This is a genomic window from Streptomyces sp. JNUCC 63 (assembly GCF_054366325.1).
Map to the genome: position 1 here is coordinate 2,518,641 of NZ_CM135963.1, position 113,969 is coordinate 2,632,609.

Consider the following 113,969-nt stretch of genomic DNA (forward strand, 5'->3'; position numbering starts at 1 on the left):
TGACCAAGCGCTACGGCGACAAGACCGCCGTGGACGGCCTTTCCTTCCAGGTGCGACCGGGCGCCGTCACCGGCTTCCTGGGACCGAACGGCTCGGGCAAGTCGACGACCATGCGGATGGTCCTGGGTCTGGACAATCCCACCGCGGGGACGGTGACGATCGGCGGCTATCCGTACCGCAGGCTGCCGAACGCGCCCCGTCAGGTCGGCGCCCTGCTGGACGCCAAGGCCGTGCACGGCGGCCGGAGCGCGCGCAACCACCTGCTGTGCCTGGCCCAGCTCTCCGGCATCCCGGCCCGCCGCGTGGACGAGGTGCTGGGCGTGGTCGGGCTGCACGAGGTGGCGAAGAAGCGGTCCAAGGGCTTCTCCCTCGGCATGGGCCAGCGGCTCGGCATCGCCGCCGCGCTGCTGGGCGACCCGCAGGTGCTGCTGTTCGACGAGCCGGTGAACGGTCTCGACCCCGAGGGCATCCTCTGGGTGCGCAATCTGATGAAGTCGCTGGCGGCGGAGGGGCGGACCGTGTTCGTCTCCAGTCATCTCATGAGCGAGATGGCGCTCACCGCCGACCACCTGATCGTCATCGGGCGTGGGCGGCTGCTCGCCGACATGAGTGTGAAGGACTTCATCGCCGCGAACTCCGCGGGCTTCGCCCGGGTCCGTACGCCCGACACCGAGCCACAGCAGCGGGAGAAGCTGACGTCCGCGCTGACGGAGGCGGGCGGGCACGTGCTGCCCGAGCAGGACGGCGCGCTGCGGGTGACGGGGCTGCCGCTGCACCGCATCAGCGACCTCGCGCACGAGGCGGACGTACGTCTGTGGGAGCTCTCCCCGCACCAGGCCTCGCTGGAGGAGGCGTACATGCGGATGACCCAGGCGGCCGTCGACTACCGCTCGACCACCGACCAGAAGGCCGGCCTGATGCAGCCCCTGCCGCCCGGCGCCGTGCCGCCCATGCCGGTCCCCGGCCAGGGCCAGCCCGGCTGGTACGCCCCACCGCCGCCCCAGCAGGGCGGCCAACCGTCCGCCCCGGGCACGCACCCGAACCCGTACGCACAGGGCACGCCCCAAACCCCGCAGATGCCCGACCAGCCCGGCACCGCGCCGCACGGACCGGCGCCCACACCGGCCGTGCCCCCTGCCGCCCCGGCCCAGCAGCCGGGCCCGGCGGCCCCCGCGCCGCAGGCCGCCGCCGCGGCCGAGCAGCCGGTCGCCGCGCCCGCCCCCGCCGCCACCGAGCCCGAGGACGCCCGATGAGTACGCCGCAGACTCCGATGCCGCAGGCTGTGCCGCCCGCCTGGGAGAACGGTTACACCTCGCCGATCCCCGTGGTGCGTACGCACTTCGGGCACGCCCTCGCCTCGGAGTGGACGAAGATCAGGTCGGTGCGGTCCACGATGTGGACGCTCGGTGTGTATGTGCTGCTCGTGCTCGGGCTCGGACTGCTGTTCGGACTGATCATCGCCAACTCGTCCCCGGAGTTCCAGAGCGGCGAGAACCCGCTGGCGCTGGGCTTCTTCGGGCTGCTGATCGGCAGCGTCTGCGTCATCACGCTCGGCGTGCTGACCACGGCCTCGGAGTACGGCACCGGCATGGTCCGCACCACGATGACGGCGTGCCCGAGCCGTACGCGGGTGCTCGCGGCGAAGGCCGCGGTGTTCTTCCTCGTCGCGTTCGCGGTCACCCTGTTCTCCGCCGGGGTGGTCGCCCTGACACAGACGTCCCTGCTCGACGGCAGCGGCGCCCGGCAGCCGACCGGCGCGGAGTGGTTCAAGGGCACGGTCGGCGTCAGCCTCTACATGGCCCTGCTCGGCCTGCTCTCGCTGGCGATGGGCACGATCCTGCGGCACTCGGCGGGTGCCATCACCATCATGATCGGCGTGGTGCTCGCACCGCTGGTGATCGCGGCGTTCATGTACGCGCAGTCGCTGGAGAAGGTGCAGGAGGTCCTGTTCAACTACTCGATCCCCAGCCAGCTGGCCGTCTTCTACTCCAACTCCGGCGGCTCCCTCAGCGGCTCCGGCCCGTCCGGCTGGGATCCGCTGTGGATCATCCTGGGCGTGACGGCCGTCGCGTTCGCCGGCGCCTGCGCGCTGCTGCAGAAGCGGGACGTCTGACCGCCGACCGTCTAGAACCGCGGCGCGTTACGGGACCGCTGCACCCGCGTGGTGCGGCGGTCCTTCGCGTTCCAGCACGCCTTGTGCCAGTGCCGGCGGTCGTCCACGCCCGCGTACTGCGGCCAGGTCACCACGTGCGGGACGCCTGAGGGGATCACCTGGTCGCACCCCGGGCAGCGGTACGTCTTGCCCCGGGCACTCGCGCCCGCGACATGGCGCACGCTCCAGTCCTCGCCCTGCCAGCTCTCGGTGGACTGCCAACCGCCGTAGCGGCCCGCGGAATCGTCCTCGGCGCTCCGTCCGGACGAGGCGGCGCCTCTTCCACCCTTGGGTCGGTTGCGACGCGGGGACACGGAACACCTCACGGAACTGTACGGAAATATGGGCCTCCTCCAGCCTACGCGCCACCGCCACGGGTAGGCGTACGGAACCAACCCCCACAAGTCCCCCTCCGGCGCCACCCATTGCGACCCGCCGCGACCCGTTCCGCAGACAATCCGCAAATCTCTTCGCCAGGCCGTGACTTCGGCACGTGTCGCGCGGTTATGCCCGGTGGGGGAGCTCCGTGTCGGAGCCGAGGAAGCAGGAAAGAGCAATGCGCGTAGGAAGTTTCGTTCTGGCGGCCCAGTTCCCGGGGCAGGGCCAGGGGGAGGCGCTGCACCGGGCGGTCCGCTCCGCCGAGGTCGCCGAGGAGGCCGGGCTGGACGCGGTCTGGCTGGCCGAACACCACTTCGTGCCGTACGGGACGTGCCCGTCGGCGATCACCCTGGCCGCGCTGCTGCTCGGCCGTACCCGCCGTCTGAAGGTGGGTACGGCGGTCAGCGTACTGGCCAACGCCCACCCGGTCGCGCTCGGCGAGCAGGCCGCGCTGCTGCACGTGACGAGCGGCGGGCGGTTCTCGCTGGGGGTGGGGCGCGGCGGGCCCTGGGTGGACCTGGAGGTGTTCGGCACGGGGCTGGAGGCGTACGAGAAGGGGTTCCCGGAGTCGCTGGACCTGTTGCTGCGCTGGCTGCGCGAGCCCTCGGTGTCGGCCTCGGGGGAACGATTCACCTTCCGTGAGGTCCCTGTCGTACCGCGTCCGTCGGAGGTGCTGACGGAGACTCCGGCGGAGGCGGAGGGCCCCGAGGTCGTCGTCGCCTGCACCTCCCCGGCGAGCGTCCGGCTGGCCGCCGAGCACGGGCTGCCGATGCTGCTGGGGATGCACGTCGGGGACGAGGAGAAGACCGAGATGGTCGCCCTGTGGCAGCGGTGTGCGCGGGCGGCGGGCCGGCCGGGCGAGGAGATCCGGGGCGCCGCCCATGTCTCGGCGGGCGTCTGCCAGATCGCGGACCGGCGCACGGACGCGGTGGAGACGCTGCTGAAGGCGATGCCGGGATGGCTGAAACAAGGCCTGGACGCCCATGTCACCGTGGACGGCCGGACCCGCCGGATGCGCGATCCGCTGGAGTACACCGAACTGCTCTGCGGCCTGCACCCGGTGGGCACCCCGCGGCTGTGCGCCGACCGGCTCGCGGCGACCTCCGAGCGGACCGGCATCTCCCGCTTCGCCCTGCTCGTGGAGGGCTCGGGCGACCTGGCGGCGACGGAGGAGAACGTACGACGGCTGGGTGCCGAGGTACTGCCCCACCTCCGTTGAGCGGGAGCGCCTCGCGGGTGGCTTGCCGCCCCTGTACTCCATGCACCTCCCACGGGCGGAGCGGCAAGCGAGCGACTCACGGCGTCAACAGTCCCGCAGCTCCGGAGACTGGTTGAGCAGTTGGTTGCGCACCGAGGTGAACCGGGCGAGCGTCTCGTCGACCGAGGCGTCCAGCGGGAACACCGCCACCCGGTGGCAGTTCTGGAAGGCCAGCCGCACACCGAAGTGCCGCTGCAGCGCACCGCGTATGGCGTCACTCGCGAGCGCACGCAGCAGCTGACCGCGTGCCTGCTCGTCCGGCGGGGGCGTCTGGTTGTCGGCGAACTGGCCGCCGTCCACCTTCAGCTGGGCCACCAGGGAGCTGATCATCTCCCATGCGTAGGGCAGGGAGGTCCGGACGCAGTCGACGAAGGCAGCTTCGTCGACCTCGCCTCGCTCGGCCTGTTCGAGTAGGGCCGGTGAGACGTCGAGCGACATGGGTTCTCCTCTCGCACCCCCGAGACAGCAGGGGTTGCCTGACAGATATGGGGTTCGCGATACCGGACACGGTGAGTACACGGACCGCGACCTCCCGTTCACTACGGTAGGCACAAGAATGGAGGCCCACCAGGAGAATGCACGTACAGGTCGGTCGAGTTGGGCACACAATCGGCCATGAGTGAACACGGGTTATCAAGGTAGAAAAGGGACGGTCCACAGGGAACGGGGCGGGCAGCCGGCAGACCCCTCCCGGGCGAATCGCGCGCACCGTCGTGCGTCGAGTAGCGTTGCCGACCATGCGTCTCGTCATTGCCCGATGCTCCGTCGACTACGTGGGCCGGCTCACCGCCCATCTGCCGTCAGCGCCCCGTCTGATCCTGGTCAAGGCGGACGGCAGCGTCTCGATCCACGCGGACGACCGCGCCTACAAGCCGCTGAACTGGATGTCGCCGCCGTGCACGCTGAAGGAGGGCACGGGAGAGGAGGCGGGCGTCTGGACGGTCGTCAACAAGGCGGGCGAGAAGCTCATCATCACGATGGAGGAGATCCTCCACGACTCCTCGCACGAACTCGGCGTGGATCCGGGGCTGATCAAGGACGGCGTGGAAGCGCACCTCCAGGAGCTGCTCGCCGACCGCATCGAGACGCTCGGCGAGGGCTACACGCTGATCCGCCGCGAGTACATGACGGCCATCGGCCCGGTCGACATCCTGTGCCGGGACGCCGACGGGCGGACGGTCGCGGTCGAGATCAAGCGGCGCGGCGAGATCGACGGCGTGGAACAGCTCACCCGCTACCTGGAGCTGCTGAACCGCGACCCCCACCTCGCCCCGGTCCGCGGCATCTTCGCCGCCCAGGAGATCAAGCCCCAGGCCCGAGTCCTCGCCACCGACCGCGGCATCGGCTGCCAGGTCCTGGACTACGACGCGCTCCGAGGCATCGAGGACGACAAGCTGCGGCTGTTCTGAGGCACGTGCCGGTTCTCCGCCGCAGCAGCCGAGCGCCGCTGCGGCGGAGAACCGGTCAGATCACCGCGTCGGAACCGCCGGAACCGCTCGACGAACTCGCGTCGCCGTTCGTCGGGGCGCTTGCCGGACTGCTGGACGTGGCCGGGGCGCTCGCCGAGGTGCTGGAGGCCGGCGACGAGGGGCCCCCCGTCGTTTCGCCGGTCGTCCCGCCGTCGCTGCCGCCGGTGGCCCCGCCGTCACTGCCGCCGGTGGCTCCGCCGTCGGTGCCGCCCGTGGACCCACCGGTGCTCCCACCGGTCGTGCCGCCCGTCGGGCCCCCGGTGCTCCCACCGGTGGAACCTCCTGTGGAACCCCCGGTGGAACCTCCTGTGCTCCCACCGGTCGTGCCGCCCGTGGACCCACCGGTGCTCCCGCCGGTCGTGCCGCCGCCCGACGAGCTGGACGACCCCGACGGCTTGGGCGACTTGGACGAGGACCCCGAGGGCTTGCCCTTGCCGGACGGCCTGACGCTCTCCGACGGCTCGGCGTTCCCCGGCGACGTCGGGTCGTCGGACGTGCCGTAGGTGCCGTCGGGGCCCGGGTTCGTCGGGCGGCTGGTGGCCGTGCCGGTGTCGCCGATGCCGGTGTCGTCCTGGTTCGGCGTGTCGGCGTCCAGGGTGCCGTCGTCCGTGTCCTGGCCGGCGGACGGGTTGACGCCGACCTTGTCGGAGGGGGTGTTGGCGTCGTTGTGGGAGGTGGCGCCGAGTGTCACCACCGTGCCGAGGACGGCGGCGAGCAGCGCGCCCGCGCCGGCCGCCACGAGGTTGCGCCGGGCCAGGCCCCTGAAGCCGACGCGGTGCTCGGCCGGGGCGCCCGAGCCCAGGACCGTGGCGGGGACACCGCTGGGCGGCTGGAGCGCCGGGAAGGGTGCGGGGACTCCGCCCGGCGGAGACGCCGACTCCTCGGTGCGGGCGTCCGGCACCTCCTCCCCCGCCATCGCCCCGAGGCCCGCCACGACCGCGTCGCCCGGCGCCGTACCGGAGCGGTCGGCGACCAGGGCGAGGGCGCGGCGCCCGGCGACGGTGCCGCGCTTGTCGGCGAGCGCGCCGCGCAGCCCGATGGAGGTCTCCAGCTCGGCGCGGGCCCGGTCCAACCGGCCGCCGCAGAGCGCGAGGATACCCAACTCGTGGTGGAAGTAGGCCTGTTCGCTCACGTCTCCGGCGAGCCGGGAGGCCTCGGCACCGAACCGCAGCGCCCGCTCCCAGGCGTTCCAGTCGAGCCCCGCGGCGAACGCGGGCGCGGCCGTGCGGGCGAGCTGTACGGCGGGGCTCTCCTCGTCCTCGCCGACCGGCGTGGTCCCCTGCACCAGCACCGCCAGCGCGGCGAGCACGGCGTCCGCCTCGGCGCACACCCGCTCGGGCGTGACCGAGGGGTGCCCGGCCCACCAGGCGTAGTGCTGGGCGGCGGTGAGGGCCCGGGCCGCGGCGTCCTCGCCGTAGCCGGCGGCCTCCAGCTGGGTCAGCACCCCGGCGGCGAGCCGGTAGCGGGAGCCGACCGGGGAGACCAGGCCGCAGCTCGCCAGCTCGCCGAGCGCGGCGTCCGCGTGGGTGTCGCCGACCAGCGCGGGCAGGTGCGCCTGGTGGGGCACCTCGCCGCCGAGCGCGACGGCGAACCGCAGGGTGTCACGCGCGGACGCGCTCAGCCGGGACGCGAGCAGCGGCGCGGGCGCGGCCGCCTCACCCAGCGACGGCAGGGGTACGTCGTCGCCGGCGCCCCCGTCGAGGGGGGCGTCCGCGGGCGGCGCGTCCTCGAAGACGCCGAACTCGTCGACCACGCTGGTGCTGGCCCGCAACTGGTCGTGCTGGTTCAGCAGGGCCCCGGCCTGGACGAAGCGCAGGGGCAGGCCCTCCGACTCGAACCAGAGGTCGCCGGCCCAGTTGGACTCCTCCTCGGTGAGCACCCGGCCGACGCCGCGCTCGATGAGCTCCACCCCGCCGGCCCGGTCCAGCCCGCTGAGGGCGACCTCCTCGACGGCGGACTCGGCGGACGGCGCGGGCACGTCCGGGGCGGCGCCGACCAGGAAGGCGCACTCGGGGGTGGCCTCCAGCAGCCCGTCCAGCGCGCTGCCGCCGAACTCGATGTCGTCCACGACGACGACCGCGCCGATCTCACGGACGTATGCGCGCAGTTCGTCCTCGTCGGGCCGGTGCTCGGGCGCGCTGTGGACGGCGCGGAAGAGGTCGTACAGCAGGTCGCTCGCGCCGCGGCGGAAGCCGGTGAGGCGGACGACGCCGTCGGGGGCGAGGTCCGAGCAGTCGTCGGCGACGAGGTCGAGCAGGCTGGTGCGGCCGGAGCCGCCCGGCCCGGTCAGGCGTACGGAGCGGCCGCGGGCGAGCAGCCGTACCAGCTGCTCGCGCTCGTCCTGGCGCTCCAGGAGCGGCTGCGTGGAGGGTGTCAGGCCCGGCGGGACGGGCGGCTCGGCCGCGGCTTCGATCTCGGCGCGCTCGGCCTCGGTGTACTTCCGCGGCCGCTCGGGGCGCTCTCCGGGCGGGCAGGCCTCGATCTCGCTGCCGTCGACGGGGTTGACGGTGAGCAGGAAGTCGCCCGTGACGAGCCGCACCGTGCGGGCCAGTGCGGGCGCGTGCGGCGTGAAGTCCGGTGTGAGGGATTCCCTGGGCGGGCGCTGACGCGGCGCGTGGCCGTCGCTGTCATGGCCCATGTCCTCGGGTTCCCGGGTGTTCGGGTCCATAGGTTCCAAGCCCCCCAAAAGCGTCGTGTGCCGACCGTGGCCGGCCCCTCCCGGCCTTGTCGCTCACCGCGCTGTCGCTTCTGGTCCGGGCCCGCTCGAGGGTTTCTGGGCAGCGGGCGACCGAACCCTAAACCTTCGCACAGTATCTACGACAGCCCGGGGTACCGCGCCGTCCGAGACGTCACAGTCTCATGAGGATTGCGCGCGACGTGCGGTTCGCCGATCTGCGTCCGGGTCTCCCGCGTCGCCGGGTTCACACCCGTACGGGGCCGGGGCCCTGGGGCCTGTCCGGCGGATCAAGTCGCAGGAGACCGGCGGTCGGCTATAGGCCCAGGTGAGCGGAGGCGATGGGGGTCCCCCTGCTCCTCAAGAGCTTGGGGGAGCGTACAGCCGCAAGGCGGAGGAGGGCGTCGACGCGATGGGGGTCCCCCTGCTCGAAGAGCTCGGGGGAGTCGGCAACCGACGACAACGCCGCTGGGGGTCCCCCCTGCTCGGAGAGCTCGGGGGAGTGCGTGCCGGACCCCGCGTCTGCGGCATGATCCGCCGGACAGGCCCTAGACGCGGGGCAGGGACTCGAGTCCGATGCCGCCCTCGATGGCGAGGATGCGGTGCAGCCGGGTGGCCACCAGCAGGCGCTGCATCTGCGGCGGTACGCCGCGCAGCACCAGCCGCCGGCCGCAGCGGCCGGCCCGCCGGTGGGCACCCATGATCACGCCGAGGCCGGTGGCGTCCCAGGAGTCGAGCTCGGACAGGTCGAGCACCAGGTCGCCGACGCCGTCGTCGACGGCCGAGTGCAGGACCGTACGGGCGTCCGCCGCGCTGCGAACGTCGAGGCGGCCCCCGACGACCAGCTCGGCGTGGTCGCCCCTGATGTGCATATGCGCTCCCCGTGAATGCGGTGGCGTACTCCGTGACGGTGGTGTGCAACGTCTGACTGCTTCTGCGGCAGTACGGTTGCTGGTTGTAAGCGAACCGATACCGAATTCACCCTGAAGGGTGACCCCAGTGACCCCGGTGCGGTTTCAGTGCTTGTAGAAGCCCTGCCCGCTCTTACGCCCGATGTCACCGGCGTCAACCATCCGGCGCATCAGCTCGGGCGGGGCGAACTTCTCGTCCTGGGTCTCGGTGTAGATGTTGCTGGTGGCGTGCAGCAGGATGTCGACGCCGGTCAGGTCGGCGGTGGCCAGCGGACCCATGGCATGACCGAAGCCCAGCCTGCAGGCGAGGTCGATGTCCTCGGCGGTGGCGACGCCCGACTCGTACAGCTTGGTCGCCTCCACGACGAGGGCGGAGATCAGGCGGGTGGTCACGAAGCCGGCCACGTCACGGTTGACGACGATGCAGGTCTTGCCGACCGCTTCGGCGAACTCGCGGGCCCTGGCGAGCGTTTGGTCGCTCGTCTTGTAGCCGCGGACGAGTTCGACGAGCTGCATCATCGGCACCGGCGAGAAGAAGTGCACGCCGACGACCCGCTCGGGACGCTCCGTCACAGCCGCGATCTTGGTGATCGGGATGGCGGAGGTGTTGGAGGCGAGCACGGTGTCCTCGCGGACGAGTTTGTCGAGCGTACGGAAGATCTCGTGCTTGACCTCGAGCTTCTCGAAGACGGCCTCGACCACGACGTCCGCGTCGGCGGCCGCGTCCAGGTCGGTGGTGGCGGTGATCCGGGCGAGGGCGGCCTCGGCATCGTGCGCCTCCATCCTGCCCTTGTCGACGAACTTGTCGTACGAGGCCTTGATGCCGTCGGTACCACGCTTCAGCGCCTCGTCGGTGACGTCCCGCAGAACGACGTCCCAGCCCGCCTGCGCGGAGACCTGAGCGATGCCGGACCCCATGAGGCCGGCCCCGATGACGGCGAGCTTCCGTGCCACTGACGACTCCCCTTCGAAACGACCGCGAGCGCTTGCCCGCGCATGACTCCAGGGCGGACACTAGCGCTCGCGCGCCCCCTTGAGGACCGTAAGTAATGCGTGTCACTGTCTCAGGGGGTGAGACACCCATCACGTCTCAAATGACGGACTCGGCGATCTTCCCAGCGGCTGAACCGGAGGGATTCCGACCACAACGGCCGGAGTGCCAATTCCTTGCGGATTCACGCTGGTTGGCGCTTCACAGACCGGCCGCGACGCCGAGGTCTCCACGCCCTGCGACCCGCATGTCCGCAGGCCAGTGTCTTCTTCGCCCCACGATGTCGGCATGTTCGCGATGACCACAGGTGACGCATACGAACCCCACCCGGCCCTCGCGATTGTCCGAATGCACACACCAGGACACGGGTACGAGCCGAGAACGTGCGCCCGAGAGCCGCATTCATCGAAGGAGCGTCTAGATTGGCCGCATGGTCAATCTGACGCGCATCTACACCAGGACCGGAGACAAGGGCACCACCGCCCTCGGGGACATGAGCCGGGTCGCCAAGACCGATCTGCGGATCTCGGCGTACGCCGACGCCAATGAGGCGAACGCGGTGATCGGTGCGGCGATCGCGCTGGGCGGGCTCGACGCGGAGATCGTCAAGGTCCTCACCCGTGTGCAGAACGACCTGTTCGACGTGGGGGCGGACCTGTCCACCCCGGTGGTGGAGAACCCGGAGTTCCCGCCGCTGCGGGTGGAGCAGTTCTACATCGACCGCCTGGAGGCGGACTGCGACCGCTTCAACGCCGAACTGGACAAGCTCCGCTCCTTCATCCTCCCCGGCGGCACCCCGGGCGCGGCCCTGCTCCACCAGGCCTGCACGGTGGTCCGCCGCGCCGAGCGGTCCACCTGGGCCGCCCTGGAGGTGCACGGCGACACGATGAACCCGCTCACCGCCACCTACCTCAACCGCCTGTCCGACCTGCTGTTCATCCTGGCGCGCACGGCGAACAAGGAGACCGGGGACGTGCTGTGGGTTCCGGGCGGCGACCGCTGAGCACGGCTTCCCGCTGGGCGCGGGCATGTACCACAGCACGTACCGGGTGATGGTGGTGGCCGGGTTTCTCGGCCTCATCGCTGGAGGACCGCCTGCATGACGCTGCGCGCGATGGGCGCTCCGAGACTGCCTCCGGAGATGTCCTTGCGTGAGATGTTCATGTCGGTCGGGTCGATGAAGACGGCTACGGCGACGGAGGACCCGTCCTGTGCCTTTCCGTAGGAGACGAACCAGCCGTACGGCACCTGCTCGCCCACGTCGACGCCACGCTGTGCGGTGCCTGTCTTGCCGCCGACCGTGACGCCGTCGATCTGTGCGCGGCGGGCGCTGCCTTCCTTGGCGGTGAACTCCATCATCCGCTGCACCTTTTGAGCGGTGGTGGCGGAGACCGCCTGACTCATCACCGCGGGCTCGGTCTTGTGCAGGGTGCTGAGGTCCGGGCCGCGGACTTCGTCGACGATGTAGGGCTGCATCAGTTTTCCGTCGTTGGCCAGCGCGGCGGTGACCATGGCCATCTGCATGGGTGTGCTGGTGAGGCTGCCCTGCCCCATGCCGGTCAGCGCGGTACCCGGCTTGTCCAGGTCCTCCGGGTAGAGGCTCCCGGTGGCGAGCAGGTCGCCGAAATCGTCCGAGTAGACGTCGTCGTTGAAGCCGAACTTCTCGGCCGTCTCCCGCAGCCTGTCCTGCCCCAGTTCAGCCGCGGCATCGAGGAAGACGTTGTTGCACGAGTACTGCATCGCGGTCTTCATCGACGCCTTGCTGCAGACCGCATCGCCGGCCTCACTGCCGATCCTGTTGGTGGACTGCGGCAGGGGGTAAGGAGAGATGGCGTTCGTCGGTGCGTCGATGTCAGTGACGATCCCGTGCTCCAGCGCCGCCGCCGCGGTGAGGATCTTGAAGGTGGAACCCGGAGGATAGGTCTCACGCAGAGCCCGGTTGGCCAGCGGCTTGCGCTTGTCCTTGTCGAGCGCGACGAACCTGTCGGACTCCTTGAACGTGTTGCCCGCGAACACTGACGGATCGTAGGAAGGCGCCGACACCAGGGCCAGGACCTTCCCCGTCCCGGGCTCCAGGGCGACCACGGCCCCCCGCGCGCCCTTCAGTTCGGTCAGCCCGTCGTAGGCGGCCTTCTGCGCCTTCGGGTCGATGGTCGTGACCACCGAACCAGGACGCCGGCCATTGCCGGTGACCACGTCGGCGAACCGCTGGAAGGCCAGCCGGTCGTCCTTCCCGGTCAGGATGCTGTCGTACGTCCGCTCCAGCAGCGTCATGCCGTGTGCCTGCGAGGCATACCCCGTCACGGGTGCGTACATGGGCCCGTTCACGTACATCCGCTTGTACTTGAGGTCGGTGCTCGACGCCTCGGTGGAGCCGGTGATGGCCCTCCCGCCCACGATGATGTCCCCGCGGGGAGCGGCGAACCGCTCGATCTGGACCCGCCGGTTCTTCTGGTCGGTGGCGAGTTCCGGGGCTTGAAAGTACTGCAGCCAGTTCGCACGCAGCAGCAGGCTGAGCATCAGTAGCCCGCAGAAGATCGCCACAGCCCTCAGCGGCTTGTTCACCGACGTCCTCCGCCGGCGCACGGAAGCTCAGCGGCCTTGACTGCCAGGCCATTGGGTGTGCTGGGTCCGACGGATATGGAGATGTGTCCTGGCACCATGTGAACACCCTAGATGACCAGGGAGCGCCCTCCCCGCCACGGCAGATGTACCTGCCGGAGTCGCGTCATTCTCGTGTCGAGGACGGTCTGACGGCTCCGCCCGGCCGGACCTGGCGGAGGGGACCGTGAAGACCCACGTCAGCCGGCTGCTGGGCAAGCTGGGACTGCGCAGCCGGGTGCAAGCGGCGGTACCGGCACAGGAGCTGGGGATCCGGTACTCCGTTGAACCACAGTGGTCCAGACCTATTGACCTCTGGTCCAGACCTTTCTATTCTCGCGGCACTTGGGCGTGATGGCTCAGTCATGCCCACTTCAACAACCCCCGAAAAGGGAGGCGCGGTATGCGCTTCAGACACAGAGCCGCGGCCGGGTTCGCGACCCTGCTGCTCCCCCTGACCGGACTGGTCGGTCTCGCGAGCCCCGCCCAGGCCGCGACATCCGCCACCGCCACCTACGCCAAGACCCAGGACTGGGGCTCCGGGTTCGAGGGCAAGTGGACGGTGACCAACTCCGGCACCACGGCGATCAGCTCGTGGACGATCGAGTGGGACTTCCCCTCCGGCACGTCCGTCACCTCCGCCTGGGACGCGGACGTCACGTCCTCCGGCACGCACTGGACCGCCAAGAACAAGTCCTACAACGGCACCCTCGCCCCGGGTGCCTCCGTCTCCTTCGGCTTCAACGGCGCCGGCTCCGGCTCGCCGAGCAACTGCAAGCTCAACGGCGGAAGTTGTGACGGCGGCGGCACCGTCCCCGGCGACAACCCGCCCTCCGCGCCGGGCACCCCGACCGCCTCCAACATCACCGACACCTCGGTGAGGCTCAGCTGGAGCGCGGCCACCGACGACAAGGGCGTCAAGAACTACGACGTGCTGCGCGACGGCAGGACGGTCGCGACGGTGACGACGACCTCGTACACCGACACCGGTCTGACCGCCGGCACCGACTACTCCTACAGCGTCCAGGCCCGGGACACGGCGGGCCAGACCGGCCCGGTCAGCGGATCGGTCGCCGTGCGCACCACCGGCGGCGGTGGCGGCACTCCCCCGCCCCCCGGCAACAAGATCCGGCTCGGCTACTTCACCGAGTGGGGCATCTACGGCCGCAACTACAACGTCAAGAACATCGTGACCTCCGGCTCCGCGTCGAAGATCACGCACATCAACTACGCCTTCGGCAACGTCACCGGCGGCAAGTGCGCGATCGGCGACTCCTACGCCGACTACGACAAGGCGTTCACCGCCGACCAGTCCGTCAGCGGCGTCGCCGACACCTGGGACCAGCCGCTGCGCGGCAACTTCAACCAGCTGCGCCAGCTGAAGGCCAAGTACCCGAACATCAAGGTGCTGTGGTCCTTCGGCGGCTGGACCTGGTCCGGCGGCTTCGCGGACGCGGCCAAGAACCCGGCGGCCTTCGCCCAGTCCTGCTACGACCTGGTGAACGACCCGCGCTGGGCCGGCGTGTTCGACGGCATCGACATCGACTGGGAGTACCCCAACGCCTGCGGTCTGACCTGTGACACCAGCGGGGCGGCGGCCATCAAGAACGTGGCGGCCGCGCTGCGCGCCAAATTCGGCAGCAAGGCCCTGGTCACCGCGGCCGTCTCCGCCGACGGCACCTCCGGCGGCAAGGTCGACGCGGCCGACTACGGCGGTGCGGCCCAGTACCTCGACTGGTACAACGTGATGACGTACGACTTCTTCGGCGCCTGGGACGCGCAGGGTCCCACGGCCCCGCACTCCCCGCTCACCTCGTACAACGGCATCCCGAAGGCCGGCTACACCACGGCCGACGCGATCGCCAAGTACCGGGCCAAGGGCGTCCCCGCGAGCAAGCTGCTCGTCGGCATCGGCCTGTACGGCCGCGGCTGGACCGGCGTCACCCAGGCCGCCCCGGGCGGCACGGCCACGGGCCCGGCGGCGGGTACGTACGAGCAGGGCATCGAGGACTACAAGGTCCTCAAGAACACCTGCCCGGCCACCGGCACCGTCGCGGGCACGGCCTACGCCAAGTGCGGCAACAACTGGTGGTCCTACGACACCCCGGCCACCATCGGCACCAAGATGAACTGGGCCAAGACCCAGGGCCTGGGCGGCGCCTTCTTCTGGGAGTTCAGCGGCGACACCAGCAACGGTGAGCTGGTCGGCGCCATCAACAGCGGTCTGTCGTAACAGCTGCCCGCGTCCACAAGAAGACCGAAGCTCCCTCGGATCTCGTCCGGGGGAGCTTCCCCATGCCTTGCTGCTTACGCCACGTTCACCCTCCCCCAGCAGCCCCGCTGCCGGGGGTACCCCCATCCAGCGGGGCCCCGAACGTCGCTCTACGCGACGTTCACCCGCTGGCCGGGCGGGGCCGCCTCCAGCCAGGCCAGGAAGCCGGTCAGGGCGTCCTCGCTCATGGCGAGCTCCAGGCGGGTGCCGCGGTGCAGACAGGTGAGGATCATCGCGTCGGAGAGCAGGGCGAGCTCCTCCTCGCCCTCGGGGAGACGGCGGCCGGCCACCTCGATGGACGCGCGCTCCAGGGTGCGGCGCGGGCGGGGGGCGTAGGAGAAGACGCGGAACCACTCCACGCGGTCGCCGTTGTAGCGGGCGACGCCGTAGCCCCAGCCCTTGCCGCTGGTGTCGGGTTTCTCCGGTACGTCCCAGCGCAGGCTGCAGTCGAAGGTGCCGCCGGAGCGCTGGATCAGCCTGCGCCGCAGGCCGAAGACGAACAGTCCCACCACCACGAGCAAGACCACCAGCCCGCACACAGTCAGAGCGAGGAACATCGACACCGACCTCCTCGTCTCCTAGGTAATGGAACGGAAAAAACACCCACATTCACCTCAGCCGCGGCCGGTACCGGATTGCTCCGGTACCGGCCGCGGCTGAGTGACGTCATCGCACGGCTGGCTGGGTTCAGCTCGCCGTCGCCGCGCGCAGTCGGACCTCCGCACGGCGCTCGGCGTGTTCGTCGCCCTCCGCCTTCGCGCGCTGCAGCTCCCGCTCGGTGCGCTGGACGTCGATCTCGTCCGAGAGCTCGGCGATCTCCGCCAGCAGCGACAGCTTGTTGTCCGCGAAGGAGATGAAACCGCCGTGCACCGCGGCGATGACGGTCTCACCTTCACTCGTACGGATGGTCACCGGGCCCGACTCCAGCACACCGAGCAGCGGCTGGTGACCGGGCATGACGCCGATGTCGCCGGACGTGGTGCGCGCGACGACCAGGGTGGCCTCGCCAGACCAGACCTGGCGGTCGGCGGCGACCAGCTCGACGTGCAGCTCAGCAGCCAAGGGTGGCTCCTCGGGTCACCACCCGGCGGTAGTGCCGGGTGTTGGGGTCAATTCTAGAGGGCGTGGACGAGGGGGCGGGACGCACCCGCCCCCTCGGATGAGCACGTGGCTCAGGAGACGCCCAGCTCCTTCGCGTTCTTCTTCAGGTCCTCGAGACCACCGCACATGAAGAACGCCTGCTCCGGGAAGTGGTCGAACTCGCCGTCGCAGATCGCGTTGAACGCCGTGATCGACTCGTCCAGCGGCACGTCCGAGCCGTCCACACCGGTGAACTGCTTGGCGACGTGGGTGTTCTGGGACAGGAAGCGCTCCACGCGACGGGCACGGTGGACGACGAGCTTGTCCTCCTCGCCGAGCTCGTCGATACCGAGGATCGCGATGATGTCCTGGAGGTCCTTGTACTTCTGCAGGATCGTCTTCACGCGCATGGCCGCGTCGTAGTGGTCCTGCGCGATGTAGCGCGGGTCCAGGATCCGGGACGTGGAGTCCAGCGGGTCCACGGCCGGGTAGATGCCCTTCTCCGAGATCGGACGGGAGAGAACCGTCGTCGCGTCGAGGTGGGCGAAGGTGGTGGCCGGGGCCGGGTCGGTCAGGTCGTCGGCGGGGACGTAGATCGCCTGCATCGAGGTGATCGAGTGACCGCGGGTCGAGGTGATGCGCTCCTGGAGGAGACCCATCTCGTCGGCCAGGTTCGGCTGGTAACCCACCGCGGACGGCATGCGGCCGAGCAGGGTGGAGACCTCGGAGCCGGCCTGGGTGAAGCGGAAGATGTTGTCGATGAAGAACAGCACGTCCTGCTTCTGGACGTCGCGGAAGTACTCGGCCATGGTCAGGCCGGCCAGCGCGACGCGCAGACGGGTGCCCGGGGGCTCGTCCATCTGACCGAAGACCAGCGCGGTCTTGTCGATGACGCCCGACTCGGTCATCTCGTCGATGAGGTCGTTGCCCTCACGGGTGCGCTCACCGACACCGGCGAACACCGACACACCGTCGTGGTTGTTGGCGACGCGGTAGATCATCTCCTGGATGAGCACCGTCTTGCCGACGCCGGCGCCGCCGAACAGACCGATCTTGCCGCCCTTGACGTACGGGGTCAGCAGGTCGATGACCTTGACGCCGGTCTCGAACATCTCGGTCTTCGACTCGAGCTCGTCGAAGTTCGGCGCCTTGCGGTGGATCGGCCAGCGCTCGCCGTCGTACTCGGCGTCGACGTTCAGCACCTCACCGAGGGTGTTGAACACCTTGCCCTTGGTGAAGTCGCCGACCGGGACGGAGATGGCCGAGCCCGTGTCCGTCACCGGGGACTGGCGGACCAGACCGTCGGTGGGCTGCATGGAGATCGTGCGGACGATGCCGTCACCGAGGTGCTGGGCGACCTCGAGCGTCAGCGTCTTCTTCTCGCCCGCCTTCGCCGGGTCGGCGACCTCGACGTGAAGGGCGTTGTTAATGTCCGGCATCGCGTCGACGGGGAACTCCACGTCGACGACCGGGCCGATGACCCGCGCGACGCGGCCCGCCGCCGTGGCCGTCTCAACAGTGGTGGTCATTACTTGTCACTCCCCGCGGTCGCGTCGGCCAGGGCGCTCGCGCCACCGACGATCTCGCTGATTTCCTGGGTGATTTCGGCCTGGCGGGCCGCGTTGGCAAGACGGGCGAGGTTGTCGATCAGCTCACCCGCGTTGTCGGTGGCCGACTTCATCGCGCGCCGCGTGGCGGCGTGCTTCGAAGCGGCCGACTGGAGCAGCGCGTTGTAGATACGGCTCTCCACGTAGCGCGGCAGCAGCGCGTCGAGGACGTCCTCCGCCGACGGCTCGAAGTCGTACAGCGGAAGGATCTCGTCCTTCTTCGCCGCCTCCTCCGCGACCTCCTCGAGGCGCAGCGGCAGCAACCGGGAGTCGGTCGCCGTCTGCGTCATCATCGAGACGAACTCGGTGTAGACGATGTGGAGTTCGTCCACGCCGCCGTCCTCGGTGTCCTTCCCGATGGCCTCGATCAGCGGGGCCGCCACCGTCTTGGCGTCCCCGTACGAGGGCTCGTCGGTGAAGCCGCTCCACGACTCCGCGATCTTGCGCTCACGGAAGTTGTAGTGGGCGACCCCGCGCCGGCCGACGATGTACGCGTCGACCTGCTTGCCCTCGCCCTCGAGGCGCGCGGTCAGCTGCTCCGCGGCCTTGATGGCGTTGGAGTTGAAGGCGCCGGCCAGGCCGCGGTCGCTCGTGAGGAGCAGTACCGCGGCGCGGGTCGGGTTCTCCGCCTCCGTGGTCAGCGGGTGCTTGGTGTTGGACCCGGTGCCGACCGCCGTGACCGCGCGGGTCAGTTCCTGCGCGTACGGCGTGGAGGCCGACACCTTGCGCATCGCCTTGACGACGCGCGAGGCGGCGATCATCTCCATCGCCTTGGTGATCTTCTTGGTCGCGGTGACGGATCGGATGCGACGCTTGTAGACCCGGAGCTGGGCTCCCATGAGTCAGGTCCCTTCCTTACGTCACTTGGCGGCAGCGGCCGGGGTTTCCTCGCCGAGCAGCTTGCCGTCCGAGGTCTCGAACTGCTTCTTGAACTCGGCAACGGCGTCGTCGATCGCCTGGATGGTGTCGTCCGACATCTTGGCGCCCTCCTTGATGGAGGTCATCAGGCCCTGCTCCTTGCGGTGCAGGTACTCGAGGAGCTCCTTCTCGAAGCGGCGGATGTCGGCGACCGGCACGTCGTCCATACGGCCGTTGGTGCCGGCCCAGACGGAGACGACCTGGTCCTCGGTGGCCATCGGCTCGTACTGGTTCTGCTTCAGCAGCTCGACCATGCGCTGGCCGCGCTCCAGCTGGGCCTTGGAGGCCGCGTCCAGGTCGGAACCGAAGGCGGCGAACGCCTCCAGCTCACGGAACTGGGCGAGGTCCACACGGAGGCGGCCGGAGACCTGGCGCATCGCCTTGTGCTGGGCGGAACCACCGACTCGGGAGACGGAGATACCGACGTTCAGCGCGGGGCGCTGACCGGCGTTGAACAGGTCCGACTCCAGGAAGCACTGGCCGTCGGTGATGGAGATGACGTTGGTCGGGATGAACGCCGAGACGTCGTTGGCCTTGGTCTCGACGATCGGCAGACCGGTCATCGAACCGGCACCCATGTCGTCGGACAGCTTGGCGCAGCGCTCCAGCAGCCGGGAGTGCAGGTAGAAGACGTCGCCCGGGTAGGCCTCGCGGCCCGGCGGACGGCGCAGCAGCAGCGACACGGCGCGGTAGGCGTCGGCCTGCTTGGACAGGTCGTCGAAGATGATCAGGACGTGCTTGCCCTGGTACATCCAGTGCTGGCCGATGGCGGACCCGGTGTAGGGCGCCAGGTACTTGAAGCCGGCCGGGTCGGACGCCGGGGCGGCGACGATGGTCGTGTACTCCAGCGCGCCGTTCTCCTCCAGCGCGCGGCGGACCGACGCGATGGTGGAGCCCTTCTGGCCGATGGCGACGTAGATGCAGCGGACCTGCTTGTTCGGGTCGCCGGTGCGCCAGTTGTCGCGCTGGTTGATGATCGTGTCGACGGCGAGGGCGGTCTTGCCGGTACCGCGGTCGCCGATGATCAGCTGACGCTGACCGCGGCCGATCGGGGTCATGGCGTCGACGGCCTTGTAGCCGGTCTCCATCGGCTCGTGCACCGACTTGCGCTGCATGACCGTGGGGGCCTGCAGTTCGAGGGCGCGGCGGCCCTCGGTCTCGATCTCGCCGAGGCCGTCGATCGGGTTGCCGAGGGGGTCCACCACGCGGCCGAGGTAGCCCTCGCCCACGGCGACGGACAGGACCTCACCGGTGCGGGTGACCGGCTGGCCCTCCTCGATGCCGCTGAACTCACCGAGGACGATGGCACCGATCTCGCGCTCCTCGAGGTTGAGGGCGAGGCCGAGGGTGCCGTCCTCGAACTTCAGCAGCTCGTTGGCCATGGCCGAGGGCAGACCCTCGACCTTCGCGATGCCGTCGCCGGCAAGGGTGACCGTACCGACCTCCTCGCGCGAGGCCGCGTCCGGCTTGTACGACTGGACGAAGTTCTCCAGCGCGTCCCGGATCTCCTCCGGCCGGATCGTGAGCTCCGCCATCTGGGTTCCCTGCTCTCCTTGTTGGGCCCGAAGTTTCACTTGGGGGGTATTCCACGAGTTCGGGACTCCCCCCAATAAGAGGTGAATCCTCTGCACGGCCCAACCAGGGCCGTCGTGTACGTCTTGTGTTGAGTTGCTGCTAGCTCGCCATGCGGCGGGCGGCGTCTTCGAGCCGGTCCGCGAGGGAGCCGTTGATGACCTCGTCGCCGACCTGCACCCGGATGCCTCCGACGACCTCGGGGTCCACGTCGAGGTTGAGGTGCATCTGACGGCCGTAGAGCTTGGCGAGAGCGGCGCCGAGGCGCTGCTTCTGCCCGTCGCTCAGCGGGACCGCCGAGGTGACGACGGCGACCATGCGGTTGCGACGGTCGGCGGCGAGCTTGGCGAGGGACTCGAGTCCCGCTTCAAGGCTACGTCCCCGCGGCGCGGTCACAAGGCGCGTCACCAGACGCACCGTGGTCGCGTTGGCCCGGCCGCCGAGCAGCCGGTTCAGCAGCTCCGTCTTGGCCGACACGGTCGCGGCCCGGTCGGTCAGGGCCGCGCGCAGCCCGGTGTTCGAGGAGATGATCCGCCCGAAGCGGAACAGCTCGTCCTCGACGTCGTCGAGCGTGCCGGCCCGCTCCGCCGCGGTGAGGTCGGCGATGTTCGCCAGCTCCTCCAGCGCGTCCACCAGGTCGCGGGGCTGCGACCAGCGGGAGCGCACCAGGCCGGAGACCAGGTCCTCGGCGGTGCCGCCGATCTGGCCGCCCAGCAGGCGGTGCACCAGCGTGGCCTTGGCCTCGCCGGGCTGCGCCGGGTCGGTGAGGACCCGACGCAGACCGACCTCGCGGTGGAGCAGCGCGGTGACGGACGCCAGTTCCTCTGCGAGTCGTGCGACATCCACGGACGTGGAGTCCGTCAGCGCGTCGAGACGCTCACGTGCAGCGGTCAGAGCCTCACGGCTCGCTCCGTGCATGGTCATCGAGCGGCCTCGGCCTTCTCCTCGAGCTGGTCGAGGAAGCGGTCGATCACACGGCTCTGCCGGGCGTGGTCCTCGAGGGACTCACCGACGAGCTTGCCGGCCAGCTCGGTGGCCAGCTTGCCGACGTCCTGCCGGAGCGCGGACGCGGCGGCCTTGCGGTCGGCCTCGATCTGGGCGTGACCGGCGGCGACGATCTCCTCGCGCTGCCGCTGGCCCTCGGCCCGCATCTCGGCGATGAGCGTGGCGCCCTGCTCCTGCGCCTCCTGGCGCAGACGCGCGGCCTCGTGCCGGGCCTCGGCGAGCTGAGCCTTGTACTGCTCAAGGACGCTCTGGGCCTCGGTCTGCGCGGCCTCGGCCTTCTCGATACCGCCCTCGATGGCCTCGCGGCGCTCCTCCAGAACCTTGTTGATGTTCGGGAGGAGCTTCTTGGCGAGGAAACCGAAGACGATGACGAAGGCGAGCAGGCCGATGACAAGCTCGGGGATCGGCGGGACGAGCGGGTTCTCCGTCTCGGCCGCGATCGTGAGCAGCGGGCTCATGTTTCTGCCTTTCGTCTAGTCGGCTGGAAGTGGATCAGCTGATCACTTGCCGTAGACGAACGGCATGACCAGACCGATCAGGGCCAGCGCCTCACAGAAGGCGAAGCCGAGGATCTGGTTGGCACGGATCAGGCCGGCGGCCTCGGGCTGGCGGGCCAGGGCCTGGGTGCCGTTACCGAAGATGATGCCGACGCCGACGCCGGGGCCGATGGCAGCGAGGCCGTAACCGACGGAACCGAGCGAGCCGGAGACAGCGGCAAGGGTCTGGGACATGCCAGTTCTTCCTTTTCTTTACGGACCGGTGGGGGTTGGCCACCGGACGATCAGGGGGTTGCTCTACGGGGCGCTCAGTGGTGCTCGGCGAGCGCGCCCTGGATGTAGGTGCACGTCAGGAGCACGAAGACGTACGCCTGCAGTGCCTGGATGAAGAGCTCGAAGGCCGTCATCACGATCGTCATGATGAAGCTGACGCCGGCGTAGGCGATGCCGATGCCGTTGAGCAGGTACCAGCTGGCGATCGTGAAGAGCAGCAGCAGCGTGTGACCCGCGAACATGTTGGCGAAGAGTCGCACCGCGTGGGTGAAGGGCCGCACCAGCAGGTTCGAGAAGAACTCGATGAGCATGGCCAGCGGGAGCACCGCGCCCAGCGACTTGTCGTAGCCCGTCACGTTCTTGAAGAAGCCCACGAAACCGTGGCGCTTGAAGGTCAGCGAGACCCACAGCACGTAGACGATCAGAGCCATGACGGCCGGGTACGCGATGATCGAGGTGACCGGGAACTGGGCGACCGGGACGATCGACCAGAGGTTCATCATCCAGATGAAGAAGAACAGGGAGACGACGAGCGGGACGTACTTCTCGCCTTCCTTCTTGCCGATCGTCTCGTAGACGACCCCGCGCCGGATGAAGTCGTAGCCTGCCTCGGCGACCATCTGGAGCTTGCCCGGCACGACCTTCGGCCTGCGGAAGGCGGCCCAGAAGAAGCCGACGACGATGATCGAGCCGAGCAGCGCCAGCAGCATCGTCTTGTTGAAGTACACGTTGCTGTCCGCGTTGCCCCAGAGGGGCTCGAACAGGAACGAGTGCAGGCCGGGAGCCGGGAAGCCACAGTTGGCGAAGATGTGGCAGTCGGTCTCGAAGGCGAGCACCTGCGTCGGATCAGCACTCACCGCGGGCTCCTTCAGCGTGGCGCATAGGTACGGCAACCTCGTTGTGTCGGCGCGGCGCGGGGCCGCGGTTCGGCACGGGACTGGTGTTACGGATGTGGGGGCGGCTGGGGGGCATCTCGCCTCGCGTACGAACAGGCGTCAGCTCGGATGCCCGCGCCCGCGATGCCGCAGTTGGCACCGGACGATAGCAGGATCTCTCATGCGTCCTTATCCCGGCCCTACCACTCACGACGAGCGCTCCGTCTTGTCGGGCTTCCCACCGGCCGAAGACGTGGTCGAGTCGGGCTCGACGTAGAGGGTCTTGGACTTCATGTGGGCCCGCGTCTGCGCGGCGATCCATGCCAGCGTGGCGGCGAGCAGCGTGAAGGCGAAGGCCCTGGGGTTGAACAGCGTCGTGTCCTTGAACACGGCCAGGAAGACGAACAGCAGAAGGATCTGTGCCGTATAGAGCATCAGGCCCATCGCCTGGAAAAGCTGGGGAAGCGACTTGGCGACGCGCTGCAGGACGTAGAGGCCGAGCCCCATGAACAGGATCACGACCACGGTCGCGACGACCGCTCCGATCGCTCCCTTGCCGCCGGCGACCACACCGCTGATGACGGCGGCGACCGCGCCGACGGCTGCTGTGGGCACAGCGGCTTCGGCCAGGATCCGGGCGTCATTGGACGGCATGGCGGCAACTCCGCAAATCACAGGGGGCAGGGCGTCGTCATGGACGAGCGTAGTCCCGGCGTCGAGAGAGGGACCTCGGCCCCAAAGGACCTTTGCACTCAGGTCCTTCGACTCTGTCCGGGGTACTCGTGAACGGTATCACAAACTATTTGATGAGGTCTTTACCTGGTAGGTGTGCTTACCCTCACAAGTGAGTCCGACACCGCACGCCCGTGCAAAATCCAGGCCAATATGTCCCGTCCTGCCCGGATTCGCGACCCCACGAGTTGGCAACGCTTTAGTCAGATTCTTACCTTGGCCGTCAGCGTGACGTTCCCGCTTTGCGCTCTTCCAGAAGGCGCGAACGGGCGCCCAGCGCGGTCGCTCCGTTGACCCCGGCCACGCCGGCCCGGACCCGTACGCCGGAAGTCCCCGTGGCATCAGCCGTGGCAGGGGGCTCCACGGCCGCCGGCGTGGAGGCGTCCGGCGCCGTGGCCGGGCGCGGGCGCCGGTAGCGCGGCGGCACGAACTGCTCGGCCCAGCGCGGCGCACGCGGCGTGAAGCGCGGCAGCAGGAGCATCATCAGCCCGATGAAGCTGAGCAGGGCGGCACCCAGCACGATCCACATGGAGGCGGAGTTGACCGAGTAGGCCAGCGCCGCGAAGCCGATCAACGCCGACCAGAAGTACATGATCAGCACGGCCCGGCTGTGCGAGTGGCCGATCTCCAGCAGACGGTGGTGCAGATGGCCGCGGTCGGCGGCGAACGGCGACTGTCCGCGCCAGGTGCGCCGCACGATGGCCAGCACCAGGTCGGCGGCCGGGATGGCGATGATCGTCAGCGGCATCAGCAGCGGGATGTAGACCGGCACCATCTGGTGCACGGTGTTGCGCTCGGAGCCGGAGAACAGGTCCATCACGTCGGGGTCGATCTGCCCGGTCACCGACACCGCGCCCGCCGCCAGGACCAGGCCGATCAGCATGGACCCCGAGTCACCCATGAAGATCCGCGCGGGATGCATGTTGTGCGGCAGGAAGCCCAGGCACATACCCATCAGGACGACCGCGAAGAGGGTCGCGGGGGCGGCGGCCTCGATGTTGTAGCCGTACCACAGCCGGTAGGTGTACATGAAGAACGAGGCGGCCGCGATGCACACCATGCCGGCGGCCAGGCCGTCCAGTCCGTCGACGAAGTTGACCGCGTTGATCGTGATGACCACCAGCGCCACGGTGAGCAGCGTGCCCTGCCACTGAGTCAGCGCGACCGTGCCCACGCCCGGCACCGGCAGCCACAGGATCGTCAGACCCTGTACGACCATCACACCGGCCGCGATCATCTGGCCGCCCAGCTTGATCAGGGCGTCGATCTCGAACTTGTCGTCAAGGACGCCGATCAGCCAGATCAGGGCGGCGCCGGAGAGCAGCGCGCGTGGCTCGTTCGACTTGTCGAAGACCTCGCTGAGGTTGGTGAGGTGAGCGGCGACCAGCAGGCCCGCGCACATGCCGAAGAACATCGCGATCCCGCCGAGCCGGGGGGTGGGCTCCCGGTGCACGTCACGTGCCCGGATCTCCGGCATCGCCCCCGCCACGATCGCGAACTTGCGTACCGGCCCTGTCAGCAGATACGTCACCGCGGCCGTGATGCAGAGCGTCAGCAGGTATTCACGCACGGGCTTCCCCACAGGTCTCGCTGGCCATCTCAGCCTCACACCCTAGCGACGCAGGCATATGTATGGGGACTTCCGGGTAGCGACGTTGGTTGCACATGTGGCTGTGCACGGTTGTGTACGGCTTTGTGCGACCGTCCGCCTACCCCGTCTCGGCCGGGATACGGGAGTACGGCGGAAATTCACCGGTGAGCTCGCGCACGTCCTCACGCGCCCTCGCCCCGTCGAGTTCGCCGCGCAGCACTTTGCCGAACAGTACGGCGATCCGCTCCATCTCGCTCTGGCCCATGCCCTGGGTGGTCACCGCGGCGGTGCCCAGGCGCAGCCCACGGGCGCCGGCGTGCGGCAGGGCACAGCAGTCGAGGACGATCCCGGCGGCGGCCAGCCGCCCGCGCGCGGCGCGTCCGTCGACGCCGAGCGGCGCCGGGTCGGCGGTGATCAGGTGGGTGTCGGTGCCGCCGGTGGTGACGTTCAGGCCCTCGGCGGCCAGCCGGGCCGCGAGCACCCGTGCGTTGGCGACGACCTGGTGGGCGTAGGCGGCGAAGGCCGGGGTCGCGGCCTCGGCGAACGCGACGGCCTTCGCGGCGACGGTGTGCATCTGCGCGCCGCCCTGGGTGAAGGGGAAGACGGCGCGGTCGACCCGCTCGGCGAGTTCGCTGCCGCACAGGATCATGCCGCCGCGCGGGCCGCGCAGCACCTTGTGGGTGGTGGCGCACACCACGTCGGCGTACGGCACGGGACTGGGCGCCGCTCCCCCGGCCACCAGCCCCATGGGGTGGGCGGCGTCGGCGATCAGATAGGCGCCCACCTCGTCGGCGACCGTGCGGAAGAAGGCGTAGTCGATGTGGCGGGGGTAGGCGATCGACCCGCAGACGATCGCCTTGGGCCGGTGCGCGTGGGCGAGGGTACGCACCTGGAGGTGGTCGAGGAGCCCGCTCTCGGCGTCGACGCCGTAGCCGACGAAGTCGAACCAGCGGCCGGAGAAGTTCGCGGGCGAGCCGTGGGTGAGGTGGCCGCCGTGCGGCAGGCCGAGGGCGAGCACGGTGTCGCCGGGGCGCAGCAGCGCCGCGTAGGCGGCGAGGACCGCCGAAGAGCCCGAGTGCGCCTGGACGTTGGCGTGCTCGGCGCCGAACAGGGCCTTCGCTCGCTGTACGGCGAGGCGTTCGGCGACGTCGACCATCTCGCAGCCGCCGTGGTGCCGGGCGCCGGGGTAGCCCTCGGCGTACTTGTTCGCCAGCGCCGAGCCGAGCGCGGCCAGCACCGCCGGCGAGGTGAAGTTCTCGGCGGCGATCAGCTGCAGCGTCGTCGACTGCCTCTCCAGCTCCCCCAGCAGGATGTCGGCCAGTTCGGGGTCCTGCCGCCGCAGGACATCGGCCTCGAGAACGGGGATGACCGACATGACGCGCTCCGGGACGGTCGACGGTGACGTACGTCCAATGTAGGCCCGCCCCCATCACCCCGCGCGACCCTTACGCCGTCCCGGGCACGCCGCGAAACCCGGGCCTCACGAGGCCCGCGCGATCCTCGGACCGTCCCGGCGCACGGGGAAACCCGGGCTCGTGGGGCCCGCGCGATCCTCAGGCCGTCCCGGCACACGGGGAAACCCGGGCTCATGGGGCCCGCGCGACCCTGAGGCCGTCCCGGCAACCCCGGGAAACCACGGCCGCGTCGGGCCCGCGCGAATCTCAGGCCGTCCCGGCGCACGGGGAAGCCCGGGCTCATGGGGCCCGCGTGATCCTCAGGCCGTCCCGGCGCACGGGGAAACCACGGCCGCGTCGGGCCCGCGCGATCCTGGTGCCGTCCGGGTACGCCGTTGAGACCCAGGCCTTGGCAGGCCCGCGGGACTGCGGACGCGGGTCATGACGAGGCCGCAAGGGTTTCGGGGCGCTGTGAGGACGTAGTGCCGCGACAGACGGTCCCGTGAACCCGCAGGCCCACCGTCCTACCCCGTCACCGGCTGCTTCCGCGGAACCCCCGCCCCGCTCAAGCCCGCGCGGCCACCCCCGTCAGCGCCGTCACCACCGGATCCAGCGCCTGGTGTATCTCGTCGCCGATCGAGCGGAAGAAGGGCAGGGGGGCGCCGTAGGGGTCGTAGACCTCGTCCGCCTCGGCCGTGGGCGCCAGGAGCCACCCGCGTAGAGCGGCGGCGGCGCGGACCAGGGCGCGGGCGCGTTCGACCACGCCGCCCTCCAGGGGAGGGAGCGTGGCCGGGTCTATCGCCCGCACCAGGCGGGTGAACTCCTTGAGGGTGAAGGTGCGCAGGCCCGCCGAGTGGCCCATGGAGATGACCTGGGCGCGGTGGTCACGGGTGGCGGTCAGCACGAGGTCGGCCATGATCACGTGCTCGTCGAGGAGTTCGCGGCCCACGAAGCCGGAGGCGTCCGCGCCGAAGTCGGCCAGCACGGTCTCCGCGTTGGTCTCCATCGGCGCGCCCTCGTGGCCCCAGGTGCCCGCGCTCTCCACGATCAGCCCACCGCCCCGGAGATCCCCGAGCCGGTCCGCCAGGAAGTGCCGGGTCAGCCGCTCGGTGATGGGCGAGCGGCACACGTTGCCGGTGCTGACGTGGAGGATGCGGAAGGTGTCGCCTATGCCGCGCCCCGCTTCGGGCGCCGTCAATTCGCCACCTCGAGGTCGGGTACGACCTTCCGCAGCTCCTCCGGGGACAGGGCGCCCTCGCGCAGCAGCACGGGCACCCGGCCGGTGACGTCGACGATGGAGGACGGCACGTTGCCGGGGGTCGGGCCGCCGTCGAGGTAGACGGAGACGGAGTCGCCGAGCATCTCCTGCGCGGCGTCGCAGTTCTCCGGCGCGGGGTGGCCGGTCAGGTTCGCCGAGGAGACGGCCATCGGGCCGACCTCGGTGAGCAGTTCGATGGCGACCGGGTGCAGCGGCATCCGCACGGCGACCGTGCCCCGGGTGTCCCCCAGGTCCCACTGCAGGGACGGCTGGTGCCGGGCGACCAGCGTCAGCGCGCCCGGCCAGAAGGCGTCCACGAGTTCCCAGGCCATCTCGGAGAAGTCCGTGACCAGCCCGTGCAGGGTGTTCGGGGAGCCGATGAGGACGGGAGTGGGCATGTTGCGCCCCCGGCCCTTGGCCGCGAGCAGGTCGGCCACGGCCTCGGAGGAGAACGCGTCGGCGCCGATGCCGTAGACGGTGTCCGTGGGCAGCACCACGAGCTCGCCCCGGCGGACGGCGGACGCGGCTTCGCGCAGGCCCGTCGCGCGGTCGGTGGCGTCGTTGGTGTCGTATCGCCGTGCCATGGTCAGCGGGCCTCCTCGTACACGTACTGCTGGGTTGAAGTCCTGATGGTGGGCTGCGCGGGCGTCACGGCAGCGCCTTGCGGGCGGTGGCGAACCGCGGCCGGTTGTTGAGGTCGGGGTGGTCGGCCGCGTCGGCCCAGCCCCGTTCCTCGGTGAAGATCCACGGCACCTGACCGCCCTGGGTGTCGGCGTGCTCGACGACGACCACTCCGCCGGGCCGCAGCAGCCGGTGCGCGGTGCGCTCGAGGCCGCGGATCAGGTCGAGGCCGTCCTCCCCGGAGAACAACGCCAGCTCCGGGTCGTAGTCGCGGGCCTCGGGAGCGACGTACTCCCATTCGGTGAGCGGGATGTACGGCGGGTTGGAGATGACGAGGTCGACCTGGCCGTCGAGGTCGGGGAACGCGGTCAGGGCGTCGCCCTGGCGCAGGTCGACCCTGGAGCCCTCGACGTTCTTGCGGGTCCATTTCAGCGCGTCCTCGCTCAGCTCCACGGCGTGCACGCGCGAGCGCGGCACCTCCTGGGCGAGGGCGAGCGCAATGGCGCCCGAGCCGGTGCACAGGTCGACGATGCACGGCTCGACGACGTCCATGGCGCGTACGGCGTCTATGGCCCAGCCGACGACGGACTCGGTCTCGGGCCGGGGCACGAACACGCCGGGACCGACCTGGAGCTCCAGGTAGCGGAAGTAGGCCCGCCCGGTGATGTGCTGCAGCGGCTCGCGCTGCTCGCGGCGGGCGATGACCTCCCAGTACCGGGCGTCGAAGTCGGCGTCCTTCACGGAGTGCAGCTCGCCCCGCTTGACGCCGTGCACGAACGCGGCGAGCTCCTCCGCGTCGGTGCGCGGCGAGTCCACGCCGGCGTCGGCCAGTCGCTGCGTGGCCTGGGCCACCTCGGCGAGCAGCACGCTGCGGGGGCTTGGGGGCCGCCCCCCGGTTCCTTGCTGCACGCTGGTCCTCCGGGTACTCATACGTCGTACTACGTGCTATGTCTACGTGCCTTACGCGGCCGCGAGCTTGGCGGCCGAGTCCGCGTCGACGCAGGCCTGGATCACCGCGTCCAGGTCGCCGTCCAGGACCTGGTCCAGGTTGTAGGCCTTGAAGCCGACGCGGTGGTCCGAGATGCGGTTCTCCGGGAAGTTGTAGGTACGGATCTTCTCGGAGCGGTCGACGGTGCGGACCTGGCTGCGGCGGGCGTCGGCGGCCTCCTTCTCCGCCTCCTCCTGCGCCATGGCGAGCAGCCTGGAGCGCAGGATACGCAGTGCCTGCTCCTTGTTCTGCAGCTGGCTCTTCTCGTTCTGGCAGGAGGCGACGACTCCGGTCGGGATGTGCGTGATGCGCACGGCGGAATCGGTGGTGTTGACGGACTGCCCGCCCGGGCCCGAGGACCGGTAGACGTCGATGCGCAGGTCGTTGGGGTTGATCTCGACGTCGACCTCCTCGGCCTCCGGCGTGACCAGCACACCGGCGGCGGAGGTGTGGATACGGCCCTGCGACTCGGTGGCCGGCACGCGCTGCACGCGGTGCACCCCGCCTTCGTACTTCAGCCGCGCCCACACGCCCTGGCCGGGCTCGATCTGCCCGCGGGTCTTCACCGCGACCTGTACGTCCTTGTAGCCGCCCAGCTCGGACTCGGTGGCGTCGATGATCTCGGTCTTCCAGCCGACCCGCTCGGCGTAGCGCAGGTACATGCGCAGCAGGTCGCCGGCGAAGAGCGCCGACTCGTCACCGCCGGCGCCGGCCTTGATCTCGAGGATCACGTCCTTGTCGTCGCTGGGGTCGCGCGGGACGAGCAGGAGGCGCAGCTTCTCGGTCAGCTCCTCGCGCTGCTGTTCCAGGTCCTTGAGCTCGGCCGCGAAGTCGGGGTCGTCGGCGGCCAGTTCGCGTGCGGTCTCGATGTCGTCGCCGGCCTGCCTCCAGGAGCGGTACGTGGCGACGATCGGGGTGAGCTCGGCGTAGCGCTTGTTGAGCTTGCGCGCGTTGGCCTGGTCGGAGTGGACCGACGGGTCGGCGAGCTTCTTCTCCAGGTCGGCGTGCTCGGCGACGAGTTCCTCGACGGCCTCGAACATCTTTCGGCTCCTGTACTGCCTGCTGTGCTGCGGGTGCTGCGGGGGGGAAGGGGAAGGCGAGCGACCAAAAACGCCGGTCCCGGCGCACCCCCGGCGGGGACGCGGCCATGGACCGGCGAAAAGGGGCTCGCTACTTCTTGGAGCCGGCGGCAGCCTTGCCGAAGCGGGCCTCGAAGCGGGCCACACGGCCACCGGTGTCGAGGATCTTCTGCTTGCCCGTGTAGAACGGGTGGCACTCGGAGCAGACCTCGGCCCGGATGGTGCCGGACTCGATCGTGCTGCGGGTGGTGAACGACGCGCCGCAGGTGCAGCTGACCTGCGTCTCGACGTACGCGGGGTGGATGTCGCGCTTCAAGGTGTCTCCTACTGTTCCGGGAGGGCGCCGGGTCGCAGACGCGGGATGCGGTGCGTGAACCGGAGCCGACGGTCCAGTCTGCCAGGACTGGGGCCATCTCCCCAAACCGGGGGGTTCGGTCGTGTATTCCCTGCGGGTCCCTGCGGGGGCGGGGGATGGGATTGCGCCTATTGGGGTGCCGCGGTTTCGCCGTGGGCGGGTGCGGGTCGTCTGTGGCTTGTCGCTCCCCCAAGCTCTCAACTTCGTTCGAGCAGGGAGGTACCCCCTTCGCGGCGGAGCCGCATGTCGACGCAGCCCCGCGCCCCTCAAGGGGCGCTCACCACTCCCCTGGCTTCACCAGTGGCCGTTCCCTTGGTGGCCGCCCTTGGGATCGGCTGGTCGTTCTTCAGGGCGGTCCAGACCTCTTTGGCCTTGGCTTTCTCCGCCATGACCCGGTTGGGGTTCGCCGGGTCGTAGCGGACCGGCATGGTGATCATGGTCATGTCGGAGGAGCCGATGCCCTTGAGGCTGTCGGCGAAGGAGATCAGGGCGTTGACCGAACCCAGGTCGGAGTCGGTGGTGACGGACTTGGTGGCGGTGTTGCCGAGGTCGTAGAGCTTCTTCGGGTTGGTGAGGAGGCCGACCTGTTCGACCTGGTCGACCAGCGCCTTGACGAAGGCCTGCTGGAGTTGGATGCGGCCGAGGTCGGAGCCGTCGCCGACGCCGTGCCGGGTGCGGACCAGGCCGAGGGCCTGCCGGCCGTCGAGCGTGTGCGTGCCGGCCTCGAGGTCCAGGTGGCTCTTCGGGTCGTCGATGTTCTTCGTCGTGGTGATCGGGACGCCGCCGAGTTCGTCGATGAGTCTCCGGAAGCCGCTGAAGTCGACCTCCAGGTAGTGGTCCATGCGAATGCCGGTGATCGACTCGACGGTCTTCACGGTGCAGGCGGCGGCGCCGATGGAGTACGAGTCGTTGAACATCACGTTGTGGGCCGCGGGATGCGTACCGCCCTTGGTGTCGGTGCACTCGGGACGGTCGACGAGGGTGTCACGGGGTATGGAGACGACGCTGGCCTTCCTGTGGCCCTCGTACACGTGCACGATCATCGCCGTGTCGGAGCGGGCGCTGCCGTCGTCGGTGCCGCCGCCCAGCTTCCTGTTGCCGCCGGAGCGGGTGTCGGAGCCGAGGACGAGGATGTTCTCGGAGCCGTTGTCGACCTTGGTGGGCCGGTCGGTGCCGAGGAACTGGTTGATGTCGACCGTCTTCAGGTTGCCGTTGAGCTTGAGGTAGAGGTAGCCGGCGCCGGTGCCGCCGAGCACGACGATCCCCGCGGCGGTCCAGGCCGCGGCCGTCAGGGCCTTGCGCCGCCCGGTGCGGGGCTTGCGGCGGCGGCCCCTGGCGCGGCGGCGGGGGCTCGTGTTGCCGGTCTCCTCCGGTATGCCGGGGCCCGGCGTGCTCTCGGCGGACATGCGCTCCTCAGGTCTCGTATCCGGTCGGCTGCCCCGTGTTCTCGGGGCCAGGCCCGGTCGACGATCCCATACCTGACCATCGTCGCTCTTTCCGTCAGACGGAGGAAACCGGGAAAAGGTTGCACAACGCGCTCCGTGGTGCAGGGCTCGCCAAGCACAAGGGCCGCCCCCGTGGCACGGGGGCGGCCCTTTCAGCTGATGCGCCTGCCTCAGTCGCCGTTGCCCGGCGCCGGGGTGGTCTTCTGGATCTGCATCAGGAACTCGACGTTCGACTTGGTCTGCTTCATCTTGTCGAGGAGCAGCTCGATCGCCTGCTGCTGGTCGAGCGCGTGCAGCACCCGCCGCAGCTTCCAGACGATGTTGAGCTCCTCGGGGGCGAGCAGGATCTCTTCCTTGCGCGTACCGGACGCGTCGACGTCGACGGCCGGGAAGATGCGCTTGTCGGCGAGCTTCCGGTCGAGCTTGAGCTCCATGTTGCCCGTGCCCTTGAACTCCTCGAAGATCACCTCGTCCATGCGGGACCCGGTGTCCACCAGGGCGGTGGCGAGGATGGTCAGCGAGCCGCCGTCCTCGATGTTGCGGGCCGCACCGAAGAAGCGCTTCGGCGGGTACAGGGCCGTGGAGTCCACACCACCGGACAGGATGCGGCCGGAGGCCGGGGCGGCGAGGTTGTAGGCGCGGCCCAGACGGGTGATGGAGTCCAGCAGGACGACCACGTCGTGGCCCAGCTCCACCAGGCGCTTGGCGCGCTCGATGGCGAGCTCGGCGACCGTGGTGTGGTCCTCGGCCGGGCGGTCGAAGGTCGAGGAGATGACCTCGCCCTTGACCGACCGCTGCATGTCGGTGACCTCTTCCGGACGCTCGTCGACGAGGACGACCATCAGGTGGCACTCGGGGTTGTTGTGCGTGATCGCGTTGGCGACCGCCTGCATGATCATGGTCTTGCCGGTCTTCGGCGGGGCCACGATCAGACCGCGCTGGCCCTTGCCGATCGGCGAGACCAGGTCGATGATGCGGGTGGTCAGGACGCCCGGGTCGGTCTCCAGGCGGAGCCGGTCCTGCGGGTACAGCGGCGTCAGCTTGTTGAACTCCGGCCGCCCACGGCCGTGTTCGGGCGCCATGCCGTTGACGGAGTCCAGGCGCACCAGCGCGTTGAACTTCTCGCGGCGCTCGCCTTCCTTCGGCTGGCGGACCGCGCCGGTGACGTGGTCGCCCTTGCGCAGGCCGTTCTTGCGGACCTGGGCGAGGGAGACGTACACGTCGTTCGGACCGGGCAGGTAGCCGGACGTACGGATGAAGGCGTAGTTGTCGAGGATGTCCAGGATGCCCGCGACCGGGATCAGGACGTCGTCCTCGGCGATCTGCGGCTCGGACACCTCGTCGCGGCCACGGCGGCCACGGCGGTCGCGGTAGCGGCCGCGACGGCCCCGGCGGCCGCCCTCGTAGTCGTCGTCGTCCTGGTGACGGTCCTGGCGGCCGCCGCCCTGCTGCTGGTTCTGCTGCTGGCGCTGCTGGCCGCCCTGGTTCTGCTGGTCGTCGCCCTTGCCGCGGCGGTCGCGGTCCCGGCCGCGGTCGCGGTCACGGTCACGGCGGTCGCGGCGGCGGCCCTCGCCACCGTCACCGGCGTCGCCCTTGGCAGCCTCGCCCTGCTGCTGGCCCTGGGCCTGCTGCTGGGACTGCTGGTCCTGCTGCTGCGGCTGTGCGGGGGTCTCGGCCTTCGGCTCGCTCTTCGCCTCGGCGGCGACCGTCTCGGCGCTGTTCGCCGGGGCGCCCGCCTCGGCGGTGGCCCGGCGGCGGCGGCGCTCGGCGGGAGCGTCCTCGCTGGCCGGCTGGCCGGGGATCTCGATCTGCTGCTGGGCCACGGCCTTGTCGGCCTTGTCGACCTTCTTGGCGGGGGCCTCGGCCGCCTTCGTCTCCGCCTTCTCCGCGGGCGCGGCCTCACCCGTACGGGCCCGGGAGGTGGCGCGGCGCTTCGGCTTGTTGTCGGTGGCGTCCCCCGCGGCAGGCGCGGCCTTCGCGGCGGGGGCGCCTCCTGCCGCCTGCGCCTCCTTGATGACCTCGATCAGCTGGCTCTTGCGCATGCGCGCGGTGCCCCTGATACCGAGGCCGGATGCGACCTGCTGCAGCTCGGCCAGCACCATGCCCTCGAGGCCGGTACCGCGGCGACGCCGGGAGCCGGCACCGGTGGCAGGCGCGGAGGCGTCCGTGGCGGGCGCGGCAGCGGTCTCCTCGACACGTGCGCCCATCAGATCGGTGGTGTCGCTCACGAAGGGTCCTTCCCTGGAGCGGACGTCGGCCTGTCTTGGCTCGGCGACCGGTTGTGCTGTCCGGCTTCGGTCCTTGCGTATGAACCGTGCCGGGGCGGTGGTCCGCCAAAGCGGCGGAAGAAATTTCTGGTGATTGGCGCTTCCTCGACGATCCGTGGCACCGAGTGTCGCTGTGTCACGTGGCGTGGTCGCGCCGATTCCGGAGCGTGCCCGGTGGACCGCTCAGTGTGCGCATACGGCGTACTGCCCAGGTACGACGTACACCACGCAGTGCGGCTTGGGGGGCTCCCGGAGGAATGTCTGTCCCGGACGGGGACACGAGGCACCTCGCCATGGTGGGGTCGGGTGCAGACTTGAGGTTAACACTACCGGATCCAACAAACATTCCCCCTCTCCAAATCCGGCAATCACCGGCTCTCAGCTCTCCGCGCCGGCGGCGAGCGGCAGTACGCAGGCTCCCTGCAGGTCGAGACTCAGCCGGTTGGCGGCCCAGTCCGCGCCCGCCAACTGCTCCACCTTGTCGGCGGTGTCCGCGTCGGTCAGCGCCATCACGGTGGGGCCGGCGCCGGAGATGACCGCGGGGACGCCGTCGGCCCGCAGCCGCTCCACGAGGGCGGCGCTCTCCGGCATGGCCGGGGCGCGGTACTCCTGGTGGAGGCGGTCCTCAGTGGCCGGGAGCAGCAGCTCGGGGCGCCGGGTGAGGGCCTCGACGAGCAGGGCGGCGCGGCCCGCGTTGACGGCGGCGTCGACGTGCGGCACGGTGCGCGGGAGCAGTCCGCGGGCGGTTTCGGTGAGTACCGGCTTCGCGGGCACGAAAACCACCGGAACGATGGAATCGGAGGGCTCCATCCTGATGGCCCGGGCGGCGCCGGCCTCCATCCAGGACAGGGTGAACCCGCCCAGCAGACAGGCCGCCACGTTGTCCGGGTGGCCCTCGATCTCGGTGGCCAGCTCGAGCAGCGCCGTGTCGTCGAACCTGGCCTCGGCTCCTATGGTCACGGCGCGGGCGGCGACGATGCCGGCGCAGATGGCGGCGGAGGAGGAGCCGAGACCGCGGCCGTGCGGGATGCGGTTGGCGCAGACGATCTCCAGTCCGCGCGGCTGTCCGCCGAGGACGTCGAAGGCCGTGCGCAGCGAGCGGACGAGCAGGTGTTTCTCGTCACGCGGCAGCGTCTCGCTGCCCTCGCCGGCGATGTCGACGTGCAGCCCGGAGTCGGCCACCCGGACCACGACGTCGTCGTAGAGCCCCAGCGCGAGGCCGAGGGCGTCGAAGCCCGGGCCGAGGTTGGCGCTGGTGGCGGGGACGCGCACCCGGACGGCGGCGGCGCGGAACGCTGGACCGGCCATCGCTCGTTGACTCTCCTTGAGCTGCGTGATGGTCGAATGAGACTCGATGGACATTCGATAAGGACGAGGGCCCTCAGGCCGCGGAGACGGCGCGGCGCCGCGCCACATGCGAGGGCATATGCGGCGGGCGGGTTCCCTACAGCCTATCGAAGGAAGGTTCAGTGGCGACATAGGGCGCACAGGAGGCGCACGATGCGTGTCGCAAGCCCCCCGTGCACCCCTCCTCCCTGAGTACCCCTGGGAGGGGGACGCGCTGGGGGCGGGGGCGGTTGCGCGGGTGCGCGGTGAGTTGCCGCCTGGGCGGAGTACGCGGCGGGTTGCCGCCTGGGCGGAATGCCGATCGGGCGGTACCGCCGCTCGGGTGAGAGTGCCGGGACGTCGGTGCGCGGCCCGTGCGATCGCCGCCGCCCAGGCGCACCGGGCCGCCGTGAGCACAGCCGGGCGCGCCACAGCCCGCCGGGCGGGACTTGGCCCCCGACCCACCGGGGGCCGCGGCGCCCGGACGACGCTCGGGCCTACGGCGGAGCCGTCGCGGCGGGCGCCCGCCGCAGCGGCGCCAGGGTCGCGGCGGCGGCCCGTACCCGGCCGACGGAGCGGTGTACGGGCCACGACAGCCGAACCCGAACCGGCCTGCGCGGCTGTTCAGGCCGTTCCCGCTGTCCTGGCGCGCCGCTGCCGGGGCGGTCGCTGCCGCCCCGGCGCGCGGTCCCGCTCGCCGAGCGGGACTTGGCCACGCGGACCCGCGGTGGCCGAACGACGTGCGGGCGTACGTCCGTCGCTGCCGGCCCAAGCCGACGCGCACTCGTCCCCAGGACGGCCGGCCTTGCCGTCACCGAACCGTTCGGCCGTCAGGCCAGGCCCAGTCGCTCCGCCGCCGTCGCCGCGTCGACCGGGACAGTGACCGGCTGGGGGGCACCGGCGACGGCCCAGTCGGGATCCTTCAGGCCGTTGCCGGTGACCGTGCAGACGATCCGCTGCCCGGGGTCGACCCTGCCCTGTTCGGCGGCCTTCAACAGGCCGGCGACGGACGCGGCGGAGGCGGGTTCGACGAAGACGCCCTCCTGAGCGGCCAACAGCCGGTAGGCGCGCAGGATTTCACGGTCCGTCACCTCGTCGATGGCGCCGCCGGACTCGTCGCGCGCGGCCAGGGCGTACGTCCAGGAGGCCGGGTTGCCGATACGGATCGCGGTGGCGATGGTGGCCGGGTCCTTGACTACCTCGCCGCGCACGATCGGGGCGCTGCCGGAGGCCTGGTAGCCCCACATGCGGGGCGTCCTGGTGGCGATGCCGTCGGCGGCGTACTCCTTGTAGCCCTTCCAGTAGGCGGTGATGTTGCCCGCGTTGCCGACCGGAAGGACGTGGATGTCGGGCGCGTCGCCCAGCATGTCCACGATCTCGAAAGCGGCCGTCTTCTGACCCTCGATACGCACCGGGTTGACCGAATTGACCAGCGCCACGGGGTAGTTGTCGCTGAGCGAACGGGCGAGCGTGAGGCAGTCGTCGAAGTTGCCGTCGACCTGGAGGATCTTCGCGCCGTGCACGAGCGCCTGGCCCATCTTGCCGAGCGCGATCTTGCCCTGCGGCACGAGCACCGCGGAGACCATCCCGGCCCGTACGGCGTACGCCGCGGCCGAGGCGGACGTGTTCCCGGTGGAGGCGCAGATGACGGCCTTCGCGCCCTCCTCCTTGGCCCGGCTGATCGCCATGGTCATGCCGCGGTCCTTGAAGGACCCGGTCGGGTTCGCGCCCTCGACCTTGAGGTGGACCTCGCAGCCGGTGCGCTCGGAGAGCACCTGCGCGGGCACGAGGGGCGTGCCGCCCTCACGGAGCGTGACGACCGGTGTGCTGTCGGACACCGGCAGCCGGTCCCGGTACTCCTCGATGATTCCGCGCCACTGGTGGGTCATTGCTGGTTACTCTCCTTCAACCCGCATGATGCTGGCGACACCCCGCACGGTGTCGAGCTTGCGCAGCGCCTCCACGGTCCCGCCGAGGGCGGCGTCGGAAGCGCGGTGGGTGACGACGACGAGGGACGCCTCGCCGTCCTTGCCCTGCTGGCGAACAGTGTCGATGGATACCCCGTGCTCGGCGAACACGGTGGCGACCTGGGCGAGCACACCCGGTTTGTCGGCGACGTCCAGGCTGATGTGGTAGCGCGTGACGACGTCGCCCATGGGCGACACGGGCAGGGCGGCGTACGCCGACTCGCCGGGCCCGGTGGCCCCGCTGAGCCGGTTGCGGCAGACGGCGACGAGGTCGCCGAGCACGGCGGAGGCGGTGGGCGAGCCGCCGGCGCCGGGCCCGTAGAACATCAGCTGCCCGGCCGCGTCGGACTCGACGAACACGGCGTTGTACGCGCCGCGCACGGAGGCCAGCGGGTGCGTGAGCGGAATCATGGCCGGGTGCACGCGCGCGGTGACCGACCCGCCGTCCTCGGCGCGCTCGCAGATGGCGAGCAGTTTGATGGTGCAGCCCATCTCCTTGGCGGAGACGAAGTCCGCGGCGGTGACCTCGGTCATCCCCTCGCGGTGGACGTCGTCGAGCCGCACGCGCGTGTGGAAGGCGATCCCGGCGAGGATGGCGGCCTTGGCGGCGGCGTCGAACCCCTCGACGTCGGCGGTCGGGTCGGCCTCGGCGTACCCGAGCGCGGTCGCCTCGTCCAGCGCCTCCTGGTAGCCCGCCCCCGTGGAGTCCATCTTGTCGAGGATGAAGTTGGTGGTGCCGTTGACGATGCCGAGCACACGGTTGACCTTGTCCCCGGCGAGGGACTCGCGCAGCGGCCGGATCAGCGGGATGGCGCCGGCGACGGCGGCCTCGTAGTACAGGTCCTTGCCGTGGGCCTCCGCGGCGGCGTGCAGAGCGGCCCCGTCCTGGGCGAGCAGGGCCTTGTTCGCGGAGACGACGGAGGCGCCGTGCTCGAAGGCGGTGGTGATGAGCGTACGGGCGGGCTCGATCCCCCCGATGACCTCGACCACGACGTCGATGTCGCCGCGTTTGACGAGCGCGGTGGCGTCGGTGGTGACGAGATCGGCGGGGACCCCTTCCCGTACCTTGCCGGGCCGCCGTACCGCGACCCCGGCGAGTTCCACCGGGGCCCCGATCCTGGCGGCGAGGTCGTCGGCGTGCGTCGTCATGATGCGCGCCACCTCTGAGCCGACAACACCACAGCCCAGCAGCGCCACCTTCAGCGGACGCGTACGCATCATCCGACCTCGTTTCCTCATACCAACTACGGTTGGACCAGTCTCACTCACCGGACCGCGGTTTCTGTCATTTGTCCGGATCGTGAGACGTTTATTTCATTTTCGTAGGCCGGAAAGACAGAAGATCTTCCGGCCGTCCCCCGCTTGTGTCATGCGAGTTTGTGACATGCGCGGGTGTCACGCATGTGTGGCGTCCGTGTGTCATCCGACATCGAGCCGCAGCAGGTCCTCCTCCGTCTCCCGGCGGACGATCACCCGGGCCTCCCCGTCGGCGACGGCGACGACCGGCGGGCGCAGCGCGTGGTTGTAGTTGCTGGCCATGGACCGGCAGTACGCACCCGTGGCCGGTACGGCGATGAGGTCACCGGGTGCCAGGTCGGCCGGCAGGAACGCGTCCTTCACGACGATGTCCCCGCTCTCGCAGTGCTTGCCGACGACGCGCACGAGCATGGGCTCGGCGTCGGAGACACGGGACACGAGCGCGACGCTGTACTCGGCGTCGTAGAGGGCGGTACGGATGTTGTCGGACATGCCGCCGTCGACGGACACGTACGTCCGCAGCCCCTCGAGCGGCTTGACGGTGCCGACCTCGTAGACGGTGAAGGCGGTGGGCCCGACGATGGCGCGCCCCGGCTCGACGGAGATACGGGGCGTACGCAGCTTGGCGGCCTCGCACTCGCGAGTGACGATCTCGGTCAGCGCCTTGGCGATCTCGTGCGGCTCACGCGGATCGTCGTCGCTGGTGTACGCGATCCCGAGTCCGCCGCCGAGGTCGATCTCCGGCAGTTCGACCCCGTGCTCGTCCCGGACCTCCTTCAGCAGCCGGACCACGCGGTGCGCGGCGACCTCGAAGCCGGACATGTCGAAGATCTGCGACCCGATGTGGGAGTGGATCCCGATCAGCTCGATCCCGTCGAGCTGCAGCGCCCGCCGTACGGCCTCGGCGGCCAGCCCCCCGGCCAGCGGGATCCCGAACTTCTGGTCCTCGTGCGCGGTCGCGATGAACTCGTGCGTGTGCGCCTCGACCCCGACCGTGATCCGGATCTGCACCTTCTGCCGCTTCCCGAGCGACTGGGCGATGTGGGCGACCCGGACGATCTCCTGGAAGGAGTCGAGCACGATCCGCCCGACGCCGGCCTCGACGGCCCGGTGGATCTCCGCCTTGGACTTGTTGTTCCCGTGGAAGGCGATGCGCTCGGCCGGCATTCCGGCGGAGAGGGCGGTGGCGAGCTCGGTACCGGAGCAGACGTCGAGGTTCAGCCCCTCCTCGTCGAGCCACCGGACGACGGCCCGGGACAGAAACGCCTTCCCCGCGTAGAACACATCGGCGTCGTGTCCGAAGGCGGTACGCCAGGCCCGGGCGCGGGAGCGGAAGTCGGCTTCGTCGAGCACGTAGGCGGGCGTACCGAACCGCTCGGCGAGTTCGGTGACGGCGATGCCGCCGACGGTCACGACCCCGTCCTCGTCACGGGTGACGGTCTGGGCCCACACCTTCGGGTCGAGGGCGTTGAGGTCGGCGGGCGGCGGGGAGTAGTGCCCCTCGGGCAGGACATCGGCGTAACGGGGCCCGGCGGGGTGTGCGGAACGGCTCATGTCTGGTTTCTCTGAACTCTCTGGCTCTCTGGCCCTCTGTGGCTCTCAGAGGTGGTCGGGTGCGTCGATGCCGAGCAGGGACAGGCCGCCGGCCAGCACCGCCCCGGCGGCTTCGGCAAGAGCCAGCCGGGCACGGTGGGCGGCCAAGGGTTTCTCCTCCCCACGCGGAAGCACGCTCGGGAGGTACGGCAGCACGGCATCGGCAACGCTGACGAGGTGCCGGGCGAGGGAGTCGGGAGCACGGTGCGCGGCGGCCCGGGCGAGGACGCGGGGGTGGTCGGCGAGGAGGGTGACCAGATCGCGGGGGACGGTGTTCATGGGCCCCGGCCTGGCACTGAAGCCGAGGTCGGCCGCGTTGCGGCTGAGGGCCCGGGTACGGGCGTGGGCGTAGCGGACGCGGAAGAGGGGGTTGCTCTCGCGCTGGACGAGGTGGTCGTCGGTGATACGGGGGCGATCGTGGGCGGCGGGGAGGAGCAGCGCCCAGCGGGCGGCGTCGCGGCCGAGGGGGAGGGGGTCGGCGGGGGCGGGGACGGGGCGGACGACGACGTCGTCGGAGGGCGCGTCACCGGAGGCGTCGACCCGCACGCCGAGGATGTGTTCCCAGTCGGCCGGGAGGGGTCGCTCGCAACTGATACCGGCCGGGCTGCCCTGGGTGCGCAGAAGCCGGTCCACGACGTCGGCGACGACAAGGGCGCGGACTTCAAGGGGACACCGGAGTCGGACGACGGACTCGGTTCGCTGAGGGGCGCACCCGTACTCCTCCCCGGCCCGCAGGATGCTCTCGACGAGCTGGACGAAGGCGGCGTCGGCGTCGACGTCCCGAAGGCTGATGTTGAGGAACCCGGGGCCGGTGACGGAGACGTCGTCGATGCCGTCGAGGCCGAGGAGGTGGGTCTTGAGCACCCGGGCGACGAGGGGGGCGGGCTGCCCGGCCGGCCGGGCGAGCTGGAGGGCGATGTTGGTGGCGTAGTCACCGCACCCGCCGGGCCGGGGCCGAGTGACGACGGCCCGCTCCGGCACGCTCACGTTCAGCTCTCCCACGTCGACAGCGCGACGCACCGCGCACAGCACGGTACGGGAGAGCTCCACGGGGGTCACGGGACAAGCGTAGGGGAGGAGGGGGGTGGGTAGGCGAACTCATTTGGGCGGGTATCGCCATGTGGACGGAGGGAAGGACCACAGGCACCCGGAGGCCGCCCGCCGCCCCGCCCGAGGATCAGCCGCGATTACGCCCGGCCCGCTCGGCCTCTTCGGCACCACGAGCCCCATCCTCGATCAACTGCCACACGAGCCGCACGAGTTCGGCCGGCTCGAACGGCTTGGCGAGGAAGGCGTCGACGCCGGCGTCGAGACCGGTCTCGACCTCGTACGGCGAACAGGCGCTGACGATGGCGAGAGGAAGATCGCGGGTGAGCGGATCGGCACGGAGCCGGGCGGCGGTCCGCAGCCCGTCCAGCCGCGGCATGACGACATCGAGGGTGACGACATCGGGCCGCACCTGATGCACGACATCCAGACACTCGGCACCATCGGCCGCGGTCACGACCTCGAGCCCCTCGAGTTCGAGATTGACCCTGATCAGCTGCCGGATGACCTTGTTGTCGTCCACAACAAGCACCCGGCCGGGAGCGGCTGGCACAACTCGAGAGTAGGTCCAGACCGGCCACCGCGTCCGGGTTTTCCCCACTTCCACCCCGTCCGGGGGACGCCCTGGCTTCCGGTGGACGCGGTGCCCCCCCTGGAAAACGTTCATGACCACCCTCACGGAACTGGTAGTGTTCTACTCGTCGCCGCGCAGAGCGCGCCCGACCCGCCCCCGTAGCTCAGGGGATAGAGCAACGGCCTCCGGAGCCGTGTGCGCAGGTTCGAATCCTGCCGGGGGCACTCGCCAGTCAGCCAGCAAGAATCAAGCTCTGACCAGTGCGAATGCCGACTTGAAAGAGCGGGAGTCAGTCTCACTGACTCCCGCTCTTTCTCGTTGTCTCTCACTGTCCGCGCACCATCTGCGATACACGCGACACACCTCCGACACACTCACACACTCCTCACGCGTAGGGCACCCCTGACGACGTCGGGGGGCTGTGCGGAAGGATGTGGACATGCCCAAACCGAAGAGCTTCACAGCGTGGTTGAAGCCCCAAGCCGATCGTGAGAGTGGCATCGGCGACCTCGCCCGCGATGTCGCCGATGATCCCGAATGGCCCTCACGGAGGGGGCGGTCGGGCCAGCGCGCCTATCTCGAAGAGTGCGGCGCCATCCCAGCCGCCATCGAGATGTTCGAAGACGCCTGGGTTCGATACGAGGCGTACCGGGCGGCACTAGTCGCTGGTTGGTCAGGTTGGGGCGGCCAGCGGGCGAGAGTGGCCCACATGCTCAAGCAGCGCCGCCAGTTCCGGCGGGGGCGGAGCGGTGGACCAGCGGTGCCAGTACAGCTGCAGGCGGGCCCAGGGGCACAGCCAGCTGCGGACCTGCCGCAGTGTGTCCTGCCAGATGATCCGTCGCGGATTTTTCCCCCAGCGGCCCACTGTCCGTGCTGTCGGCGTTCCCTGTCGCACCGTCGGGAGAGGCCGCGGTCAGCAGGCTGAAGGTGAAGGCCAGCATCACCAGCTGCCAGTGCCGCACGATGGCCTCCTCGGAACGGACCTGGAAGTCCGCCCAGCCCAGCTCGTGTTTGACCGGCTTGTAGTAGTGCTCGATCCAGTCCCGCAGCCGGTAGATCCGGTAGACCTCGAGCGCATTGGCCTCGGTCACCGAGAGGTTGGTGGCCATGAACCAGGTCGAATCGGCCGTGAGAGCCGTCGGGTCGGCGCTCGCGGCGATCAGGCGCACCCCGCGGGTGGGGCCATAGGCGGTGCCCAGTTCCAGCTCGGCCACGTAGCGCACCAGCGGCCGGTGGTGGCTGTCGGTGAGCACCAGGCGCTGCCAGTCCTCCAGCGGCAGGCGGGCGGCGGCCTCGGCGGGGGTGAACGCCGGCGGATGAGCGGGGTCGTCCACGAACTGCCAGGTGCCGTGGCTGGGCCGCAGGGCCAGCACATAGCGGATCCTGGCGGCCCTCAAGTGCCCCTCGAGCTTCGGGTTTTCGCCGTAGACGCAGTCGGCGACCACCGCCCGGAAGGGCACGCCGGCCCCCCGGGCCTGCTCGATCAGCTGCCAGGCCAGCTCCGGCTTGGTGGCGAAGGCCGGATCGGCCTTGCCCTTCGGCAGCCGGGCGGCCGGCCGGTAGGGCCGCACCCCCAGCGGCACGTGGCGGGTGCCGTCGGCCCAGTGGCTGGTGACGGAGACGACGCCGTTGGCGGTGTGGCCGAGCTTGCCGAGGTACTGCTGGGCGGCCAGCACGATGCCTCGTCCCCGCTTGGGGTCCCCGGTCTCGTCGATGATGAGCACCCCGTTGGTGTGCGGCCCCAGGCCCGGGTGCTGCCGCCACAGCTCCAGTCGGCGCGCGCCCAGGGCGTCGGGATCCCAGGGGGCGTCGTGCAGGAAGTGGTGCAGCCGCTGGCGGTCGGCCCCGGGGACCAGCGCGGCCAGCTCGGTCAGGGTCTTGTTGCGCTCACGGGGCAGCAGCAGGCCGATGAGGTAGTGCCGCAGGGCGGTGCGCTCGGCCAAGCGGCAGAACAGGTCATCGAAGTGGCCGCAGAACCGGTCGATCGCCTCCGCCGTCGGCGCGGTCGGCTTGCGCGAGGTGGCCATCGGGCACCTCCACCGGAATGGCCCAGCCGGACACCTCAAGCGTACGTCTGCCTCCCTCGACCTGACCAACCAGCGACTAGGCGATGCCTGAACCGGTAGCGCGGGTCAACAGGTGGCGGCCGACGACGGGCCGGTGATCGTGAGGCTTTGGCCGCGATCATCTTCGCGGCCACCTCGGGCTGCACGTGGCGGCAGCTGCCGCCGGTGTTCGGGCCGGCCTGGCTCACGGTCTACCGGCGCTTCGCGCAGTGGAGCCGGGACCGGCTCTGGGCCAGGGTGCACCGCGTCGTCCTAGCCGGTCGCGGCGCCCTTGGAGGGCATGGCCTTCAGCGTGCCGCACAGCGCGGGGGCGGTGGCGACCTGGGGGAGCTTGGGGTCCAGCTCGCTGGGGCCTAGCACGTTGGTGAACTTGCCGCTGCCGTCGTAGTCGATGCCGTGCACGACGATGACGGCCTTGCCGGCGCGGATGTTGCTGGCCACATCGTTGTTGACGGTGATGGTGCGCGAGTACTGGTAGGAGCTACCCACGGGGAAGCGGGTCACCGCCAGTGCGCTGGCCGGGGAAGTGTCGCCGCTGGTGGTCAGCGAGGGGCCGATCATGCCGTAGGACTTCATGCCGTCGGTGGTGCTGATCGCGATGTGCCCGTTGAGGTTGGTGGCCGCGGCCGCGGTGGGGCACGTGCCCATGCCGTCGACGTGGATGTGGGCCGCGTGCGGAACCCCGGCCAGGAGCCCCTTCACTGTCATCCTCACGGTGACCTTGTGACCGGACAGCGACACGGTTGCGGTGCCCGAGCCGGTCACGTTGTTCGTCGGGATCGGAGTCAAGCTGGCCCGGAAGCTGTGCGAGCCGGAGTCCGAGGCTGCGGCTGCCGTTGTCGGGACGCCCATCGACAGGCCCAGCACGCCGGCCGCTGCCAGGGAGGAAATTGCTTTGCGCATCTGAACCTCGATCCACCGCGTGATTTTTGATCGCGCAGTGTGATTGCTTTTCGGGGTGGGTTTTCGGTTTGGGGCAGGGCGGGGTTCCGGATGGCCGTTCCGGTGGCGGGTTCTCCGAGGTCTTCCAGGTCGTGGGTGGACGGCGGGGTCTGGCTGCTCAGGTCTGCATGCGCTGGCCGGTGGCGGTCCACAGGCCGATGAAGTCGTCGGCCCAGCGCCAGTGTTGGGGCAGGTGCAGCACGAGGCGTCGTCCTGGGCGGGCGATGCGGGCCGGGACGGTGATCAGGTGGCGGCGGATGGTGCCGGTCCGGGCCCGTGCGTGGAAGGTGGAGGTGAGGTGGCCGGCGGCGCGGGTGAGGTTGTAGGCGGCTGCCGCCAGGGTGAGCCAGGCCGCGTTCGCGGTGAACTTCCCCGAGGGCAGGTGGGCCAGGGCGGAGTCCTCCAGGTCGGCGAAGACCTGTTCCACCGCGGCGTGAGCGCGGTGCATGGGCTCGGCGTCGGTGAGGACGAAGACGCTGTCGGTGAAGATCGCGTGGTGGCGCCAGACGGCGAACAGTTCGCTCTGCCCGTCGGGGACCGTCTTGGGGTTCAGCCGTTTCACGCGGCGCACGATGAGCCGGGCGGTGACGCGGAAGGCCTTCTTCTTGCTGGTGAACGCGGTGAAGCCGATCTCGGCGATCTCTGCGTCGGAGATCCAGCGTTCCTCCTCGTCGTCCCAGATCGCGTCGGTGTACTTGATCGATCTCCAGGCGTCGGGATCGATCGTCTCGATGGCTACGCGGATCGTCTTGGTGACCGCGACGGCCAGGGAGAAGCGGGCGCCGGCCTTGCGGCAGGCGTCCACGACCTTGTGGGAGAAGTAGGCGGAGTCCGCGCGGACGATGATCTGTGCGGTGATGCCCATGGACCGCACCGCCGCGAGGGCCTCGCGCAGCAGCGAGGCGGCGCCCTTGCCGGAGCCCGCCGAGCCCTTGCGCAGCCTTGTTGCGACGATGACCGGCGCGCAGGTGGCGGTCTTGACGGTGACGATCTGGAAGTGGAGGCCGCGGACCTTGGTGTAGCCGAAGGAGGCGCCCTGCTTGGCCGGGCCGTAGACCTGCTTGACCTTGGAGTCGATGTCGACGAACACCACCTCGTCCCCCTTCGGGACGAAGCCCGTGTGGGCGGCCAGATTGCAGGTGAACGCGCGTACCGCCGCCTCCAGTTGACGCACGTGTCCCCAGGTGAAGGCACGCAGGAACGTGCCGAGCGTGGACGGTGCCCGCACCCCTGCGAAGAGTTTCGGCAGCCCGCCGTGCCGCAGCACATCCAGGTCGTCGATGGAGTCCGCGCCGGCCACCATGCCTCCCACGACGCTCATCGCCTTCGCGTCGGCGGCCGTCCCGGCGCCGTTCTTCGCGCCGGTCAGCTTGACCTTCTCGGCGACCAGGGCCGGCAGGCCGCACCGCTCGGCCAGCCGGATCACCGGGACCAGTCCGGCATGCGCGATGAGATTCGGCTCGTCGAACGCGGCGAACACCCGCGCCGGGCTGTGGAACAATTTCACTCGAGAGGTGCCTTGCTGATCGTGCCTGATGTGAGCGTAGAGAACTCTCATCATCGCAGGTCACAAGGCACCTCTTCGTTCCCGGCCCTCACGCCGACCGGTGATCACACGGTGGATCGAGGCTGAAAGCCTCGCTTTCCCAGGATCACCGGCTCGTACGTCACCGAACGCCGGATCAAGCCCGGAACGGGGGAGGTGCGGCAGGTGGGCCGCGCTTCAAGAGGTATCGACTCCGAGCTCTGCTGTCCTGCCGAAACCAGTGCCACAACACCCCCCGAGTCATCCCGTCTTTGATTCACTCGCCCCCGCCGAGAAGGGTTGGGCGTCCTACCGGAGCCGGATGGGTGAGGCGTTCCTTCAGCTCAGACACGCGTCAGGCACACTCTGGTCACTCTACGTAAATCTGCGACCAGGTATCGGCGCGCGACCACGCACATGTCGGACTAAGAGGTCGCGCAGATAGACGGCCGCTGGGGCGGCGTTGAAGGCGTGTACGCCAGCTAGGCTCAGAAGATCACCGGTTACAGACCGCTATGAGGGAGCCATGGCCGTCACCTACTTGATGCTCGCGCGGCTACCTGAAGGCGGCTTGGGCACCTTCGACGCTTATGAGAGCGCTGTCCTGCCCCTCCTTGCCGAGTATGGAGGGCGTCTTGAGCGCCGACTGCGCACTCTGGACGATCAGGTCGAGGCCCACCTCATAGCCTTTCCCACCAGCGAGGATCTCGCTGCCTACCGGGCGGATCCCCGGCGTTCTGCCGCTGCACCACTGCTGGAGTCGTCTGGGGCAGCGGTCGAACTGCTCGCGGTGCGCGACGTTTAGATGCGGCGCGGATGAGGGTGCTGTCATGGTCGGCGGTTTGGGCGTTCGTCCCAGCGGTGAGTCGCCCATGCCTGCCGGATCAGGCTGCGCACGGTGATAACCGCGTCGGCGAGGTCGAAGAAGGCGTCGACGACGGTGGCGCGCCGCTCGTAGCAGCGGGCGAGCCGGTGGAAGGCGTTCTGCCAGGCGTGGGTACGTTCCACGTGCCACCGCCGACTGGCCTGGATGGGTGCCTTCTCGCCTTTGTGCGCGATACGGCCGTGGAAGCCGCGATCGTCGAGCACAGCGCGGGTCTTGTCCGAGTCGTAGCCGGCGTCCAGATGGACGGTGATGTCGTCGGGCAGCGGTCCGAGGTCGTCCAGGCGGTCCAGGGTCGGGGCGAGCAGCGGGGAGTCGTGGCGGTTGGCGCCGGCCAGGACCCGGCCCAGCGGAATGCCGTATCCGTCCGTCATGCCCGAGCGTTTCAAGCCCTGTTTGCCGCGGTCGACCGGGGAACGCCCGGCCACCTCGCCGCCTCCGGGAGCCTTGGTGATAGAGCCGTCCACGGCGATCTGGTCGAGGACGAGTCCCACGATCCGGTCGTAGGACTCCAGCGCGATCTGCTTGAGCCGGGTGAAGACGCCCAGTTGTATCCACTCGTCGCGGCGGTTGCGGATCGTGGTGGCCGAGCAGGTTGTGTCGGCGATCGCCTGGTAGGAGCAGCCGAAGCGCAGGAGCTGCAGCATCTTGTCGAAGACGATCCGGTCGCTGATACGTCGGCGGTGGCAGCCAAGTGGATGGTCCGGGTGGTACTCCGGCCGCTCGGGCAGCAGGGCCGCGAATTGGTCCCAGAGCGGTTCGGCGAGCCATGATGGCAGCGCGGGCACAGGTCTCCTCAGTGATCACAGAGCGTCGCAACTCCATGATCACCAGAACCTGTGCCCGTCCTGTTGCCGGTGTCCCCAACCGCACCTATCCGCGCGACCTCTAAGCTTGAGGTTTAACGTCGCTGGTCACTCGACCTGCTGAGATCAGCGAGATCCGGGCATGTGCAGGGCGGCCGTTCGCCACGCTTCGAGATGTCGAGTAACGAAGTGCGAGAGAACGGCCGCTGCCCATGAGTCTGCCCGTCGATCCGCCCACGTGCGAGGCGTTGGGCCTGTTGTCCCGCTTTCGGGTCGAGTTCTACGAGTGCCTGTACAGCCGCGCGGATGCGCTCTTCGAGCTCACCGACGCGGTGCTGTGCGCGGACGGGCCGGTGAAAACCCTGGTCGAGCTCTCCTTGGCGGCCGAGCACCGGCGGGGACATGGCGCGCTGTACGCCGCCCTGGACCGTGGCTGGCTGGAGCCGACACGGTTGCGCCGCACGCTGGCGGGCCTGCCGCTGCCGAAAGCAGCCGACGGACGGATCGTGCTCGCGGTGGACGTGTCGCACTGGCTGCGGCCCGACGCTCCCACCAGCGGCGAGCGGCTGTTCTGCCATGTCTACGGACGCGGCGACCGCAGCTCGGACCAGCTGGTGCCCGGCTGGCCCTACTCCTTCGTCGCGGCCCTGGAGTCCGGCCGCACCTCCTGGGTCGCGTTGCTGGACGCGGTCCGCCTGGGCCCGGCCGATGACGCGACCACCGTCACTGCCGCCCAACTCCGCGATGTCGTCGAGCGGTTGACGAGCGCAGGCCACTGGAGACCGGGCGATCCGGACATCCTGATCGTGATGGACTCCGGCTACGACGTCGCCTACCTGACCCACGCTCTCGCCGACCTGCCCGTCGTGCTGGTCGGGCGCCTGCGCTCGGACCGCGTCATGCTCCGCGACCCCGGCCCCGCCCGGTCGGGTCCCCGAGGCGGGCGTCCCCGTCGGCATGGCGGCGTCCTCACGTTCAAGAAGCCCGACAGCTGGCACGAGCCCGACGTCACGACCGCCACGGACACCACCCGCTACGGCACGGCCACCGCGACGGCCTGGGACCGGATGCACCCCCGGCTCACCCACCGCGGACCCTGGCTGAACCACGCCAAGGAAGAACTCCCCGTCCTGCACGGCACGCTGATCCGCCTGAAAGTCGAGCACCTGCCCGGTGACCGCGACCCGAAACCGGTCTGGCTGTGGTGCTCGGCCACCGCCGCCGCACCGGCGGATGTGGACCGCTGGTGGCAGTCGTTCCTCCGCCGCTTCGACCTGGAGCACACCTTCCGGCTGATGAAACAGACCCTGGGCTGGACCGCCCCGAAGGTCAGGAATCCCGACACGGCCGACCTGTGGACCTGGCTGATCATCGCCGCACACACCCAGCTCCGCCTCGCCCGGCCCCTCGCCGAGGACCTCCGCCGGCCCTGGGAACGGCCCGCGGAACCCCGCCGTCTCACCCCCGCCCGGGTCCGCCGGGGGTTTCGCAACGTCCGCGCGACAGCAGCCCGCCCGGCAAGCGCGCCGAAACCGTCCCGACCAGGCCCTGGACGGCCTCCGGGCTCGAAGAACAAGCAACGGGCCAGGCGCCACGACGTCGGCAAGACCGTCAAACGCGCCGAATCGATCAAGGAACACCAAGCCCAGCGAGGTTAAACGTCAAGCTAAGGCGTTACTCCGTTCGGGGACTTTGGTGATACTCATGTGCGCCTGAGCCGGATCCACCGGCTTGATGTCTGTGGATACTTCTTCCGGAAACGAGGAAGCGCCTTGTGACCTGCGATGATGGGAGTTCTTCACGCTTCCAGCACGCACAATCGACAAGGCACTTCCGAGATGCAATCCTCCCATGCCGCAGCGAAGGTCTCCGCACACTTCGATGATCCGAATCTGGTCGCGTACGGCGGGCTGGAGCCGGTGGTGCGACTGGCCGAGCGGTGCGGCCCGCCCGCTCTGTCTGACGAGTTGGTGCGGCTGCCGCGCTCGAAGGACGGCCCTGGTGCCTTCCCGGCTGCGAAGCTGATGTCGCTGGTGGGCGGCATGGTTGCGGGTGCCGACAGCATCGATGACATGGACCGCTATGCAGCGTCTCCGTCCTCTTCCAACGCCTTTGTGATCTTCGCGTTGGCGGCTTCCTCATGACCGTCGATGCAGCCGTGATAGCGCCGGTGGATCACCTCGGGAGAGTTGCCGACCCGCCGGGCAACCTCAGCGATCGGCACCCCCGCGTTCAGCCACCGCGTGATGCAGGCGTGCCGCAGGTCGTACGGGCGCCCGGCCAACGGCGAGTCGACGCGTTCCGGCGGAAGCGCGTACTCCCGCGCCTCCTCCCACACCCGCCAGTAGGTGGAAGAGCCGACCACTCCCCCGCATTCGTTGCCGAACACGCGCCCTTCCTTGGCAGTCCCGAACTCCTTCAGGTGGGCCCGGAGGATGGCGACCAGGACGGGCGGGATGGGCACCGGGCGGTCGCTGGTCGCCTCCCGCGCCTTCAGGCCGCGGCGGTCGTGCCGTTCGCCTGAGTCCGTCCACTGCTTGCCGGAGACAGGGCGTGTCTCCCGCAGCGTGAGCGTGCCCCAGCCCGTCTCCGGCAGGTGGCAGTCAGACCGCCTCAGCCCGACCGCCTCGGCCGGCCGCAGCCCGGCGTAGTACAGCACCGCGTAGAACGCCGCCAGGCGCCGCCCGCGGCAGCGGTCCCACGAGCCGACGTACGAGACCGCCGTGAGCAATTGCCGCGCCTGTACGGCGTTCACGAGGACGCGGCGGTCCACCACCTCGTTGGAGCCGACGTGCTTCCGGCGGGCGCGCTGAAGAGGGTTCTCCGGGAGCTCCCCCACGACCACGGCGTGTTCGAGAGCGGTGTTCAGAGCGCGGCGCCGCCGCTTGTACGTGTCGCCCGCAGCCGGAGTTCCGTCCAGCTTGTAGCTGAGGCGGTACAGCACGTCCTCGAACACCTCGGGGTCGGCCAGATCACCCAGCGGCCGGTCAGTCGTCGTGACCCAGTCGTACGCGGCCTTGAGCCCGGCCGGCGGGTCCTCCCCCGCGTTCGCGGGCACGATCCCCCACCGGAAGGCCAGCCGAAGGGTCTCGTCGGCGGGAGCGCCATCAGCGTGTCCACCACTCAGGGGGACGCCCCGAGAGACGCTGCGTAACTGGGTGCGGGCCGAGCGGGCCCGCCGCGGTGCCGGCGACGCGGGAGTGAAGGGCAGCACGAGGGTGAGCGGGGCCACGAAGTCACGGGAGGAGCTGGAGGCGGAGATCGCGGCCCTGCGTGCGGAGCTGAAGGCGGTACGCAAGGAGAAGGCGACGCTCGCCGAGGAGAGGGACATCCTGCGGAAGGCGACGAAGTTTTTCGCCTCCGAGATGACCTGGTGAGTCGCTGCCAGTTCATTGAAGATCACCGTGCGACCCACCCGGTCCAGCGGCTGTGCCAGGTACTCGACGTCGCCCGCTCCAGCTACTACAAGTGGCGGGCGGGCCGGGCGGCCCGCGCTGAGCGTGAGCGGGCCGACGAGGCCCTGGCCGAGAAGATCCGGTCCGTCCATGCCGAGTCGGACGGCACCTACGGCGCCCCGCGCATCACGGCCGAGTTCCGTGACACGCACGGCATGAAGATCAACGAGAAGAAGGTCGCGCGCGTGATGCGCAAGTTCCGCATCGCCGGTTTCCGCCCGCGCAGGAAGGTCCGCACCACCGTCCCGGAGCCGTCCGCCACGCCCGTGCCGGACCTGTTCAAGCGGGACTTCACCGCCCCCGCGCCGAATCTGAAGTACATGGGCGATGTGACGTATCTCCCCGTCGGCGACGGTGAGTTCCTCTACCTCGCCACCGTCATCGACTGCTTCTCCCGCCGAGTGGTCGGCTGGTCCATCGCCGACCACATGCGCACCTCTCTGGTCGCCGACGCGCTCAGGATGGCCGCCCACATCCGTGGCAGCCTGAACGGCGCCATCTTTCACAGCGATCACGGGGCGCAGTACGCGTCACGTGAATTCGTGGGCCTGTGCGGCGAGTTGGGAGTGACACAGTCCATGGGCGCCGTCGGCACCAGCGCGGACAACGCCGCCTGCGAATCCTTCCACGCGTCCCTGAAACGGGAGACCCTCCAGGGCGCCCGCCGCTACAGCGGGGCCGACGCCTGCCGACGCACGGTCTTCCGCTGGCTGACGCGGTACAACACCTGGCGTCGCCATTCGGCGAACGGGCAGCTCAGTCCCATCGCCTACGAAACATCACGTATCATGACGCTTGCTGCATAACGACACGAACTGGTGTCCACCCTTCGGGGGGAAGTGCCACCTTCCCACGTACGCGTGGGCGAAGATCGCCCCACCCGCCGGTTGGAACAACGCCGACACCGACCGTCTGACGGCCTACCTCCGCAGGCACGGGTAGCACCCGGTCACGCCCCCGGGACAAGGAAGGCTGCCAGGTAGCCGAAGGCGTTGGTGGCCCAGTGCAAGCCGATGGGCGCCAGCAGGCTGGAGCTGCGGCGGCGCAGCTCGCACAAGAGGACTCCGGCGAGCGCGGTGAAGACCACTGCGGCGGCATCGGCGAGGACAGCACCCGCGGTGGAGTGGCCGAAGACCGAAGTGAGCGCCGGCTTCACCGTTGCCAGATGCGCCGAAGGCAGGATGTGCCACAGGCCGAACAACAGCGAGGAGACTGCCGTGGCCCAGATGGTGCCGTAGCCACGGCGGATCAGGCCGTACAGAACTCCACGGAAAGCGAACTCCTCCAGAAGCACGGTACCCAGCGGAACCTTGACGAACATGCGGAAGGCGACCTCGCCGCCGGTCAGACCCGCGGTGCGTTGGTCGGCGAACAGCCCCCGGGTCAGCGACAGGAACGCCGCGATCAAGAAGCAGACAGCCACGATGCCGATCAGGGCGAACGCCCAGAGCGCGCCCCGGCCCAGGGTTGCGCGGCTCAGACCCACATCGGTCCACGTCGCACCGGCCCACCACAGGATGCCGCACAGGACAAGGACCGTGAGCACGCAGGTGACGAACCACAGGGACGGCGCCCAGCGGTTGTTCGCCAGATTCGCGACGACCAGCACCGCAACCGCCACCGCGGCAGCCGTGGCCGACCCGACGGGACGTTGCAGGAAAGAGATCATTCGAGGCGGATCCGGGGATGGAGGAAACGGAGATGCCCGACGTCACACAGAAGTCGCCGCTTCACGACGGCGCGTGTGACCGCACGTGACACAGAGCCCGGACGATGAACACGTTGGCCCTTCAGTCGGAGTTCCTTGAGGGCGCTGTAGTTCCGGTCTCGCCGTGTGGTGGTGGTCGGCCGGCCGTGTTGCGGGCTCGGTGGCAGGCGCGGGCCTCTGCCTGGTGACGGCGGCGCCGGCCGGGCGACTGGCGGCGATGACGGGTTTTCAGCACCAGCACACCACCTCGGCGGCTGCACGGCTGGACGTGCGAGGCGTGCTTTCGCTCCCGTACATCAGTACCGCTGGGCTTTGGCAAGGCGAGGTGTCAGTTTTTCCTCTGGCGGTTTTCTACTGAAAGCGATGGGTTGTTCCTTTTGGCCGGGGCCGAGGTTCTCCGCTCCTACAAACCTGGTCTCGACGACCTTTCCGGCGGAGTCTTCGAAGTCGATCTGCACGGCGTATGACGCCTTGTGATTCGTCTTGTTCGTGATGGTGACCAGGGCGGCGAGCAGCCCGCTGGTCTGGCTCCGGGGCAAGCCCATCATGCTGACTTCAGACAGAGCGTTGCCGCGGCCCTTGACGTTCTTGAGCTCCCTCTCGGCGGCGGCGCCGGCCCGGGCGGCCCTGGCCTCAACGGATGCTTCGAACTCCGAGGCGCGGGCGGACGCGGAGGATGCCGCTGCCGAGGCAGACGCGCGGGCGGAGGCGATCGCGGAAGCTGCCGAGGAAGCCAGCGCCGACGGCGGCGTTCCGGAAAAGGATGCGGTATTGGGGCTGCTGGGTGTTGGTCGAGGCGAGGGACCGGTGTGCTGACCGCTGCCGCCGCACCCGACCAGGGTGAGCGCTCCGAGGGCACAGCCGAGTGCGGACACGGCGGCTCGGTGACCGATCTTGTTGGAGTGACCAGGGCAGCTTGGGGGCATTTTGTCGTCCTTTACGCCTTTACGTGGCCAATCGAACCCATCTTCCGCGCTGAGCTCGCGGCCGGCGAGTCGACTGTGGCCGTTCGGATCGGCGTGGATGAACGAAGCCGGAGTATCGGTCCTTTTCGCCGCGGGGTCTCTGTGGCCGGAGGGCAACATGCTCTTCGCCCTCCTTTCGATCCGGCAGATCCGCCGTCAGAGCGTTGAAACTCCAGGGTGAGGACGGCTTTGGTCATGTGACGACGGCCGGCAGGTGCCCACCCGCAGGTGGCCACTTTTCCCAGTGGCCCCCGCCCGGCCCCGGCCGCAGGCAGAGCCGAGGCCGGAACTTCCTGATCCACCAAGGGTGCGAGCGCGCCGGCCCGCTTCTGCGGGCAGGAGGAACCTGCAAGCCCGATACATGCACGCCTGCGAGGTACATATGTCCTCGACTGGGCGCCGTACCCTGAACTGGACGGAGCAGGGGGCGAGTTCCGCTGTGCTGCCGTGTCCGTCAGCCCGGTCCCGGACGAGCCCGACGGCGTGCCCGCGCATGTCCGGGGCGGTGAGCACGACGGGGTGCCGGGCGGTGGCGTTACGCCACGCGGCCCCGTCCTGGATCACTTTCGAAGCACAGTGAGTAGTCGCGGAGGACTGTTCGAAGTCCGTCCCGTTCGACACAGCGATGACGTGATCGGGGCGGCAGCGCGGTCGGCCCAGGCCGAGGCGGGGCACGCGGATACGTTCCAGAAGAGGGTGGGCGCGGCACGCTGTCGTGGCGTTGACCCGGCGTTACGAGGATCGCGAGGGGTCGGCCTTTGCCGTCGCAGGCGAGGTGGACTCCAGTGGTCAAGCCTCCTCGGGATCGGCCGAGGGCGTGATCGTCCGGTTCGTCCGCCTGCTGCCGCCCTCTTTTCCGGCCGGTGGTGGCGGCGTGCTGGTGGGCGCGGACGATCATGGAGTCGATCCGCACCAGCCATCTGACGGTCACTGCCGCCACCTGGTTGGACGAGCGCACAACTCGGTGCCGGCCGGAGGGGCAGCGCCGATCAGGGCTGCGATCGCGCCTGGTGACCCGGTCGTGCGCGATGCCGTGCGGGCGCCGGGCCCGACCACTGTTGCGGGTGCTGGAGGTGTACGGCGCGGCTAGTGTCGAGGAGCACGCTGAGCGGCTGAGGAGGCGTTCCACGCCTGACAGCGTGGTCATGGGCGCCGGTCCCGACAGGAAGAGGGAGCGTGGTCGGTGTGGCCCGGAATCGCCGGTTGATCCTGAGCTCGCCGTCCAGAGTCTGGGGCCTGCTGTCCGACGGCCATCGCTACGGGGAATGGGTCTCAGGAACGCAGCAGGTCGTCGCCGCGGACCCGCACTGGCCAGAAGTGGGCGCCCGCCTGCAAGTCCGAGTCGGCGTCGGCTCTCTGGTCCTCGACGACACCTGTGTCGTACGCATCTGCGAGCCGCAACGCCGTCTGGAGCTGGAAGCGAAGGCGGATCCCTTCGGTGCGGCCCGCATCGCCATGAACCTGATCCCCTGGGGCGAGAACACCCTTTTCGTTCTCGACTGGCATGCCCTGCGGGGTCCCGGCATCCGAATGCACGAGCTCCCTGTGGACTACATCGTCTCGATCCGCAACGGCATGATGCTGACCAAGCTGGCCCGGATCGCGGTGCGCGAGCAGCGCGGCAGCGTCGGTGGCGCTCTGCAGAGCACCCGGAGCGGATGAGAAGCTGTACACCGCATCGGGACGGACCTTCGGTCGGAGCCGTTCGCCACACGCCCGACAAGTCCTCTCCCCGGCCCGACCGGTGTCCTCGGACACGCGGCCGGCGGTTCGTCCGGTACGCGGCGGGCGGCTGAACCAGGCCGTGCGGTACGGCCGATGAAGACGGCCCCGTGCAAGCCGCACGTCCGGCCGGCAGCCCGCACACACCCCACCGGCGATGCTCGCCGGCTTCCGCACCGTCGCCGGAGCTGATCGGTCACCGCCGCGCCCCACTGACAAACCGAGGCCGGCCGAACGGCATCGTGACCCGTGCTCCTCCGATTGGATCAGCCTGGAAGGCCGATCGCCGACGGCCATGGTTTCGTGCTCTTGGAAAGCGTTCGCCCGCCTCCGGAAGGGAAGCGGGTCGGCGCAAGGCGCACGGCGAATCGAGGAGAGATGACCACCTACAAGGTCGGCTACATCGTGGGAAGCCTGGCGACTCACTCGATCAACCGCACGCTCTCCAAGGCCCTGATCCGGCTGTCCCCGCCGGATCTGGAGTTCGATGAGATTCCGATCAGGGACCTTCCGCTCTACAGCTACGACTACGACAGCGACTTTCCCGCCGAGGGCAGGGCACTCAAGGCTGCCATCACTTCCGCCGACGCCATTCTGTTCGTGACCCCGGAATACAATCGATCGATCCCCGGCGCCCTGAAGAACGCCATCGACTGGGCCAGCCGTCCCTGGGGCGACAATTCATTCACCCACAAACCGTCCGCGGTGATCGGGGCCTCTCCCGGCGCCATCGGGACAGCCGTCGCCCAGCAGAGCCTGCGCAGCGTCCTCGGCTACTGCAATTCTCCACAGATGAACGCGCCCGAGGCGTACATCAGATTCATCCCGGAGATGTTCACGGACGATGGTCAGGTCACCAACAGCGATACGGAAGAATTCCTTCGGCGCTTCATGGAGGAATTTCGCGATCACATCGTACGCGTGCTCGCCGTGCTGCCTCCCAGAACATCGTGACGCCCTCCGTGTCTTCCGTGTCTTCCGTGTCTTCCGTGTCTTCCGTGTCTTCCGTGTCTTCCGTGGAACCGCCTGATTCGGCGACCGCCTCGGGCCGCAACGGGGTGAACAGCGTCCGTGTTCCGGTGTGAGATCGGAGAACGCGGCCCCGTCACCGCCCGGGACCGGGTCGCAGGCCGACTGCCGTAGGGGCGGGTGAGGATCTCCATCGCGTGGCCCACCGGATCCTGGAAGTACAGCCCGCGTCCGCCGTCACGGTGGTTGATCCGGCCGGGCTGCTCCAGGTGCGGGTCGGCGTAGTACACCACGTGGGCCTGCTGGATCCGCTCGAACGCCGCGTCGAACTCCTCGTCGGACAGCAGGAAGGCGTAGTGCTGGGCGGCGATCGGCTCGTCGGGGTCGGCCATGAGGTCGAGGGTGACGCCGTTGCCGGTGGCGACGGGCACGAACGGGCCCCAGGGGTGCCGGCCTCCAGGCCGAGGACGCCCGCAAGCAACTCGGCGGACTCCTGCTTGTTCCGGGCGTGGACGATGGTGTGGTTCAGCTCCGCGGTCATGGTGTGCCTCCCTGCGGCACCTCAACGGCGCCTCCGTGCCCCACCAGGCCGATGTCCGGCACGCGGTGCCGTGATTCCGACCCTGGCCGGGCCGGGCCGGTCCGCGGGCGGTGGCCGAGCCCACGTGGACGCGCGCACGATGCGGCTGCGGCAGGTACTGGCCGACTGCATGATCGGGCCAGGCATCGGCCATCAGTACGGTTGCCGTCCCTTTGGTCCTCACCAGTGGGCGGCCGCCGGAGGCTAGAGGAGGCCGAGGTCGCCGAGTTCCTTGTGCAGGTCCGCGCGCGGGTTGTCGGCGCGTACCTGTCGTGCCTCTGTGCTGTCATCGGAGCGGGCGGTTCCGGCAGCTCGCGATCGCCGGTCCCGGAAGAGCCAGGCCCCGACCAGACCGCCGATCAGCCCTCCGAGGTGTCCGAGCCAGCTCACCCCCGGCGTCCCGGGCACGGCGACGGTGAGCATGTAGGCGAAGGAGGCCGCCATGACGATACCGATCAGCGTGTCGATCAGGTGCCGGTCGAAGAGCCCGCGGACCACGACGTAGCCGAAGTAGCCGAAGATCAGACCGCTGGCGCCCACCGTCTCCACGCCGCCCCGTTCGAGGAACCACACCGTGAGCCCACTGGTCACCGCGACGAGCAGACTCAACCCCAGGAAGCGGACCACGCCTCGGTAGGCGGCAAGGAACCCGAAGACGAACAACGGGCCGGAGTTGCTTTCGATGTGCGCCCAACTCCAGTGCAGGAAAGGCGCGGTGAGGATTCCGGGCAGTGTGCCGAAGTCGCCGGACATCACCCCGTAGTCCCGCGAAAGGGCGTAACTGCCTGCGTAGTTGGCCAGCTGCACCAGCCAGACCACCACGAGGAACCCGAACATCACGAAGAACGCCTTCCGCGCCTCCGCGATCATCTGCTCCGGACCGGCCGGCCTCGCGCCGGCCTGATTCTGATGTGACCTGCCCATGGCGCCGCTCCCCTCCCCTGCGGATCCGTACCCGCGCCACCGCGAACTCTATGCACCCACCCCGACCAGTGACATCCGCGGTAGCACCCGAGCCGGGCCGGCCGATGCCGTCACGTCTGTGCGGCCTCCTGTCTCCGTCCGGGCCGGTCGTGGCCGGAGAGGAGCGTCACCTGGGGTACGCCGGTGCGGGGGTGCTCGGTGACGTACGCCTCCACGCGGTAGACCTCGGCCAGCAGGGCAGGGGTGAGGACGTCCCGCGGGGGGCCGAGGGCGATCACGCGGCCGGCCTCCAGGACGCAGAGCCGGTCGCAGAACGACGCGGCGAGGTTGAGGTCGTGCAGGGCGACGACGGCGGTGATGCCGAGGCGGCGGACGAGGCGGAGCGTGTCGAGCTGATGGCGCAGGTCCAGGTGGTTGGTCGGTTCGTCCAGCACCATCGTCCCCGCCCGCTGGGCGAGCGCGCGGGCGATCAGGACGCGCTGTTTCTCCCCGCCCGACAGCCGGTCGAAGGGCACGTCGGCGAGGCCGGCGACGCCGAGTTCCGTCAGCGCGACCGTGACGATGGCGCGGTCGTCGGCGTCGTCGCCCGCGAAGGGACGCTTGTGCGGGGTGCGGCCCATGGCCACCACCTCGTACACGGTGAGCTCGAAGTCCCCGGCGTGCTCCTGCAGGACGGCCGCCAGGTGCCGGGCCAGGCGCTTGCCGGGCATCCGCCAGACGTCCGCGCCGTCCAGCAGCACCCGCCCGGACGTGGGGCGCAGCGCACGGTAGGCGGTGCGCAGGAGGGTGGACTTGCCGGCGCCGTTCGGGCCGACGAGCCCGACCACTTCTCCGGGGGACACCGTCAAGGAGACCTGGTGCACCAGGTGTCTGCCGTCGACGGTCACCGAGACGTCGTCGATCTCCAGTGTCCCGGGTTCCGTTGCCCCGGGTTCCGTTTCAGGACGGCCGGTCGTCATCATGTCCTCCTTCGCATCAGCCAGAGGAAGAACGGCCCGCCGGTCAGGGCGGTGAGGATGCCGACGGGGATCTCCTCGGGGCTCATCAGCGTGCGCGCGGCCAGGTCGGCGGCGATCAGGAAGGCCGCGCCCAGCAGCGCGGCGGCCGGGAGCGCGCGGCGGTGGTCGGCGCCCACCAGCAGTCGTACGACGTGTGGAAGGATCAGGCCGACGAAGCCGATCTGGCCGCTGACCGCGACGATCGTGCCGATCATGAGCGCGACCAGGACGAACAGCGCGGCCCGGAAGCGGTGGACGTCCAGGCCCAGGGCGGCCGCGGCCTCCTCCCCGGCCAGCAGCAGGTTCAGCGGACGGCACACGCCGAGCAGGGCCGCCGTGCCGAGCAGGACCGCGCCGGCGGGGATCCACACCATCGTCCACGTGGTGCCGGCCAGCCCGCCGAGCATCCAGCGCAGCGCCGACTGCGTCTTGTGGGGGTCGTTGGAGGTGACCACCAGGAAGCCGGCCACCGCCGACAGCACCTCGGCCATGGCCACGCCCGCCAGTACCAGCCGCAACGTGGTCATCCGCCCGCCGGAGCGGGCCAGGAAGTACACCGCGACCAGGGCGGCCAGCGCGCCGCAGAACGCCGCCAGCGGCAGTGAGAAGGCACCGAACAGCGTCACGTGGAAGACCAGGACCAGCACCGCGCCGACGCTGGCCCCGGACGACACCCCCAGCAGCATCGGATCGGCGAGCGGGTTGCGCACCAGCGCCTGCAGGGCCATCCCGGCCACCGACAGTCCCGCGCCCACCACCGCGCACAGCACCACCCTCGGCAGCCGCACGTCGGTCACGATCGTCTCGCGCACCGGGGGCCACGTCGGTTCGGTCAGGCCGGGGTGGACCTGGTGGAGCAGGATGTCCCACACCTCCCTCGCCGGGATGCCGACCGAACCGGCCGCGATCCCGAACGTCGCCGCCACCGCCACCAGGGCGCCGAGCCCCGCCAGCACCAGGGCGTAGGGGAGCCTGCGGCGGCGGTCGGCGGCTCTCGGAGCCCCGGCCGGCGAGCCGCCGGCCGTCCCGGCCGGGTCGGCCGTCTCCGTCGTGTCGGTCACCGGAAACGGTCCGGGTGGAGCTGGCGGGCCAGTGACTCCACGGCCGCCGGCACCCGCACGCCCAGCACGGTGGACGACAGCGGCAGCACCGCGAACCGCTTGTTCCTGATCGCGGGCACGTCCTTCAGCGCCGGGTTGGCGAGCAGGAACTTCTTCTTCTCCTCGACGGTCTGGTCGCCGTAGTCGTAGATGACGACGGCCTCGGGTGCCCGCTCGGCCACCTGTTCGAACGACACGTCACCGAACGCCTTGTCGACGTCGGCGAAGAGGTTCGTCCCGCCGGCCCGCTCGATCATGTCGTTGCCCATGCCCGCGCCCCCGGCGGTGAGGGCGGTCCTGTCACCGCTGTCGTAGACGAAGAGCTTCACCGGCTTGACGCCGTCGAGCTTCTTCCCGACCTCGTCCAGCGTGGCGTGCAGCCGCTTCAACTGCCGTTCGGCCCGCTCGGGAACGCCGAAGACCTTGGCGACCTCGCGGACCTCCTGGTCCATCACCGCCATCGTCACCGGCCCCGAGGGGCACTCCTCGATGTTGAGGCGGGTGTTGATCCCGGCCTTGGTGAGGGCGTCGCGGGAGCGGCCCTCCTTCTCGTCGAAGGCGGAGGTCCAGCCCCCGTAGACGAAGTCGGGTTCGGCCGTCAGCAGCGTCTCGTAGGACGGGTACTCCTTCGCCAGCGACTCGATCGTCCTGTAGGCGGCCTGGTACTCGGGAAGGATCCCGTTGTCGGGATAGGCCGTGCCGACCATCGACTTCTCCAGCCCGAGCGCCAGCATCACCTCGGTCACGTGCTGGTTCAGCGACACCGCGCGCTGCGGCGGGCGCTGATACGTCGCGGTCACCCCGCAGTTGGACAGGGTAACCGGGAAGCCTTTCGCCGCGGCGGCACCCGCGGTCCCGTCGGCGTTCTGGCGGGCGCTTCCGCCACAGCCGGCGATCAGCAGGGCCGAGGCCGTGGCCAGCAGCAAGGACAGTGGGCGTCTGCCCGTCGTCATGGGATGGTTCCTCTCACCAGCATGTCCGGGGTGGTCACCGGGTGGCGTGGACGGTCGTCGGGAAGGCGTGCCGCGGCCGGGGGTTGAGGGTCGTACGAACCGTCACCGGCCTCCGACCGCAGCGGCGGGAAGGGGAGTGCCCGGAGCGTCACAGGTCGCCGCGGGACGACGGCCCGGACGAAGTGCGCCGTCGCGGCGGGGTGAAGACGTAGAGGTCGAGGATCTCGGGCCGCCGGGCGACACCGGGACCGCCCGCCCGGACCCAGGTGGCGATGTCCTCGGTCGCGGCTGGGTCGTTGACCAGGCCGAGCCACACCGGCCGGGCACCGGCGGCCCGCCCTGCGGCGGACGGCTGGACGACGACCACATTGGCCTGGTCGCACACGTCCAGGCACGCCGAGACGCGTACGGGCGCTTCCTCACCGAGACGCGCGGTCTGTGCCGCGTGATCGGTGGCGGTCACCTTGGGACTGCCGCAGCAGCAGTCCCGGCACACGACGACCCGGCAGGGCGCCGCGTCGACCGGCCCTCCGCCCAGCCCTTCGGCCGGCCTCCCGGACATGCCGCACCACTCTCCTCTCCGGGGAAATCCGCCCCGGTTGTCGTCGAGGAGGCGACCGCGTGAGTCTCCTGGCTCTCGGGTCGAAGCTCGTCCCGGCCTTCCCACCCGCCTCGGGGCAGTGGCCAGTTCGGGATTCGCTCGCCGATCACAGTGGCGGGACCGCGCCGGTTTCACACCGGCTTCCTCATTCCGCCGTCGCCTTGTCGCCCGACATCATCGCATCCGGGGCATGGCGCCGTCACCAGTGCGCCCACCAGGGCGGGCCCGGCGTCCACGGCGGACGCGACGGACGCGCCGTCGTCCGCCACCAGAACCGACCCATCCTGCCCGCGCCACCGACGGTTCACCAGTCACCGGAGCCGGTCAGGGGATTCCTCTCCAAGAGCTGCCGGTCCGATTGCGGCCGGGAAGTCGCCACCATAGCTTCAATCCGTCGGACTTCTTCCGATAAGCCAACATAACTTCTTATGTCGGCTTTCCCATGTCGTCGAACGGAGCATCCATGTCGGTGATGACCGGTACCCCGCCCATGCAGCAGTTCGGCCAGCAGGGCGGCGCCCCGCAGGGTCAGATCCAGCAGATCATCCAGCAGACCATCCAGCAGGCGTGTCAGCAGGCGAGCCAGCAGGTCGCGCAGCGCATGCAGCAGACGCTTCAGCAGATCCAGCAGGTCCAGCAGCAGCTCCAGCAGCAGGGCATCTCCCACCAGGCGCACCCGTACCTGGCCATCGCGATGCACACCGCGCTGCGCCAGGGCGTACGGCAGGCGGTGGAGCAGTCCGTGCAGCAGGCGCTGCCGACGGTGATCGTGACGCTGCTCCAGCAGAGCCAGCAGGGCCAGCAGGGCCAGCAGGGCCAGCAGGGCCAGCAGGGCCAGCAGGGCCAGCAGCAGTGGGGTGGCGGGTACGGCCCCCAGTCGTTCGGCCAGCCGTTCCCGCAGTACCAGCAGCCTGGCCTCGGCTTCGGCCAGATGGGTCAGCCCTTCGGTATCGGCTGACCTCTGGCGGCGCTTGATGCGGTGTGCCCAGGAGTGCTTCCCGGGCACACCGCATCACCGTGGAAGCGCGAGCCGCCCGTAGTCGGATCGGGAGCACAAGTACGACATAGGCGTGGTGAAGGTGGACGCAATGGTCAAGGAAAGGCCCAGAAACAACCGCGAGAGCGGGTCCGAGGGCGCGGGGGCCGGCAGGCCGGAACCCGAGAGCAAGGAAGCAGGGCCACGCGGGAAGGGCGCGCCGTCACCGATCACGGTGCAGCCGCGACGGGGGCGGTACATGGTGGCACCGCTGCCCCAGCAACTGCTCCCGCCGGGAGTGCCCGGACTGAGCATGGACGCGGTGTGCGACCGGCTGGACCGGATGTCCGACGTCAGGGTGGTCCGCAGGCTTCAGCCGTCGGCGAAGACCCGGTCGGCCGGCGTGCGGCCCGCCTGCCCGGAACTGGCGGTCGTCGAGGCGGCCGAGGACCAGGTAGCGGCGATGCGATCGCTGCACGTGCACATCGAGCCGGACCTGCCGTTGTCCGGCGCCGGACCCGTCCCCATGCCGGCGGCGGGGATGCTGCCGCTGCGCGATCCCGGGCTGGTCGTGCCGCTGGAGGAGCCCGTGGAGATCTCGCTCCGCGTCTGCGGCCCGGACGGCGAACCGCTGGCGGGCGCGGGAGTGTTCCTGATCGGCGCGACCTGGCCGAGCCAGGGCCTCACCGGGGCCGACGGCACGGTCACCGTCACACTGGCGACGGAGACCGCGCAGTCGATCCGGTCCCTGTACTTGCGGCCCGCGGCCGGTTACATGGACCGCTGGATCCACCGGCCCGGCCTGTCGGCGACGCAGGAGAACCTGGTCACCCTGACCCCGCTGGCCAAGGTGTACCCGGAACTGGAGGAGCGGCAGCGGTACGGCTGGGGCCAGCAGGCCATGCGGGTGGACCGGCTGCCCCCCACGTTCCGCGCCTTCGGCATCAAGGTCGCGGTCATCGGCTCGGGTGTCAGCGCCGAGCACCCCGATCTGAGGCACCAGGTGCGCTCCGGGGTGGATCTCGTCCACGGTACGGACGAGGGCTGGGCCCACGACGTGATGGGCAGCGGCACCCAAGCGGCGGGCATCATCGCCGGTGGGGACACCGGCAAGGGCGCCATCGGCATCGCCGTCGACGCGGAGATCGAGGTCTGCCAGGTGATGCCCGGCGGACATTTCAGCGACCTGATCGCCGCCCTGGACCACTGCGTCGAGCGCGAGATCGACATCGCCCACATCGCGGTGGCGACCCCGTACCCGTCGGCGCTGGTCTCCCGCAAACTCGTCGACGCCAACGCGGCGGGCATCGCGTGCGTCGCCCCGGCGGGCGACACCGGTGGGCCGGTCGCCTTCCCCGCTTCGCTGCCCACCGTGTTCGCCGTGGGCGCGCTGGGCGTCTTCGGCTCGTATCCGCAGGACACCTCACACGCCACCCATTCGGGGCAGCAGTTGACGCCCGAAGGGCTGTTCGCCGCGCCGTTCAGCTGCTACGGCTCCGGAGTCGACGCCGCCGCCCCCGGCGTGGCGGTCCTGTCGTGCGCACCAAAGGACGGATACACGGTGCTCGACGGCACCGGCGGGGCCTCGGCCCACGTCGTCGGCCTCGCCGCCCTCGTTCTCGCCCACCACGATGACTTCCACAGCCAGTTGCTGCCCCGCGGACCAGGCCGGGTGCAGCACCTGTTCGAGATCATCGCCGCCAGCTGCCGCCAGCTGGCCGCACCGGGCACGGCGGAGGCGGCCCGAGTCGGGCACGGCCTGCCCGACGCCCTCGTCGCCCTCGGCCTGGCCCCCGGAATGCAGCTCGCTCCGGGTCCGTCCCCCTACGTCCCGTCCATGACTGGTTAGGCCCGTCCCCCGCAGACCTACGGATCGGCACCCGCTTCGAGAGAGCGGGTGCCGACCGGCTTGCCGGACGTCCCGAGTCGCCCGGCGCGTGCGGCAGCGCCTCGCAGCCGACAGCCGCCCGCGGATACGGGCGGCGCCCGGTGTCCCGCCGGCCCGCGGCGGACGTGCGCATGCCGCCGGGCGGGAGCCGTGGTCAACGGTCCCGCCCGGTGGCACCGGCTGGTCAGCGCAGCGGGTCGAACGGCGCCAGCTGGGAGGGCCGTTCGCCGGTGACGATCGTTTCGGCGAGCAGCCGTCCGGTGGCCGGGCCGAGGGTGATGCCCCACATGCCGTGTCCGCCCGCGGCGAAGACCCGGGGGGAACGCGTGGCCCCGATCAGGGGCAGTCCGTCGGTCGTGCACGGGCGGGAGCCGACCCACTCGTCCCGGCGGGCGTCCAGGTCGGCGCCGCGCAGCAGCGGGCGTGCGGCCTCGGCGACGGCGTTGATCCGGCGGGCGTCCAGGGGCGCCTCCGGCCTGCGGAACTCCATCATTCCGGCGACGCGCAGACGGTCACCGAGAGGTGTGCAGGCGACGCGCTGAGCGGGGAAGTAGACCGGACCGGACGGCACGTGCTCCACGGGGACGCTGAAGCTGTATCCGCGGCCGGCCTGCACGAGGGAGCGCACGCCGAACTTCCTGGCGTGGCGGCCGAGCCAGGCTCCGGTGGCCAGCACCACCGCGTCGAAGCGCTCGCTCTCACCGCCACCGGTGAGGACGGTGACACCGGCCGCCGCGTCCCGCACGTCGGTGACCTCCGTGCCCTCCCGGATCGCCCCGCCCCGGACACGGACCGCGTCGGCCAGGGCGTGCACGAAGTGTCCCGGGTCGATGTAGCGCTGGCCGTGCAGCCGGATCGCCGCGCCGATCTCGTCCGACAGGGACGGCTCGATCCCCCTGGCCTCGTCGCCGCCGAGGACGTCGAACTCCATGGTCTGGCCCGCGGCGTGGATCTGCTCGAGCTCCTCCAGCAGAACCCGGCGCTCCGCGTCCGTGCGGTAGGCCGCGAGGAAGGACTTGGCCTCGAGTGTCCGCGCCTCGACGCCGCCTTCGGCCAGCATGTCGAAGCTCGACAGAGCCAGGCTGTTGACGGGTACGAGCGCACGCATCGCCCGCAGCCACTTGGACGCGGTGCTGTTACGGGCGAAGCCCGCGAGGAACCTGAGCAGTTTCGGGTTCGCGCTCGGCGGGACGTAGACCGGGGAGGACGGGCTGAGCACCGCCCGCACCCCGTAGGTGAGGACCGCCGGCTCGGGCAGCGGTGTCGCGAGGCCGGGGGTCAGCCATCCGGCGTTGCCCCAGGACGATCCCGCGGCCACCCCCTCGCGGTCGTACACGGTGACGCCGACGCCCCGCTCCTGCAGGAACCAGGCTGTGGACAGTCCGACCATGCCCGCGCCTACGACGGCGACACGGCTGGGACCGGGGTGTGCGGGCGAGGACGGGCGGGCCATACGGGACCTCTTCTTCAGGATCCAGGGTGGTGATGCCTCCGATGGTGGTGCCGGCCGGCCTTGCTGTCTTTGTGCCGGGCGGCCAATGGAGAGGGTGCTGATGATGCGCGGAGGACTGTCCCCGGGGACACAATAGGGCTCATGAGCATGAGCAGTTCCCCGTGCCGCACCGCAGGACGCCGGCCGTGATCACCGTCACCGACCTCGTGGATTCCCTGGGGGCCGGGTTTCTCCGTACGGTCGTTCCGGCCGGCAACGCCGAGGTGCACGACGTCGCCCTGGCCGAACCCGGTGACACCGCGGGCCAGCCGGGGGAACTCGTCCTCGGAGTGGGCGTGACGGACCGGGCCGGGGCCCTCGCACTGCTGGAACGGGCCGCCGGGGCGGCGGCCGCGGGCCTGGTGCTCAAGGGATCCGCCGCGAACGACCCGCAGGTGGCCCGCGCCGTCCGGAGGCTGGCGGGCCCCGCACTGGTCGAACTGCGGCCGCACACCTCGTGGGCGCACGTCGTCTGGCTGCTGCGCGGCGTCATCGACCGGGCCTCCGCGCCCGGCACCGGCGCTCTCGGCGCCCCCGGTCCGCACAGCGACCTGTTCGCACTGGCCGACAAGGCGGCCGAGATCATCGACGCACCCGTGACGGTCGAGGACGCGCAGTCCCGCGTGCTCGCCTACTCCGCACGGCAGGACACCACCGACCCGGCACGGGTCTCCACCATCGTGGGGCGGCGCGTCCCCCCGGAGACCCTGACGCATTTCCGGGCCGGCGGCGTCTTCCGCCGGCTCGCTCGCTCCAACGACCCCATCTGGACCCCCGCCGGTCCTGACGGCACACTGCCCCGGCTGATCATCCCCGTACGGGCCGGCGGCGAGTGGCTCGGCTCGATCTGGGCCGTGGTCAAGTCGCCGGTCCCCCCGGAACGCGTCCGCGAGCTCGGCGATGTGGCCTCCGTCCTGGCCCTGCATCTGCTGCGGCTGCGCGCCGAGGCAGACATCGCACGGCGGGTGTCGGCCGGACAGTTGCGGGCGGCGCTGCGCGAAGGCGCTGTGCCGGGCCGGGGACCGGCAGCGGCCACCGCACTGCCGGTCGGCCCCTGGCGGGTGGTGGCCTTCGGGTCGTCGCCCGGTGGGACCGAAGACGTACGCAGACAACTGGACCTGTGGGAATCGGTCGCACGCCGGTTCGGCTGGCACCAGCCCCTGCTCGCCGACCTCGACGGGCTGCTGTTCGCCCTGGTCACCGAACGGTCACCGGGCAGACGGCGGACCACGCCCGGTACTCCGGCCGACGCCGGCGCGGGCACCCTCGACTGGCTCCGGCAGGTGCTCGCCGAAGTGCGCGCGCACGACCCCGGCCTGTACGCCGCGGCGGGCTGCCCCGCCCACTCCCCCGACCAGCTGCCACGCTCCATGGCGGAAGCCGTCGAACTCCACCGGCTGATCGCCGCCGGCCGGCTCCCCCTCGGCCACACGACGGGGACCGTGCTGATGGAGGACGCCTGGGACGCCGTCGTCATCGAGCGCGCCGCGGCCGCCGTCGGGACCGGCACCCGCCTGCTCGGCGGACCGCTCTCCGCGCTGCGCGCCCACGACGAGGAACACGGCACGCCGTATCTCGCGACCCTCGCGGCCTGGCTGGACCACTTCGGCGACCCCCAGAGCGCCGCGCGCCTCCTCCAGGTCCACCCCAACACGCTGCGCTACCGGCTGCGCAAGCTCGAAGAAGCAGTCCCGGTCGACTTCTCCTCACCCCGCTTGCGGCTGGCTCTGCGGCTGCAGCTTGCGGCCATGGGCGAGGCGCCGCCACCCGGCGAGCCGGGTCCGGCACCAGATTCCACAGCCGTCCCCGCCGCACGCCGACGAGGTGGTCCCCCGAACTACTCGTAGTGATGGCGAGCCCGGAGAATGATCACTTCGTTCTCCCCGGGCAGGTGCACCAGACGGTGTTCATCGGTGACACGGCGAGACCAGGCGCCCGCGGACCCGGCGCCGGCGTTCATGAACATTCGGGTCGCGGGCATCGCGGAGTTCCGCACCAGGGCGAAAGGGAAGGGCGTCCGTTTCCCGACCGAACCGTTCGACCGCGAGGCGAGGTGCGGTACCGCATCCAGGACTCGGGCGGCCGCCCCATCGAGATCGGCCGGGTGACCGGCATGCTGCGGGGCGTCCACGCCGACCCACCGGCGGGGCACAGCCCCCACTGGCCGGGACTTCCTACCGAAGTGCCGGCGCGGGCCATGCACCGACACGGTCCTCCAGCGCTGCGCGGAGATCATGCCCGTCGCTGCACCGGCCGATCGGGAGGCGCCCTGCCGGGGCGCGAGGCGGAGGTGGCATCACCCTTCAAGATGGTTTACGGTTCAACTACCCCTTCAAGGGGCAGGGCCTCCCGAGGCCCGACCGCACCATCTTTCGAAACGGAGATCACAGCTGTGAGCACCCAGACCAAGCTCGCCGTCGTCTACTACTCCTCCACCGGCACCGTCGCCGAGATCAGCAAGGAGATCGCCGAGGCAGCGGAGAAGGCCGGCGCCGAGGTCCGCCTGCTCAAGGCCGCCGAGCTGGCCCCGCAGGCCGCCATCGACTCCAACCCCGCCTGGGCCGCCAACGCCGCCGCCACCGCCGACGTCCCCGTCGCCACCCCGGCCGACATCGAGTGGGCCGACGCCGTGATCTTCGGTTCTCCCACCCGCTTCGGGAACATCGCCTCGCAGCTCAAGCAGTTCATCGACACCCTCGGCGGCCTGTGGGCCCAGGGCAAGCTCGCCGACAAGGTCTACAGCGGTTTCACCGCCACCTCCACCGCCCACGGCGGCCAGGAGTCCACCCTGCTCGCGCTCTACAACTCCGTCCACCACTTCGGCGGCATCCTCGTGGCCCCCGGCTACACCGACCCCGCCAAGTTCGCCGACGGCAACCCCTACGGCACCTCCCACGTCGACGCCCAGGGCAACAACCCCGTCGACGACACCACCCGCGCCTCCGCCCGCGTCCAGGCCGAGCGCGTCGTCAAGATCGCTTCCGCCCTCAAGGCCGGCCTCGCCGCCGCCTGACCCAGCCCCTTCCAGGGGGACCGGCGACGGCCCGTCGGCCGCACAACGGGGTGCGGCCGACGGGCCGTCGCGGATCCGGCCGATCCGCGACGCTGTCCCGGGCCCGGGCGTCCACGACCGACCGGGCCGGAGCGGCTCGCCCAAAGGGACCGGGCCTGGAACCGGCCCTGCCTGACCCATGTGTACGCCGGGTCCCCGCCTTCGTCGACCCGGCTCTCGCCGTTGTCGCCGTGCTGCTCCTCGGCCGTGCGGCGGGGGCCGGCGCGGCGGTTCTCGGGAAGAAGGAGCCCGAGACGCGGGACACCGGTGATCGGCGCGCGGGCCCGGGACTTTCGCGCCGTCAGCGGCCGCTGTCCAAGGGAAACGTGGCGGGGCCCGGGAGGCGTATCCAGCTCCCGGGCCCCTGGGGATGCCACCCAATTGCGCACGCCGGTGGCGTTTAAGAGTGCGGATCAGTTGTCAGGCCGTCGTGTTCTTCCGTTGAACTACCGCACCGTGAAGAGGTGCAGACGAGAGTCGAACTCGCATCCGGCGGCGGTCGTCCGTACTCGGTCGATCCGGCGATCGGTGGCGGATACTGAAGATGGAGCGAGAGTCTGAGATTGGTCGCGGTTTCCCGGTTTCCCCAGTGGAGAAGGAAGGAGACCGTGTTTCAGGCTGAGCCTCAGGTTCAGCTTGCGCTCACCGCGCGGACCGGGCCTCAATCCGACCCGCGCCTGTCGCGCACCCCCGCGCTCGCACGCGGGGGCGATCATGAGGGTCTCTCGGCTCGGCGGCTAGCCGAACAGGTAGCCGAAGACCGCGTCGCCGACCCGCTGGTCGGTGACCTCTGTGCCGTTGGCCTCCTCGCGTGCGAACTTCACCGCCTGCTGGAGCCTTTCGACGCGCTCGAGGAGCTCGTTGACCCGTCGTGCGGGCAGGGCACCGGAGAACTTCACCGTGGTCCAGTAACCGATCGGTACGTCCTCGTAGTACACCTCGACCTGCGCCGGGTGCTTGTCGGTGGCCTCGGCCTTGACGTGGTTGCGCGGGACCTTCTTCGTACGGATCGTGCGGACCGGGTCCGTCTTCCACCAGTCCGTCGACGGGTCCAGCGACCACGACTCGGCCGCGTCCAGCACGGGGAGCTTCTTGACGAAGGTGTGCAGGTCCGTGAGCTGCTTCTCCAGGAAGAGGAGGTAGCTGACCGGGACCTCGGCGAGGACCGTCCGGCCGTCCACCGTCACGTCCGCGCGCGCCGTGCAGTTGGCCCAGTCCTTGGTGGCCGTCACATCGAACAGACGCGTCAGCGAACCGGACATTTCGCGCAGGATCTCCTCCGCCTTGATCTGCACGCGCGTCGACTCGGGCGGCAGCTGCTCGCCCTCCTCGTCCTTCGGCTGGTACGTCCGCGAGATGCCGGCGAGCAGCGCGGGCTTCTGCACCTTGTGGTGGGCCGCGGTGATGTCCTGGAGCGACTTGCTCTTGACGCCCTTCTCCACGGCGATGATCTGATTGAGCTTCGTCACATCTCCCCCTTCGAGCAGCAGCAACATAGCTCGCCAGGGGGGCGGCGGTCGCCTGGTTTTCCGCTCACCGCCTCGTACGGCGGGAGTCGCGCGGGGCGTCCTCACGCCGTGCGTCTGCGCGCTGCCGCCTTCTTCACCGGGGTCTTCTTCGCCGGGGTCTTCTTCGCCGGGGTCTTCTTCGCCGGGGTCTTGGTGGTGGACGAGGTCTTCTTCGTGGGCTCCTTGAACCCGGAGGTCTGCTTCCTCGTCGAGGCCGTCGGCTTTTCCGCCGCGGTTTCCTCGTCCACCTTCTCGCCCCTGGACCGTTTGGCCGCGTGGACGCTCCTCTCCAGGGCGGTCATCAGGTCGAGGATCCTGCCGCCGGGGACGGGTTCGGGGGCTTCGGGAGGTGTTTCGCCTGCGGCCTTGGCGGCGATGACCTCTTCCAGGGCCTTGCGGTACTCGTCGTGAAGGTCTTCGAGGTCGACCTCGCCGAGGACGTCCATGAGGGTGCCGGCGAGCTCCAGTTCCCTGTCGCGGAGCGTGACGTCGACGCCCGGGGCCACGCCCTGGGGGGCGCGGATCTCGTCCGGCCAGAGCAGGCTGTGCATGGCGATGGCGTCGTCCACCACGCGGAGCATGCACAGGCGCTCGCGGCCGCCCAGGACGAACTTGGCGATCGCCACCCGCCGGCTGCGCCTGAGGGCCTCCCGCAGGAGGGCGTACGGCTTGGCGGCCCGGACGCCGCCGGCGGCCAGGTAGTACGCGTTGTCCATCTGCAGCGGGTCGATCCGGTCGGCCGGGACGAAGGCCACGATGTCGATCGTCTTCGTGGTCGACAGGGGCAGGTGGGCCAGGTCCTCGTCGGTGATCGGGATGATGGTGCCGTCCGCGTCCTCGTAGGCCTTGCCGATCTCCGCCTGTGCGACTTCGCGGTCCTCCAGTTCGCACACCCTGCGGTAGCGGATGCGGCTGCCGTCCTCCGTGTGGATCTGGCGGAAGGGGACGGTGTGGCTCTCGGTGGCGTTCACGACCTTGATCGGGATGCTGACCAGGCCGAACGAGATGGCGCCGTTCCAAATGGATCGCACGTGCAGCACCTTCCGGAGCGGTTCAGTGCGAGCTGGTTGTCGCTTTTGAGAAGTTTACGTTGCTTTCTTGCCGTATGGCTCTTGAGTGTGCACGTGCGTCGCTGTGAGCGTGGGGTGGGCGCGGCGGTGCTGTCACACCCGCCACCACGTCCGCCGGTCCCTCGCCATCGAGTAGAGGGCTTCCGCGTCCGCCGGCTTCAGTACGCCGCCCAGGCGGGACAGGGAGCCCAGGTCCGAGGCCTGGAGGATGCGTACGCCCCTGGGCGGGGCCGTCGCGCGGAGGTCGGCCGGGCCTGCCAGGACCAGGAAGGGGTGGACCTCGGCCGTGAGGGCGTAGGAGGCGCGGTCGGCCGTCGTGCGGAGGTGGCGGAGGAGGGGGAGCGGGTCGTGATGGCCCACGGTGACCAGGGGGTCGGCGATGTGGACGTGCTGTTTGCGGGCGTAGAGGGCGTGGACGGCGAAGAGGCCGCCGGGGCCGATCGCCAGGTGGTGGATGCGGTCGCCGCCCGGCAGCGGGATCGAGTGCAGGGTGTGCCAGCCGGCGCCGTCCAGGGCGTCCAGGGCCTCGCCGACCGTCTGCTCGGCGGTGAGGGCGCGGCGGCGGGGGTCCGGGCGGAGGCGGTACGTGGAGCCGGGGTCCCGGTCGAGGGCGATCAGCAAGGCCTCGCCGGGGCGGTTGGGTGCCAGGTCGTCGTCGGGGTGGAGACTCAGGCGGGCGAGATCGGCGGGGGTGGGAACCGGGGGCGGGCCCACCGCCACCGGGCCCGTGAGGAAGGGGCCCAGGGCCTGCAGTACGTCCTCCCGCTCGTCCTCGCTGAGGACGTGGATGCGGGCGGCCTCACGGTCGTACCAGGCGACGTTCCTTCCGTCGGGCCGGCAGACGTAGAGCCGTTCCTGTCCGTGGCGCCAGGTCGGTATGACGCGCAATCCGCGGTGTCCGCTCATGCACCATCACCCCCACTGACCATGGGAACAGGCGGGGTGCTGTCGGGGCAAGAACCCGGCTACCTTTGAGGGGCGGTGGGAGGCGGAGTTGGGGAGGCGCCGTTGCGGACCCGCGGAAAGCAGCCCGACGTACCGGCACCGGACAGCCCGTGGAGCGAGATCGTGCCCGGCCTGTGGATGGGCGGGCACGAGTTCAAGGGGCGTGCCGGGCAACTGGAACTCGCCGTCGTGCGCGATGAGTTCGATCTTGTGCAGACCCTGCTCAGGCTTCCGGGGCACGGGCCCGACCCCGGTGTCGAGCACCATGTGTGGCCGATACCCGACGGGCCGCTGGACGGGACCCAGCTCGCGGGTGTGATGCGGCTGGCCCAGGCGGCCTGTGACGCGCTGGAGCAGGGCCGCCGGGTGCTCGTGCGCTGTTACTCCGGGTACAACCGTTCGGGGCTGGTCGTCGCGCACGCCCTGGTCCGCCAGGGGCGCTCCGCCGACGAGGCGATCCGGCTGATCCGGGCCCGCCGCTCCCCCTGGGCGCTGCACAACGAGCTGTTCGTCGACTATCTGCGGGCGGGGCTGTCGACTGCGCGGTTGCTGGAGGAGCTGACCGAGTAATCGTTTTGCCCGGGGTGCGTACGCTCCTGCGCAGCACCCGTTCGCGCCCAGCCACCGGAGAAACGTGATCCACAGACGTTCCGCCCTGGTCACCACCCTCGTCGTGCTGCTGACGACGACGGTGGCGGCCTGCGGCGACGCGGGGCGGTTGCGGAGCGCGGGGGCCACGCCGACCGCGGTCGGCCCGGTCCGGCCGTGGCCCTCGCTGCGGCCGGCCGCCAGTCCCGCGTGGCCGTACGACGAGGTGCGGATCGAGGCGGTGAAGGGCGTCACCGCGCCCGGGGACGACATCCGCGAGGTCGACCCGGTGGCCGTCGTACGGGCCGAGGTGGCCGCGCATCCGGACGACTACAGGAGCGCTGCGGCGCCGTACCGCGAGACGGCCGTCCGGCTCTCGGACTGCGGCAGGGCGAAGAGGGAGGGGGACGGGAAGGACTCGGCGCGGTGCCCCGTCATGCGGCCGTACTACCGCGACCTCACCGGTGACGGGCGCGACGACATGGCGCTGGGCTTCCGGCTGTACCCGACCAACCAGACGGCCGTGCGCGTCTACACCTTCGACGGGCACCGGCTCGTGCAGGTGTTCGCCAACGACGACGCGGTGACCGGCGTGGAGCTGGCCGGGCGGGCCGTGATCATCCGCTCGCCGGCCGGGATCGCCGGGTACGAGTACCGCACCACCTGGTCCTGGGACGCGGAGCAGCGGGCGATGGTGTTCTCGCGCGACGAGTTCCTGCGCACGGGCCGGCACAGGCCCACACGCGCGCGTACCGGGTCACCGAGCGCCACGCCCCCTCCTTCCGGGAGTGCGCGATGAGGGTCGCGCTCCCCCGCTGGTCCGGGACGCTCGCGGTGAAGGCCACCGCCTTCATCACGGTGATGTGCTGCGCGCTCGCCGCGCTGCTCGGTGTTCTCGTGCACGTCTCGGTGACCGACCAGACCGTCGGGCAGGCCCGCGAGCTCGCACTGTCCCGGCTGAAGGACGCGACGAGCGCGTTCGAGTCCGGCGACACGCTGCTGCCGGGCGCCGGCGTCGACCCGCCGGGGCTGCCCGAGCCGCTGCGGCGGCTGGCGGCGAGCGGGCAGCGCGGCACGATGGTCGACGTGCACGACGGGCGGCCCACGATGTGGGCGGCCGGGCCCGCCGACCGGGGGCGGACGCTGGCCGTGGCGGTCGACTACTCGCAGCAGGCCCGCACGATCGCGGGTCTGGACGAGGCCATCCTGTGGTCGTCGGTTCTGGCGATCGGGGCGACGCTGCTGGTCGGCGCGTTCGCGGTGACCCGGGTGACCCGGCGGCTGCACGCCACCGCGCGCGTGGCCCGGCGGATCAGCGCGGGTGACCTGGACGCGCGCGTGAACGACCCGCTGACCCGGGATCCGTCCCGCCCGCAGGACGAGGTCGCGACGGTCGCCGCCGCGCTGGACACCATGGCGTCGTCGTTGCAGGGCAAGCTGCTGGCCGAGCAACGGTTCACCGCGGACGTGGCGCACGAGCTGCGCACACCGCTGACCGGGCTGCACGCGGCGGCCGAACTGCTGCCGCCGGGCCGGCCGACGGAGCTGGTGCGCGACCGGGTGGCCGCGCTGCGCACGCTCACCGAGGATCTGCTGGAGATCTCCCGGCTGGACACCGGGCGGGAACGGCCGGCCCTGGACGCCGAGCACCTGGGCGCGGTGACCGAGCGGGTGGTGCGGGGGGCGGGGGCCGGGACCGGCGCGCAGGTCAGGGTCGTACGAGACGTGTACGTGGAGACCGACCGGCGGCGGCTGGAGCGGGTGCTGGGCAACCTCGTGGTCAACGCGCACAAGCACGGGCGGCCGCCGGTGGCACTGACCGTGGACGGTCCGGTGGTCACCGTACGGGACCATGGCGACGGCTACCCGACCTACCTCCTGGAGCACGGACCGCAGCGCTTCCGCACGGAGGGCGGCACGACCGGTCACGGGCTGGGACTGACGATCGCCCTGGGCCAGGCGGAGGTACTGGGCGCCCGCCTGGAGTTCGCCAACGCACCGGACGGCGGGGCGGTGGCGACCCTGACACTTCCTCAGGAGCCGCCGGGGCCGGTGGAGCCGGGCGCTGAGGGTACGGCGGACGCTGAGGGTACGGCGGACGCGGCGGGTACGGCGGACGCGGCGGGTACGGCGGACGCGGCGGGTACGGCGGACGCGGCGGGTAAGCGGGGTTCGCTGCGGGCGTCGGATGTGCCGGGGGCAGCGGGCGAGGCCGGCTGACCGGGTACGCCGGGTGTGGCGAGTTCACCGGGCACCCCGGACGGGCCGCATTCGCCTGGCGGGGCGGGCACGCCGGATTCGCCGGGGCCGCAGGCACGGCGAGCGAAGGGGTTCACCGGGTACGCCGCGAGCTGCGGGCGCCGCGAGCGAGGCCTCTTCGCCGGGCGCGCCGGCCGGCACCACCGCCCCGGGTGACGCAGCCTCAGACAGCGGCGGCCCCGATGGCGCAGTGCGACGGGCGTGCGGCACGGGTCGCTCCTAATGTGGCGGTTAATCAGGTCTGCCCGCCTTCCGTGGGCTTCGCCGCCTCAGGTGGAGGTGTCTCCATGTCGTCCCTGCGCTCCCCTCTCATCCGGCTGGCCCTGGCGGCCGCCACCGGCGCGCTGCTCACCACGGCCGCCGTCGCGCCCGCCGTCGCCGACGACGGGCGCGGCGGGACCCCGGGCAGCTCCAGCAGCAGCCCGAGTGCCGACGCGCGAAAGGCGGCCGCACGGCACGTCGGCGCGCACGGCGACCGGGGCCCGCGCTTCTCCCGGGGTCTCGTCGTGGCCCGCCGCGGGGTCGCCCTGCGCAGCCGGCCGGACCGCGGCGGCCGGGTGCTGTGGATCGCGCGGCCCGGCGAGATCGTCTGGATCTTCTGCAGAACGCTGGGCCAGGACGTGTACGACAGCCGCGTGTGGTATCTGCTCGCGGACCGCGCCTGGGCGTGGGCCCCGGCGCGCGCCATCGCGGACATCGGGCCCACGCCACGCTGGTGCTGACACCCGGGGCGGACAAGCACCGCCTTTTAGGTAGGTTCCGGACATGACCAAGGCCGGAACCACCGTGGCAGCGGCGGACCCGCCCGCGCCCGCCGTCCGCCTCCCCCGGCGTCGCGGTGTCGAACTCGCCCTCATCGTGCTCGCCGTCCTGCTGCCGGTGTACGGCTACTGCGCCGTCGGCCTGGCGCGGTACGGCACCGTCCCGCCCGGGGCCGCCGGCTACGGCGCCGGACTCGCCGCGCTCGCGCTGCTCGCGCACATCGTGGTGCGTCTGCGGGCGCCGTACGCCGACCCGCTGCTGCTGCCCATCGGGGTGCTGCTCAACGGGCTGGGCCTGGTGCTGATCTACCGGCTCGACCTGGAGACGCCGGGCGACGAGGCCGCCCCCGCCCAGCTGGTGTGGTCCACGCTGGGCGTGGCACTGTTCATCCTGGTGGTGCTCGTGCTGCGCGACTACCGCTGGCTCCAGCGCTACGCCTACGTCAGCGTGGTCGCCGCGCTCGTACTGCTCACGCTGCCCATCTGCTTCCCGGCCGTCAACGGCGCCCGCATCTGGATCCGGCTCGCCGGCCTGTCCTTCCAGCCGGGCGAGTTCGCGAAGGTGCTGCTGGCGGTGTTCTTCGCCGCGTACCTGGCCGCCAACCGCAACGCGCTGGCGTACACGGGCCGTCAGTTGTGGCGGTTGCAGCTGCCCACCGGCCGGGTGCTCGGGCCGGTGGTGGCGGTCTGGCTGCTGAGCGTCGGCGTCCTGGTCCTGGAACGGGACCTGGGCACCTCGCTGCTGTTCTTCGGGCTGTTCGTGGTCCTGCTGTACGTCGCCACCGGGCGCACCGGGTGGGTCGCGGTCGGGCTGCTGCTCGCCGTGGCCGGGGCGGTCACGGTCGGCCGGCTGGAGCCGCACGTGCACGGCCGGATCGGGGAGTGGCTGCACCCGTTCGCATCCATCGAGGCCGGTCAGGGGCCGGGGCAGGTGGCGCAGTCGCTGTTCTCGTTCGCGGCGGGCGGGATGACCGGCACCGGGCTGGGCCTCGGCCACTCGATCCTCGTCGGCTTCGCCGTCAAGTCCGACTTCATCCTGGCCACCGCCGGAGAGGAGTTGGGGCTGGCCGGGCTGGCCGCCGTCTTCCTGCTGTACGCCCTGCTCGTCGAGCGCGGCTACCGGGCGGGGCTCGCCCTGCGCGATCCCTTCGGCCGGCTGCTCGCGATCGGGCTGGCCTCGCTGGTGGCGCTCCAGGTGTTCGTGATCGCGGGCGGGGTGACCGGGCTGATCCCGCTGACCGGTCTGGCGATGCCGTTCCTGGCGCAGGGCGGCTCGTCGGTGGTCACCAACTGGACGATCGTGGCGCTGCTGATCCGGGTGAGCCATGTGGCGCGCCGGCAGTACGACGGGAGGGTGGCCCCGTGAGTGTGCGGGAGGGCGTCCGTTGACCCGGCACATCCGGCATGCCGCCGCCTTCTGCGTCCTGCTGCTGGTGGCGCTCCTGGTGAACACGGCCTGGCTGCAGGTGCTGCAGGGACCGTCGTACGGCGGGAATCCGGCCAATCGCCGCCCCACCATCGCCCGTTACCAGCAGCCGCGTGGCCAGATCCTGGTCGGTGACCGGCCGGTGACCGGCTCCAAGGACACCGGGGAGCAGCTGCGTTACGAACGGACTTACACGGACGGGCCGTTGTACGCGCCGGTCACCGGGTTCGCCTCGCAGCTGTACGGGACGACGTTCCTGGAGCACGCCGAGGACGGTGTGCTGGCGGGGACCGATCCGATGCTGTCGGGGTTCCCGGTGTTGCAGGGCTTCACGCGGGCGCGGCCTCCGGGCGGCAATGTGGTGACGACACTCGACCCGGCCGCGCAGCGGGCCGCGTTCGACGGGCTGGGCCCGCGCAAGGGGGCGGTCGCGGCGATCGAGCCGACGACGGGGCGGATCCTGGCGCTGGTGTCCACGCCGTCGTACGACCCCTCGGAACTGTCCGGGAACGGGTCGGCGGTGGCGGCTGCGTGGGCGCGGCTGAACCACGACCCGGAGCAGCCGATGCTGAACCGGGCGGTGCGGCAGACGTATCCGCCGGGGTCGACGTTCAAGGTGGTCACCGCGGCGGCGGCGCTGGACGCGGGTGTGGTGACGGATCTGGACGAGCGGACCGGCTCTCCGGACCCGTACCGGCTGCCGGGCACGACCACGCGGCTGGTCAACGAGGCCGACGGCTGCGAGGACGCGTCCCTGCGGCACGCCTTCGAGCGGTCGTGCAACACGGTGTTCGCGAAGCTGGGGGTGGACGTGGGGGTGCGCGGCATGCGGGCCGCGGCGGAGGGGTTCGGCTTCAACGACGAGGGGCTGAGGATTCCCTTCTCGGTGTCGCCGAGCACCTTCGACACGCACGTGGACCGGGCACAGCTCGCACTGTCGTCGATCGGGCAGTACAACACGCGGGCCACGCCGCTGCAGATGGCGATGGTGGCGGCCGCGGTCGCCGGCGGCGGGCAGGTGCGGGCGCCGTACCTCGTGGAGCGGACGACGCGCCGGAGCGGCGGCACGGTGTCCGCGGCCGGCTCCCGGCCGGTACGGCAGGTGATGCGCCCGACGACCGCGGCGCGGCTGCGTGAGCTGATGGCCGGCGTGGTCACCGACGGCACCGGCCGGAACGCGGCGATCCCCGGCGCCACGGTGGGCGGCAAGACCGGCACCGCCCAGCACGGCCTGGGCAACTCCGGCACGCCGTACGCCTGGTTCATCTCCTGGGCCCAGGCCGACAACGACATGGAGCCGAGGGTCGCGGTCGCCGTGGTGGTGGAGGACACGTCGGCGCGGCGCGGCGACATCAGCGGGGGCGGTACGGCGGCGCCGATCGCGAAGGCGGTGATGGAGGCGGTGCTGCATTCGCCGCCTGCTGGGTGAGACGGGGGTGCCACGGGCCGCCGGTGTCCGCCTACCGTTCGGTCATGACGAATTCGGCGCCCGTGTACGAACTCGCCCAGGTCAACATCGCCCGACTCAAGGCCCCGCTGGACTCACCGCAGTTGAAGGACTTCGTCGACGCGCTCGACCCGGTGAACACCGACGCGGACACCGCCGACGGCTTCGTCTGGCGGCTGCAGAGCGACTCGGGCAACGCGACGGACGTGCCCGTCCTCGGGGACGAGTGGCTGATCGTCAACATGTCGGTGTGGCGGGACACCAACGCCCTGACGGCGTTCATGTACCAGGGCCGGCACCGGGAGATGCTGGCCCGACGGCGGGTGGGGGTCCCCCCACGCCGTTCAGGCAGTGGGGGAGGTTCGAGCGGCTGTCGGAGGCGGTGACGGCGCTGTGGTGGGTGCCGGCGGGTCACCGTCCGACGGTGGCGGAGGCGGAGGCCCGCCTGCTGCACCTCCGGGCCAACGGTCCGACCGAGTACGCGTTCACTCTGCGGACGTCGTTTGCTCCGGAGGAGGCGCCACTGGGGATTGGCGGTTGATGGCGGTGAGGTCGATGTCGATGTCGATGTCGATGTCGAATGGAACCGCCACCCTTGGGCGGTTCCCGTGGACCCCGTTGGGGATGTAGGACATGGTGACGGAGTCGAGCTCGTAGACGTGGACGACAGGGAAACCTCCCTCCTGCTCGACGCGCCAGAAGTGCGTGATGCCCGCAGCCGCGTACTTGCGTGGCTTGATGTCGCGGTCGCGTTCCTCGGAGTCCTCGGAGACGACTTCCGCGGCGAGGATCACGTCATCGGGGGCCAGGCAGGTATCCAGGGGCCCGGTGTCCGCGCCCGCGCGGACGATCAGGAGGTCGGGCTCCGGGCGGTTGCGTGCGTCGAGCCGGACGGTGAAGTCCCGGAAGACCTCCAGGAGACCTCCAGGTGTTCCGGCGCCTGTTCCCACAGGGCGTGCTCCAGCAGCGTCTGGCAACGCTGGTGGAACCTGGTCTGCGGACTCAGGATGACAAGACACCCGTGGAGAAGTGCGCGGGCAGGTTCGGAAGCCGGTCCAGGTCGTCCGCCCTCCAGCCGCCTTCCGGAGGGCGGATCCAGTGATGGTTCCGGGGCACCCCGAGGTCACGTGCGCCGAACTCCGCCGTATCCATACGAGGCAGTCTGTCAGCCGTCGGCTCCCTGCTTGATCGCTTCCTCCACCTCCGCCACCCGTTCGTGTTCCTCCTTCGCGAAGCGTTCCGCGTCCAGTCTCTCCGCGATCTCCTCGTCCTGGGCCATCAGTTGGTCCAGGTTGGAGTCGCCCATCTCGAAGACGCCCATGCCGACGTAGGCCTGCTGGAGGCGTTTGCCCCACAGGCCGATGTCCTTGACGCAGGGGACGATGCGGCTGAAGAGCAACTGGCGGAACAGCCGCAGGAACTCGGAGCGTTCGCTCAGTTCCTCGGCCTCCGCCTTCGGGATGCCGAAGTTCTCCAGGACCTCCACGCCGCGCAGGCGGTCGCGCATCAGGTAGCAGCCCTCGATGACGAACTCCTCGCGTTCGCGCAGTTCGGCGTCGGTGAGCTGCTGGTAGTAGTCGCGCAGGGCCATGCGGCCGAAGGCCACGTGACGGGCCTCGTCCTGCATGACGTAGGCGAGGATCTGCTGGGGCAGGGGCTTGTTCGTGGTGTCGCGGATCATGCCGAAGGCGGCCAGGGCCAGGCCCTCGATCAGGACCTGCATGCCCAGGTACGGCATGTCCCAGCGGCTGTCGCGCAGGGTGTCGCCGAGGAGGGACTGGAGGTTGTCGTTGATCGGGTAGACCAGCCCGATCTTCTCGTGCAGGAAGCGGCCGTAGATCTCCGCGTGCCGGGCCTCGTCCATGGTCTGGGTCGCCGAGTAGAACTTGGCGTCCAGGTCGGGGACGGACTCCACGATCCGCGCGGCGCAGATCATCGCGCCCTGCTCGCCGTGCAGGAACTGGCTGAACTGCCAGGACGCGAAATGCCGGCGCAGCTCGCCCTTGTCCCGCTCGGTCATCCGGTCCCAGTAGCGCGTCCCGTAGAGGGTCATCGCCTCCTCCGGGGTGCCGAGCGGGTCGTACGGGTCCACCTCGATGTCCCAGTCGATCCGCTTCTGCCCGTCCCACTGCTTGTCCTTGCCCTTCTGGTACAGGGCGAGGAGCCTCTCGCGGCCCGAGCCGTTCTTTTGGCCAACAAACATGGCCTCCCAGCTGAAGCGGGCCGCTCCGCTCGCGGGGACCTGCCAGTGCGGGTCCCCCGGGTTCCTGGCGTACAGGTCGTAGGTCGGCATACTCCGCAGGTTCACATGTAGACGCCGAGTCAACAAGTCGTGTGCGAGGGATTGACGGGCTTGCTGACAGGCAGTCTCATAAGGGTCGGGGGACCGATCCGGCCACATCCCGTACGACGAGGTGGGGACAGCCATGACGACCGTGACGGAAGGCGACGCGCTCGCCGGTGTGCGCGACGCGCTCGGCCTGCTCAAGGACCGGGAACAGGTGGCCGAGCGTCTGCTCGACTCTTCCGCCAAGCACTCCTTCGACCCGGACGAGGAGCTGGACTGGGACGCGCCCTTCGAGGAGGGCAAGTGGTTCTGGCCACCGGAGCTGGTGTCGCTGTACGACACGCCGCTGTGGAAGCGGATGAGCGAGGAGCAGCGGATGCTGCTGTCCCAGCACGAGGCCGCCGCGCTCGCCTCGCTCGGCATCTGGTTCGAGCTGATCCTCATGCAGCTGCTCGTGCGGCACATCTACGACAAGGCGGCGACCAGCGCGCACGTGCGGTACGCGCTGACCGAGATCGAGGACGAGTGCCGGCACTCCAAGATGTTCGCCCGCGTGATCTCGCGCGGCGGCACGCCCTGGTATCCGGTGAGCCGGGCGCACCACAACCTCGGCCGGCTGTTCAAGACCGTCTCCACGACGCCCGGGTCCTTCACGGCGACCCTGCTCGGCGAGGAGGTCCTCGACTGGATGCAGCGGCTGACGTTCCCGGACGAGCGGGTGCAGCCGCTGATCCGGGGCGTGACGCGGATCCACGTCGTGGAGGAGGCGCGGCATGTGCGGTACGCCCGTGAGGAGCTGCGGCGGCAGATGGTGACCGCGCCGAAGTGGTCGCAGGAGTTCACCCGGGTCACGTCGGGCGAGTTCGCCCGGGTGTTCTCCGTCGCCTTCGTCAATCCCGAGGTCTACACGAACGTGGGCCTGGACAAGCGGGAGGCGATGGCCCAGGTGAAGGCGAGTGGGCATCGGCGGGAGGTCATGCAGACGGGGGCGAGACGGTTGACCGACTTCCTGGACGACATCGGGGTGCTGCGGGGAGTAGGACGGCGGTTGTGGAGGTCCTCCGGGCTGCTGGCGTAGGTGTGCGGGCCGGCGCGGGGGTGGGTGCGCTCGCCCCGCTTGAGGGGGTTCCTCCCCCAAGCTCTTCGAGCAGGGGGACCCCTCAGCGCCCACCCTCCCCCGAGTTCTCGGCTTCGCTCGAGCAGGGGCTACCCCCATCGCCCTGGGGGTCCCCCCAGGCGTTCAGCACCGGGGGAGGCACGACTGCCCGCAGCTGCGTGAGCGGGTTACGCTGCACGTCATGAGCCCTGCCCCGTCCACCCCCGCATACCGAAGGCTCAGTGTCGAGGAGCGGCGTGCTCAGCTGCTCGACGCGGCGCTGTCCCTCTTCGCGCACCGGGTGCCCGAGGAGGTGTCGCTGGACGACGTGGCGGAGGCGGCCGGGGTGTCGCGGCCACTGGTGTACCGGTACTTCCCCGGCGGCAAGCAGCAGCTGTACGAGGCCGCCCTGCGCTCCGCCGCCGAGGAGCTGCGGTACTGCTTCGACGAGCCGCACGAGGGCCCGCTGCTCCCCCGCCTCGCCCGCGCCCTGGACCGCTATCTGACCTTCGTCGACCAGCACGACGCCGGGTTCACCGCGCTGCTCCAGGGCGGCAGCGTGGCGGAGACCTCCCGGACGACCGCCATCGTGGACGGGGTGCGCAGGGCCGCCGCCGAGCACATCCTCAGCCATCTTCAGGTCACGGACCCCGGTCCGCGGCTGCGCATGACCGTACGGATGTGGATCACGGCCGTGGAGGCCGCCTCCCTGATCTGGCTCGACGAGGGCAAGCAGCCGCCCGCCGAGGAGCTGCGGGACTGGCTGGTCGAGCAGTTCGCGGCCGTGATGAGTGTGACCGCCGCCCGGGACGTACAGACCGCCGCGCTGGTGCGGCGTGTGCTGGCCTCCGAGGATGACTGACACTGGTGCCGTGAAGAGCGAAGACACCCCGTTCGAGGGCGGGCCGATGGACGGGCGGGTGCTGCCCGTGCTGGTGGGGCCCACCGGAAACCCGCCGAAGACTTACCGCATCCCGGTGCCGGACGGCGCGGGCGGCCCGCCGACCGTGCTCGTCTACCGGCGGGTGCCGCGTGGGCACAGCAAGCGGTTGGGGCTGCCCCGGGGGTGGAAGTACGAGTTCGCTCCCGAGGGAGGGTCGAGCGCCCGGCTGAAATGGCCGTGGTCCAAGCCGGACACCCGGGCCGTCGGCAAGCCGGGTGACACCGAGGGGTGACCTCGTTGCGCCGTATGGCGCAAGGGATGCGCACACAGTCGGTTCATACGTCTCATACGTCTAATCCTCACCGTGCGGAGCGGAAACGCCGCCCCGCACCGGAGGTGATGTCGTGTCAGGAAGAGTGCCGCGCCTGCTGTGTTCGGCGGCGGTGGCGGCGCAGGCCGCCCTCGCACCGGTGGCCGCTGTGGCCGTACCCGGCCCACCCGCCGTACCCACCGCGCCCGCCGTGCCTGGCCCGCCCGCCGTATCCGCCGCGCCCGGCCCGTCCGCCGTACCCGGCCCGCCCGCACCCGGGCAGCGGTCCGTGGCCGAGCTGCTGACGGACCTCAGGACGCTGTACCGGCAGGCCGAGCACGCCACCGAGGCCTACAACGCCACCGAGGAGCAGCTGAAGAAGCAGCGGGCCGAGGTCGACCGCCTCGACACAGCCCTCGCCCGCGCCTGGCTCGCCCTGGACCGCAGCCGCGCGGAGGCGGGCCGGCTGGCCCGGCAGCAGTACCAGGACAGCACCACCGACCTGTCCTCGTACCTGCGGCTGCTGATGGCTCGCGATCCGCAGCAGGCCCTGGACGAGGGGCATGTGATCGGGCAGGCGGCGCGGGAGCGGGCGGAGACGGTCAACCGGCTGACCGGCAGTAAGAAGAAGGCGGACGACCTCGCCCGCGCCGCCCGCAAGGCGTACGGCGCGCAGCTCGCCCTCGCCCGGCGGCAGCAGCGGGCCCGGGACGACGTACGAGGACGGCTGCACGGCGTGGAGCGGCTGCTGGCCTCGCTGAGCGCCGAGCGGCTGGCGGCGCTCGCCGCGTTCGAGAAGAACGGGATCGCCGGGGCCCAGCGGGCGTTCCTGGCGTCCGGGGTGCTCAGCGGCCGGCGCCTGCCGTCGCAGCAGGGCGAGGAGGCCGTGCGCTATGCGGTACGGCAGCTCGGCAAGCCGTACCAGTGGGGCGCGGCGGGCCCGCAGGCGTACGACTGCTCGGGGCTGACCTCGCAGGCCTGGGGCCACGCCGGGACGTCCATCCCGCGCACCAGTCAGGAGCAGTGGGCCCGTCTGAAGCGGATCCGGCTGAACGAGCTGCGGCCCGGCGACCTGGTCGTCTACTTCCCCGAGGCCACCCACGTCGCCCTCTACTTGGGCGACGGCATGGTGGTGCAGGCGCCGCGGCCCGGCGCCAGGGTGAAGGTGTCGCCGGTCGCGGCCAACCCTGTGCTGGGGGCCGTACGGCCCGATCCGGGCGGGGCGCCCCTGCCGCGATATGTTCCTCCGGCACTCCCGGCGGGCGCCCTGACCGGACCGGACGCCGGCCTCTACGCGGTGAGCACCCCGGAGACCTCGGCCAGGTAGGCCTGGGTCTTGTCGGGGTCGAAGAAGAAGTTCTCCAGGTCGGCCGGGTCGTCGAAGCAGTTGACGAAGCGGTCGGCGACCGGCTGGAGCTCACCGGCCGCCCCGAGGAGGTTCAGGACGTGCTCGGGCGGCGGGGCCAGCATGGCGTTCGTCCACTTGGTGACGTGCTGGGCGGTGGCCCAGTAGCGGTCGAACGTCTGCTGCATCCACTCCTCGTCGAACGGCTTGTCGCCGTGCTCGAGGATCGACGCCAGGTAGGCGGCGGCGCACTTGGAGGCCGAGTTGGAGCCCTGGCCGGTGATCGGGTCGTTGGCGACGACGACGTCCGCGACGCCGAGGACCGCCCCGCCGCCGGGCAGGCGGCCGATCGGGTTGCGCACGGTCGGGGCGTAGCGGCCGGCCAGCGTGCCGTTCGCGTCCGTGAGCTCGACGCCGCTGGTCCGCGCGTGCTCCCAGGGCAGGAACGTCTTCATGAGGTCCAGCGTCAGCGCCAGGTGCTCGCCGGGGTCCTTGACGCCGCGGAAGGCGTCGAGCGGGCCGCCGGGAATGCCCTCCCAGAACAGGATGTCGGCGCGGCCGGAGAGGGTGTGGGTCGGCATGATGAACATCTCGCCGACACCGGGGACGATGTTGCAGCGGACCGCGTCGAAGTCCGGGTGCTCCGGGCGCGGGGCCAGACCGTGCACGTACGCCACCGCCAGCGCGCGCTGCGGCTCGCTGTACGGGGAGCGGGAGGCGTCCCGCTCGAACATCGACACCAGCTCGCCCTTGCCCGCCGAGACGAGGACGAGGTCGTAGGTACGGGAGAAGTAGTCCAGGTCGCCGACCGCGACGCCGTGGATGACCAGCTGGCCGCCGCGCTGCGCGAACGTCTCCATCCAGCCGGCCATCTTCACCCGCTGGTCGACCGACTGCGCGTACCCGTCGAGCCTGCCCACCCAGTCGATGGCGCGCTGCGAGGGACCCGGGTCGAAGGAGCCGGGGGCGGCGACCGAGACGCCCAGTCCCTCGATGTTCGGGGCCTGGGACTCCCAGAAGTTCAGCTTCAGGTCACGCTCGTGCTGGAGCGCGGTGTGGAACATGCACTGCGTCGACATGACCCGGCCCGATCGGATCTCGTCCGCGGTCCGGTTCGACATCAGGGTGACCTCGTACCCGTGCGACTGGAGACCGAGGGCGAGCTGGAGACCGGACTGACCGGCCCCCACGACGAGTATTCTCCGCATGCGGGTGCTGCCTCCTACGACTTCTGGGCTACTCGCTGACTGACTGCTCGGGGCGGGTTCTGCGGGTTCTGCGGGTTCTACTCGGGGGTCTCCTCGAGTGCGTGGGCCACGAGGGCCAGCAGGACCTCGATGGACGAGATCCGCCGCCGAGCGTCCATGATCATGACAGGTATGTGTGCGGGGATCGTCAGTGCTTCCCGCACGTCCTCCGGGTCGAACAGCTCCGTGTCGTCGAAGTGGTTGACCGCGACGATGTACGGCAGTCCGCAGCTCTCGAAGTAGTCCAGCGCCGGGAAGCAGTCCTTGAGGCGGCGGGTGTCGGCCATGACCACGGCGCCGATGGCGCCGCGCACCAGGTCGTCCCACATGAACCAGAACCGTTGCTGGCCCGGCGTGCCGAACAGGTAGAGCACCAGGTCGTCGTCGAGCGTGATGCGGCCGTAGTCCATGGCGACCGTGGTGGTCACCTTGCCCGGCGTGGCGGTGAGGTCGTCGGTCTCCTCGCTCGCCTCGGTCATCAGCGCCTCGGTCTGCAGCGGCGTGATCTCCGAGACGGCGCCGACCAGCGTGGTCTTGCCCACGCCGAAGCCGCCGGCCACCACGATCTTGGTGGCGATCGGGGCGCGGGTACGGTCCGTCTGCCAGGACTTCAACTCCTCGTCGGGCTCGTCGACGAGCGGGACGACGCCGGTGGCGTCGGTGACGGCGGAGTCAGAGACGGCGGAGTCCACTCAGCACCCTTTCCAGCAGAGCGCGGTCCGGCCGGCCCGTGTCATGGCCGGTTCCGGTTCCGTACACACGGATCTTTCCCTGGTCCGCGAGGTCGCTCAGGAGCACGCGGACCACACCGAGCGGCATCTTCAGCAGCGCGGCGATCTCGGCCACCGTACGCATGCGGCGGCACAGTTCGACGATGGCCCGCATCTCCGGCATGCCCCGGGTGGTGAGGGAGCCGTTCGCCAGTTCCCTGCGCTCCTGGGGGGCCTCCAGCGCGGCCACGAACGTCTCCACGAGGAGGACGTGACCGAAGCGGGTGCGGCCGCCGGTGAGCGAGTAGGGGCGGACCCGGGCGGGTTTGCGGTCGGCGCCGCGGACGGGAAGTTTCCTCGGCGTACTGCTCATCGGGCTGCTCCTTGAGGGCTCCCGGCCGCCTCGGACTGCAGGGACTTGCGCAGCTCGTTGCGCAGCTCCGGCGTCAGGACGTGTCCGGCGCGGCCGACGAAGAGCGCCATGTGGTACGCCACGACGCTCATGTCGCACTCCGCGGAGCCGTGGACGCCGAGCAGCGAGCCGTCGCTGATCGACATGACGAACAGGCTGCCCTCGTCCATCGCGACCATGGTGTGCTTGACGGCACCGGAGTCCATCAGCTTGGCGGCGCCGATGGTGAGGCTGCCGATGCCGGAGACGATGGTGGCGAGGTCGGCGGCGGAGCCGCGGGGGCCTGTGCGGGGCGCTCCGCGGGTCTGACGGGCCTGCTCGTTGCGGCCCGGGTCTGAAGAGAGGAGCAGGAGGCCGTCGGAGGAGACCACGGCGACGGACTGGATGCCGGGGACCTCCTCCACGAGGTTGGTCAGCAGCCAGTGCAGGTTGCGGGCCTCACTGCTCAGTCCGAAGGTGCTGGGCGCGGTCAACTGCTTGCCTCCTCGACTGTGCCCCCCGTTGTCCGGTCTACGATTTCCGCCTCCACGTCGCGGTAGCCCGCCTTTGCTCCCCGGTGGAAGCCGCCGAGGCGGCGGCGTAGCGCCTCGGCGTCGACGGAGGTGCTGCGCTGGCGGGGTGTTGCGGTGGGGGTGGTGATCTTCGGTGTGCGTTTGGGGAGGCCCTTGGCGGTGACGTGTTCTTCTGCTTCTTGGGTCTCGTCGGGGGTTCGGTGGTGTTCCGTCTCGGCGGGTTCCTGCGGGGGCGGGGTGGGTTCCGCGGCCTCGGCTTCGCCTTCGGCCGGGTCGTTCCCGTCCGCACCACCCGTGCGGGTTTCGTGGCCGGGTGCGGGTGGCCCCTGCGGGGGCTGCTCGCCGTCGGCGGGTGCGGGTCGCGCCTGCGTCGGGGCGGCTTCGGCCGCCGGCCCCGCATGCGCCGGGTTCGGTTCCCCCGCCGGGGACGGGAGCAGGAGTTCCATCGTTGTTTCGGCCGGGGACTCGGGTACCGGCCGCTCCGCGGCGCCTATCGCCTTCTCCGCCAGGGTCACCAACGGGTCGGGGTCCTTGGTGCGGGCGGGCAGGGCGTTGGAGTTGACCTCGGCGTCGGCGCCCGGGAGGGAGATCGTGGAGGTGTCGCCGGGGGCCGGGACGGAGGCGGGGGCGGCGGAGGTGGGGGCGGGTGCCAGGAGGGACTGGGGGACGACCACGACCGTCGCGGTGCCGCCCTGCTTCTGTTCGCGCAGCTGGACGCGCACGCCGTGGCGGTGGGCGAGGCGGGCGACGACGTAGAGGCCGAGGCCCAGGCCGTCCTCGGCCTCCTGGTCGTAGGAGGCCTCCGGGTCGAAGTCGGCGAGGCGGGCGTTGAGGCGGGTCATCCGGTCGGCGGCCATGCCGATGCCCTCGTCCTGGACGGAGAGCATGACCTCGCCGCTCTCCAGGAGCCAGCCGGAGACCTCGACGGGCTGGTCGGGCGGGGAGAACGACGTGGCGTTCTCCAGGAGTTCGGCCAGCAGGTGGGACAGGTCGTCCGCGGCGAAGCCGACCACGTGGGCGTGCGGCGGCAGCGCGGCGATGCGGACACGCTCGTAGCGTTCGATCTCGCTGACCGCGGCGCGGACGATGTCGACCAGCGGGACCGGGCCGGCACTGTGCTGGACGTGCTCGGTGCCGGCCAGCACGAGGAGGTTCTCGCTGTGCCGGCGCATGATCGTGGCGAAGTGGTCGAGCTTGAACAGCGTGGACAGGCGGTCCGGGTCCTGCTCGCTGTCCTCCAGGCCCTCGATGAGGGTGAGCTGCCGCTCGACCAGGCCGAGCGTGCGCAGCGCCAGGTTGACGAAGGTGCCGCCGATGCTCGTGCGCAGCCGCTCCAGCTGGGCAGCGGAGTCGGCGAGTTCGGCGCGCAGCTCCTCGCGGGTGTCGGCCATCTTCTCGCGCTGGCCGACCAGGTGCTTGCGGTCGGCCTCCAGGGTGGCGACCCGCTCGGCGAGGGCGGCGGCCTGCGCGTGCAGGGCGTTGACGGAGCGGACGACCTGCGCGAACTCGTCGTTGCGGCCGGTGAACTTGACGGGTTCCTCGGCGCTCGGGTCGGCCGCGCCGGCCAGGCGGGCCGAGCCCAGGCGCAGCACCGCGAGGGGGCGGGTCAGCGTGCGGGCGAGCGCGGTGGCGATGCCGATGGTGACCAGCAGCAGCCCGCAGAGCAGGGCGATGCGGATCTCCAGCGAGGTGACGTCGTCGTCGCGGAGCTTCGCCAGGTCCTTGGTGCGGTGGTCGTAGAGGGAGGACTCCGCGCCGCGCATCAGGTCGACGCGGGCGCTGAGCGCGGCGTCGGCCCTTTTGACACTGGTGTTCAGCTCGCTGTCGGAGAGCGTCGCCTGGTCGGTGAGGAAGGCGAGGTACTTCTCGGCGGAGTCGACCTCGGGCCCGGTCACGGTGGAGTCGTACGACGCCCGGAGGGCCTGGGGCGCGGTGTCGCGGAACGCGGCGAGGGCCGCGTCCGAGCGCAGCCGGGCCTGCTGGGCGACGGTGCTGAGGGCGTCGCGCTGCTTGGTGTCGGCCTCGGAGGAGGTGGCGGTCTGCGTGGGCAGGCCGGTGACCGGGCTGATGACGGTCTGCGTGGAGTACGGCACGTTCAGGGCCGCGAGCAGCAGTCCGCGGGCGGCGGCGGCCTGCTGGACGGCCGTGTCGAGCTCGGCGAGCGCGTGCGCTCCGGAGCCGGCCCGGGCCGGCATCCGCTCGGCCAGCTGTTCGGCGAGCTTGTGCAGTTCGGTGATGGCGGTGGAGTACGCCTGGTGGGCCTGCAGGGCGGTGCTCTGCCCGGTCAGCGCGGCGCGGCGCACGGCGGCGATGCCGTCGAGGTCCTTGCGCAGCCAGGCGGGCGTGTCGGGGTCGGCGCGCAGCTCGTCGACCTGGCGGTCCACGCGGGTGCTGCGCTGCTCGGAGGGCGCCTTGGCCTTGGGACGGCCGGCGGCGAGGTAGGAGGTGACCTCGTCGCGCTCGTCGGCGAGCGAGTGGGCGAGGGTGAGCGCGCTCTGGGTCTGCCCGGCGAGCGTCACCAGGTCCTGGGAGCCGCTCAGCTGTCCGGAGGCGGCGATCACCGAGGGGGCGCCGGCACCCGCCACGGCGGCGGCCACGACGGCGACGGCGGCGATCAGGCGGTTGCGCACGTGGGTGGGACGGCCCTTGCCGACGGGGGCGGCGGCGGGCGCGCCGGGGGTTCCGGGCGTCTGCTCCGGGTCTCCTGCCAAGGCCGCCTGCTTGCCTGTGCGCCGAAGCCGCGTCTTCTGCACCGGTGCTCGCATTCCTGTACTCGTGTACTCATGGGCCCGGGTGGTGCCCCCGTCAGCCGGCGCGGACAGGTGCGTACACCCTCCCCCGCGCTCTCGGCTCCGCTCGAGCCTCGGGCAGGGGTACCCGCATCGGTTCCCGACCCTCCCAGTGCCGGTGGGCAGTGGTCCCGCATCATCCGACCGGCCACCCGAAGGAGTGAACCCCGGAAGGAAGTTGGCGGGCAAGTTCCTCCGGCGTGTGCCGCGGCTGTGCGCGGCGGGCCGGTTGGACGTCTGCGGCAGGCTTTGGCAGGATTCGCCACCACACCTTCCCGGAGCGATCCATTCCCACCCAAAACAGGCGCCTGACCTGCGTCGCTGCGTCATTTCCCGGCTGGTCGCCACCCTTTCGCAAACCTTGTGAAGGCCTCGTGCAGACTGGCTGGATGCGCACTGAGGTTGTTTCGGAGCCCGGCCGTCGCGACTGCCCCAACGAGGACTTCGCGAGTGTCGGACTACCCGCGTCTGGACAGGGTGGTTGCCTTGTCGTCCTGGACGGAGTGACGCCACCGAGGACCGGGACGGGATGTTCGCATTCGGTCCCGTGGTTCACCGCCCGGCTCGGCGGCGCGCTGACCGAACTGACCGTTTCCTGCCCAGATCTGACGCTGCCGGAGATTCTTTCGCGTGCGGTTCTGCGTACCGCCGAACCGCACGCCGCGACCTGTGACCTTTCTCACCCGCGCACTCCTCAGGCGACCGTCGTTCTGGCCCGCTGGTCGGCGGAGACGGTCGACTACCTGGTGCTGTCCGACTCGGTGCTCCTGCTGGAGTCCGCCGACGGCTCGGTCACCCCGGTCCTGGACGACCGACTGGCCCGCCTCCCCCGGGCCTCGCTCGCCACCGACGCGCTCATCGACGCCGTCGTCCGCAACAAGGAGGGCGGCTTCTTCACCGCGGCGGCGGATCCCTCGGTGGCGGAGCGGGCCGTGACAGGAAGCGTGCCGCGCCACGAGGTCCGCGCGCTGGCCGCGCTGACGGACGGGGCGGCGCGCTGGGTGGAGAAGTTCCGCGAGGGCGACTGGGCGCGGTGTGTCGATCTCGTACGGAAGGAGGGGGCGCGGGCGCTGGTGGAGCGGGTACGGGCCCTGGAGACGGCCGACAAGGAGGAGCGGACGTATCTGCGGCGCAGCAAGACGCACGACGACGCGACGGTGGTGTTCGTGGAGCCGTGAGGCCGGTCGGGGGCGGCTACTTCTCCATGACTCCGTTCAACTCGTGCAGCAGCCGGGCCAGTTCGGCCACCTCGCGGCGGTCCCAGTGGGCGAGCTGGCTGACGTAGCGGGCGCGGCGGGCCTCGCGGACCCGGCCGACGCGGCGGCGGCCGTCGTCGGTGAGGGCCACCAGCCAGGCCCGCCCGTCCGCGGGGTCCGGCTCGCGGGCGACGAGGCCGAGTTCCTCCAGGGCACGCAGCTGGCGGGACATGGTGGCCTTGCCGACGCCGATGTACGCGGCGAGGTCCGTGGCGCGCCGGCCGCCGCACTCCTCCAGCCGGACCAGCAGTCCGTACGCGGCGGACTCCAGGTCGGGATGGACCTCGCGGGCCATCTCGCCCTGATTGGCCCTCGCGCGCCGCAGCAGCACCGTCAGTTCCCGCTCCAGGGACAGGAATTCCCGGTCCACACCACTCGGTGACGCGCCGGACGCGACTTCACGTCCGCCGCGGTTTGCGTCTTCGTGCACGTCAGCCCCTGCCTGAAGTTTCCCGTTGCTGAAAGTTTCCGCCAGTCCGGTCCATCGCCGCAGCTCCGTCAGTATTTCGCAGGCGTAGACCAACGGCAGGCTCCGGACCCCCTTCCCAGTCGGGGTCTACGTGCGTAGCTTCTTGACCAGGCAATTACTGGCATGTTCACGCCATCGCTGTGACCTGCGGCTGCGTCCGCGATCCGGCGGTGACCCGCTCTCCCCAGCGGGACCGGGGCATGCCCGCGTTTCCCCCCACCGAGCACCACCGAACTTTCGGAGGCACGTCATGCCCGTGCACAGATCCGGAACGGCCCGCGTACGGCGGCTCACCGCCGCGGGAATCCTGCTCGCCGCGTTCTCCCTGCTGTTCACCCTCCCCTCCTCGGCCGCCACCGCGCCCGCCCGCGGCTCGGCGTACATGGGGGTGGGCGTCCTGGCGCACGACGGCCGGGGCGGCGGCACGCCGTCGCTCGCCGCCGTCACCCAGACCGAGGGCGTCGACGTCAGCGGCCACCAGGGCAACGTCGCCTGGTCCACCCTGTGGAACAGCGGCGTCAAGTGGGCCTACACCAAGGCCACCGAGGGGACGTACTACACGAACCCCTACTTCGCCCAGCAGTACAACGGCTCGTACAACATCGGCATGATCCGCGGCGCGTACCACTTCGCGACCCCGGACACCACCAGCGGCGCCGCCCAGGCCAACTACTTCGTCGACCACGGCGGCGGCTGGTCCCGCGACGGCAAGACCCTGCCGGGCGTCCTCGACATCGAGTGGAACCCCTACGGCGCCGCCTGCTACGGCAAGTCGGCGAGCGGGATGGTCAGCTGGATCGCCGACTTCCTGAACACCTACAAGGCCCGCACGGGCCGGGACGCCGTGATCTACACGGCCACCAGCTGGTGGACCCAGTGCACCGGCAACTACGGCGGCTTCGCCGTCAACAACCCGCTGTGGATCGCCCGGTACGCCTCGGACCCGGGGACGCTGCCGGCGGGCTGGGGCTACTACACCATGTGGCAGTACACGTCGTCGGGGCCGACGGTCGGTGACCACGACAAGTTCAACGGCGCGCTGGACCGTGTGCAGGCGCTGGCCAACGGCTGATCCGTACGCAGGCACGCATGGTGAAGGCCCGGGCCTCCCTCACGGGACCCGGGCCTTCTCATCCGATCGCGTCCGTCACGCCGCGACCGGAACCTCCGGCTCCGCACCGTTCGCGGCCGGCGCGAGGGCCAGCTCCAGGACCTGGCGGACGTCGGTGACGGCGTGGACGTCGAGCTTGTCCAGCACCTCGGCCGGGACGTCGTCCAGGTCGGGTTCGTTGCGCTTGGGGATGATGACGGTGGTCACCCCGGCACGGTGGGCGGCGAGCAGTTTCTGCTTCACGCCGCCGATGGGCAGGACCCGACCGGTCAGCGACACCTCGCCGGTCATCGCCACGCCCGTGCGGACCAGACGACCGGAGAGCAGGGACGCGAGGGCCGTGGTCATCGTGATGCCCGCGCTCGGGCCGTCCTTGGGGACCGCGCCGGCCGGGAAGTGGATGTGCACGCCCCGGTCCTTCAGGTCGCCCACGGGCAGCTCCAGCTCGGCGCCGTGGCTGCGCAGGAAGCTCAGCGCGATCTGCGCGGACTCCTTCATCACGTCGCCCAGCTGACCGGTCAGGGTCAGGCCGGCCGCGCCCGTCTCGGGGTCGGCGAGGGACGCCTCGACGAAGAGGACGTCGCCGCCGGCTCCGGTGACCGCGAGGCCCGTCGCCACGCCCGGGACGGACGTACGGCGCTCGGCCGGGTCCTGGGCCGACTCGGGCACGTGGTGCGGACGGCCGATCAGGGCGCGGAGGTCCGCGTCGGTGACGGTGAACGGCAGCTCCCGCTCGCCCAGTTCGTGCTGGGCCGCGACCTTGCGCAGCAGCCGGGCGACGGACCGCTCCAGGGTGCGCACGCCCGCCTCGCGCGTGTACTCGCCGGCCAGCTTGCGCAGCGCGCCCTCCTCGATCGTGACCTCGTCCGCGCGCAGGCCGGCCCGCTCCAGCTGGCGCGGGAGCAGGTGGTCACGGGCGATGACGACCTTCTCGTCCTCGGTGTAGCCGTCCAGGCGCACCATCTCCATACGGTCGGCGAGGGCCTCCGGGATTGCCTCCAGGACGTTGGCGGTGGCGAGGAAGACGACGTCCGACAGGTCCAGCTCGACCTCCAGGTAGTGGTCCCGGAAGGTGTGGTTCTGGGCCGGGTCGAGGACTTCGAGCAGGGCCGCGGCCGGGTCGCCGCGGAAGTCGGAGCCCACCTTGTCGATCTCGTCCAGCAGGACCACCGGGTTCATGGACCCGGCCTCCTTGATCGCGCGCACGATCCGGCCGGGCAGCGCGCCGACGTACGTACGGCGGTGGCCGCGGATCTCGGCCTCGTCGCGGACGCCGCCGAGGGCGACGCGGACGAACTTGCGGCCCATGGCGTGGGCGACGGACTCGCCGAGACTCGTCTTGCCGACGCCGGGCGGCCCGACGAGCGCGAGGACGGCACCACCGCGCCGGCCGCCGATCACGCCCAGGCCGCGGTCGCTGCGGCGCTTGCGCACGGCCAGGTACTCGGTGATGCGTTCCTTCACGTCCTGAAGGCCGGAGTGCTCGGCGTCGAGCACCGCCTTGGCGCCCTGGATGTCGTAGGCGGAAGCGCTGTCATCGGTTCGCTCGTTCCACGGCATGTCGAGGATCGTGTCGAGCCAGGTGCGGATCCAGGAGCCCTCGGGCGAGGCGTCGGAGGCGCGCTCCAGCTTGTCGACCTCCTTGAGCGCGGCCTCGCGGACCTTCTCGGGCAGGTCGGCTGCCTCGACGCGGGCACGGTAGTCGTCGGACTCCTCGCCCTCCTTCTCGCCGTTCAGCTCGCGCAGCTCCTTGCGGACGGCTTCCAGCTGGCGGCGCAGCAGGAACTCGCGCTGCTGCTTGTCGACGCCCTCCTGGACGTCCTTGGCGATGGACTCGGCGACGTCCTGCTCGGCGAGGTGGTCGCGCAGCTGCCGGGTGGCGAGCTTGAGGCGGGCCACCGGGTCCTCGGTCTCCAGCAGTTCGAGCTTCTGCTCGGTGGTCAGGAACGGCGAGTAGCCGGAGTTGTCGGCGAGTGCGGAAACGTCGTCGATGGCCTGGACGCGGTCCACGACCTGCCAGGCGCCGCGCTTGCGCAGCCAGGCGGTGGCGAGGGCCTTGTACTCCTTGACCAGTTCCGTCACCTGGCCGGGGTAGGGGCCTCCCCCGTTCGAACGGAGTTGAGAACTTGGGGAAGGGTCGGGCACGCTTCCGTCGATCCGCGTCCCCTCGACCCACAGCGCGGCACCCGGCCCGGTGGTCCCGGCACCGATCCGCACGCGGCCGCGGCCGCGGATGAGCGCGCCCGGGTCGCCGTCGGCCAGCCGGCCGACCTGCTCGACCGTGCCCAGGACGCCGGTCCTGGCGTACGTCCCCTCGATGCGCGGCACCAGCAGCACTCTGGGCTTGCCCGGCTCGTCCCGCGCGGCAGCCTGCGCGGCCTCCACCGCGGCCCGCACCTCGGAGTCGCTCAGATCCAGCGGGACCACCATCCCGGGCAGCACGACCTCGTCATCGAGCGGCAGCACGGGCAGGGTGAGCGGTGTGAACGCGGTGGACTCAGCAGCCATGATCTCCCCTTCAGCAGTCAAGTTGAGCTCTGCCGACTCAATGCACGGGGGGCACCGATTGTTCCCCACCTCACGTTCGCTCTGAGCGATCACGCAGGCCACGCTGTGTAGCCGCGGGCAGTCGCGCCTACGTAGCTGCGGGCGGTCGTGCCTCCCCCGGTGCTGAACGCCTGGGGGACCCCTAGAGCGATGGGGGTCCCCCTGCTCGAGCGAAGCCGAGAGCTTGGGGGAGGGCGGGCTGGGGTCCCCCTGCTCGAAGAGCTCGGGGGAGGGTGGGCTGGGGGCCCCTGCTCGAAGAGCTCGGGGGAGGGTGGGCTGGGGTCCCCCTGCTCGAAGAGCTCGGGGGAGGGTGGGCTGGGGTCCCCCTGCTCGAAGAGCTCGGGGGAGGCACCCCGCGAGCGCGGGCAAGCGTACCCACCCCCACAGCGCAGCCCCGGGTGCGAACAAGCTCGTCAGGCGCCCTGCGCACGGCGGGCCCGGTTCCAGCGCCGCACCACCGGCCAGGTGCCCGCTCCGAGGGCCACCGCGACGAGATGGCCGCAGCTTGTCATCGGGTCGGTGAACGCGGCCAGGTCCTCCAGGAGCAGTCCGACGAACACGGCGAGCATCGGCCACCGCAGCCACGGCGTGAGCAGTCCGGACAGGGCACCGACGCCGGCGGCCACGCCGAAGCTGATTCCGTAGTCGAGGCGGTGCAGGGCGCTCTCGGGCAGACGGCCGGCCAGGACGGCGAGCCCGACGGGGATCTCCGTGGCGAGGGTGGCCAGCACATGGCCGAACAGGAAGACGCCCGCCGTGCGCAGACCGCCTATCCGGCGTTCCAGCGCGGTGAGCACCAGCAGGAAGCACAGCGAGTACACCGACACGACCCCGCCCGCGATCCACAGCGCGCTGGCAGGCAGCACCAGCAGGGGCGCCCGCATCAGGTGGGCGACGTCCGTGCTGGAGCTCCGGTGGAGGGAGTCCACCACCGAGGGATCGGCGTACCGCGCGACGAGCGAGGTGAGGGCCAGTACGGCGGTGTACCCGAAGGTGAACGGGGTGCCGGTGGGGCTGGGCAGCAGCCTCCAGGGCCCGGCCGGCGACGAGGCCGGGCCGCAGGCCGTCGCGGTCCGTTCCACGGTGCGGCGCTCCTTCCGTCGCGCCCCGCACTTCGCGTCCCGGGCGCCACTGTCCATGACCGACGCCACGCGCGAGGCGATGCGCAGCAACCTATTGGGTCGCGCCGGGGGTCCGCGCGCGGCGGCCCGCACAGCACACGCGCGCGTGTGTCACCCGTAATTCACGTGGCCGTACCGGCGCGTTGGGGCAGGATGGCCTCATGACCGCCTGGTACGACACTCCCGTGGTGCTGGACCGCCGCGAGGGTCCCTACGGCGAGGTCGTGCTGCGACGGCACGGCGCGCTGCTGCAGATCATCGCCAACGGCTGCTTCCTGATGGACACCTCCGACGGCCGCTCCGAGCGCCTCCTCGTCGACGCGGCGCTCACCGCGCTGGACGCCCGGCGCGAGCCGAGCGTGCTGATCGGCGGCCTGGGCGTCGGTTTCTCCCTCGTACACGCCGCCGCGAACCCCCGCTGGGGACGGATCACCGTCGTCGAGCGGGAGCCCGCGATCGTCGACTGGCACCGCGACGGCCCCCTCGCCGAGCTGACCGCCCAGGCGCTCGCCGACCCGCGCACCGAGATCGTCGAAGCCGATCTGGTCGCGTACGTCAATGAGACATCCGCCACGTTCGACACGCTGTGCCTCGACATCGACAACGGCCCCGACTGGACGGTCACCGAGGGCAACGAGGAGCTGTACCGACCGGCCGGACTGGCAAGCTGCGCAAGGGTGTTGACGCCGGGCGGGGTGCTCGCGGTGTGGTCGGCGAAGCCGTCTCCGGAATTTGAAGGAACCTTGCGGAATGTCGGGTTCCGGCAGGTGCGCACCGAAGAGATCCCCGTTGCCCGGGGCGTTCCCGACGTCGTGCACCTCGGGGTCCGACCTGGATAGCAAAGCCGCGGTGACTCCCCGTAGGGTGCTGACCTGACGCCGATCATTCAAGCGTCAATCGCAACTACGCGCAGTCAACGGATCACCGCACGGATTCCGGAAAGCACACTCAGGGGCGGGCGATGGAGCAGACACACACCGCGCACAACGGCACGACGGCCACTCCGGGCGCTCAGCGCCGGGTGCTGGTGGTCGAGGACGACCAGACCATCCAGGACGCCATCGCCACCCGCCTGCGCGCCGAGGGATTCCTCGTGCAGACCGCGGGCGACGGTCCGGCGGCCGTCGACACCGCCGAGGCCTGGCAGCCCGACCTGCTGATCCTCGACATCATGCTGCCCGGCTTCGACGGCCTGGAGGTCTGCCGCCGGGTGCAGGCCCAGCGCCCGGTGCCGGTGCTGATGCTCACCGCGCGGGACGACGAGACCGACATGCTGGTCGGTCTCGGGGTCGGCGCCGACGACTACATGACCAAGCCGTTCTCGATGCGCGAGCTGGCCGCACGCGTGCACGTGCTGCTGCGCCGCATGGAGCGGGCCGCGCTCGCCGCGGCGACGCCGCGCAGCGGCATCCTGCGCCTGGGCGAACTGGAGATCGACCACGCCCAGCGCCGGGTGCGGGTGCGCAGCGAGGACGTCCACCTCACGCCGACGGAGTTCGACCTCCTGGTGTGCCTGGCGAACACCCCGCGCGCGGTGCTCTCGCGCGAGCAGCTGCTGGCGGAGGTGTGGGACTGGGCGGACGCCTCCGGCACCCGGACCGTGGACAGTCACATCAAGGCGCTGCGCCGGAAGATCGGCGCCGAGCGGATCCGCACGGTGCACGGCGTGGGCTACGCGCTGGAGACGCCGACCCCATGAGCGACGGGCCGGCCGCACGGAGGGATCCGGAGGAGCCCCGGGGTGGCGTACGCCCGTTCTCGATCAAGACCAAGCTGGGCGCGCTGGTCGTCATCTCGGTACTGATCACCACGGGTCTGCTGATGGTCGCCGTGCGCACGGCGACGGAGCTGCGCTTCATCACGGTCTTCTCGATGATCGCCACACTCCTCATCACGCAGTTCGTGGCGCACTCGCTCACCGCGCCGCTGGACGAGATGAACAAGGTGGCCCGCTCCATCTCGCACGGCGACTACACGCGCCGGGTGCGCGAGAACCGCCGGGACGAGCTGGGCGACCTGGCCCAGACGATCAACCGCATGGCCGACGACCTGGAGGCCCAGGACCGCCAGCGCAAGGAGCTGGTGGCGAACGTCTCGCACGAGCTGCGCACACCCATCGCGGGCCTGCGCGCGGTGCTGGAGAACATCGTCGACGGGGTCACCGAGGCCGACCCCGAGACCATGCGTACGGCCCTGAAGCAGACCGAGCGGCTGGGCCGGCTGGTGGAGACGCTGCTGGACCTGTCCCGCCTGGACAACGGCGTGGTCCCGCTGAAGAGGCGCCGGTTCGAGGTGTGGCCCTATCTGTCGGGCGTACTGAAGGAGGCCAACATGGTCGCCTCGGCCCGCGCGGGCATCGCCTCCGGCTCCGGCAGCCACACCCGTACGGACGTGCATCTGCACCTGGACGTCCACCCGTCGGCGCTGACCGCCCACGCGGACCCCGAGCGCATCCACCAGGTCGTCGCCAACCTGATCGACAACGCGGTCAAGCACAGCCCGCCGCACGGGCGCGTGACGGTGAAGGCGCGGCGCGGCCCGCAGCCGGAGTCACTGGAGATCGAGGTCCTCGACGAGGGGCCGGGCATCCCGCGGTCGGAGTGGCACCGCGTCTTCGAGCGTTTCAACCGGGGTGCGGTGAGCCGGCCGCACGGCCCGGGCAGCGACGGCGGCACCGGACTCGGCCTGGCGATCGCCCGCTGGGCGGTGGATCTGCACGGTGGCCGGATCGGTGTGGCCGAATCCGAGCGTGGCTGCCGGATCCTCGTCACCCTTCCGGGGCCCCCTTCTCCGTCAAGTTGACGTAAAGTTCGCTCTCGAACCAACAAGATCCACGAGCGTCCCCGCAGACGGACACGTGTGATCAGGCAAGGGCCTGCGACTCCCGGGGGTCAGGCCCGGGTCCACCCTTCCCACACACAGCGGAACCACGCTTGTTTCCCGCCAATTCAGGCCTCGAAACCCGACCTTTGATGTGACTTACGCGACGAAGGAGCGGCCCGACCTCACCTTGCCGCGCCAAGGGGCGTAGCCTTGATTCCCGCTGTCCCATCATCTTGTGAAGCGGAAGAGGGCGGTTACCGCTGTGTCGCCACAGTCCCCCAGTAACACGAGCATCTCGACCGAGACCGACCAAGGCGGGAAGAACCCCGCGGCCGCGTTCGGTGCCAACGAGTGGCTCGTCGACGAGATCTATCAGCAGTACCTCCAGGACCCGAATTCCGTAGACCGCGCCTGGTGGGACTTCTTCGCCGACTACAAGCCGGGAGGTGCTGCCACCCCGGCTTCGGCGGATGCCGCGACCGCGGGGACCGCCACCGCGCCCCAGGCGGCGCCCGCCGCCCCGGCCGCACCGCAGGCCCCCGCCGCTCCGGCCGCTCCCGCGCAGCCCGCGGCCGCCGCTCCGGCACCGGCTCCGGCTCCGGCTCCGGCCGCGAAGCCTGCCGCTCAGGCCCCGGCGCCCGCGAAGCCGGCCCCCGCGAAGCCCGCCGCCGCGAAAGCCAAGGCCGAGCCCGCCGCCGAGGCGCCCGCCGGTCCCGAGTTCGTGACGCTGCGCGGCCCCTCCGCCGCGGTCGCCAAGAACATGAACGCCTCCCTGGAGCTGCCCACGGCCACGTCCGTGCGCGCCGTCCCGGTGAAGCTGCTGTTCGACAACCGCATCGTCATCAACAACCACCTCAAGCGGGCCCGCGGCGGGAAGATCTCCTTCACGCACATCATCGGCTACGCGATGGTCCAGGCCGTCAAGCAGATGCCGTCGATGAACTGGTCGTTCGCCCAGAAGGACGGCAAGCCCACCCTGGTCAAGCCGGACCACGTCAACCTCGGTCTGGCCATCGACCTGGTCAAGCCCAACGGCGACCGCCAGCTGGTCGTGGCCGCCATCAAGAAGGCCGAGACGCTGAACTTCTTCGAGTTCTGGCAGGCCTACGAGGACATCGTCCGTCGCGCCCGCGACAACAAGCTGACGATGGACGACTTCACCGGCGTCACCGTCTCCCTCACCAATCCCGGCGGCCTCGGCACGGTCCACTCGGTGCCGCGCCTGATGCCCGGCCAGTCGGTGATCATGGGCGTCGGCTCCATGGACTACCCGGCGGAGTTCCAGGGCACCTCCCAGGACACTCTGAACAAGCTCGGCATCTCCAAGGTCATGACGCTCACGTCGACCTACGACCACCGGGTGATCCAGGGCGCCGCCTCCGGCGAGTTCCTGCGCGCGGTGGCCAACCTGCTGCTGGGCGAGCACAACTTCTACGACGAGATCTTCAAGGCGCTGCGCATCCCCTACGAGCCGGTCCGCTGGTTCAAGGACATCGACGCCTCGCACGACGACGACGTCACCAAGGCCGCCCGCGTCTTCGAGCTGATCCACTCCTACCGGGTCCGCGGCCACGTCATGGCCGACACCGACCCGCTGGAGTACCAGCAGCGCAAGCACCCCGACCTCGACATCACCGAGCACGGGCTCACCCTGTGGGACCTGGAGCGCGACTTCGCGGTCGGCGGCTTCGCCGGCAAGACGCTGATGAAGCTGCGCGACATCCTCGGTGTGCTGCGCGACTCGTACTGCCGCACGGTCGGCATCGAGTTCATGCACATCCAGGACCCCAAGCAGCGCAAGTGGATCCAGGACCGGGTGGAGCGCCCGCACGCCAAGCTGGAGCGCGACGAGCAGTTGCGCATCCTGCGCCGGCTGAACGCCGCGGAGGCCTTCGAGACCTTCCTGCAGACGAAGTACGTCGGCCAGAAGCGGTTCTCCCTGGAGGGCGGCGAGTCCGTCATCCCGCTGCTCGACGCGGTCATCGACTCGGCGGCCGAGTCCCGCCTGGACGAGGTCGTCATCGGCATGGCCCACCGCGGCCGCCTCAACGTCCTGGCCAACGTCGTCGGCAAGTCGTACGCCCAGATCTTCCGCGAGTTCGAGGGCAACCTCGACCCGAAGTCGATGCACGGCTCCGGTGACGTGAAGTACCACCTGGGCGCCGAGGGCACCTTCACCGGCCTGGACGGCGACCAGATCAAGGTCTCGCTGGTGGCCAACCCCTCGCACCTGGAGGCGGTGGACCCGGTCCTGGAGGGCGTCGCCCGCGCCAAGCAGGACATCATCAACAAGGGCGGCACGGACTTCACGGTCCTGCCGGTGGCCATCCACGGCGACGCGGCCTTCGCGGGCCAGGGCGTGGTGGCCGAGACCCTGAACATGTCGCAGCTGCGCGGCTACCGCACCGGCGGTACGGTCCACGTCGTCATCAACAACCAGGTCGGCTTCACCGCCGCCCCGGAGTCCTCGCGTTCCTCCATGTACGCGACGGACGTGGCCCGCATGATCGAGGCCCCGATCTTCCACGTCAACGGCGACGACCCGGAGGCCGTCGTCCGCGTGGCGCGGCTCGCCTTCGAGTTCCGCCAGGCGTTCAACAAGGACGTGGTGATCGACCTCATCTGCTACCGCCGCCGCGGTCACAACGAGTCGGACAACCCGGCCTTCACCCAGCCGCTGATGTACGACCTGATCGACAAGAAGCGCTCGGTGCGCAAGCTCTACACCGAGTCGCTGATCGGCCGGGGCGACATCACCCTGGAGCAGGCCGAGCAGGCCCTGCAGGACTACCAGGGCCAGCTGGAGAAGGTCTTCACCGAGGTCCGCGAGGCCACCACCACCTCCCAGCCGGTCTCCGTGGACTCCCAGGAGCCGCAGGACGGCTTCCCGGTCGCGGTTTCGACGGCCGTCTCCTCCGAGGTCGTCAAGCGCATCGCCGAGTCCCAGGTCAACATCCCCGACCACATCACCGTCCACCCGCGTCTGCTGCCGCAGCTGCAGCGCCGGGCGGCCATGGTCGAGGACGGCACGATCGACTGGGGCATGGGCGAGACCCTGGCCATCGGCTCGCTGCTCCTCGAGGGCGTCCCGGTCCGGCTGTCCGGCCAGGACTCCCGCCGCGGCACCTTCGGCCAGCGGCACGCGGTGATCATCGACCGTGAGACCGGCGAGGACTACACCCCGCTGCTGTACCTGTCCGAGGACCAGGCCCGGTACAACGTCTACGACTCCCTGCTGTCCGAGTACGCGGCGATGGGCTTCGAGTACGGCTACTCCCTGGCCCGCCCGAACGCGCTCGTCATGTGGGAGGCCCAGTTCGGCGACTTCGTCAACGGCGCCCAGACGGTCGTGGACGAGTTCGTCTCCTCCGCCGAGCAGAAGTGGGGCCAGACCTCCGGCGTCACCCTGCTCCTGCCGCACGGCTACGAGGGCCAGGGCCCGGACCATTCCTCCGCCCGCCCGGAGCGGTTCCTGCAGCTGTGCGCGCAGAACAACATGACGGTCGCGATGCCGACCCTGCCGTCGAACTACTTCCACCTCCTGCGGTGGCAGGTGCACAACCCGCACCACAAGCCGCTGGTCGTCTTCACCCCGAAGTCGATGCTGCGCCTGAAGGCCGCGGCCTCGAAGGCGGAGGAGTTCACCACGGGCGGGTTCCGCCCGGTCATCGGCGACGCCTCGGTCGACCCGAACGCGGTGCGCAAGGTCGTCTTCTGCGCCGGCAAGGTCTACTACGACCTCGAAGCCGAGCGGAAGAAGCGCGGCGTGACGGACGCTGCAGCTGCCGAGACGGCGATTATCCGCATCGAGCGGCTGTACCCGCTGCCGGGTGCCGAGCTCCAGGCGGAGGTCAACAAGTACCCGAACGCCGAGAAGTACCTGTGGGCCCAGGAGGAGCCGGCGAACCAGGGCGCGTGGCCGTTCATCGCCCTGAACCTCATCGACCACCTGGACCTGGCGGTCGGCGCGGACATCCCGGCCGGCGAGCGCCTGCGCCGCATCTCCCGCCCGCACAGCTCCTCCCCCGCCGTGGGTTCCGCGAAGCGGCACCAGGCGGAGCAGGAGCAGCTGGTGCGCGAGGTGTTCGAGGCGTAACCCTCGCAGTCCTCACCGCCACGGCGGCCTGAAGGGGCCCGCCCCGAGTCTTACGGCTCGGGGCGGGCCCCTTCGCGGTCCCACGGCTTTTTGAGGCGGGCTATTCCAGGGGGATGTGAGCTGCTGTCGTTCGACAGTGGTTGGGAGCGTTCTGGTGTGCACGAGTGAGCATCGTGTGACGGCGGACGGCCATGGACGGCGACAGGAGTTCCTGTTTCGAAACGCTCGAAGAACGCCCCGTAGCCGCCACCGACAGTCCGGGGCGGATCAGCCGAATCCGGCCCGCCGGAACGATCCGGCGACGCTCCACGCCGCAACCGCCGGCGTGAACGCCGGTGCACTGCGAATGAACCCCGGTAGCCGTAGCCTCGCTCCGCCGTCGCAGCCACTCCCCCGTAGGCACTCTCCGACTCCCGTCGCCCGCGCCCGTGTCGGCCTCGCCGCGGGCGCGTGGGTCCATTGTGCCCGGGCACGCGCGCGTGGGACGCGGGTTTGGCAAGGGGAATAGTGATGCCTCACGCGCCGCATAACCTGGAGGGGTACGACCCGAGGCCGAAGGCCCAGCCCCAGGAGAGCACCCGTGTATTTCACCGACCGTGGGATCGAAGAACTGGAGAAGCGGCGCGGCGAGGAGGAGATCACCTTCGAGTGGCTCGCCGAGCAGTTGCGGACGTTCGTCGATCTCAATCCGGACTTCGAGGTGCCGGTGGAGCGGCTGGCGACGTGGCTGGCCCGGCTGGACGACGAGGACGACGCGTAGAGGCCGCACCCATGAGGGGCGCCCGTGACGGGTCGCCGCATGCTTCCGGGCGCTCCTTCGGGGGCGCCCTGTCGTTTTCCGGTTCCCAGCGTCACCTGAACGAGTGTCTTGACTTCCCGTGAGCGCGATATATCGTGTTCATCAGAAGACGCGATATGGCGTGTCGCGTCCCGTGACGGGGAGGTCTGCACCATGTCCGAGTGGTCCGTCGGAGAGCCCAGGAAGCTCACTTTCGACGAGCGGGTGACCGAGCTGAACGTCCGCATCGTCCACGGCACGGTGAACGTCGTGGGCACGGACGAGGGTTCCGCCCGTCTGGAGGTCTCCGAGATCGAGGGACCGCCCCTGATGGTCACCCAGCAGGGCGGCACGCTCACGGTGGCCTACGAGGACCTGCCCTGGAAGGGCTTCCTCAAATGGCTGGACCGCAAGGGCTGGCGGCGCAGCGCCGTGGTCTCCGTGGCCGTCCCGTCGAGCGCGCGCGTGGAGCTCGGGGTGGTCGGGGCCGCCGCGATGGTCTCGGGGATCGACGGGCGCGCGGAGGTGAGGGGCGTCTCCGGGGACACGACCCTGGTGGGCCTGACGGGCCCGGTGCGCGCGGACACCGTGTCGGGCAACGTGGAGGCGCAGGCCCTCTCGGGCGACCTGCGGTTCAACTCGGTGTCCGGGGATCTGACGGTGGTCGACGGCGCCGGCCCCTCGGTGAGGGCCGACTCGGTGAGCGGATCGATGATCGTCGACCTCGACCCGGCGGGCGGCCCCACCGACGTCAGCCTGACCAACGTCTCCGGCGAGATCGCCATCCGGCTGCCCCACCCGGCGGACGCGCAAGTGGAGGCGAACACGGCGAGCGGGACGGTGTCCAACGCCTTCGAGGACCTCAGGGTCGCCGGCCAGTGGGGCGCCAAGCGGATCACCGGCCGGCTCGGCGCGGGCAACGGCAGGCTGAAGGCGACCACCGTCTCCGGCTCGATCGCCCTGCTGCGGCGCCCGCCGGCCGAGGACGGACCGTGGGAGGCGGGGCCGCGGGACGCCCGGCCTGGAGAGGGTTCCACCGGCACTCCGACCGACGGCACGACCGACAAGAAGGTGCTCTGACATGCCTCCCGTCTTCGCCCACGGCCGCCTGCGCCTGTACCTGCTCAAGCTGCTCGACGAGGCCCCGCGCCACGGCTACGAGGTGATTCGGCTCCTCGAGGAGCGCTTCCAGGGGCTGTACGCACCCTCGGCGGGCACCGTGTACCCGCGGCTGGCCAAGCTGGAGGCCGAGGGCCTGGTCACGCACACCACCGAGGGCGGCCGCAAGGTGTACGCCATCACGGACGCCGGCCGCGCCGAACTGGCCGACCGCAGCGGCGAGTTGGCCGACCTGGAGCTGGAGATCCGCGAGTCGGTCGCCGAACTCGCCGCGGAGATCCGGGCCGACGTGCGCGGCGCGGCGGGCGACCTGCGGCGCGAGATGCGCGCGGCGGCGTCCCAGACCCGTCAGGGCACCGGGGAGTACGTCGGCGTCGACGACAAGGAGGCCTGGCAGGCCGCCAAGGAGGAGATGCGCCGCGTCAAGCAGGAGTGGAAGGAGCAGGCCCGGCGCGCCAAGGACGAGAGCCGCAGGGCGCGCGAGGAGGCCCAGCGGGCCCGGCGCCAGGCCAAGGAGGCGCAGGAGCGGGCGCGGGTCCAGGCGCAGGAGGAGCTGCAGCGCATCGCCCGGCGGGTCCAGGAGCAGGTGCAGGACCACTTCACCCGGGGCGACTGGCCCACCGGCGTGCGCGAGGGCCTGACCGAACTGGCCAAGGAGTTCGGCGACTTCGGCAAGGACTACGCCTTCGGCCGTACGGCGTCACGCGCGGAGTACTCCGACACCCCGGAGGACTTCCCCGCCGACTACGAACCGGCCTGGGCCCACGAGGACCTCACCGGCGACCCGACCCGTGACCTGGACCGCCTCCTCGACCGCTTCCGCGACGACATCCGCGACGCGGCCCGGGACCACGGCATCGCCCCCACCCAACTCCGGGAAACCCGCCGTCACCTGTCGACGGCTGCCGCCCACATCGCGGCGATACTCCACAACCCGAAGACCTGACGGCACACGGACGGCGGGCCCGGAAGAAATCCGGGCCCGCCGAAGAAGGGGAGGTGAGACTCAGGACCGGGTGAGCACGATCTTGCCGAACTGGTCGCCCGACTCCATCCGTTCGAAACCCTCGCGGGCCCGGTCGAGCGGCAGCACCTCGTCGATGACGGGACGCACCCCGGTGGCGGCGCAGAAGGAGAGCAGGTCCTCCAGCTCGTCCTTGGTGCCCATGGTCGAGCCGACGACCTTCAGCTCCAGGAAGAAGATGCGGGTCAGCTCGGCGTGCGAGGGCCGGTCGCCGCTCGTCGCCCCGGAGATGACGAGCGTGCCGCCGGGCCGCAGCGACTTCACCGAGTGCGACCAGGTGGCCGCACCGACGGTCTCGATCACGGCGTCCACCCGCTGCGGCAGCCGCGCCCCCGACTCCAGCGCCTCCACCGCGCCGAGCTCCACCGCACGCTTGCGCTTGGCCTCGTCCCGGCTGGTGGCGAACATCCGCAGCCCCGCCGCCTTGCCGAGCACGATCGCGGCCGTGGCGACACCACCGCCGGCACCCTGCACGAGAACGGAGTCTCCGGGACGTACCCCCGCGTTGGTGAAGAGCATCCGGTACGCCGTCAGCCAGGCCGTGGGCAGACAGGCCGCCTCCTCGAAGGAGAGCTCCTTGGGCTTGGGCAGGACGTTCCAGGTCGGCACGGCGACCTGCTCGGCGAAGGTGCCCTGGTAGCGCTCGGTGAGGATGGACCGGGGCTCCCTCGGCCCGACCCCGTGGCCGCTCTGTCCGATCACGGAGTGCAGGACGACCTCGTTGCCGTCCTCGTCGACGCCGGCGGCGTCGCAGCCGAGGATCATGGGCAACTTGTCCTCGGACAGGCCCACACCCTTGAGCGACCAGAGGTCGTGGTGGTTCAGGGAGGCGGCCCTGACATTGACGGTGCTCCAGCCGGGGCGGGCCTCGGGGGCCGGTCGCTCCCCCGTCTCCAGGCCGTTCAGCGGCTGGTCGCGGTCGATTCGGGCGGCGTAGACAGCGAACATGACCTTGACGATAAGGGCGCACGGGCGCCTGCGGAACCACGGGCCGCTGTGACACACACCTTCTTGCCAAGCGGGAGAACAAGCGGGAGAAGCCGGGCAGAAGAAATGGCCCCGCCCGTTCGGGCGGGGCCATCCGGGTCACGTCAGCGACGGGCGACGCCCTCCGCGCGAGCCGCCGCGGCCACCGCCGCGGTCACGGCCGGCGCGACCCGCTCGTCGAACGGCGACGGGATCACGTAGTCCGCGGCGAGGTCGTCCCCGACGACCCCGGCCAGCGCCTCGGCCGCCGCGATCTTCATGCCCTCGGTGATGCGGGACGCCCGCACCTGCAGCGCGCCCGCGAAGATGCCGGGGAACGCCAGGACGTTGTTGATCTGGTTGGGGAAGTCCGACCGCCCGGTCGCCACGACCGCCGCGTACTTGTGCGCGACCTCGGGGTGCACCTCGGGGTTCGGGTTGGCCATGGCGAACACGAAGGCGCCCTCGGCCATCGACGCCACGGCCGTCTCCGGCACCGTACCGCCGGAGACGCCGATGAAGACGTCGGCGCCGGCCAGCGCGTCCTCCAGAGACCCGCTGATGCCCGCCTTGTTGGTGAACTCGGCCAGCTCCCGCTTGACCGGCGTCAGGTCCTCCCGGTCGGTCGACACGACGCCCTTGCGGTCCGTGACGGCGACATCGCCGATGCCGGCCTCGACCAGCATCTTGGCGATGGCGACACCGGCCGCGCCCGCACCCGAGATGACGGCCCGCAGCTCCCCGATCGCCCGTCCGCTCAGCCGCGCCGCGTTGCGCAGCGCCGCCAGCGTCACGACCGCGGTGCCGTGCTGGTCGTCGTGGAAGACCGGGATGTCCAGGCGCTCCTGCAGCCTGCGCTCGATCTCGAAGCACCGGGGCGCCGAGATGTCCTCCAGGTTGACCCCGCCGAAAGACGGCGCGAGGCGCACCACGGTCTCGATGATCTCGTCGACGTCGGTGGTGTCGAGCGCGATCGGAACGGCGTCCACACCGCTGAACTGCTTGAACAGAATCGCCTTCCCCTCCATCACCGGAAGGGAGGCCTCGGGGCCGATGTCCCCGAGGCCCAGCACGGCCGTGCCGTCGGTCACGACGGCGACCACGGACGACTTCCACGTGTAGTCGTGGACCAGCTCCGGCTGCTCCGCGATCGCGGAGCACACGCGCGCGACGCCGGGCGTGTACGCCAGGGACAGGTCGTCCTTGTCACGGACGGGCACGGTGGCCTGCACGGCCATCTTGCCGCCGCGGTGCAGCGCGAAGGCCGGGTCGAAGGAATCGAGCGGCTCTGCCCCGCCCTCCTGACCCGCGCTGTCGCTGCGAGGATTGACGATCTCCGCTGCCACTTGGTTTTACCCCTTAAGTATTCATGGTTTGAGGGTTGCCACTCCCTGGTGAGGGGTGGGCGGGACCGCGCACGGCCGGTGACTGATGCGTTCGGACCCATACGCGACGGGTGCGCCGCACACGCACCCTGAGCCCCGGATGAGGGGTGTAAAGAACCTTCTTACCGGACGGACGGCGTCGACGACGAGTCCATAGCGCGAAGGTCACATGACGCCGGCCCGACATCCGACCCGATATGAGGCCAAGTCCCTGCCAAATCCCGGCCATGACCCCAAATGCACCCAAAAATTCTGTTCCGGCAGGCCACATCCTGAGACGGACCGAAGATCTTCCGGTCGGAAGGAGTCATCGCCGCGGATGATCCGGCAGTTACGGACCTGCTCCGCGTGGTTCGGGGATCGCCCGTTATCCGATTTTGACATGGCGAGCCCCCTGAATGGCGCAGCCCGAATGGCAAGATGCGGTCAATCACGCGAGGTCGCGACACCCGAAGGCGCGTGTCCTCGTCGCCCCATCGGCAGCTCTATCCATCAGCCGGAGGAACCACCATGACCGCAAGCTCCACCCGTCGTACGACCGCCGCGCACTCCCGGCTTGCTGCGGTGTCTGCGATCGCGGTCGCAGGCGCCCTGCTTCTCACCGGCTGCGGTGACCAGACAAAGGACAACAACAACTCCTCCGGCAGCAGCTCCGCCCCGCTGGCCGACAAGCTCCCGGCCCAGATCCGTGACAAGGGCACCATCAAGGTCGGCTCCGACATCGCCTACGCGCCGGTCGAGTTCAAGGACGACTCGGGCAAGACCGTCGGCATCGACCCGGACCTCGCGGCCGCGATGGGCAAGCAGCTCGGCGTGACCTTCGAGTTCGAGAACGGCACCTTCGACGCCCTGCTCACCGGTCTGCGGTCCAACCGCTACGACATCGCGATGTCGGCGATGACGGACAACAAGAGCCGTCAGGAGGGCATCGACCCCGACACGAACAAGAAGGTCGGCGAGGGCGTCGACTTCGTCGACTACCTGACCGCCGGTGTCTCGATCTACACCCGCAAGGGCGACACCAGGTCCATCACCACCTGGGCCGACCTGTGCGGCAAGAAGCTCGCCGTGCAGCGCGGCACCGTCTCGGAGGACATGGCGAAGGCCGAGGCGAAGAAGTGCCCGAGCGGCAAGACGATCACCCTCCAGCGCTTCGACGACAACCAGCAGGCCCAGACCCGCCTGCGCTCGGGCGGCGCCGACGCGGTTTCCGCGGACTTCCCGGTCGCCGCGTACGCGGTCAAGACCTCCGGCGGCGGCAAGGACTTCGAGCTCGTCGGCGAGCAGGTCGATGCGGCGCCGTACGGCATCGCGGTCGGTAAGGCCAACACCCAACTGCGGGACGCTCTGCAGGCCGCGATGAACGCGATCATCCAGAACGGCGAATACCAGAAGATCCTGGAGAAGTGGGGCGCCCAGGACGGTGCCGTGAAGGAATCCGTCATCAACGGCGGGAAGTGACCGCGCCCGCGGCCACTGAAAGGCGACATCCGTGACTGCTGACATCGACAAGACGGCGGAGTCCAAGGACACGCCCCCGGCCGGACCGCAGGCCATCAAGGCCATCCCGGTCCGGCACTACGGGCGGTACCTCACCGCCCTCATCGCCATCGCGATCCTCGCCGCGATCATCTACGCGTTCGGCCAGGGCAAGATCAACTGGCACGCGGTTCCGGACTACTTCTTCGACGACCGGATCATGACCGGCGTCGGCAAGACCCTCCTGCTGACGGTCCTGTCGATGCTGATCGGTATCGTCGGCGGCGTCGTCCTGGCGGTGATGCGCCTGTCGAAGAACCCGGTGACCTCGGCCATCGCCTGGTTCTACATCTGGTTCTTCCGCGGCACTCCGGTCCTGGTCCAGCTGTTCCTGTGGTTCAACCTGGGCCTGGTCTTCGACTACATCAACCTCATGCCGCTCTACAAGGACTCCTGGTCGAACTTCATGACGCCGATGCTGACGGCGCTGCTCGGCCTCGGTCTGAACGAGGCGGCATACATGGCGGAGATCTGCCGCGCCGGCCTGCTCGCTGTCGACGAGGGCCAGACCGAGGCCGCCCACGCGCTGGGCATGAGCCACGGCAAGACCCTGCGGCGGATCGTTATTCCGCAGGCCATGCGGGTGATCGTGCCGCCGACCGGCAACGAGGTCATCAACATGCTGAAGACGACCTCGCTCGTGGCGGCCGTCCAGTATCCGGAGCTGTTCCGCTACGCCCAGGACATCGGTCAGGTCTCCGGCGCCCCGGTGGAGATGTACTTCCTGGCCGCCGCCTGGTACCTGATCATGACTTCGGTGCTGAGCGTCGGGCAGTACTACATCGAGCGGTACTACGCCCGCGGCTCCAGCCGCAGCCTGCCGGCGACGCCGTGGCAGAAAGTCAGGGCGCACCTGACGTCCTTCTCCAGCAGGAAGGTCACGGCATGACCGACAAGCTCACAGAGCAGGACACCACTGTGCGCGACACGTCCGTCGCGATGGTCAAGGCCGAGGGCGTGCACAAGTCCTTCGGCCAGGTCGAGGTCCTCAAGGGCATCGACCTGGAGGTCGAGCCGGGCGAGGTGTTCTGCCTCATCGGCCCCTCCGGCTCCGGCAAGTCGACGTTCCTGCGCTGCATCAACCACCTGGAGAAGATCAACGCCGGCCGGCTGTACGTCGACGGCGAGCTGGTCGGCTACCGGCAGCAGGGCGACAAGCTGTACGAGCTGCGCGACCGCGAGGTCGCCATGAAGCGCCGGGACATCGGCATGGTCTTCCAGCGCTTCAACCTGTTCCCGCACATGACCGCGCTGGAGAACGTCATCGAGGCGCCGGTCCAGGTCAAGGGCCTGAACAAGGGCCAGGCCAAGGAGCGGGCGATGCAGCTGCTGGAGCGCGTCGGCCTGGCCGACCGCGCGGGGCACTACCCCTCGCAGCTCTCCGGCGGCCAGCAGCAGCGCGTGGCGATCGCCCGGGCCCTCGCCATGGACCCGAAGCTGATGCTGTTCGACGAGCCGACCTCGGCGCTCGACCCGGAGCTGGTCGGCGACGTCCTCGACGTCATGCGCGACCTCGCCGAGTCCGGCATGACGATGGTGGTCGTCACCCACGAGATGGGCTTCGCCCGCGAGGTCGGCGACAGCCTCGTCTTCATGGACGGCGGCGTGGTGGTCGAGTCCGGCAACCCGCGCGAGGTCCTGACGAACCCGCAGCACGAGCGCACACAGTCGTTCTTGTCGAAGGTTCTCTGACCGGTTGTCCCGATGGACTGAGGCCGTCCACCCCCGCTCCGGGGGTGGACGGCCTCCGCCGTCTTCTGGCCTACAGGTTCAGCCAGGGGCTGCGTGGCGACAGGTTCCCCTGGGTGTCGAGCCCCTTCATCTGCACGAAGGTGGTGAACTGGCCCTTGCCACGGAAGTCCTCGCCGGCGTAGCGCTTGTTGACCACCTTCCCCTTCGGGCAAGGGTAGGACTTCTTGGAAACGATCTTCTCACCTGTGGTGAGGACCCTGATGAGGATCGTGCACTTCGCATGCTTCTTCCCCATGGAGACGATCGCGCTCGGGTGTCCCACGCCCTTGGACTTCTTGGAGATGCAGGACTTCCAGATCACCACGGTGTCGTTATTGGGGAGGGCGTCGACGTTGGAGTAGGAGTAGCACCCGCCCTTACCGGACTCGGCATACGCCACCGGCGCCGTCGCCAGTCCGGTGATCGTGGCGATCGCACACGTCGCCGCGACTGCCGTGGCCGTCTTCCTGAGCCGCATCAAAGAACCTTCCATTCCCCGTGAGCGGCATGGATGCCGCTAGTCTTGATGCAAGATCATCAAGGCGCGGCGGCCCGCGCAAGCAGGAATCCGGCCGAAACGGCAGGGACCCTCCGTGTCTCCTCTCCGCTGCTCACTGAGCATGGCTCCAGGCCTCTACTTGAGCGCCAGCAGCAGCGTGTCCGATGGCGAACACCACACCGGCCGGGACTCCCCGAAGCCCTTCTCTCGCAGTACGCGCGCGTGCCAGGCGGCGGAGGGCATCTCGCCGTCGGCGTGGGCTCCGTAGATCTCGAAGC

At 70.4% G+C, this 113,969-nt stretch carries 99 protein-coding genes, 1 tRNA gene, 7 pseudogenes and 1 riboswitch (2 of these 108 cut by a window edge); of the genes and pseudogenes, 43 read left to right on the plus strand and 64 right to left on the minus strand.

Features of this window, described 5'->3' with window-relative positions; genetic code table 11:
* A protein-coding gene (locus ACX25U_RS11260; RefSeq protein ID WP_454391138.1) for an ABC transporter ATP-binding protein crosses the window boundary here: on the plus strand, positions 1–1,253 show its 3' portion. It extends 19 nt beyond the left edge of the window; only the last 1,253 of its 1,272 coding nucleotides appear in the window; its start codon lies beyond the left edge, outside the window; the stop codon is at positions 1,251–1,253.
* Positions 1,250–2,113 (plus strand): ABC transporter permease, encoded by an 864-nt coding sequence (locus ACX25U_RS11265; RefSeq protein ID WP_454391140.1) that lies wholly within the window; start codon positions 1,250–1,252, stop codon positions 2,111–2,113. Before ACX25U_RS11260 ends, ACX25U_RS11265 begins: the two co-directional genes overlap by 4 nt.
* An 11-nt stretch (positions 2,114–2,124) precedes the next feature.
* Here ACX25U_RS11265 and ACX25U_RS11270 read toward each other — a convergent pair whose 3' ends face one another.
* Positions 2,125–2,466 carry an ATP/GTP-binding protein gene (locus ACX25U_RS11270; protein WP_454391142.1) on the minus strand — a complete coding sequence of 114 codons (342 nt, stop codon included), beginning with the start codon at positions 2,464–2,466 and terminating at the stop codon, positions 2,125–2,127.
* 242 nt (positions 2,467–2,708) lie between these two features.
* Here ACX25U_RS11270 and ACX25U_RS11275 point away from each other — a divergent pair, with 242 nt between their 5' ends.
* The gene (locus ACX25U_RS11275) at positions 2,709–3,749 is read left to right on the plus strand and encodes an LLM class flavin-dependent oxidoreductase (RefSeq protein ID WP_454391144.1); all 1,041 of its coding nucleotides are present in this window, start codon (positions 2,709–2,711) and stop codon (positions 3,747–3,749) included.
* An 84-nt stretch (positions 3,750–3,833) separates the two neighbouring features.
* Here ACX25U_RS11275 and ACX25U_RS11280 read toward each other — a convergent pair whose 3' ends face one another.
* A complete protein-coding gene (locus tag ACX25U_RS11280; protein WP_111006621.1) occupies positions 3,834–4,226 on the minus strand; it encodes an SCO5389 family protein in 393 nt (130 codons plus the stop codon).
* 299 nt (positions 4,227–4,525) lie between these two features.
* Here ACX25U_RS11280 and nucS point away from each other — a divergent pair, with 299 nt between their 5' ends.
* Positions 4,526–5,197, plus strand: coding sequence for an endonuclease NucS (nucS, locus tag ACX25U_RS11285; RefSeq protein WP_454391146.1), 672 nt, complete (start codon positions 4,526–4,528; stop codon positions 5,195–5,197).
* Positions 5,198–5,252: 55 nt separating this feature from the next.
* Here nucS and ACX25U_RS11290 read toward each other — a convergent pair whose 3' ends face one another.
* The 3 genes from ACX25U_RS11290 to ACX25U_RS11300 all read right to left on the minus strand — a co-directional run bounded on the left by ACX25U_RS11290 (position 5,253) and on the right by ACX25U_RS11300 (position 9,796).
* On the minus strand, positions 5,253–7,925 hold the full coding sequence (locus ACX25U_RS11290) for an ATP-binding protein (RefSeq protein ID WP_454391148.1): 2,673 nt from the start codon (positions 7,923–7,925) through the stop codon (positions 5,253–5,255).
* Positions 7,926–8,479: 554 nt separating this feature from the next.
* Positions 8,480–8,803, minus strand: a complete 324-nt coding sequence (locus tag ACX25U_RS11295) for an STAS domain-containing protein (RefSeq protein WP_454391150.1) — start codon at positions 8,801–8,803, stop codon at positions 8,480–8,482.
* Between the two features lie 144 nt (positions 8,804–8,947).
* The gene (locus ACX25U_RS11300; RefSeq protein ID WP_454391152.1) at positions 8,948–9,796 is read right to left on the minus strand and encodes a 3-hydroxyacyl-CoA dehydrogenase family protein; all 849 of its coding nucleotides are present in this window, start codon (positions 9,794–9,796) and stop codon (positions 8,948–8,950) included.
* A gap of 467 nt (positions 9,797–10,263) precedes the next feature.
* Here ACX25U_RS11300 and ACX25U_RS11305 point away from each other — a divergent pair, with 467 nt between their 5' ends.
* Positions 10,264–10,836, plus strand: coding sequence for a cob(I)yrinic acid a,c-diamide adenosyltransferase (locus tag ACX25U_RS11305; protein ID WP_454391154.1), 573 nt, complete (start codon positions 10,264–10,266; stop codon positions 10,834–10,836).
* A 74-nt stretch (positions 10,837–10,910) separates the two neighbouring features.
* Here the strand turns inward: ACX25U_RS11305 and ACX25U_RS11310 are convergent, their stop codons facing one another.
* A complete protein-coding gene (locus tag ACX25U_RS11310) occupies positions 10,911–12,398 on the minus strand; it encodes a peptidoglycan D,D-transpeptidase FtsI family protein (protein ID WP_454391156.1) in 1,488 nt (495 codons plus the stop codon).
* A gap of 199 nt (positions 12,399–12,597) precedes the next feature.
* On the opposite strand from ACX25U_RS11310, the pseudogene ACX25U_RS11315 reads away from it, so the two are divergent.
* Together ACX25U_RS11315 and ACX25U_RS11320 are read left to right on the plus strand one after the other, a co-directional pair.
* Positions 12,598–12,789, plus strand: a pseudogene (locus ACX25U_RS11315) (response regulator transcription factor); the annotation flags it as partial.
* Positions 12,790–12,837: 48 nt separating this feature from the next.
* Positions 12,838–14,667 (plus strand): glycosyl hydrolase family 18 protein, encoded by a 1,830-nt coding sequence (locus ACX25U_RS11320; protein ID WP_454391158.1) that lies wholly within the window; start codon positions 12,838–12,840, stop codon positions 14,665–14,667.
* A 149-nt stretch (positions 14,668–14,816) separates the two neighbouring features.
* On the opposite strand, the gene ACX25U_RS11325 is transcribed toward ACX25U_RS11320, so the two are convergent.
* The 25 genes from ACX25U_RS11325 to ACX25U_RS11445 form a co-directional block, all read right to left on the minus strand.
* Complete coding sequence (locus ACX25U_RS11325) at positions 14,817–15,263, minus strand: DUF2550 domain-containing protein (protein ID WP_454391160.1); 447 nt, start codon at positions 15,261–15,263, stop codon at positions 14,817–14,819.
* A gap of 130 nt (positions 15,264–15,393) precedes the next feature.
* The gene (locus ACX25U_RS11330; protein ID WP_454391162.1) at positions 15,394–15,768 is read right to left on the minus strand and encodes a F0F1 ATP synthase subunit epsilon; all 375 of its coding nucleotides are present in this window, start codon (positions 15,766–15,768) and stop codon (positions 15,394–15,396) included.
* Between the two features lie 110 nt (positions 15,769–15,878).
* A complete protein-coding gene (gene atpD / locus ACX25U_RS11335; RefSeq protein ID WP_454391164.1) occupies positions 15,879–17,315 on the minus strand; it encodes a F0F1 ATP synthase subunit beta in 1,437 nt (478 codons plus the stop codon).
* A complete protein-coding gene (locus ACX25U_RS11340) occupies positions 17,315–18,232 on the minus strand; it encodes a F0F1 ATP synthase subunit gamma (RefSeq protein ID WP_454391166.1) in 918 nt (305 codons plus the stop codon). The genes atpD and ACX25U_RS11340 overlap by 1 nt, the downstream gene beginning before the upstream one ends.
* Positions 18,233–18,253: 21 nt before the next feature.
* The gene (gene atpA, locus ACX25U_RS11345) at positions 18,254–19,846 is read right to left on the minus strand and encodes a F0F1 ATP synthase subunit alpha (protein ID WP_454391168.1); all 1,593 of its coding nucleotides are present in this window, start codon (positions 19,844–19,846) and stop codon (positions 18,254–18,256) included.
* Positions 19,847–19,985: 139 nt separating this feature from the next.
* Positions 19,986–20,801 (minus strand): F0F1 ATP synthase subunit delta, encoded by an 816-nt coding sequence (locus tag ACX25U_RS11350; protein ID WP_454394209.1) that lies wholly within the window; start codon positions 20,799–20,801, stop codon positions 19,986–19,988.
* A 2-nt stretch (positions 20,802–20,803) separates the two neighbouring features.
* Positions 20,804–21,346, minus strand: a complete 543-nt coding sequence (locus tag ACX25U_RS11355; protein ID WP_454391169.1) for a F0F1 ATP synthase subunit B — start codon at positions 21,344–21,346, stop codon at positions 20,804–20,806.
* A gap of 42 nt (positions 21,347–21,388) precedes the next feature.
* Positions 21,389–21,619, minus strand: a complete 231-nt coding sequence (gene atpE, locus ACX25U_RS11360; RefSeq protein WP_030672351.1) for an ATP synthase F0 subunit C — start codon at positions 21,617–21,619, stop codon at positions 21,389–21,391.
* Between the two features lie 74 nt (positions 21,620–21,693).
* Positions 21,694–22,515 (minus strand): F0F1 ATP synthase subunit A, encoded by an 822-nt coding sequence (atpB, locus tag ACX25U_RS11365; RefSeq protein ID WP_454391171.1) that lies wholly within the window; start codon positions 22,513–22,515, stop codon positions 21,694–21,696.
* A gap of 225 nt (positions 22,516–22,740) precedes the next feature.
* A complete protein-coding gene (locus ACX25U_RS11370; protein ID WP_454391173.1) occupies positions 22,741–23,187 on the minus strand; it encodes a hypothetical protein in 447 nt (148 codons plus the stop codon).
* 301 nt (positions 23,188–23,488) lie between these two features.
* A complete protein-coding gene (locus tag ACX25U_RS11375) occupies positions 23,489–24,835 on the minus strand; it encodes an MraY family glycosyltransferase (protein WP_454391175.1) in 1,347 nt (448 codons plus the stop codon).
* A gap of 139 nt (positions 24,836–24,974) precedes the next feature.
* Complete coding sequence (locus ACX25U_RS11380) at positions 24,975–26,231, minus strand: serine hydroxymethyltransferase (protein WP_454391177.1); 1,257 nt, start codon at positions 26,229–26,231, stop codon at positions 24,975–24,977.
* A gap of 584 nt (positions 26,232–26,815) precedes the next feature.
* A complete protein-coding gene (locus ACX25U_RS11385) occupies positions 26,816–27,448 on the minus strand; it encodes an arsenate reductase/protein-tyrosine-phosphatase family protein (RefSeq protein WP_454391178.1) in 633 nt (210 codons plus the stop codon).
* A complete protein-coding gene (locus ACX25U_RS11390) occupies positions 27,445–28,092 on the minus strand; it encodes an L-threonylcarbamoyladenylate synthase (protein WP_454391179.1) in 648 nt (215 codons plus the stop codon). The genes ACX25U_RS11385 and ACX25U_RS11390 overlap by 4 nt, the downstream gene beginning before the upstream one ends.
* A 64-nt stretch (positions 28,093–28,156) precedes the next feature.
* Positions 28,157–28,996 carry a peptide chain release factor N(5)-glutamine methyltransferase gene (gene prmC, locus ACX25U_RS11395; RefSeq protein WP_454394211.1) on the minus strand — a complete coding sequence of 280 codons (840 nt, stop codon included), beginning with the start codon at positions 28,994–28,996 and terminating at the stop codon, positions 28,157–28,159.
* A gap of 93 nt (positions 28,997–29,089) precedes the next feature.
* Complete coding sequence (prfA, locus tag ACX25U_RS11400) at positions 29,090–30,157, minus strand: peptide chain release factor 1 (RefSeq protein WP_454391181.1); 1,068 nt, start codon at positions 30,155–30,157, stop codon at positions 29,090–29,092.
* Between the two features lie 130 nt (positions 30,158–30,287).
* A complete protein-coding gene (rpmE, locus tag ACX25U_RS11405) occupies positions 30,288–30,512 on the minus strand; it encodes a 50S ribosomal protein L31 (protein ID WP_014675000.1) in 225 nt (74 codons plus the stop codon).
* A 305-nt stretch (positions 30,513–30,817) separates the two neighbouring features.
* The gene (locus ACX25U_RS11410; protein ID WP_454391183.1) at positions 30,818–31,957 is read right to left on the minus strand and encodes an LCP family protein; all 1,140 of its coding nucleotides are present in this window, start codon (positions 31,955–31,957) and stop codon (positions 30,818–30,820) included.
* A gap of 209 nt (positions 31,958–32,166) precedes the next feature.
* Positions 32,167–34,224, minus strand: a complete 2,058-nt coding sequence (gene rho / locus ACX25U_RS11415; RefSeq protein WP_454391185.1) for a transcription termination factor Rho — start codon at positions 34,222–34,224, stop codon at positions 32,167–32,169.
* Between the two features lie 417 nt (positions 34,225–34,641).
* Positions 34,642–35,571 (minus strand): homoserine kinase, encoded by a 930-nt coding sequence (thrB, locus tag ACX25U_RS11420; RefSeq protein ID WP_454391187.1) that lies wholly within the window; start codon positions 35,569–35,571, stop codon positions 34,642–34,644.
* Between the two features lie 848 nt (positions 35,572–36,419).
* Entirely contained in the window at positions 36,420–37,478 is a 1,059-nt protein-coding gene (gene thrC, locus ACX25U_RS11425) for a threonine synthase (protein WP_454391189.1), read from the minus strand.
* Between the two features lie 6 nt (positions 37,479–37,484).
* Positions 37,485–38,777: a homoserine dehydrogenase gene (locus ACX25U_RS11430; protein ID WP_454391191.1), complete on the minus strand. Its 1,293-nt coding sequence runs from the start codon at positions 38,775–38,777 to the stop codon at positions 37,485–37,487.
* A gap of 198 nt (positions 38,778–38,975) precedes the next feature.
* Positions 38,976–40,367: a diaminopimelate decarboxylase gene (lysA, locus tag ACX25U_RS11435; RefSeq protein ID WP_454391193.1), complete on the minus strand. Its 1,392-nt coding sequence runs from the start codon at positions 40,365–40,367 to the stop codon at positions 38,976–38,978.
* A 45-nt stretch (positions 40,368–40,412) separates the two neighbouring features.
* Positions 40,413–41,465: an ArgS-related anticodon-binding protein NrtL gene (gene nrtL, locus ACX25U_RS11440; protein ID WP_454391195.1), complete on the minus strand. Its 1,053-nt coding sequence runs from the start codon at positions 41,463–41,465 to the stop codon at positions 40,413–40,415.
* Between the two features lie 118 nt (positions 41,466–41,583).
* Complete coding sequence (locus tag ACX25U_RS11445) at positions 41,584–42,120, minus strand: response regulator (RefSeq protein ID WP_454391197.1); 537 nt, start codon at positions 42,118–42,120, stop codon at positions 41,584–41,586.
* A 59-nt stretch (positions 42,121–42,179) separates the two neighbouring features.
* Here ACX25U_RS11445 and ACX25U_RS11450 point away from each other — a divergent pair.
* Positions 42,180–42,251: transfer RNA gene (locus ACX25U_RS11450), tRNA-Arg, on the plus strand.
* 215 nt (positions 42,252–42,466) lie between these two features.
* Positions 42,467–42,658 (plus strand): annotated as a pseudogene (locus tag ACX25U_RS11455) (YozE family protein); the annotation flags it as partial.
* Between the two features lie 82 nt (positions 42,659–42,740).
* Here the strand turns inward: ACX25U_RS11455 and ACX25U_RS11460 are convergent.
* Entirely contained in the window at positions 42,741–44,054 is a 1,314-nt protein-coding gene (locus tag ACX25U_RS11460; RefSeq protein ID WP_454387256.1) for an IS701 family transposase, read from the minus strand.
* A gap of 111 nt (positions 44,055–44,165) precedes the next feature.
* Between ACX25U_RS11460 and ACX25U_RS11465 the strand changes: the two are divergent.
* Positions 44,166–44,393: pseudogene (locus ACX25U_RS11465) on the plus strand (transposase); the annotation flags it as partial.
* On the opposite strand, the gene ACX25U_RS11470 reads toward ACX25U_RS11465, so the two are convergent.
* Positions 44,346–44,996, minus strand: coding sequence for a hypothetical protein (locus ACX25U_RS11470; protein WP_454391198.1), 651 nt, complete (start codon positions 44,994–44,996; stop codon positions 44,346–44,348). The pseudogene ACX25U_RS11465 and the gene ACX25U_RS11470 sit on opposite strands and share 48 nt — an antisense overlap.
* Positions 44,997–45,153: 157 nt before the next feature.
* Positions 45,154–46,542, minus strand: a complete 1,389-nt coding sequence (locus ACX25U_RS11475) for an IS1380 family transposase (RefSeq protein WP_454384094.1) — start codon at positions 46,540–46,542, stop codon at positions 45,154–45,156.
* A 544-nt stretch (positions 46,543–47,086) separates the two neighbouring features.
* Between ACX25U_RS11475 and ACX25U_RS11480 the strand changes: the two genes are divergently transcribed.
* A complete protein-coding gene (locus ACX25U_RS11480) occupies positions 47,087–47,365 on the plus strand; it encodes a hypothetical protein (RefSeq protein ID WP_454387120.1) in 279 nt (92 codons plus the stop codon).
* 23 nt (positions 47,366–47,388) lie between these two features.
* Here the strand turns inward: ACX25U_RS11480 and ACX25U_RS11485 are convergent, their stop codons facing one another.
* A complete protein-coding gene (locus tag ACX25U_RS11485) occupies positions 47,389–48,231 on the minus strand; it encodes an IS5 family transposase (protein WP_454391042.1) in 843 nt (280 codons plus the stop codon).
* A 230-nt stretch (positions 48,232–48,461) separates the two neighbouring features.
* Here ACX25U_RS11485 and ACX25U_RS11490 point away from each other — a divergent pair, with 230 nt between their 5' ends.
* Together ACX25U_RS11490 and ACX25U_RS11495 are read left to right on the plus strand one after the other, a co-directional pair.
* Complete coding sequence (locus tag ACX25U_RS11490; protein ID WP_454383905.1) at positions 48,462–49,907, plus strand: NF041680 family putative transposase; 1,446 nt, start codon at positions 48,462–48,464, stop codon at positions 49,905–49,907.
* Positions 49,908–50,087: 180 nt separating this feature from the next.
* Positions 50,088–50,393 carry a hypothetical protein gene (locus ACX25U_RS11495; protein WP_454391200.1) on the plus strand — a complete coding sequence of 102 codons (306 nt, stop codon included), beginning with the start codon at positions 50,088–50,090 and terminating at the stop codon, positions 50,391–50,393.
* Here the strand turns inward: ACX25U_RS11495 and ACX25U_RS11500 are convergent.
* Positions 50,330–51,307 carry a tyrosine-type recombinase/integrase gene (locus ACX25U_RS11500; RefSeq protein WP_454391202.1) on the minus strand — a complete coding sequence of 326 codons (978 nt, stop codon included), beginning with the start codon at positions 51,305–51,307 and terminating at the stop codon, positions 50,330–50,332. The two genes, ACX25U_RS11495 and ACX25U_RS11500, sit on opposite strands and share 64 nt — an antisense overlap.
* Before the next feature lie 70 nt (positions 51,308–51,377).
* On the opposite strand from ACX25U_RS11500, the pseudogene ACX25U_RS11505 reads away from it, so the two are divergent.
* Positions 51,378–52,510 (plus strand): annotated as a pseudogene (locus ACX25U_RS11505) (IS3 family transposase); the annotation flags it as partial.
* 143 nt (positions 52,511–52,653) lie between these two features.
* Here ACX25U_RS11505 and ACX25U_RS11510 read toward each other — a convergent pair.
* The 3 genes and pseudogenes from ACX25U_RS11510 to ACX25U_RS11520 form a co-directional block, all read right to left on the minus strand.
* Entirely contained in the window at positions 52,654–53,373 is a 720-nt protein-coding gene (locus ACX25U_RS11510; protein WP_454391204.1) for a CPBP family intramembrane glutamic endopeptidase, read from the minus strand.
* 335 nt (positions 53,374–53,708) lie between these two features.
* Positions 53,709–54,338, minus strand: coding sequence for a hypothetical protein (locus ACX25U_RS11515; RefSeq protein ID WP_454394213.1), 630 nt, complete (start codon positions 54,336–54,338; stop codon positions 53,709–53,711).
* 660 nt (positions 54,339–54,998) lie between these two features.
* Positions 54,999–55,314: pseudogene (locus ACX25U_RS11520) on the minus strand (transposase); the annotation flags it as partial.
* A 248-nt stretch (positions 55,315–55,562) separates the two neighbouring features.
* On the opposite strand from ACX25U_RS11520, the gene ACX25U_RS11525 reads away from it, so the two are divergent.
* Positions 55,563–56,039 carry an SRPBCC family protein gene (locus ACX25U_RS11525; RefSeq protein ID WP_454391205.1) on the plus strand — a complete coding sequence of 159 codons (477 nt, stop codon included), beginning with the start codon at positions 55,563–55,565 and terminating at the stop codon, positions 56,037–56,039.
* Between the two features lie 438 nt (positions 56,040–56,477).
* A complete protein-coding gene (locus ACX25U_RS11530) occupies positions 56,478–57,053 on the plus strand; it encodes an NADPH-dependent FMN reductase (RefSeq protein WP_454391207.1) in 576 nt (191 codons plus the stop codon).
* Between the two features lie 179 nt (positions 57,054–57,232).
* Here the strand turns inward: ACX25U_RS11530 and ACX25U_RS11535 are convergent.
* From ACX25U_RS11535 to ACX25U_RS11560, 6 genes and pseudogenes are all read right to left on the minus strand, one after another.
* Positions 57,233–57,609, minus strand: a pseudogene (locus tag ACX25U_RS11535) (VOC family protein); the annotation flags it as partial.
* A gap of 243 nt (positions 57,610–57,852) precedes the next feature.
* On the minus strand, positions 57,853–58,572 hold the full coding sequence (locus ACX25U_RS11540) for a rhomboid family intramembrane serine protease (RefSeq protein ID WP_454391209.1): 720 nt from the start codon (positions 58,570–58,572) through the stop codon (positions 57,853–57,855).
* Positions 58,573–58,682: 110 nt separating this feature from the next.
* Complete coding sequence (locus ACX25U_RS11545) at positions 58,683–59,534, minus strand: ABC transporter ATP-binding protein (RefSeq protein WP_454391211.1); 852 nt, start codon at positions 59,532–59,534, stop codon at positions 58,683–58,685.
* Positions 59,531–60,631, minus strand: a complete 1,101-nt coding sequence (locus tag ACX25U_RS11550; RefSeq protein WP_454391213.1) for a FecCD family ABC transporter permease — start codon at positions 60,629–60,631, stop codon at positions 59,531–59,533. Before ACX25U_RS11550 ends, ACX25U_RS11545 begins: the two co-directional genes overlap by 4 nt.
* Complete coding sequence (locus ACX25U_RS11555) at positions 60,628–61,623, minus strand: ABC transporter substrate-binding protein (RefSeq protein WP_454391215.1); 996 nt, start codon at positions 61,621–61,623, stop codon at positions 60,628–60,630. The genes ACX25U_RS11550 and ACX25U_RS11555 overlap by 4 nt, the downstream gene beginning before the upstream one ends.
* 148 nt (positions 61,624–61,771) lie before the next feature.
* Positions 61,772–62,185, minus strand: coding sequence for a (2Fe-2S) ferredoxin domain-containing protein (locus ACX25U_RS11560; RefSeq protein ID WP_454391217.1), 414 nt, complete (start codon positions 62,183–62,185; stop codon positions 61,772–61,774).
* A 41-nt stretch (positions 62,186–62,226) separates the two neighbouring features.
* Positions 62,227–62,416, minus strand: a riboswitch (cobalamin riboswitch).
* A 271-nt stretch (positions 62,417–62,687) separates the two neighbouring features.
* Between ACX25U_RS11560 and ACX25U_RS11565 the strand changes: the two genes are divergently transcribed.
* Together ACX25U_RS11565 and ACX25U_RS11570 are read left to right on the plus strand one after the other, a co-directional pair.
* Entirely contained in the window at positions 62,688–63,182 is a 495-nt protein-coding gene (locus tag ACX25U_RS11565; protein ID WP_454391219.1) for a hypothetical protein, read from the plus strand.
* A gap of 277 nt (positions 63,183–63,459) precedes the next feature.
* A complete protein-coding gene (locus tag ACX25U_RS11570; RefSeq protein ID WP_454391221.1) occupies positions 63,460–65,049 on the plus strand; it encodes a S8 family serine peptidase in 1,590 nt (529 codons plus the stop codon).
* 223 nt (positions 65,050–65,272) lie between these two features.
* Here ACX25U_RS11570 and ACX25U_RS11575 read toward each other — a convergent pair whose 3' ends face one another.
* Entirely contained in the window at positions 65,273–66,541 is a 1,269-nt protein-coding gene (locus ACX25U_RS11575) for an NAD(P)/FAD-dependent oxidoreductase (RefSeq protein WP_454391223.1), read from the minus strand.
* Positions 66,542–66,726: 185 nt separating this feature from the next.
* Here ACX25U_RS11575 and ACX25U_RS11580 point away from each other — a divergent pair, with 185 nt between their 5' ends.
* The gene (locus ACX25U_RS11580) at positions 66,727–68,427 is read left to right on the plus strand and encodes a PucR family transcriptional regulator (RefSeq protein ID WP_454391225.1); all 1,701 of its coding nucleotides are present in this window, start codon (positions 66,727–66,729) and stop codon (positions 68,425–68,427) included.
* Here ACX25U_RS11580 and ACX25U_RS11585 read toward each other — a convergent pair.
* Positions 68,418–68,816, minus strand: a complete 399-nt coding sequence (locus ACX25U_RS11585; protein WP_454391227.1) for a type II toxin-antitoxin system YoeB family toxin — start codon at positions 68,814–68,816, stop codon at positions 68,418–68,420. The two genes, ACX25U_RS11580 and ACX25U_RS11585, sit on opposite strands and share 10 nt — an antisense overlap.
* A 156-nt stretch (positions 68,817–68,972) precedes the next feature.
* On the opposite strand from ACX25U_RS11585, the gene wrbA reads away from it, so the two are divergent.
* Positions 68,973–69,593 carry an NAD(P)H:quinone oxidoreductase gene (gene wrbA, locus ACX25U_RS11590; protein ID WP_454391229.1) on the plus strand — a complete coding sequence of 207 codons (621 nt, stop codon included), beginning with the start codon at positions 68,973–68,975 and terminating at the stop codon, positions 69,591–69,593.
* Positions 69,594–70,369: 776 nt separating this feature from the next.
* Here wrbA and ACX25U_RS11595 read toward each other — a convergent pair.
* From ACX25U_RS11595 to ACX25U_RS11605, 3 genes are all read right to left on the minus strand, one after another.
* The gene (locus tag ACX25U_RS11595) at positions 70,370–71,101 is read right to left on the minus strand and encodes a DUF7873 family protein (protein ID WP_454391231.1); all 732 of its coding nucleotides are present in this window, start codon (positions 71,099–71,101) and stop codon (positions 70,370–70,372) included.
* Between the two features lie 101 nt (positions 71,102–71,202).
* Positions 71,203–72,171: a non-homologous end joining protein Ku gene (gene ku, locus ACX25U_RS11600; RefSeq protein WP_454391232.1), complete on the minus strand. Its 969-nt coding sequence runs from the start codon at positions 72,169–72,171 to the stop codon at positions 71,203–71,205.
* Positions 72,172–72,303: 132 nt separating this feature from the next.
* Positions 72,304–73,116, minus strand: a complete 813-nt coding sequence (locus tag ACX25U_RS11605; protein ID WP_454391234.1) for a nuclease-related domain-containing protein — start codon at positions 73,114–73,116, stop codon at positions 72,304–72,306.
* Positions 73,117–73,218: 102 nt separating this feature from the next.
* On the opposite strand from ACX25U_RS11605, the gene ACX25U_RS11610 reads away from it, so the two are divergent.
* From ACX25U_RS11610 to ACX25U_RS11640, 7 genes and pseudogenes are all read left to right on the plus strand, one after another.
* Positions 73,219–73,725: a protein-tyrosine phosphatase family protein gene (locus tag ACX25U_RS11610; RefSeq protein ID WP_454391236.1), complete on the plus strand. Its 507-nt coding sequence runs from the start codon at positions 73,219–73,221 to the stop codon at positions 73,723–73,725.
* 64 nt (positions 73,726–73,789) lie between these two features.
* The gene (locus ACX25U_RS11615) at positions 73,790–74,542 is read left to right on the plus strand and encodes a hypothetical protein (protein ID WP_454391237.1); all 753 of its coding nucleotides are present in this window, start codon (positions 73,790–73,792) and stop codon (positions 74,540–74,542) included.
* Positions 74,539–75,963 carry an ATP-binding protein gene (locus tag ACX25U_RS11620; RefSeq protein ID WP_454391239.1) on the plus strand — a complete coding sequence of 475 codons (1,425 nt, stop codon included), beginning with the start codon at positions 74,539–74,541 and terminating at the stop codon, positions 75,961–75,963. The genes ACX25U_RS11615 and ACX25U_RS11620 overlap by 4 nt, the downstream gene beginning before the upstream one ends.
* A 326-nt stretch (positions 75,964–76,289) precedes the next feature.
* A complete protein-coding gene (locus tag ACX25U_RS11625) occupies positions 76,290–76,724 on the plus strand; it encodes an SH3 domain-containing protein (RefSeq protein ID WP_454391241.1) in 435 nt (144 codons plus the stop codon).
* A 43-nt stretch (positions 76,725–76,767) separates the two neighbouring features.
* Entirely contained in the window at positions 76,768–78,129 is a 1,362-nt protein-coding gene (locus ACX25U_RS11630; protein ID WP_454391243.1) for an FtsW/RodA/SpoVE family cell cycle protein, read from the plus strand.
* A 19-nt stretch (positions 78,130–78,148) separates the two neighbouring features.
* A complete protein-coding gene (locus ACX25U_RS11635; protein WP_454391245.1) occupies positions 78,149–79,618 on the plus strand; it encodes a penicillin-binding transpeptidase domain-containing protein in 1,470 nt (489 codons plus the stop codon).
* A 44-nt stretch (positions 79,619–79,662) separates the two neighbouring features.
* Positions 79,663–80,177: pseudogene (locus tag ACX25U_RS11640) on the plus strand (DUF3291 domain-containing protein).
* Here ACX25U_RS11640 and ACX25U_RS11645 read toward each other — a convergent pair.
* Positions 80,122–80,586, minus strand: a complete 465-nt coding sequence (locus tag ACX25U_RS11645) for a Uma2 family endonuclease (protein WP_454391247.1) — start codon at positions 80,584–80,586, stop codon at positions 80,122–80,124. The pseudogene ACX25U_RS11640 and the gene ACX25U_RS11645 overlap by 56 nt on opposite strands.
* 215 nt (positions 80,587–80,801) lie before the next feature.
* Complete coding sequence (locus tag ACX25U_RS11650; protein ID WP_454391249.1) at positions 80,802–81,929, minus strand: ferritin-like domain-containing protein; 1,128 nt, start codon at positions 81,927–81,929, stop codon at positions 80,802–80,804.
* A gap of 133 nt (positions 81,930–82,062) precedes the next feature.
* Between ACX25U_RS11650 and ACX25U_RS11655 the strand changes: the two genes are divergently transcribed.
* The 4 genes from ACX25U_RS11655 (at position 82,063) to ACX25U_RS11670 (ending at position 85,539) form a co-directional block, all read left to right on the plus strand.
* On the plus strand, positions 82,063–83,001 hold the full coding sequence (locus tag ACX25U_RS11655) for an AurF N-oxygenase family protein (RefSeq protein ID WP_454391251.1): 939 nt from the start codon (positions 82,063–82,065) through the stop codon (positions 82,999–83,001).
* 220 nt (positions 83,002–83,221) lie between these two features.
* Positions 83,222–83,881, plus strand: coding sequence for a TetR/AcrR family transcriptional regulator (locus ACX25U_RS11660; RefSeq protein WP_454391253.1), 660 nt, complete (start codon positions 83,222–83,224; stop codon positions 83,879–83,881).
* Positions 83,874–84,194, plus strand: coding sequence for a hypothetical protein (locus ACX25U_RS11665; protein WP_454391255.1), 321 nt, complete (start codon positions 83,874–83,876; stop codon positions 84,192–84,194). The genes ACX25U_RS11660 and ACX25U_RS11665 overlap by 8 nt, the downstream gene beginning before the upstream one ends.
* A gap of 112 nt (positions 84,195–84,306) precedes the next feature.
* Entirely contained in the window at positions 84,307–85,539 is a 1,233-nt protein-coding gene (locus ACX25U_RS11670) for an NlpC/P60 family protein (RefSeq protein ID WP_454391257.1), read from the plus strand.
* Here ACX25U_RS11670 and ACX25U_RS11675 read toward each other — a convergent pair.
* The 5 genes from ACX25U_RS11675 to ACX25U_RS11695 all read right to left on the minus strand — a co-directional run bounded on the left by ACX25U_RS11675 (position 85,503) and on the right by ACX25U_RS11695 (position 91,203).
* Positions 85,503–86,765, minus strand: a complete 1,263-nt coding sequence (locus ACX25U_RS11675) for a styrene monooxygenase/indole monooxygenase family protein (protein WP_454391259.1) — start codon at positions 86,763–86,765, stop codon at positions 85,503–85,505. The two genes, ACX25U_RS11670 and ACX25U_RS11675, sit on opposite strands and share 37 nt — an antisense overlap.
* Positions 86,766–86,842: 77 nt before the next feature.
* Entirely contained in the window at positions 86,843–87,496 is a 654-nt protein-coding gene (locus ACX25U_RS11680) for a GTP-binding protein (RefSeq protein ID WP_454391261.1), read from the minus strand.
* Entirely contained in the window at positions 87,477–87,887 is a 411-nt protein-coding gene (locus tag ACX25U_RS11685; protein ID WP_454391263.1) for a DUF742 domain-containing protein, read from the minus strand. The genes ACX25U_RS11680 and ACX25U_RS11685 overlap by 20 nt, the downstream gene beginning before the upstream one ends.
* Entirely contained in the window at positions 87,884–88,399 is a 516-nt protein-coding gene (locus ACX25U_RS11690; protein ID WP_454391265.1) for a roadblock/LC7 domain-containing protein, read from the minus strand. The genes ACX25U_RS11685 and ACX25U_RS11690 overlap by 4 nt, the downstream gene beginning before the upstream one ends.
* The gene (locus ACX25U_RS11695; RefSeq protein ID WP_454391267.1) at positions 88,396–91,203 is read right to left on the minus strand and encodes a sensor histidine kinase; all 2,808 of its coding nucleotides are present in this window, start codon (positions 91,201–91,203) and stop codon (positions 88,396–88,398) included. The genes ACX25U_RS11690 and ACX25U_RS11695 overlap by 4 nt, the downstream gene beginning before the upstream one ends.
* Positions 91,204–91,616: 413 nt before the next feature.
* Here ACX25U_RS11695 and ACX25U_RS11700 point away from each other — a divergent pair, with 413 nt between their 5' ends.
* Positions 91,617–92,405: a protein phosphatase 2C domain-containing protein gene (locus ACX25U_RS11700; protein WP_454391269.1), complete on the plus strand. Its 789-nt coding sequence runs from the start codon at positions 91,617–91,619 to the stop codon at positions 92,403–92,405.
* A gap of 16 nt (positions 92,406–92,421) precedes the next feature.
* On the opposite strand, the gene ACX25U_RS11705 is transcribed toward ACX25U_RS11700, so the two are convergent.
* On the minus strand, positions 92,422–92,913 hold the full coding sequence (locus ACX25U_RS11705) for a MarR family winged helix-turn-helix transcriptional regulator (RefSeq protein ID WP_454391271.1): 492 nt from the start codon (positions 92,911–92,913) through the stop codon (positions 92,422–92,424).
* Positions 92,914–93,202: 289 nt separating this feature from the next.
* Between ACX25U_RS11705 and ACX25U_RS11710 the strand changes: the two genes are divergently transcribed.
* Positions 93,203–94,024: a lysozyme gene (locus tag ACX25U_RS11710; protein WP_454391273.1), complete on the plus strand. Its 822-nt coding sequence runs from the start codon at positions 93,203–93,205 to the stop codon at positions 94,022–94,024.
* 75 nt (positions 94,025–94,099) lie between these two features.
* Here ACX25U_RS11710 and lon read toward each other — a convergent pair whose 3' ends face one another.
* Positions 94,100–96,571, minus strand: coding sequence for an endopeptidase La (lon, locus tag ACX25U_RS11715; protein WP_454391274.1), 2,472 nt, complete (start codon positions 96,569–96,571; stop codon positions 94,100–94,102).
* 452 nt (positions 96,572–97,023) lie between these two features.
* Positions 97,024–97,692, minus strand: coding sequence for a rhomboid-like protein (locus ACX25U_RS11720; RefSeq protein WP_454391276.1), 669 nt, complete (start codon positions 97,690–97,692; stop codon positions 97,024–97,026).
* A gap of 200 nt (positions 97,693–97,892) precedes the next feature.
* Here ACX25U_RS11720 and ACX25U_RS11725 point away from each other — a divergent pair, with 200 nt between their 5' ends.
* The 7 genes from ACX25U_RS11725 (at position 97,893) to ACX25U_RS11755 (ending at position 107,493) form a co-directional block, all read left to right on the plus strand.
* The gene (locus tag ACX25U_RS11725) at positions 97,893–98,570 is read left to right on the plus strand and encodes a spermine/spermidine synthase domain-containing protein (protein WP_454391278.1); all 678 of its coding nucleotides are present in this window, start codon (positions 97,893–97,895) and stop codon (positions 98,568–98,570) included.
* Positions 98,571–98,692: 122 nt separating this feature from the next.
* Entirely contained in the window at positions 98,693–99,430 is a 738-nt protein-coding gene (locus tag ACX25U_RS11730) for a response regulator transcription factor (RefSeq protein WP_454391280.1), read from the plus strand.
* A complete protein-coding gene (locus ACX25U_RS11735; RefSeq protein ID WP_454391281.1) occupies positions 99,427–100,533 on the plus strand; it encodes a HAMP domain-containing sensor histidine kinase in 1,107 nt (368 codons plus the stop codon). Before ACX25U_RS11730 ends, ACX25U_RS11735 begins: the two co-directional genes overlap by 4 nt.
* A gap of 283 nt (positions 100,534–100,816) precedes the next feature.
* The gene (locus tag ACX25U_RS11740; protein ID WP_454391283.1) at positions 100,817–104,650 is read left to right on the plus strand and encodes a multifunctional oxoglutarate decarboxylase/oxoglutarate dehydrogenase thiamine pyrophosphate-binding subunit/dihydrolipoyllysine-residue succinyltransferase subunit; all 3,834 of its coding nucleotides are present in this window, start codon (positions 100,817–100,819) and stop codon (positions 104,648–104,650) included.
* A gap of 580 nt (positions 104,651–105,230) precedes the next feature.
* The gene (locus ACX25U_RS11745) at positions 105,231–105,410 is read left to right on the plus strand and encodes a DUF6104 family protein (RefSeq protein WP_365825817.1); all 180 of its coding nucleotides are present in this window, start codon (positions 105,231–105,233) and stop codon (positions 105,408–105,410) included.
* A 192-nt stretch (positions 105,411–105,602) separates the two neighbouring features.
* On the plus strand, positions 105,603–106,508 hold the full coding sequence (locus ACX25U_RS11750; protein ID WP_454391285.1) for a DUF4097 family beta strand repeat-containing protein: 906 nt from the start codon (positions 105,603–105,605) through the stop codon (positions 106,506–106,508).
* A gap of 1 nt (position 106,509) precedes the next feature.
* Complete coding sequence (locus tag ACX25U_RS11755) at positions 106,510–107,493, plus strand: helix-turn-helix transcriptional regulator (protein WP_454391287.1); 984 nt, start codon at positions 106,510–106,512, stop codon at positions 107,491–107,493.
* A 60-nt stretch (positions 107,494–107,553) separates the two neighbouring features.
* Here the strand turns inward: ACX25U_RS11755 and ACX25U_RS11760 are convergent, their stop codons facing one another.
* Positions 107,554–108,519, minus strand: coding sequence for a zinc-binding dehydrogenase (locus tag ACX25U_RS11760; protein ID WP_454391289.1), 966 nt, complete (start codon positions 108,517–108,519; stop codon positions 107,554–107,556).
* Positions 108,520–108,662: 143 nt separating this feature from the next.
* Positions 108,663–109,883, minus strand: a complete 1,221-nt coding sequence (locus tag ACX25U_RS11765; RefSeq protein WP_454391291.1) for an NAD(P)-dependent malic enzyme — start codon at positions 109,881–109,883, stop codon at positions 108,663–108,665.
* A 549-nt stretch (positions 109,884–110,432) separates the two neighbouring features.
* Between ACX25U_RS11765 and ACX25U_RS11770 the strand changes: the two genes are divergently transcribed.
* The 3 genes from ACX25U_RS11770 to ACX25U_RS11780 are packed head-to-tail and all read left to right on the plus strand — an operon-like array spanning position 110,433 to position 113,153.
* Complete coding sequence (locus ACX25U_RS11770) at positions 110,433–111,383, plus strand: ABC transporter substrate-binding protein (RefSeq protein ID WP_454391293.1); 951 nt, start codon at positions 110,433–110,435, stop codon at positions 111,381–111,383.
* Positions 111,384–111,414: 31 nt separating this feature from the next.
* The gene (locus ACX25U_RS11775; RefSeq protein ID WP_454391295.1) at positions 111,415–112,350 is read left to right on the plus strand and encodes an amino acid ABC transporter permease; all 936 of its coding nucleotides are present in this window, start codon (positions 111,415–111,417) and stop codon (positions 112,348–112,350) included.
* Positions 112,351–112,400: 50 nt separating this feature from the next.
* A complete protein-coding gene (locus tag ACX25U_RS11780) occupies positions 112,401–113,153 on the plus strand; it encodes an amino acid ABC transporter ATP-binding protein (protein ID WP_454394215.1) in 753 nt (250 codons plus the stop codon).
* Between the two features lie 70 nt (positions 113,154–113,223).
* On the opposite strand, the gene ACX25U_RS11785 is transcribed toward ACX25U_RS11780, so the two are convergent.
* Entirely contained in the window at positions 113,224–113,670 is a 447-nt protein-coding gene (locus ACX25U_RS11785; protein ID WP_454391297.1) for a hypothetical protein, read from the minus strand.
* A 156-nt stretch (positions 113,671–113,826) separates the two neighbouring features.
* Positions 113,827–113,969, minus strand: the end of a protein-coding gene (locus ACX25U_RS11790; protein ID WP_454391299.1) for a class I SAM-dependent methyltransferase. The gene runs 637 nt beyond the window's last position; 143 of the gene's 780 nt are visible here — the last part of the coding sequence; its start codon lies off the right edge, out of view; the stop codon is at positions 113,827–113,829.

Coding starts and splice junctions, on each gene's coding strand:
- ACX25U_RS11605 (WP_454391234.1), bottom strand. CDS start 73,116: ATGAGCGGACACCGCGGATTGCGCGTCATACCGACCTGGCGCCACGGA.
- ACX25U_RS11555 (WP_454391215.1), bottom strand. CDS start 61,623: ATGACGACGGGCAGACGCCCACTGTCCTTGCTGCTGGCCACGGCCTCG.
- ACX25U_RS11755 (WP_454391287.1), top strand. CDS start 106,510: ATGCCTCCCGTCTTCGCCCACGGCCGCCTGCGCCTGTACCTGCTCAAG.
- ACX25U_RS11290 (WP_454391148.1), bottom strand. CDS start 7,925: ATGGACCCGAACACCCGGGAACCCGAGGACATGGGCCATGACAGCGAC.
- atpA (WP_454391168.1), bottom strand. CDS start 19,846: ATGGCGGAGCTCACGATCCGGCCGGAGGAGATCCGGGACGCGCTGGAG.
- ACX25U_RS11350 (WP_454394209.1), bottom strand. CDS start 20,801: ATGCACGGAGCGAGCCGTGAGGCTCTGACCGCTGCACGTGAGCGTCTC.
- lysA (WP_454391193.1), bottom strand. CDS start 40,367: ATGAGCCGTTCCGCACACCCCGCCGGGCCCCGTTACGCCGATGTCCTG.
- ACX25U_RS11625 (WP_454391241.1), top strand. CDS start 76,290: ATGTCGTCCCTGCGCTCCCCTCTCATCCGGCTGGCCCTGGCGGCCGCC.
- ACX25U_RS11750 (WP_454391285.1), top strand. CDS start 105,603: ATGTCCGAGTGGTCCGTCGGAGAGCCCAGGAAGCTCACTTTCGACGAG.
- ACX25U_RS11295 (WP_454391150.1), bottom strand. CDS start 8,803: ATGCACATCAGGGGCGACCACGCCGAGCTGGTCGTCGGGGGCCGCCTC.
- atpD (WP_454391164.1), bottom strand. CDS start 17,315: ATGACCACCACTGTTGAGACGGCCACGGCGGCGGGCCGCGTCGCGCGG.
- ACX25U_RS11665 (WP_454391255.1), top strand. CDS start 83,874: ATGACTGACACTGGTGCCGTGAAGAGCGAAGACACCCCGTTCGAGGGC.
- ACX25U_RS11710 (WP_454391273.1), top strand. CDS start 93,203: ATGCCCGTGCACAGATCCGGAACGGCCCGCGTACGGCGGCTCACCGCC.
- ACX25U_RS11390 (WP_454391179.1), bottom strand. CDS start 28,092: ATGGCACGGCGATACGACACCAACGACGCCACCGACCGCGCGACGGGC.
- ACX25U_RS11355 (WP_454391169.1), bottom strand. CDS start 21,346: ATGAGCCCGCTGCTCACGATCGCGGCCGAGACGGAGAACCCGCTCGTC.
- ACX25U_RS11495 (WP_454391200.1), top strand. CDS start 50,088: ATGCAATCCTCCCATGCCGCAGCGAAGGTCTCCGCACACTTCGATGAT.
- ACX25U_RS11265 (WP_454391140.1), top strand. CDS start 1,250: ATGAGTACGCCGCAGACTCCGATGCCGCAGGCTGTGCCGCCCGCCTGG.
- ACX25U_RS11480 (WP_454387120.1), top strand. CDS start 47,087: ATGGCCGTCACCTACTTGATGCTCGCGCGGCTACCTGAAGGCGGCTTG.
- ACX25U_RS11620 (WP_454391239.1), top strand. CDS start 74,539: ATGAGGGTCGCGCTCCCCCGCTGGTCCGGGACGCTCGCGGTGAAGGCC.
- lon (WP_454391274.1), bottom strand. CDS start 96,571: ATGGCTGCTGAGTCCACCGCGTTCACACCGCTCACCCTGCCCGTGCTG.
- ACX25U_RS11320 (WP_454391158.1), top strand. CDS start 12,838: ATGCGCTTCAGACACAGAGCCGCGGCCGGGTTCGCGACCCTGCTGCTC.
- ACX25U_RS11700 (WP_454391269.1), top strand. CDS start 91,617: ATGCGCACTGAGGTTGTTTCGGAGCCCGGCCGTCGCGACTGCCCCAAC.
- ACX25U_RS11650 (WP_454391249.1), bottom strand. CDS start 81,929: ATGCCGACCTACGACCTGTACGCCAGGAACCCGGGGGACCCGCACTGG.
- ACX25U_RS11575 (WP_454391223.1), bottom strand. CDS start 66,541: ATGGCCCGCCCGTCCTCGCCCGCACACCCCGGTCCCAGCCGTGTCGCC.
- ACX25U_RS11275 (WP_454391144.1), top strand. CDS start 2,709: ATGCGCGTAGGAAGTTTCGTTCTGGCGGCCCAGTTCCCGGGGCAGGGC.
- ACX25U_RS11430 (WP_454391191.1), bottom strand. CDS start 38,777: ATGATGCGTACGCGTCCGCTGAAGGTGGCGCTGCTGGGCTGTGGTGTT.
- ACX25U_RS11545 (WP_454391211.1), bottom strand. CDS start 59,534: ATGATGACGACCGGCCGTCCTGAAACGGAACCCGGGGCAACGGAACCC.
- ACX25U_RS11630 (WP_454391243.1), top strand. CDS start 76,768: ATGACCAAGGCCGGAACCACCGTGGCAGCGGCGGACCCGCCCGCGCCC.
- ACX25U_RS11380 (WP_454391177.1), bottom strand. CDS start 26,231: ATGTCGGTCATCCCCGTTCTCGAGGCCGATGTCCTGCGGCGGCAGGAC.
- ACX25U_RS11325 (WP_454391160.1), bottom strand. CDS start 15,263: ATGTTCCTCGCTCTGACTGTGTGCGGGCTGGTGGTCTTGCTCGTGGTG.
- ACX25U_RS11770 (WP_454391293.1), top strand. CDS start 110,433: ATGACCGCAAGCTCCACCCGTCGTACGACCGCCGCGCACTCCCGGCTT.
- ACX25U_RS11675 (WP_454391259.1), bottom strand. CDS start 86,765: ATGCGGAGAATACTCGTCGTGGGGGCCGGTCAGTCCGGTCTCCAGCTC.
- ACX25U_RS11515 (WP_454394213.1), bottom strand. CDS start 54,338: ATGCCCCCAAGCTGCCCTGGTCACTCCAACAAGATCGGTCACCGAGCC.
- ACX25U_RS11785 (WP_454391297.1), bottom strand. CDS start 113,670: ATGCGGCTCAGGAAGACGGCCACGGCAGTCGCGGCGACGTGTGCGATC.
- ACX25U_RS11370 (WP_454391173.1), bottom strand. CDS start 23,187: ATGCCGTCCAATGACGCCCGGATCCTGGCCGAAGCCGCTGTGCCCACA.
- ACX25U_RS11660 (WP_454391253.1), top strand. CDS start 83,222: ATGAGCCCTGCCCCGTCCACCCCCGCATACCGAAGGCTCAGTGTCGAG.
- ACX25U_RS11585 (WP_454391227.1), bottom strand. CDS start 68,816: ATGATCTCCGCGCAGCGCTGGAGGACCGTGTCGGTGCATGGCCCGCGC.
- ACX25U_RS11540 (WP_454391209.1), bottom strand. CDS start 58,572: ATGGGCAGGTCACATCAGAATCAGGCCGGCGCGAGGCCGGCCGGTCCG.
- ACX25U_RS11445 (WP_454391197.1), bottom strand. CDS start 42,120: ATGAACGTTTTCCAGGGGGGGCACCGCGTCCACCGGAAGCCAGGGCGT.
- ACX25U_RS11730 (WP_454391280.1), top strand. CDS start 98,693: ATGGAGCAGACACACACCGCGCACAACGGCACGACGGCCACTCCGGGC.
- ACX25U_RS11340 (WP_454391166.1), bottom strand. CDS start 18,232: ATGGGAGCCCAGCTCCGGGTCTACAAGCGTCGCATCCGATCCGTCACC.
- ACX25U_RS11735 (WP_454391281.1), top strand. CDS start 99,427: ATGAGCGACGGGCCGGCCGCACGGAGGGATCCGGAGGAGCCCCGGGGT.
- ACX25U_RS11655 (WP_454391251.1), top strand. CDS start 82,063: ATGACGACCGTGACGGAAGGCGACGCGCTCGCCGGTGTGCGCGACGCG.
- atpE (WP_030672351.1), bottom strand. CDS start 21,619: ATGTCCCAGACCCTTGCCGCTGTCTCCGGCTCGCTCGGTTCCGTCGGT.
- ACX25U_RS11560 (WP_454391217.1), bottom strand. CDS start 62,185: ATGTCCGGGAGGCCGGCCGAAGGGCTGGGCGGAGGGCCGGTCGACGCG.
- ACX25U_RS11490 (WP_454383905.1), top strand. CDS start 48,462: ATGAGTCTGCCCGTCGATCCGCCCACGTGCGAGGCGTTGGGCCTGTTG.
- ACX25U_RS11530 (WP_454391207.1), top strand. CDS start 56,478: ATGACCACCTACAAGGTCGGCTACATCGTGGGAAGCCTGGCGACTCAC.
- ACX25U_RS11410 (WP_454391183.1), bottom strand. CDS start 31,957: ATGTCCGCCGAGAGCACGCCGGGCCCCGGCATACCGGAGGAGACCGGC.
- ACX25U_RS11470 (WP_454391198.1), bottom strand. CDS start 44,996: ATGCGCAAAGCAATTTCCTCCCTGGCAGCGGCCGGCGTGCTGGGCCTG.
- ACX25U_RS11280 (WP_111006621.1), bottom strand. CDS start 4,226: ATGTCGCTCGACGTCTCACCGGCCCTACTCGAACAGGCCGAGCGAGGC.
- ACX25U_RS11305 (WP_454391154.1), top strand. CDS start 10,264: ATGGTCAATCTGACGCGCATCTACACCAGGACCGGAGACAAGGGCACC.
- ACX25U_RS11760 (WP_454391289.1), bottom strand. CDS start 108,519: ATGTTCGCTGTCTACGCCGCCCGAATCGACCGCGACCAGCCGCTGAAC.
- ACX25U_RS11460 (WP_454387256.1), bottom strand. CDS start 44,054: ATGGCCACCTCGCGCAAGCCGACCGCGCCGACGGCGGAGGCGATCGAC.
- nucS (WP_454391146.1), top strand. CDS start 4,526: ATGCGTCTCGTCATTGCCCGATGCTCCGTCGACTACGTGGGCCGGCTC.
- ACX25U_RS11565 (WP_454391219.1), top strand. CDS start 62,688: ATGTCGGTGATGACCGGTACCCCGCCCATGCAGCAGTTCGGCCAGCAG.
- ACX25U_RS11570 (WP_454391221.1), top strand. CDS start 63,460: ATGGTGGCACCGCTGCCCCAGCAACTGCTCCCGCCGGGAGTGCCCGGA.
- ACX25U_RS11695 (WP_454391267.1), bottom strand. CDS start 91,203: ATGCGAGCACCGGTGCAGAAGACGCGGCTTCGGCGCACAGGCAAGCAG.
- ACX25U_RS11685 (WP_454391263.1), bottom strand. CDS start 87,887: ATGAGCAGTACGCCGAGGAAACTTCCCGTCCGCGGCGCCGACCGCAAA.
- ACX25U_RS11725 (WP_454391278.1), top strand. CDS start 97,893: ATGACCGCCTGGTACGACACTCCCGTGGTGCTGGACCGCCGCGAGGGT.
- ACX25U_RS11510 (WP_454391204.1), bottom strand. CDS start 53,373: ATGATCTCTTTCCTGCAACGTCCCGTCGGGTCGGCCACGGCTGCCGCG.
- ACX25U_RS11780 (WP_454394215.1), top strand. CDS start 112,401: ATGGTCAAGGCCGAGGGCGTGCACAAGTCCTTCGGCCAGGTCGAGGTC.
- prfA (WP_454391181.1), bottom strand. CDS start 30,157: ATGTTCGAGGCCGTCGAGGAACTCGTCGCCGAGCACGCCGACCTGGAG.
- thrC (WP_454391189.1), bottom strand. CDS start 37,478: ATGACCCACCAGTGGCGCGGAATCATCGAGGAGTACCGGGACCGGCTG.
- thrB (WP_454391187.1), bottom strand. CDS start 35,571: ATGGCCGGTCCAGCGTTCCGCGCCGCCGCCGTCCGGGTGCGCGTCCCC.